Here is a 115343-nt window from a genome sequence, read left to right as displayed (position 1 = left end):
AGATCTCAAGTTAAAGGGTGCGCATTTCGGCTTTTCTACTTAAAGATCCGTTTCTTTATTTCAATGGCGACTATCAGTGTTGCTGACTTTCAATCAATATCAACTTTTTTTGATTGTCGGACTGAAGCCAGAGCAGCACAAATAGCAGCACAATTATTTCTTGCATCTGTCATCGTGAGCTTGGGAGCCTTATTTTGCAGTATGCACTCAGAGAAATGCTCTATTTCCAGATTGAAATGATTGGCCTTTGGAATAGAGACGGTTTGTTCTTCCTCATCATTCCACCAGCTAATTGTGGCCTCTTCCGTTTCCGGTTGCCAAACGGTATGACATTTAATACCGCCTTTAGTCCCGATGATTTCATACTCGCTGCGTCTGGCATGCTCAAAACTCATTTCAAAATGAGCAAACTTACCATCCGTAAAATCAAATACACCACTCAAGCTGACATCCGCTCCACTGTCATTGAGCTTGGCCATCGCCATGGCTGCAACAGGCTCGTTATCAAACCATAGTCTTGCTGTATGAATAGCATAAGGACCAATATCCCACATGGCGCCACCACCATCGTTTATATCGCGATTGATCCTATACAGTCGAGCGGGTTTCATTGGAAAGGCAAACGCCGTTTTCATCGTGCGCACATCACCAATCTTGCCATCATCAATCAACTGTTTTACATAATCATGTTGGGGATGGAAGATATACATAAAGCCCTCCATCACCGTGACATTGTTTGCTTTCGCAGCTGCTTCAATCGCATCAATATCCGCCACCGTTAGTGCCATCGGTTTTTCAATCAACACGTGTTTACCGTGGTTTATGGCTTTCAAAGCCCATTCCGCATGCTCTTCATTCGACATGGGTAAATAGATAGCATCGATCTGTGAATGAGAAAGCAGTGCTTCAGGATCGTCCAAAGTCTCTACCTCAGTTTGTTCTGGCGCTAGTTTTTGCAAAACTTCTGCTGCAGCACCAGGACGACGACTAGCAATGGCGACCAATTTCGCATTAGCTGCTTCAACAATAGCGGGCAGTAATTTTTCGTTTACACGAGCAGCACCTAAAATTCCCCAGCGTAATTGTTTTTCAGCCATGTGTTTATATCCTTTTGATTCGAGTAAGTTACTAACATCATATCGACTCACCTTCACAATTCCAAACTGATAAAACCTCATGTTTCATAGTGTTTTTATCTCATAGCGATTGTCTTATGCTAGTTAACCTGTAAATAAAAATAATGGATTAAGGAGCAAGTATGACAATCGAAGTTGGACAGAAAATTCCCGCGGCGACACTCTCAGAATGTGTAGACTTTTCAGCAAGCAGTGGCTGCCCTGTTAACCCTCAACCACAAAATGTGCAATCACTCACAGAAGGCAAAACCATCGTTCTTTTTGGTGTACCTGGTGCATTTACTCCGCTTTGCTCTGAGGAGCATTTACCTGGTTTTATACGCCTTGCAGATGACATCAAAGCAGCAGGAGCAGATGAAATCTGGTGTATGGCCGTGAATGATGCCTTTGTCATGGGGGCGTGGGGTAGACAAGTCAACAATGAAGGTAAAGTTAGAATGTTGGCTGATGGTAGTGCTGAACTGACCAAGGCTATGGGCTTAGACCGTGACTTAACGGCCGGTGGCATGGGCGTACGCTGCTATCGTTTTGCCTGCATTCTGAAAGATGGCGAAGTGACATATATTGGTGTTGAAGGCTCGGGTGAGTTTGGTAAATCCAAAGCAGAAACCATTCTGGAAGAACTCAAAAAAGGCTAATGTCTTAGACTCTGAGTACATGGGGGAGCTCAACTCCTCCATGTACCATCATGTCATCACGCCAATGAAAAATAGTTTTAACGCCAGTGTTCTTCTACTTCACTTTCTCCACCAATAAAAATAGCGGAGGCGATATCACTGAAAATTCCGTGCTCAACAATACCGGGAATCGTATCTAAAATCATCGTCAATTCTAGACTATCCATATCCTTAAACTGCATATCCAGCACCAGACTACCACTTGCCGTGACAGCAACATTATCACCTGATGCATTTAGCCTGAGCTGCCCTTCTCCGCCCTGATGTTTTAGCTGGGTTAACACTAAACGCCATGCTTGCGGCATCACTTCAACTGGAATAGGAAAATTATCTCCAATATGTTCAACCAGTTTTGATTCATCTACTAATACAAAGAACTGATCAGCCGCAGAGGCCAATAACTTTTCATTCACCAAATCCTGACCGCGCCCTTTCAATAAGGTGAGATCCGGCGTGACCTCATCTGCACCATCAACATAGATATCTAGTGAATCAAGATCCGCTATCGATACGACAGGTAAACCCGCCTCACGTGCTTTGACTGCACTGATAGCAGAGCTACTGACAGTTTGAATATTTAATTTTTCGGCCTTACAACGCTTAGCCAGCGCTTCAATGAAAAAGTTAGCTGTCGAACCGGTTCCTAAGCCAACTACCATATTCTGCTCAACCAGATTGGCAGCATGCAGTGCCACTCGTTGTTTAGGATTAATAGCCATAGACAAACTCCTTATGCCATCATAAATAATCATCAGCTTACATAGCCAACACGTATAAAAAAACGGACAATCCTTGTGGTTGATGGTTCTTCGGTGAATTCCGTGCCCAAATATGATGCAGAAACTTGATGCCTTTCTCTATAGCTCATATCCTTAACGGCAACACTTCACTCGTTTTTCTCAAATCTCATTAAGGAAAAATAATGGCACAACTTGACTCCATTGTTGAACATATCGAATCAACTATCCATCAGAGTCTTCAGCCATACCAATTGAGCAGCATTGGTGGCGGTTGTATCAATAGCGCCTATCAACTGAAGACTGATCAACACACTTATTTCATAAAACTCAACCAACCTTCTTTGTCTTTGATGTTCGAAGCGGAAGCGCTTGGTTTACAAGAAATGGCGGCCACTAAAAGCGTGCGCGTTCCCGGCGTCATATGCCAAGGGACCACTCATGAACACAGCTATTTAGTGCTGGAATATATTTCTCTCAAAGGCTTAAGGGGTAATAGCAATATTGCGTTAGGGGAACAGTTAGCGCACATGCATAAAGTCAAGCAACCTTATTTTGGTTGGCAGATGGATAACACTATAGGCAGTACCCCTCAAATCAATGACCAAACACACGACTGGCTGACATTCTGGCGAGAGCAACGCTTGGGTCAACAACTCAAGTTTGCTGCACAAAATGGTTATTCTGGTCGAATACAATCCAGAGGTGAAAAACTGATGGATGAGCTGGATAAACTGCTCGAAAACCATCAGCCCCATCCATCCATACTACACGGTGATTTATGGGGGGGAAATGCGGCAGCAGATGAGAACGGGCAGCCCGTTATTTATGACCCTGCCTGCTATTACGGCGATCGTGAAACGGACTTAGCGATGACAGAATTATTCGGTGGATTTGGCCGAGATTTTTTTGCTGCTTACAATGCTATCTATCCTGTAGATTCCGGCTATTCAACGCGCAAAACCTTATATAACCTTTACCATATTCTCAATCATCTTAACTTATTCGGGGGTGGTTATATGGGCCAGGCTGAGTCAATGATTGACCAACTGCTTTCAGAAATATAACCGCTGAGATATTGGCTTTATTATATTTAATCTCATTTTTTATAATTAGTATTGAAATAAAAGAAATCAACAATGAATCAAATAAAAGTACTGTTTGTCTGTATGGGTAATATTTGTCGTTCACCTACGGCTGAGGGTGTGTTTACCAAGTTAACCGAAGATATGGGCACACGCGATCGTTTTCTCATTGATTCTGCTGGCACCCATGCTTATCACGTTGGCGAAGAACCTGATAGCCGTGCTCAACAGACCGCAAAACAGCGTGGTATCGATTTATCCTACATCCGTGCCCGTAAATTCAGCCAAGCTGATTTTGAAGAGTTTGATTACATACTGGCCATGGATACCAGTAATTATGAAATTTTAATCAACGCTTGTCCTGATGCATACAAACACAAAGTCAAAATGTTTCTGGACTATGCGCCGCAACGTGAAGAAAGCGATGTACCGGATCCCTACTACGGCGGGCAGAATGGCTTTAATCATGTGTTTGATCTTGTTGCAGACGCCTCTAAAGGATTTCATGATAGCGTCGTTAACTGATATTTATTTGTTCAGCTTAAATTCCGGCGTATTATTGCCCGGTCTCGTCATTCATAAGGATTATTGTCGTGAAATCAATTCTTCAAGGACGCCCATGGCTCCTATTTAGTTTCGCCGCACTGTTAGCTCTGCCTTACCCCGCCATGGCTGCAGAAAATGCGAAATTACTTGATTTAACCACTCACTGGGTCGGTTATGTCTCAATCTTGTTGTTTGTGGTGGCCTATGCTTTGGTTATCCTTGAAGAAGAAATCCATATGCGCAAGTCTAAGCCTGTCATGGTCGCGGCTGGCGTAATATGGGGCTTGATTGCACTCATTTATGCACAACAACCAGACTCTGAATATCACCACACTGCAGGGCTGATGATTCGACACAACCTAGAAGAGTATGGTGAGTTGCTTTTGTTCTTACTAGCGGCGATGACTTATATCAATACCATGGGAGAACGAGGCGTATTCAATAGTCTACGAGCCTGGTTAATCAATAAAGGCTTTTCGCTGCGCAGTATTTTTTGGATCACAGGGTTATTCGCCTTCTTTATATCCCCCGTAGCGGATAACTTAACCACGGCATTATTGATGGCCACCGTTGTAATGGCGGTTGGCGGCACAAATGTCAAGTTTGTGTCTCTGGCCTGTATAAATATAGTTGTTGCTGCAAACGCAGGTGGTGCGTTCAGTCCATTTGGCGACATCACCACATTGATGGTTTGGCAAAAAGGGGTCGTAGAATTTCAAGAATTCTTTAAATTGTTTGTTCCATCTGTTGTGAACTGGTTTGTTCCTGCACTTTTAATGTCAGTAGCCATTAAGAATGGACAACCCCAAGCAAACTCAGACCAAGCAGAACTCAAAGAAGGCGCTTTTGTTGTGGTTGGCTTATTTTTAGTCACTATCGCCATGGCTGTGTCTGCCCATAATTTCCTGCATTTACCACCTGTCATTGGCATGATGACTGGACTAGGCTTATTAAAGCTCTACGGTTACACCTTAAAAATGCGTGATAGAAAAACATTTATCAACACAACATCTGATGAAGAAGGATTACCAGGGGTTGAAGTTGAAGGATTAGATCGACGCAAACCGTTCAATATATTTCAACAGGTTGAGCGTGCAGAATGGGACACATTGATGTTTTTCTACGGCATTATTTTGTGCGTAGGTGGACTTGGCACCATTGGTTATCTCAACCTGGGTTCGCAGCTGATGTACGGAGACTTGGGCCCAACAACCGCTAACATTCTAGTCGGTATTGTGTCAGCCATTGTCGATAATATTCCTGTGATGTTTGCTGTGCTTTCAATGAATCCGGACATGAGCCAGGGACAATGGTTATTAGTCACGCTGACAGCGGGTGTCGGTGGTTCTTTACTATCGATTGGCTCAGCAGCGGGTGTCGCTGTGATGGGGCAAGCGCGAGGCATTTACACTTTCTTCTCACACATCAAATGGATCTGGGCGATTGCCCTTGGTTATGCAGCCAGCATCTATGTTCATCTCTGGCTGAATAGTGCCATGTTTTAATAAAACAAAACACATCTTCTCAATAAAAAAGGCGGTCATGAAACCGCCTTTTTTATCAGTCATATAAGCGTAATAACATTTCCGCGACACAGGCGGGTCGTTTGCTGTTTTCCACCTCAATTGTCACTTCACGAACTAATTCAAGCCCTCTTCTAAGCGGTGTTACAGCAATAATCCGAGTCCGAGCACGAATACGTTTTCCAACCCTCACCGGCGCAGGAAAAACGACTTTATTCATCCCGTAATTCACCAACATTCTGGCTTCAGGATAATCATTCTTTTCGGGGTTAACTGTATCCGTTAATTTTGGAATCAGAGACAGTGTCAAAAACCCATGTGCAATGGTTGTTTTAAATGGAGACTCATTTTCAGCTTTGACAGGATCGGTGTGAATCCACTGATGATCGCCGGTTGCTTGAGCAAATTGATCAATACAGGCTTGATCCACCAAGAACCACTCCCCCACGAAATTTTCAACGCCTAGATCAGCTTCAATGCGTTGATGTAAAGTAGCAAACTTATCACTGAGTTTTATAACAGGTTCTGATTCGTGAGCAATGGTTTCTTCACTGTCATGGAAAAAGTGAAAATATTGCGTCCATGGCAGAGAAAAATTGCGAATATCAGAGACTTTTTTATTGATCGTCTCAGGCCAGCTTCTCAGGGTAGTCTCTACGCGACTTTTTATTTCTGAGTTGATCGATTCGAGCTTCTCTTGGCCCTGTTTAAATGACTCTACCAGCCGCATAGTTGATCCTTTTTTTCAAACTTGAACGCCGAATTTTTGACTTATTCCCTAGTCATTAGTTTTTGTGCATATAGTGTGCCATAGGATGTGACTTGTCGTTGGGCAGATCACATTCTGATTTGTTACACGCTTGAGATAGCACAAAAAGCCCTCAGCGGTTACAATCTTCTGTTTCCATATCGATAACAGACACACCATGCTCTATAGCACAGACGACCTACGAATCACGGGGATTCAAGAAGTCATCCCCCCGGCGCAACTTCATGAAGAATTGCCGATTACTGATCAAGCATCTGAAACGGTTTTTAATGCGCGTAAAGCGACGCAGGATATTCTGCATAAACGCGATGATCGCTTAACAGTTATTGTAGGTCCGTGCTCTATTCATGATCCTCTTGCTGCTCGAGAGTATGCCACAAGACTGCAACCATTAATTGAAGAACTTCAAGATGACTTGCAAATTATTATGCGGGTGTACTTTGAAAAACCACGGTCTGTGGTTGGCTGGAAAGGATTAATCAACGATCCCTATCTGGACGGCAGCTTTAAAATCAATGATGGACTGCACATTGCACGTAAACTATTGCTTGATCTGGCTGAAATGGGTGTGCCTTCTGCTACTGAATACCTGGACTTAATCAGTCCACAATATATTGCAGATCTGGTGTCTTGGGGAGCAATTGGCGCCAGAACAACGGAGAGTCAAGCGCACCGTGAACTGGCTTCAGGTTTATCCTGTCCTGTTGGCTTCAAAAACGCAACAGATGGAGGTGTTCAGATCGCTGTCGATGCGTGTCTTTCAGCCTCAAAACCTCATCATTTTATGTCGTTGACTAAAGCAGGACGCTCGGCTATTTTCTCCACCACGGGCAACCCTGATTGTCACATCATCTTACGTGGTGGACGTGAGCCCAACTTTGATAGTGACAGCATCAATGCTGCGGCAGACGTTATAACCCGTTCCGGTCAAGATGTCAGAATCATGATTGATTGCAGCCACGCCAATAGTGGAAAAAACCACATCCAGCAAGAAACCGTTTGTCGCGAAGTCGCAGCCCAGATTGCGACAGGTGAAAATCGTATTATCGGCCTCATGTTGGAAAGTAACCTAATTGCTGGTCGCCAGAATGCAGAGTCTGGAAAAGAGTTAGTTTATGGTCAAAGTATTACCGATGCTTGTATGGCTTGGGACAATACTGAAGATTTATTAAGAGAACTGGCTGAAGCTGTACAGCAACGCCGACAAAAATAAACATCACTGACGTCAAATCCTCCGTGTCCAGATAACGGATAAGTAGCTCACAAATAAAGCATTAATATCACTCTAACAGCTTCGATATTAATGCTTTTTAAGCTATAATTACTGATTACCGTTTACAGCAGAATTGATTCCGTGCTGAAATGACAACTAATTCCTGAGAAAATCAGTAGGTTATTAAATGGCAGATTATGCCCTCATACTTATAAGTACGATACTGGTCAATAACATTGTCTTGGTCAAATTCCTGGGGCTGTGCCCTTTTATGGGTGTGTCTCGTAAATTGGAAACAGCCATGGGGATGGCTCTGGCTACCACCTTTGTCTTAACGCTGTCTTCTATCAGTAGTTATTTGATCAATGAATATTTGCTGGCCCCTTTTGGTATTGAGTTTCTTCGCACTATCAGTTTCATCTTTGTTATTGCTGTAGTTGTGCAATTCACAGAAATGGTCGTTCACAAAACCAGTCCACTGCTCTATCAGGTATTAGGTATTTTCTTACCCCTCATTACAACAAACTGTGCGGTACTAGGTGTTGCTCTGCTAAATGTACAAGAAAAACATGGTTTTATTGAGTCAGCACTGTATGGCTTTGGTGCTGCTCTGGGTTTTTCAATGGTATTGATTATTTTCGCTGGCATGCGCGAACGTCTTGCCGCAGCCGATGTACCTGTTCCATTTCAAGGTGCTGCAATCGGCCTGATTACTGCCGGCCTGATGTCAATGGCCTTTATGGGCTTTACTGGACTAGTGAAAGGATAAGCCCATGTTGACAGCGGTTATTGCTTTAACGCTTCTGGCGTTAATTCTCGGTTTGCTATTAGGCTTTGCTTCCGTCAAGTTCAAAGTTGAAGGCGATCCTATCGTCGATCAGATCGATAAAATTCTTCCTCAAACACAATGCGGTCAATGTAGTTTTGCAGGTTGCCGTCCTTATGCTGAAGCTATTGCAGCAGGTGAAGTTGATATAAACCGTTGCCCTCCCGGCGGCGAATCAACCATTCAAGCACTGGCGGACTTGCTCGATGTTGAACCTAAACCACTCGATGAAGAGTGCGGTGTTGAAAAACCCAAAATGCTTGCGGTCATTGATGAACAACGTTGTATCGGCTGCACTTTGTGTATTCAGGCTTGCCCTGTCGACGCAATTCTGGGTGCGGCAAAACATATGCACACAGTTATTGCTGATGAATGCACAGGCTGTGAACTCTGCTTAGAACCTTGTCCGGTAGATTGTATTGATATGGTTGAAATGGCACCTAATCCCAACACCTGGCGCTGGCCAGATCCTTCTCACGTCCAGCTAGAACGTGGAGAAAGAACATGACAAAAACATTAGGCTCATTTCCAGGTGGACTCAAGTTGCCCGGTCATAAGAAGCGGTCAACTCAAACCCCCATTCGGAAAACACCACTCGCAAAACGGCTGATTCTACCGCTGCAACAACATATTGGTAGCGCAGCTATTCCTATTGTTGAAGTAGGTGATAAGGTACTTAAGGGGCAACGAATTGCTCGTGCGGATGGCCATGTTTCAGTCTGCCTGCATGCCCCCAGTTCAGGTACCATTGCCGCCATTAATGAGCAGCCTATTCCTCATCCATCTGGTCTGACAGCACCGTGCATCACTATCGAAACCGATGGTGAAGATCGCTGGATTGAGCGTGAACCCGTAAATGACTACCGTTCACTTTCGACTCATGAAATTCGTCAAATCGTACGCGATGCAGGTATCGTTGGCCTCGGAGGCGCGGGTTTCCCAAGCTTCATCAAATTGAACCCCGGCGTTCATCACACTGTTGAAACACTTTTGCTAAATGGTGCTGAGTGCGAACCTTACATCAGCTGTGATGACATGCTGATGCGTGAACGTGCTGACGGCATATTGGATGGTATTGAAATCATGCAATACGCACTTCGGGCTCGTGAAGTCATTGTGGCGATTGAAGATAACAAACCGCAAGCCATTTCAGCTATGGAGTTGGCTCTGGCTTCTCGTCCTGATATGCATAATACACGCTTGGTTGTTGTACCCACTCGTTACCCAACGGGTGGTGAAAAACAACTTATTCAAGTTGTGACGGGTAAAGAAGTGCCAAGCGATGGTTTGCCGATTGATTTGGGTATTGTGAGTCACAATATGGGCACAGCCTATGCAGTGGGCCGTGCTATTTTTCATGGAGAACCGTTAATCTCCAGAATCGTTACGGTGACCGGAAAAGACGTGACACATGCAGGCAACTTTGAAACCCTTTTTGGCACTCCCATCTCTGAATTATTAGCGTACGCAGAAACACAGCGCGAACCTGATGAAGCCTTCATTCTTGGTGGTCCCATGATGGGCTTTAACCTGTCTGGCGATAACTTACCTGTGACAAAAACAGCAAACTGTATTCTCGCCGGTGTGGAGGATGCTGCGCCAGCACAGGAACCTTTGCCATGCATCCGTTGTGGCGACTGTGCAAGTGCCTGCCCTGCCAGTTTATTACCGCAACAACTTTACTGGCATTCACGAGCTAAAGATTTTGATCAAACTCGAGATTACAACTTATTCGATTGTATTGAATGTGGTTGTTGTGATTATGTCTGCCCAAGCAAAATTCCGTTAGTTTCCTATTTCCGCTTTGCTAAAACGGAAATTATGAACCAAGAACGTGAACGTAAGAAATCAGATCTCGCTCGCGACCGTTTCGAAACACGTCAGGCACGTTTAGAACGGGAACAGCGTGAAAAAGAAGAGCGTCAGCGTCAGCGTAAAGCAGCCTTAGCAGCCTCTAAAGCCAAAAAAGAACAACAAGAAAAAGCTGCCGTGACAGCCGAAGCGGATAGTAAGGAAACGGAGTAAATAATGGCGATATTTCGAATGAGCCCGCCATTTCTGGCAGGTACCAACCGCGTGACGCTGCAAATGCTGCAAGTCATTTTAGCGATGATTCCTGCAGTAGCCGCGATGGTTTATTTCTTTGGCCCTGCGGTCTTAATCAATATTACACTGGCATTAATCGTCGCCCTGCTCGCAGAAGCAGTCATGCTGACACTGCGTAAAAGACCGATTAAACCTTTCATCACCGATGGCAGTGCGGCAGTAACAGCCGTATTGTTGGCTGTCGCCATACCGCCGCTCGCGCCTTGGTGGTTAACGGTCACCGGGATTTTATTTGCCATCATTTTTGCCAAGCATTTGTACGGAGGTCTGGGCTACAACCCATTTAATCCTGCCATGGTTGGGTATGTATTGTTATTAGTGTCCTTCCCGCTTGAAATGACAACCTGGTTACCTGTTGACTCGCTTACAGACAAATCTCTCGATTTACATTCGGCTTTTCAATTAATTTTTTACGGTGAAACCAGCGCTGGTTGGACTGCAGATACTGTTTCTGGGGCAACGCCACTCGATACAATGAAAACTCAGATAGGACAATCGATTGCGCCTGTCTATATCGTTAATCAAAACCTATTTGGCAGTTTAGGTGGTTTAGGTTGGGAATGGATTAACATCTGGTTTGCCATTGGTGGTCTTTATTTACTTTATCGTCGCGTCATTAGCTGGCATGTTCCAGTTGCCATGATCGGCACATTGTTTGTGATGAGTGGTGTCACTTATTTGTTTGCCCCTGAAGTCACGGGCTCACCTCTATTCCACCTGACAAGTGGCGGCACGATGATAGGTGCGTTTTTTATTGCCACTGATCCGGTTTCAGGTTCGACAACGGTGAAAGGTCGTCTGGTATTTGGTGCTGGAGTAGGCGCTTTAACCTACATCATTCGAGTATGGGGAGGCTATCCTGATGGTGTCGCCTTCGCTGTGCTGTTAATGAATATGCTGGCACCGCTAATCGATTATTACACGCAACCTAAAGTCTACGGGGCCACGAAATAATGGCAGACCTAAAAAAGCACATCTTACGCGTAGGCGTGGTTTTGGGCATTTTTGCTATCGTCGCTACCACCATGGTGGCGTACACAGAACAAAATACACGTCAACAAATTAAAGAAAACGAACGTCAAGCATTATTGGATGCCATCAATATTCTGATACCGCATGAACAATACGATAATGCGATTTTACAAGACACCATCTTACTGCCAGCCACTGAAAGCTTAGGTACTGAAGAACCCACTCAAGTTTTCCGTGCTCGCAAACAGGACCAACCAGTCGCTGTCATCCTGACCGTTGTCGCGCCCAACGGTTACTCGGGACGGATTAAAATGCTGGTTGGGATTTATAACGATGGTACGCTGGCAGGCGTTCGTGTTATCAATCACAAAGAGACCCCTGGACTGGGTGATAAAATTGATGCCAGCCGCTCTGACTGGATTAAACAATTCGAAGGTTTATCATTAGAAAATCCATCATCAGCCAAATGGAAGGTCAAAAAAGATGGTGGTGCTTTTGACCAGTTTACTGGGGCAACCATTACACCAAGAGCTGTGGTGAGAGCGGTAAAAGGCTCGCTTGAGTATTTCAAAAATCATCGTGAAGCATTATTTGCTATCAATGAGGAAAAATCATGAATGCTTATTATCAGATTGTAAAAGAAGGTCTGTGGAAGAATAACCCCGCCCTTGTTCAACTGCTGGGTTTATGCCCCCTCCTCGCCGTAACGAACACCGTCATTAATGGACTGGGACTGGGATTAGCAACCATCCTGACCTTAGTGGCATCAAATGGTTTGATTTCGCTACTCAGAAACCAGATTCCTGATGAAGCAAGATTACCCGTTTTTGTCATGATCATTGCCTCAATTGTGACCATTATTGAATTATCGATGAATGCCTGGTTCCATGAACTCTACATTATTTTGGGTATTTTTATCCCGCTGATTGTCACCAACTGCTCCATCATTGGCCGTGCCGAGGCTTTCGCCGCTAGAAATTCAGTTGGACCAGCGTTGCTGGATGGGCTAATGATGGGTATTGGCTTTACTGCTGTCCTGGTTGTGCTTGGCGGCATGCGTGAACTGATTGGTCAAGGCACCTTATTCAGTCAGGCAGAGTTGATGTTTGGTGATATCGCAAAAAACTTCACTATTACTGTTATTGATGATTACCGTGGCTTTTTGTTGGCATTGTTACCACCGGGGGCTTTTATCGGCTTGGGATTAATTGTTGCCTTAAAAAATGTGATTGATGCCAGACTGAGTAAGCAACAAACAGTAAAAGTTGAAACCACAGCCGAAGTCGCTACGAGCAGCTAAGATGAACCAGGCTCAACGGCGTGACTTTTTTGCTACTTTAAAAGCACATAACCCGGCCCCTACGACGGAGCTTCATTACTCTTCTCCTTTTGAGTTACTGATTGCTGTGATTCTGTCAGCTCAAGCGACGGATGTGGGGGTGAACAAAGCCACGGACAAACTCTACCCAATAGCGAATACGCCTGAGCAAATTCTCGCCTTGGGAGTGGATGGCTTAAAGCAATACATCAAAACGATTGGTTTATTCAACAGCAAGGCTGAAAATGTCATCAAGACCTGTCGAATTTTAATTGAGCAACATAACAGTCAGGTCCCAGAAGATAGGGAAGCACTGGAAGCCTTACCTGGTGTTGGTCGCAAGACCGCTAACGTTATCTTAAACACCGTTTTTAAACACCCTGTCATTGCCGTAGACACGCATATCTTTCGTTTATCTAACAGAACAGGGCTGGCAAAAGGAAAAACGGTTAAGGCGGTCGAAGACAAACTTATGAAAGTTGTCCCGAAAGACTATCTGTTAGATGCGCATCACTGGCTAATATTACATGGCCGCTATGTCTGTCTGGCGCGTAAACCAAAATGTGACACCTGCTCTGTCACCCAATATTGTGACTATTACCGTGACCAGCAACGTCGTCAGTCACGAACTGCATCATAATGTTTGGTCAAAACCGACAAGAAATCAGACAAGTCTATTTCGATGTGTGGAAGAAATTCCATACTAGCGCCCCCCTCACTGAGCTCGAAAAACACATCGCTCATATCATTGAGCTTCATCCCGAATATCACGCCTTATTTAATCAACCAGATAAAATCGATCAAGACTACTTCGTTGAAGCTGGCGAAACCAACCCTTATTTACATATGGGGTTACATCTGGCTCTGCACGAACAGATTCAAACAAACAGACCCCAGGGTATTCGTGACATCTACCAGCAATTACTTCATGCCAAACAAGACCCACATCACTGTGATCACATGATGATGGACTGTCTGGCGCAATCAATATGGCAAGCGCAACGTGATGGCATGCCACCATCAGAAGACGAGTACCTAAACGCTTTGAAGCAGCTTTTGCCATAAATCACAGCAACTTAATTCATACTATTGGGTCATTAACATCAAATAGCCACAAGCGGAGCAAAGTGAATGAAAGCCTATGGATTTTTTCAAGCCAATGGACAAGCACAAGAACTTGAGCGCGAGACACCCTCACCCAAAGGGCATGATCTTCTTATCAAAATAGAAGCGATTGCTGTTAACCCTGTTGATACAAAAATTAAAGCCAGCCTGGATGACAATAATGACAAGGCCAAAATTATTGGTTGGGATGCCTCTGGCACTGTTGTCGAGACAGGTGACGATTGTGAATTATTTAACGTGGGTGATAAAGTTTTCTACGCTGGTGATGTCACGCGTGATGGCTGTTATGCCTCACATCAATTAGTTGATGAACGCATTGTCGGCAAGGCCCCACAAAATTTCACTGCTGAACAAGCTGCTGCCATGCCGCTTACCAGTATTACTGCGTGGGAAGCCCTATTCTCAAGAATGCGCATTCAGCCCGATATGGATAAAGGTAAAACCATCCTGATTGTTGGCGGTGCCGGCGGTGTAGGCTCAATTGCTATACAACTGGCTAAACAGGTTGCAAAGCTCAATGTCGTGGCAACAGCATCTCGTAAAGAGTCTATCGATTGGTGCTATGCAATGGGTGCAGATCACGTCATCAACCATCAACAATTAACGGATCATTACTCAGCATTAAATATTGCTGCTCCCGATTATATTTTATGCTTAGCAGATACTGACCCATACTACGATGAACTCACCGATTTGCTAGCCCCTCAAGGCATGATTTGTTTTGTTGTCACAAGCCAGCAAACTCACAATATAGACAAGCTCAAAAATAAAAGTGCAGGCATAGTCTGGGAGTTTATGTTTGCCAGACCTATGTACAAAACAGCCGATATGATCGAGCAACATCATATACTGAATAGCATCTCAGAAATGCTGGATATTAAAACGCTTAAATGTACTCACAAACAGACATTGGGGCCGATTTCTGCCAGCAATATTGAACAAGCCCACCAACGTTTACTATCCGGTCGTACTATAGGGAAAATATGTTTATCAGCAATAGAGAACTAATCCTTTCTGTTGCTTTTCGTGGCACAGAAAGTTCGTTAACCGTATAATCATCGCCATTATTAAAATAAGCAGAGGTTTTCAGTGAATAATAATAATTCTGGTCAATTTCTAATTGGTAGTATTGTCACCGTATTAATACTTTTCGGTTTGGTATTAGTTGTGCTGGATAACGCACTTGAATTAGGCAAGAATGCAACTGCTCCGGCCAGCATGGATGAAGAAGCCGTCGCTGAACGTATTAAACCCGTTGCAGAAGTCAATATTGGTGAGCCACCTGCTGTACAAGCAGCACCTGCAGAAGAAGATACCAATACTGGTGGCGCCGGTGAACAAATCGTGACGCAAGTCTGTGCTGCCTGCCATGGTGCTGGACTGATGAATTCACCAAAAATTGGTAATGCTGCAGACTGGGCTCCACGTATTGAAAAAGGTATCGACACCCTGCATAAACATGCTATTGAAGGATTTAATATGATGCCTGCTAAAGGTGGTCGTTCTGATCTGAGTGATGAAGCAATAATGGAAGCGGTAGACTACATGGTTGCTCAATCACAATAGCGTAAAGTCTGAAATGAACAAAAAAGCACTGTAGAGCGCTGCTCTACAGTGCTTTTTCATGTATAAATATAGAATATGAGCACCCGTTAGATAACAGGAAAATCAATGAATTTATTGGCGTTCAACTTACCTTTAGTTGCTCTAATCCCTTTTCTGGGCGCACCTATTGCCGCATGGGCTGCAAGATTTAATCGTGTTGCCTCAGCCTGGGTGGCGGGCATTGTCACCCTTTTAGCACTATTGATCTTGATGCCAGCTGTTCATATTCCTTTCGATAATGAAACACTGGTTCAGAGCTGGTCATGGCTACCTGCACTGGGTTTAGATTTCGCGTTTCGACTTGATGGCCTGTCGCTACTCTTTAGTTTTCTGATCTTACTGATTGGACTACTTGTCATTCTGTATGCACGCTATTATTTATCGGCTCAGGACTCAATGGGCCGTTTTTTTGCGTATTTATTGATGTTTATGGGCTCAATGTTAGGCATTGTGCTTTCAGAAAATTTAATCCAGCTTGTTATATTCTGGGAATTAACATCCTTAACGTCATTTTTATTGATCAGCTACTGGCAGTACAGCCAAGATGCCCGCGATGGTGCAAGAATGGCACTGACCATCACTGGTGCCGGTGGTTTAGCTATGTTGGCTGGCGTATTAATGATTGGCAATATGGTTGGCAGCTTTAATCTCACCGACGTGTTGGCATCAGGCGATCTTATTCGCCAAAATGAACACTATCTGACGGCATTAGTATTAATTTTATTGGGCGTATTTACCAAATCGGCTCAATTCCCTTTTCACTTCTGGCTGCCTCACGCCATGGCAGCACCGACCCCTGTATCGGCCTACTTACATTCAGCCACAATGGTGAAAGCCGGTATTTTTATTCTTGCTCGACTATTTCCGGTTCTTTCAGGCACTGAGGCCTGGGGTTGGTTAGTGGGCGGAGCTGGTATGATAACTATGGTGCTGGGCGCCTATACCGCACTCTTTAAGCATGATTTAAAAGGCTTGTTAGCCTATTCCACCATAAGTCATCTGGGATTAATCACGCTGTTGTTTGGTTTTAGCACCAAATTAGCCGCTGTGGCGGCCATCTTCCACATCATTAATCATGCGACCTTCAAAGCATCGTTATTCATGGTGGCTGGAATTATCGATCATGAATGTGGCACCCGCGATATGCGCAAAGTAAATGGCCTCTTAAAATACATGCCTCACACCGCATTACTCGCCATGATTGCGGCCTCTGCCATGGCAGGTGTTCCCCTTCTGAATGGCTTCCTTAGTAAGGAAATGTTTTTCCAACAAGCTTTAACCGCAACGGATCACCATACTCTTAGCTGGGCGATTCCCGTCATTGTGACATTCGGCGCCGTTTTTTCTGTTGCTTACTCGCTACGGTTTATCCACGATGTATTTTTTAATGGTGAACCTCAGGGCTTAAGCAAAACACCACATGAACCACCACGGTTTATGAAGATACCTGTCGATATTCTGGTATTGCTGTGTCTTGGCGTAGGTATGGTGCCTATGCTGATTGTCGCCCCGATTCTAAGTGTGGCTGTCGCGGCGAGCATACAATCTGTACCACCTGATTATAGTCTCGCTATCTGGCATGGTTTCAATATCCCTTTATTAATGAGTTTTATTGCTCTGTTATTCGGCGTTATTGTCTATTTCTATCGGGAAAAATTATTTCGCTGGCACGATACAAATTTACCTCGTCTGGATGCGAAAACACTGTTTAACAGAATCACACACGGCTTGTTAGTGCTGAGTGGCAGATTCAGTCGATTATTTGATCGTGGCTCTTTGCAAAATGCCATCAGTTGGGTATTGCTATCTGGCGTCGCGGCAACGTTGTATGGATTTTTACAGTTTGATAGCCCACTGTTTGGTGACCGTACTTTACTGGATGCGAACCTGCTCACCATGGTGCAAGTGGGTATTCTTGTGATTGCCAGTATATTAACGGCGTTATTGCATCATCAAAGACTTGTTTCACTGATTATTATCGGTGTGATTGGTTTGATTGTTTCACTGGGCTTTGTGAAATTCTCAGCACCTGATTTGGCTTTGACTCAATTATCCGTTGAAGTCGTCACGATTGTGCTGCTGTTATTGGCTCTGTTCTTCTTACCACAGCACAGTCCTCAGGAAAGAAGTCATAGACGACTGTTTCGTGATCTGGTTTTATCCATTTCTGCAGGTGTCACGGTGATGTTATTAGCCATGGCTGTAATGAGCCGGGATTACGCGAGTATTTCTGGATTCTTCCTTGAGAACAGCAAGCCTGGTGGCGGTGGTACTAACGTGGTGAATGTTATTCTCGTGGACTTCCGTGGCTTTGATACATTGGGCGAAATTGTTGTACTAGCCTTAGCTGGTCTGGGTATTTTTGCGCTACTCAGAGATCTGAAATTACCTGCACCGCAACGTGACATAGAGGGACGTGAGTGGAGTCATGACCCTCACCCGCCGATTATGCAAACACTGACAAGACTGCTATTCCCATTAATGTTAATGGTTGCCGTCTTTATCTTCTTGCGAGGTCACAACTTACCTGGTGGTGGCTTTATCGCAGGATTGATTGCTGCAGTAGCACTCATTTCACAGTATCTTGCAAACGGTATTGCCTGGACAAACGCCAGAATCAAAGTGGATATGCATAAAGTCATAGCGGTTGGTTTAACAGCAGCTTTTGTCACCGGGTTAGCAGCCATGTTCCTGTCTTATCCGTTCCTAACGACGACATTCACCTATCTGACATGGCCGATTGTTGGCAAATTTGAAATTGCCAGTGCCATGATATTTGATTTAGGTGTATTTCTGGTGGTCGTTGGTGCAACCGTACTTATTCTGGTCGAACTGGGTAAGCTCAGTCACGCATCTCATGGTTTAGCTCAACAGGAGAAAAAATAGATGGAGTGGTTAGTTGCCATCGCGATAGGTGTCATGACATCAAGTGGTGTCTACCTTGTGCTTCGGGCTCGTACCTTTCCTCTGGTACTGGGGTTAACGCTGATTTCCTATGCAGTGAATGTATTTTTATTCGTCATGGGACGCTTACAAATTGGCGAGGCTGCCATTATCTCTGCGGAAACAACAAAATATACCGATCCTCTTCCTCAGGCGCTGGTATTAACTGCCATCGTCATCGCATTTGGCATGACGGCATTTTTAATTGTTCTGGCTTTAAAAGCGCGTAGTGAACTGGGTAACGATCATGTCGATGGTATGAGTTATGTGGCTGAAGAACAGGAGAATAAAGTAGCAGGAGGAGATGCCAAATGACACTGTCACAGCTGCCTATTCTGCTCATTTTGTTACCTTTATTGGGTGGCATACTGACATTATTTTCTCGGCCCAAAGGTATCCCGCTGCAGCGTGTAGTTAGCCTGATATTCACTATGGCTCTGCTGCTGCTGAGTATCTACACCGTCACTATCGCCAATAGTGGTGATTATTCTGTTTACTTACTTGGTAACTGGACAGCGCCATTTGGCATCGTGATGGTGTTGGATAAGTTATCTTCCTTGATGATACTGCTGACATCCATACTGGCAGTTATTGCATTGGCTTATGCCATTTCTCAGGGTACCGATAAAAAAGGTCAACATTTTCATGTGCTCTATCAAATCCAGCTTTTTGGTCTGAATGGTGCCTTCCTGACTGGTGACTTGTTTAACCTGTTTGTCTTCTTCGAAGTGCTGTTACTCGCATCATATGGATTATTACTCCATGGCGGCGGCCGCCTTCGCACTAAAGGCGGGCTGCATTATGTCGTCATTAATCTGGTCGGCTCCAGCTTGTTTTTATTCGCTGTGGGCACACTCTATGGCATTTTGGGCACATTAAATATCGCTGATATGTCTACGCACATTGCTCAGCTGGACAGTGCTGATCAAGGTATTGTGGCAGCAGCTGGACTGCTTCTTTTAGTGGTGTTTGGTATCAAAGCGGCTATTTTCCCGCTCTATTTGTGGCTACCTGGTGCCTATGCCAATACCTCTGCTGCCGTGGCTGCTTTATTTGCGATCATGACCAAAGTGGGTCTCTACGCGATTATTCGTGTTCATGGCACGTTATTCTCAGAACAGGCAAGCGCGCTAGCTGGCTTACATGCTGGGGTAGTATTAAGTCTTGGCTTGGTCACGTTAGCAATGGCCGTCCTTGGTGTATTTGCATCCCGTGCCTTAAAAGAACAAACCGCTTTTCTGATACTGGCTTCCGTCGCCACGCTTTTGATTGGTATCGGGATTAATACAACCGAAGCGTTAGCGGCTACCTTGTATTATCTAATTCATTCCACGCTGATTGGTGCCGGATTATTTCTGGTAGCCGACATCATTGCTCGAGCCAGAGGCTCATACTCTGATAGGTTACGTCCTGGCGCCCCAATGAAACATGCCATTCTTTTAGGCTCTGTGTTTTTCATTACCGCTATTGCTATTGTAGGCATGCCACCACTGTCAGGGTTTATCGGTAAAGTAATGATTTTGGAAGCCGCGCTGAGCAGCACATTAAGTACCTGGATCTATGCCATCATTTTAATAGGCAGCTTATTAATGATTATGGCGATGGCACGGTCAGGCTCAATCATTTTCTATCAAACGGATACCTCTCTCGATGATGACAGTGAGAAGCTGAATATACGTGCATTGGCTCTGGCTTTAGTTTTAGTGCTAGCCAGTCCGATATTAGTCATTGCAGCCGGTCCTATATCTGATTTTACCCAGAGCGTGGCTTCACAACTGAATGATCATCAAGCTTATATTGATGCAGTAATGGGCCAGCCTGCCTATCAGGGAGGAGAATAATATGTGGCGAAAATGCTTTCCTCATCCATTTCTCACCCTGGCCTTATGGGCTATCTGGCTTTTATTGAATAACACCTTATCGGCTGGCCATATGATTTTAGGTGGCTTACTCGCAATATTTATTCCTTGGTTCAGTGCTGGATTCTGGGAGGAGCGCGTCATGGTACGTCGGCCATGGTTGCTGATTAAGTTTTTCAGCTCTGTGCTCTGGCAGATAGTGATTGCCAATATTCATGTGGCGCGTCTTATTCTCATGTCCTCAGATAAACTGCGACCCGGTTTTGTTGAGATACCATTGGATTTAACCTCACCATTGGCGATCAGTATTCTTGCCAATACCATTTCACTGACTCCCGGGACTGTCACCTGTGACTTGTCTAAAGACCAGAAAAAGCTGTTGATTCATGCCCTGCATATCGATGATGCCCAAACAACCATTGATGAAATCAAACAGCTGTTTGAAAAACCGTTAAAGGAGATTTTCAACTAATGCTGAATATCGCCATCATTACAGCCTGCGTTATGGTGTGTACGGCCCTGCTATTGAGCCTTTATCGACTACTTATCGGTCCTAGTGTGCCGGATAGAATTCTGGCCCTCGATACACTGTATATTAATTCAATTGCCCTACTTATCCTGCTGGGTATTTTCCTGCGAAGCAATCTTTATTACGAAGCTGCTCTATTGATTGCGTTGATGGGGTTTATGGGTACACTCGCGCTAAGCAAATACCTGCTGCGCGGCGACATAATGGAATAAATCATGTTAGAAATTTTATTATCTATTCTGATTATTCTGGGTGGTTTCTTTACGCTGGTCGGTTCCCTAGGCTTATTCAAACTGCCTGACTTTTATATGCGTTTACATGGTCCCACCAAAGCCAGTACTTTAGGTGTCGGTGCTGTTCTGGTGGCATCTGCCATTCATTTCAGTACCAAAACTGACGGTATCAGCTTGCATGAAATACTGGTGACTTTATTTTTATTTATCACCGCTCCAGTCAGTGCTCATTTGATGGCAAAGGCTGCACTTCATATTAAAGTCAGACAAGAAAAACGTACGTTGAATAAATCTGACCAGGAAGAATAATGCATATCTGGGTCGATGCCGACGCTTGTCCGGCTGTTATTAAAGAAATCCTGATTCGGGCTTCAAGACGCACCTCCCTGCCGCTGACCTTTATTGCAAACCACGCGATTAAGGTGCCGGCAGATAATCAAATTCAGTTTATTCAAGTCGCCTCAGGTTTTGACATGGCAGATGATGAGATAGCCCGCCGTGTTCAAATGAAAGATTTAGTTATCACTGCTGACATTCCACTTGCCAACGATGTGATTGATCGTGGCGGCATCTGCCTCAGCCCACGTGGTGAACTAATGGATAAAAGCAATATTGCTGCACGTTTAACCATGCGTAATTTTATGGATACCATGCGTTCGAGCGGTGTGGATACAGGTGGGCAGAATGCCTTTAATCACCGTGACAGAATGCAGTTTGCCAATCAACTCGACAAAATTATTCAATCATCATTTTAATAAAAACCGAATAACCGGAACAACTGTATTGATAATTCTGTCTCAGCGATGGTTTTCACAAAGGAGAGAGAAATGATAAATGATTCGATAGACCGATATGGCAGTGTGACGCGTTTTTTCCACTGGTTAGTAGCCGTACTTGTTTTCCAACAATTTTTTAAATTTGCTGATCGTATTAACGATGGTAAACACTGGCTGGGGGATACATTTGGTCCCTATCATGTGTCGATAGGCGCAATCATTATGATTCTCGCCATAGTACGTTTGTTGTGGAGTATGAAACAAAAAAATCAACGTCCGATTATTGAAGGCGCCAACAGCAAACTGGTAAAAACGGTACATAGCATCATGTATTTTTGCCTGATTGCTATGCCACCACTGGGTGCACTGTATATCCATGGACATGGGTATCCAGTCAAAGTATTTGGTCAGGTGCTCATTGAAAAACCAGCTGATAAGGTGCAATGGGCTCATGACATCGGCGAGTTACACTCAGTATTAGCTATCGTACTGGCTATTTTGGTGGTCGGCCATATTGGCGCTGCACTCTACCATCACTTTATACGTAAAGACGACACGCTTCGTCGCATGGTTTAGCATAAAAAAGCCCGGTCACTTCAGTCACCGGGCTTTTTTTTATTTCAGCATTTGCCGAATATTAGAGAGATGCGCCTTACCACGCTCTTTGCGTTCTTCCGGATCAGCCTGTGTTTTTTCAGACATCCAAATCAGATCATCTGATGGTAACTCACGAAGAAAACGGCTTTCCTCACACTCCATCTTCTCCCCATAACGCTTACGCGTATTAGCCATCGTCATGACCAGACTGCGTTGGGCTCGGGTTATACCGACATAGGTCAGGCGACGTTCTTCTTCGATGGTGCCTTCTTCGATACTGGTACGGTGAGGCAGGATTTCTTCTTCCATGCCAATCATGAATACATGTGGAAACTCCAGACCTTTTGCAGCATGTAAGGTCATCAAATGCACGGCATCAGCTTGGTTTTCGTCTTCCTGACGATCCAGAATGTCCATCAATGTCAGTCTGGCTGCAATATCGCCAATACTTTTCTCTTCGGTATCATTTTCGATGATACGTTCAATCCAGCTCAACAGCTCGAGCACGTTGTCCATGCGCCGCTCTGCTTTATTCGGATCACCACTGGTCTCTTCCAGCCAACCACGATATTCGATTTCTTCGACCATATCGCGGATCGCACTCATTAAGTCACCACGTTTAGCTCTATCTGCAATATCAACCAACCAGTTAGCAAAATGGGTCAGATTCAGAATCGCTTTTTCAGGCAATTTTTCAGCCAGGCCCATCTCAAAGCAGGCACCAAACAAACTGGTTTTACGCTCAGTAGCATAATTACCGAGAGCTTGTAGAGTGCTTGAACCTATCCCACGGCGCGGCGTATTAATAACCCGAAGGAAGGCATTGTCATCATCCTGATTCGCTAGCAATCTCAGATAGGCCATGATGTCTTTCACTTCGATCCGTGAGAAAAACGATGTGCCGCCAGTTAAGAAGTAAGGCACATTATGTTCACGTAATACGCGTTCAATCGGTCTGGACTGATGATTACTGCGATAGAGGATCGCATAATCTTTGAAACTGGCCTGATGTTTCAGCTTGTGATAAAGCAGCTCAGACACCACTTTTTCTGATTCATGATCATCATCTCGACAGCCGATCACCCGTATCGGATCACCCTCTCCCAGTGCACTCCATAATTGCTTTTCAAATACGTGAGGATTATTGCGTATCAGAGTATTAGCCACTCGTAGAATGCGGCTCATGGAACGGTAATTTTGTTCGAGTTTAATCAGTTTCAGACGAGGATAGTCGGTCTGTAGTTGTGCCAGATTTTCCGGTCGGGCACCACGCCATGAATAGACAGACTGATCATCATCACCTACCACTGTCAGTGCTTCACGAATGCCGACCAGCTGCTTGACCAGCTCATACTGGCAGCCATTGGTATCCTGATACTCATCCACTAACAAATAATGAATACGCGCTTGCCACTTTTTTAATACTTCAGGGTTTTCACGAAACAACACCACCGGTTTGAGTATCAAATCATCAAAATCAACGGCGTTATAGGCTTGTAACGCAGCGGTATAGAGTGGATACACTTTCGCTGCAGCCATTTGCGTACCTGCTTCAGCAATTTGCATGGCCTTGTCAGGCAGAATCAGCTGATTCTTCCACTCTGATATTTGCCACTGCACCTGTTCAGCATGCTCACTATCTGCAGCAAAATCACGTCCCATCAGATCACGTAATACCGCCAGACTGTCTTGAGCATCAAAAATAGAAAAACCACTGCGATATCCGAGTGATTTATATTCACGGCGTAGAATATTCAAACCAAGTGTGTGGAAAGTTGAGACCATCAAACCACGTGCTGCCGCCGAATTTTGACGACTGGCCATCAATTCAGACACACGGGTTTTCATCTCACGCGCCGCTTTATTGGTGAAAGTGACTGCAGCAATATTTTTGGCTGGAATACCACATTGCTCAATCAGATAGGCAATCTTTCGGGTTATAACCCGCGTCTTACCACTACCGGCACCAGCTAAAACTAAGAGGGGTCCATCTATATGACGCGCAGCTTCCTGCTGCTGCGGATTAAGATCATTGAGCATTAACGCCTCTGAAAACTACATGATCAAACGAGTGTTTCCACTCAATAAATAAGGTAAAAAGCGGCAACATTAGTGACCTACATCAAGCCGACGATAGCTAATGGCTTCACTAAGATGTTCAGTTTGTATGTGACGACTTCCTGCAAGATCAGCAATCGTTCTCGCCACTTTTAGAATTCGATGGTAGGCCCGTGCTGATAGACCAAGGCGGACAATCGCCTTTTCCACTAGCTGATAATCGTCTTCACTCAACAGACACACATCCTCAATTTCTTTTTGGTCTAACAAATTATTGGCTTTACGCTGTCGATCGAGCTGTCTCTTGCGGGCTTTTTCTACCCGATGCCGAACCTGTTCTGAATATTCGGCTGTCGCATCGACATGTTGATGTCTTAATAAGCTTTTATCTACCGCAGGCACGTCAACCAACATATCAATTCTGTCCAGCAATGGGCCGGAGACTTTAGCACGATAGCGACGAACTTGCTCTTCTGTGCACCGACAGCGAGACTCGCCCAGATAACCGCAAGGACAAGGATTCATGGCTGCCACCAGTTGAAAGCGGGCTGGAAACTCCGCCTGATGAGCTGCTCTCGACACCGAGATTTTGCCAGATTCTATTGGCTCGCGCAGCACTTCCAACACACGCCGGTCAAACTCGGGGAGTTCATCAAGAAAAAGTACGCCATTATGCGCTAATGATATTTCTCCCGGTCTCGGATGACTGCCTCCCCCCACTAAAGCCACAGCAGATGCTGTGTGATGAGGTGAACGAAATGGACGCTGACGCCAATGACCAGGATCAAAACCGTTAGAAGCAATAGAATGTATGGCTGCCGTTTCTACTGCTTCAGCTTCAGACATCGTGGTTAATATGCCAGGTAATCGGCTGGCAAGCATGGTTTTTCCTGTGCCAGGCGGTCCACAGAACAAAATACTGTGTGAGCCTGCTGCGGCAATCTCTAGTGCTCTTCTTGCATGAGACTGCCCTCGAATATCAATGAGATCTGGATAGTCTGCTGCATCAGATAAATCTGGTGAACTCGCCAGGTTAAGTCGTTGTTGTCCATGTAAATGCGCGCATACGGCGAGCAAATTATCCGCCCCAAAACTCTCGCATTGTTCAATTAAGGCTGCTTCGCCGGCATTGATTTCTGGCAGAATCAATGTACGTTTAGCTGCCGATGCAGCCAGTGCGGTTGGCAATACGCCCCGCACAGAACGACATTCGCCAGCCAGCCCTAATTCACCAATAAATTCCTTATCAGCAATTGTCTGCAGTGGAATCTGGTTTGATGCGGCTAAGATGCCTAATGCTATGGGTAAATCAAACCGCCCGCCTTCCTTGGGTAAATCTGCAGGAGCCAGATTGATAGTGATACGTTGCTGGGGGAAGGTAAACTGGGAGTTCAAAATGGCAGAACGCACCCTATCCTTACTTTCTTTCACCGCTGTTTCTGGCATCCCTACAATCGACAAACTAGGCAAACCATTCGATAGGTGCACTTCAATTGTGACTTCTTGGGCATGTATGCCTGTCACCGCACGGCTGTAAACCTTTGCGATACTCATACTCCATCCTTGGTTGAGTGTAAAAAAGAAATATTAGCCTAACTTTTTTTGAGATGCCGTGAAACTTGTCGAATAAATAAAGGACAAAAAAGCGTTGCGTTTTTACGAGCGAGGTTGCTTGTGTTAGTTTAGTAGTGCGCAACTCATCTAATACAAATCTCCGGAGTTTATATGTACAAGCCTAGCTTGAGGACTATTTTTTTATTAATTTCAAGCACATTGACCAATATCGCAGTAGCTGACCAAGTCGTTCTTGATGATGGCAGTATGCTCAAAGGGACAGTAAAACAAGTCGCAAATGGTCAATTAATCATGGACACAGCCTTCGCTAATGAAGTCACGATTGATTATGCTCGCGTCAGCCAAATCACTACCGATAAAAAATATCTGATTGAGTTAGACAGCCGCGACAGAATAGTCGGCCAACTATCTGTTGATAATAACGGCCAAGCGCAACTGACTAATACAGCATTCGGTAATGTGGATATTAACCCAAAAAATATCAAAAACGTTTGGGCTACTGATGCCACAAAACCTCAAATTCTTGCTGTACAACAAGAATATCAAGACGAAATCGAAACCATTAAAGCTGACAAAGAAAAAGAAGTTGAAGACATAAAAACGTCTTATGAAACAGCAATTAACGCGCTACGTGAAGAACGAAATCGTCTGCGTGATCCATGGAGTGGCAGCATTGCAATGGGTGTCACGGGTGCATCAGGTAATACAAATCGATTTGGCGCGCATGGTCGTGGTGAGCTGAACCGTGAAACAGATGCCGAACGCATGAATCTCTACATGGAAATTAACTTCCAGAAAGAAGATGGCGAACAAACCGCCAACCAAAAGCTGGCCGGACTATCTTTAGAACGTGATATCAGCGAAATGTGGTTTGCTCGTGGTTCAGCCGACTTTGAAATTGATGAGTTTGAAGAATTAGACTTACGAGCCATTGCCGCAGCGAGTTTAGGTCGATTTTTCATTCGTGAAGATGATCTCAAATTCAAAGGCTTCGCCGGTCTCGGTTATCGCTTTGAAAGCTACAGCGATGGCACAAAAGATAAAGACCCAACAGGTGTATTAGGCTATGACGTCAAATACAAAATGAACAGTAAACTCAGTCTATTTCATGATCTGACCTACTACCCCTCATTCAGCAGCCCTGGCACCAATTATCTGATTGTCACCAATTTTGGTGGAGAAATGCCTATTACTGAAAAAGAAGACTGGAAATTACGTGCTAGCCTGCGTAGCAAATATAACAGTCAACCTGCTGAAGACGCTGAGACAACCGATACCACGTATCAAATGAACTTAGTCTATGATTGGGAATAAAGGTCTCTCTTAAAGACATAAAAAAAGGCGCTTGAAGCGCCTTTTTTATTGCTGATAGAAAAATAAAATTAATCTAAGTAAGTACAGCAGTAATCCACTAACTCTAAAATCTGGATATCGAATGATGAGTTAGCAGGCACCTTGAAGGACTCGCCAGCTGTCACATCAATCCACTCTGCATCTCCTTTCAATCGATAACTGAGTTTACCTGCCAGAATTTCCATCAATTCGGCTTTTTCAGTACCAAAGGTAAACTCACCAGGCATCATAATGCCTAATGTTTTGTAGCTGCCATCAGCAAATGTCACTTTACGGCTGGTCACATTACCATCGAAATAAACGTTTGCTTCACGTGTGACCGAGACATTAGTAAATTCAGACATAGTGTTTCTCTTATTTAGGTGGGTTTTCTAACTCGGCGACACGTCGTTCCAGTGCCTCCAACTTTTCACGGGTACGCAACAATACTTGCGCCTGTACATCAAACTCTTCACGCGTGACTAAATCCAGCTTGGTGAATGTCGCGGTGAGAGCTGAACGAATATTCTTTTCAGCATCTTCCTGCATTTGCACTAAACCCGGTGGTAATGCTTTGCTGATGCTTTGTACGACTTCTTCAATTTTCTTAGTATCAATCATCATCTTTCCCCTTATATCTTCATGACTATTCTACGGCATTTAAAAACAGACTCAATTTGTTATTTCTTGCCTAATAAGGAACCCAGAATACCTCTGACAATTCGACGACCTAATTGACTGCCAATTGCACGCATCGTACTTTTTGCAAAGGCTTCCAGCACGGTTTCACGCCTTCTCTTAATTGTTTTGGGTTCGTCTTCAGGCAGATTCTTTTCAGCCTCCTGGGCTTTTAATGCACGCTCTGCCAGCACTTCATAGGCTGACTCTCTATCCAGCGTCTTGTCATAAACACCGGCCACTAAAGACGTGCTCAGCAGACTCTGTCTTTGCTGCTCAGTAATGGGACCAATCTGACTCTGTGGCGGTTTGATAAGCGTTTGCTGCACCACCTGCGGGCGACCTTTTTCATCCAGTGTGGAGATCAGGGCTTCGCCCACACCTAAACTCGTCAGCTTTTCGCGGGTATCAAATTCTGGGTTATCACGGAACGTTTCAGCAGCTGCTTTTAACGCTTTTTGGTCTTTTACGGTGTATGCACGTAAAGCATGTTGAATGCGGTTGCCTAATTGTCCCAACACACTATCCGGAATATCCGTCGGGTTTTGTGTGACAAAATACACGCCAACGCCTTTTGAACGAATAAGTCGAACGACTTGCTCAATTTTATCCAACAATACTTTAGGCGCATCATCAAATAATAAATGAGCCTCATCAAAAAACAGCACCAACTTCGGTTTTTCAGGATCGCCTACTTCGGGTAATTGCTCAAATAATTCAGATAACAGCCAGAGTAAAAAAGCACTATAAAGATTAGGCGACTGCATTAGACTGTCAGCGGCCAGCAAGTTAATGATGCCTCGCCCATGTTCATCTGTTTGCAACAGATCATCCAGATTAAACATTGGCTCACCAAATAACTGGTCAGCCCCCTGCTCTTCCAGTCCTAATAAACGACGTTGAATAGCGCCCACACTAGCAGCAGAAATATTGCCGTATAAGGTTCTGAACTCTGCCGCATTCTCAGCAATAAACTGCAGCATGGATCGGAGATCTTTTAAATCCAACACCAGCCAGCCGTTATCATCGGCAACGCGAAATACCAAGTTCAAAATGCCCTGCTGCGTTTCATTCAAATTCATCAATCGGGATAACAGCAACGGCCCCATATCGGAAATAGTTGCTCTAAGTGGATGGCCCTGCTTGCCAAATACATCCCAACACGTGACTGACATTCCAGTAAAGCCAAAATCTGACAGTCCCATCAGATCAACACGCTCATTAATTTTGGGATGCGGTTTACCCGGCTGACTGATTCCCGATAAATCCCCTTTAATATCTGCTGCAAATACAGGCACGCCTATATGACTGAAGCTTTCTGCCAGCACCTGAAGCGTGACGGTTTTGCCTGTCCCTGTCGCACCGGCAATCAGACCATGACGGTTTGCCATATTAGCTAATAAGGTGACGGGCTGTGTTGACTGACCTAAGAAAAGAGGTGAAACCATGATGTATCCTTTCAGCAATGGCGGATAGAAGTGATATCAATGGCTTATTAAATCACAAAATAAAACCTTTCAATAAAACGGTTTGTCATGAAGACACTCAATGGCTAGACTAGAGCTTATTCACTTTTAACGGGAAGAACTATGACCTCAACCGAAATCTGGGCACTCACGATTGTCATCGCTATCATTGCTGCATTGCTCGGCTTTGCTCTGGGACGTCGCCAAGCCCCCGGCAGTGATCATCAAATGAAAGAAATCGCTGAGTCATATGATCGTCAACTGGCCGATAAACAAACCGAACTTGATGCCTATAAACAAAAAGTACATGCCCATTACGACAAAACGGCACAAGCTTTTAAGGATATGGCGGGTTCATACAAAGAGCTGTTTGATCATCTTTCTCATGGCTATGAAGAACTTGGCAACTTTACTGACCAGCGTGTGTTACCTGATCGTGCTGGCGCGCTCTTAGATGGCCCAGATACGCAGACAGCGAAAGAGTCCAACTTCATACATCCAAACCATAAAGGTGATGAAGACGCCTTGAGCCGATAAAAAAATATATCGATTTATAAAAAAAGCCAGCTTAAAGCTGGCTTTTTTGTTTCACTGACAAACTATTGGTTTACGCTTTGCCTAAGCCTTTGGCAATACGTTCACCGATATCACTGTCAATGTTTTTCCAGTACTCAATGACGCGTGATAATACGGGTTCTTCAACACCATCACTCACGTGGCCAACCACATTTGATACCAGACGATCACGCTGCGCATCATCCATCACTTCCCGAACTAAAATACCGGCCTGACCAAAGTCGTCATCATCTTCGCGTAGCGTGTAAGCTTCGCGTGTGAACTCACCACTGGCCGCCCATGTGGTGTCTTCTGGATAGTTTTCAGGATCGGCTTTCGGCCCACCTTTAGAATTAGGCGCATAAACAGGATCAGTGACATTTTGTACACGCATGGCCCCATCTTTACTATAACTATTCACAGGACATTTCGGCGCATTCACCGGAATCTGCTTATAGTTCACCCCTAAACGGTGGCGATGAGCATCCGCATAAGAAAACATTCGTCCCAGTAACATCTTGTCAGGACTAATCCCTATACCCGGCACTAAATTACTTGGCTCAAATGCGGCCTGTTCAATCTCAGTGTGAAAATCTGTCGGGTTACGATTCAGCGTTAATTGCCCCACTTCATGCAATGGATAATCATCGTGAGGCCAGACCTTCGTTAAATCAAATGGATTCAGACGGTATGTTTTCGCATCCTCAAAAGGCATAATCTGAACGTTCATGGTCCAGCTAGGATTGTTCCCTTCTTTGATCGCATTAAACAAATCGCGTCTGTGATAATCGCCATCTTTACCCGCCAGCGTATCAGCTTCGTCCTGAGTCAGAAAATCAATGCCCTGATTGGTTTTGAAGTGATATTTTACCCAAAACTTTTCGCCCTTTTCATTCACCCATAAATACGTATGACTGGAATAGCCATTCATATTACGCCATGTTTTGGGAATGCCTCGGTCCCCCATCAACCACGTCACCTGATGCGCCGACTCTGGAGACAAGGTCCAAAAGTCCCACTGCATATCATGGTCACGCATACCATTATCAGCACGACGTTTTTGAGAGCGGATAAAATGTTGGAATTTTAACGGGTCACGAATAAAAAACACGGGGGTATTGTTCCCCACCATGTCATAGTTACCTTCCGTCGTGTAAAACTTAATGGAAAAGCCACGTGGGTCACGCCACGTATCAGGACTACCTCGTTCACCTGCCACACTGGAAAAGCGCATTAATGTTTCAGTTTCAGTACCAGGTTGAAACACGGCCGCCTTGGTAAACTGGCTGACATCATGTGTCACTTTAAAATGACCAAACGCACCAGAGCCCTTAGCATGAGGCTGACGTTCTGGAATTCGTTCGCGATTAAAGTTAGCCATCTGCTCAATAAGATATAAATCATGTAGCAGAATCGGCCCATCACGGCCAACGGTTAAGGAATGTTCATCACTGGATACAGGTAACCCGGAATCAGTCGTTGTTCTGTTGTTATTGTTCGTACTCATGTTGTCTCTCCTTTCTTAATTAATAAGATTCTCTGAAAAACCGTGCTGCATGCTTGAACCAAAACAGACTGTATTTGATTCGAATAGACTTTAATCACCCAAGCCTAACATGGGCAGGTGAAATTAATATAAAACGGTCACCATTATCTTGGTCACTATTTGAACTTGAACTAATAAGTATCTTTGAATGATAAAAGTAGAATTTGGGCTAATGATGGCTGTGATTGAAATTCATTCCCTGTCAGTGGGTAATTCAAAATGTCACTGTAGCCAGGAATATGATGCTCATATTCATTATCCAGATTGTAAAACCCCATGGTCCAATCACAGAACTCACGATGGCCGATGGATCCCTCGTTTAAAATGAGAATATTTTTATGGCGCTTGTCACAGCAAATTTTCTCAAAAGTAAACTTCAGTGGCTCTTCCTCACCTTCCAGAACTTGCATAAACTCTTGATCTTTATACAGCAGCTGTCCAGTAAGATTTTCTCTAAGGTTATTACTACGACATTCATCCAGCAGCTCAAATAACTGCTCCTGAGAAAAGGCATGGGTAGCCGAACTGACATAAGTAATGGAATACAAAAGCACCTCCTGACTGAACTTATGACAATCAAGTAACATTAAGTCACTTCATTTTTAGATAAAGTTCACAATTTTGGAGGTGAAAGTAACACCCTATCGACTTCTATGATTTAACGTGAGTTAAAAATGTGGTGAAAGAATATCCTGTTAAACAAAAAAAGTAAGGGACAAGCACTAATGCTCTCGTCATCTGCCTGCCCCTCACCAAACAAACCTAATCTAGTTTGTTGGCGTCACTTTTTCCCATTCAGCTGCGCCGCCACCCCAGTAAATACGGCACGGATAAGGCGCGTTTGTACCGTAACAGTTATTCGCTCGAAAACTACTAAAGTCAAACTTATAACCCTTTTCTTCCATACAGCGGTGAAGAGGTTCAATCTTGCTATTAGGTAGATCCGCCCCTCTTCTTAAATCTTTACTATATCCGCACTCATTCATGTCTTTTATGGTTGAATCTTTATCACTACCTCGTTTATGCCAAGCATCCCAGAGGGGGTCTGGAACGACCTGATATAGGGAACATCCCGTCACACTACAGATAAAAATAGTGATAATAATTCTAGAAAAATAGTTCATTAGATACCTCCATGTATCTTAGTTTGGAAAAGATAATTCACCTCAGTAAAAGCTGACCTCAAACATCACAGTAGTACTCTTTTGGGTAACGTTTACATTGTTCAGTGTTAAGAATTCGTTCTCGGGACTGAGGCTGACAACGTGTTAAATAAGCATTTTTTATACAATACTCACTATTGAGTCGTCTTTCCGTTTCTCGTTTAGGCACGGGCAAATCACATGCTGGAATAGGCTCACTCTCACATGGTGAAAAATCACCAAGAAAACTGAAGCCATCATTGAGCATGCAGCGTTTGATGAATAACAGCTTGCCGTTGTATTCATAAGAAGATAATGTCTTCATTAAGGCATAGTTTTCTGATGTGAGGATATCACTAGAACCACACTCTAATAGGGCCTCATGAATTTCTTGTCGTGTTAAATCACCCTTTTTCCAATTACTGGTCTTTATAATGCTTATTTGATTTTTGTATAACTCCAGAGACGGGATATTGTATTTTCTGACATAGTCCTCATCAATCTTTGGTTCTATAAGAACATATCCGCCAGATCCATTTTGGCATTCATTGTTTCCTTCTTTTTCACAGTCTTGTTGTTGATATACAGAGCTACATGCAGTGACAAACATATAAAAGATCAATATAGCTAGTTGTTTTTTTGTCATTTCTTTAACACTTCCTTGTTATTACTTGCTGGTATTAGGATAAATTTAGCTTTCCCATCGGGACTATCCTGCCAATATTTTTTACTGGCACCATTAGGCTTTCCCTCCCCATAACTATTATGCACAGTGACATCAAAAAAGATCGATTTCAGTCCTTCGATAAAACTGGTACTACCATCAGGAGTAGTGCCTCCAGTAGCTTCATTACCACCAATGAAAGTACCAACAAAATCGTCTTTGTGAACTTGAGCATAAACTTTTCCAGATGTAGCAGACTTTTTATTTAACATATCGGCCATCTTCTGATTATTAAATGCTGAACCAACTGTATAGATATCTAAAAACTCAAGAATTGAATTATCGTTTGAATTTTTATCTATAAATGTTAATGCATTCCCTGTAGTCATCCCACCTCGACTATGAGCATCAATAATCAATCCTTCTTTACCGTATCTTCCCATCACCTTAATATTTTCTTTAACAGCATTCGTGAGTCCAAAACCTTCGCTTTCAAGAAATTTCTGATAACCGGCAACCATTAGCTCCGATAAGGCATTATTGGTTAATGGGAAATGAATCAAATAGTCTGATTGATGATTTTGCAGTGCTAGTTTTTTTGCCGCATCGACTGAATTAAACATGCCGTTATTAAAAATATGTACCTTATTATCCTTACCAGGTTTTAAATTTTGCTTTTCTTCATCCGTTAATTTTTTCCATATCGCTTCATTATTTTCATCTTTGATCACCTCACCATTTTCATCACGCATCACTTGATAAAACTCGATCTTGGTCAGAAACATTTTTCTGAATGCTTCATCGGTAAATACCGTCGCAGCTTCATAAACTAACTGTTTGGAAAGTTGCTCTGCTTCAGCTTTATCTTTGAGGAGGTCTATATCTGCTATATTCAGTTTTCGGTGCGTACTGTCCGTGTCTCTATTGATATCCGAGATCGTTTCTTCTGCTGTTTTGCCATATACAGCCAGTTGTTTGTCAGGATCGGTTAATGTGATCTCTGCAGGGGCAATGGCGCTTAATGTTGAACTGGCATCATCCACACTGGCTTCACCTTTATTACTTAAATTCTGAGACGCCGTTTTTAACAAGCCATATTTTCCAGAGAAGGCATCAGAGCCAACGTTAAAACCTTGTTGACTCACTTCAGCACTCATTGCATTTTCTTTATCCGTCGTATGCAAGGTGGCGGTAGTAATCTGATTTTTGTCCACTGAAGCCTGACTATCAATAAGGGCAGCATCTAATTCAGTGTGAGCACCGACATGAATATCAAACCCTTCTTGCCCAGCGAGAATGGCCGTTTGTTCATTCACGCTAAGATAGTCACTATTCGATTTTTGAGTATTGTGATGAAGGTTAAATGAAAACATGGACGTACCTATACCAATACCGACCCCCATCCCCGAATTGGACTCTTTACCTTTAAGATAATGACTGTCCTGCAAGCTGGATAAAGTTAAGTTGTTACCGGCATCAATAGAAACTTTCTCTCCTTTGGCTTGTGCACCAATCAAACTAAGGTCATTGCCAGTCGTTAGCGATAACGCTTTTGCAGCAGAGATGTGACTATTTTGATAAAACACACCATCACTATCGGTTTTGCCTTTTCCTTTGCTCATAGCCATATCAAGGCTCAAACCTGTATTCTCACCAATACCCAAAGAAAGACCAATGCTGGCGCTACTTGATGTCATTTTGGTTTTTTGCTGTTGCGTATTTTGACTGGCTAAAATATGAATATCCTTAGCAGCATCAATGGTGATATCACCATCCGCCAAAATATCGCTACCAATGACTCCCACATCCTTATCTGTTGCCGTTAAACGCACATTTTGACCTGCCCGAATGGTGCTCGCTTGTGAAGTTTGTGATTGGGTCTGCGTCTGGGTTTTACTCTCTGACTTACCGATACTGATACTTATTTTTATCCCTGAGGTGGATAAGGCTTCATCGGATTTGCCTTCATTGATAAGATCTAGCGTGTTCTCCCCCATCTCAATGAGTTGCTTAGATTGAACATAGGCCGTAATGCCATTCAGGACGCGATTTTTCTTTTTATCCTCTTCCACACTTCCCAGAGCATGATGATACGCTTGGGTGGCGACAGAAATAGCCGGCGCTTTTAGCGATAGTGACAAACCGCTTTGCGAAAACTCCGTTACCTGCTTTGTTTCGGTCTTATCATATAGGCTCGTGATATTGATATCTTTTGCCATAACATCAACATTACCTTTCGCTGCAATCAAATCACTGTTTTTTTGATGAAAGGCTTCTTCGGCAACCATGGAAATATCGCCATTTAAAGCCCCTATAGTTGATTTACTGTGAACCAGTTGCTTGATGTCATTTTCCGTATTCATCTCTCGGGTGCCGATACTGATGCCGGCACCACCTGTGCCTGAAAGACCTGATTTTTTCTCTTTTATATAATGGGACTCAGTAAATGATTGCTTTGCAGCCGTGATATTAATCTCTTTTGACGCATTAAATTGAATGCCTTCATCAGCCAGAACCTGACTTCCCTTCACATTGATATTCGTTGCAGAGTTAACAGCAATATTTTTGGCAGTTAACGAAGATGCCACGGATGTTTGCTGGCTGAATATATCTCTTTGTTGTTTTTTTCGAGTACTAAAGCCACTCGAACGATTAGTGTAAGTGGCAATATCTGATTGATAACGGGCTTCGCCATTATCAATATTGACCTCTCTTGCCGTGAGTTCGAGCTTACCTTGTTGAGAATTAATATCTGCAGCTGTGATTAGCAGAGTATTTCCTGCCATCAAACTGACGTCACCATTTGTACGGAGTGAAGTGCCTCTATCTTTTTGCTCAGACATTTTATTGAAATCACGGCTATTAACTATGCTCAGATTTGTTTCTGACTCATTGACCGTGCCCAATGTTAAATTTTGTCCAGCAGATATCTGCGTCTGGCTCTGCTCTCCAGATAAATCGATATTCGCTGCATTAAGTGCAACATTACGCTGGGCATCAACGATTAATTGACCCGTTCCATCAGACACATAAAGATTGGCGTATCGCTTAATATTATCTCGTTCGAAATGGCTGTTAGCTTGCTCCTGCTTACTGTGAGTCATTGAACTGCTGATATTGATATCGTTATCAGCAGCAAGTGAAAGTGAGTGATTGGCTGCTAAAGTGCCACCGTCCATCGTAATATCTGTCGCATTGATATCAAGAGACTGACTTTGAACATCTCCACCACGCTGTTGGTAACGCTCACTATCTAATGAAACGTTTTTTTGACCTCTGATACTGGCAGAGTTAAATATTTGGCCTTGTACATCAAAGGTCACCTCATTCCCCACCAGCAGACCACTTTCTGGAGCCAAGTCACCTGCTTCAGGCTTAATATACACTTTCGGTACCAAGGCAGTGATTACCTCGCCATTATCCAGTGTCAGCTCTGTATTCACTAACCAAACAATGTCTGTCGTTAATTGGGCGATTTGTTCCGCTGTCATCGCCACACCTGGTGTTAACTGAAGTGTTTCTGCCACGCTCACACCTGCATTCATCAATGCCATAAACTGTGTCTGCTGGTCGTTATATTCACTCAGGTAGAGATGCCCTGTTAACTGGGCAACTTGTTCAGTGACTAAGCGCTGCTCGATATAACCATCACCTAGACGTTTCATTATATTGGCAGGATCAAAGGCGAGTTGTTGCAACATATAATCTGAACTCAACCAATCTCTGTAATCCAGAAACTGTGGATCAGTTTCAATATAAAACTTCGTCGGTTTGGCGACGAGGCTGAACATGGCACTATTAACAACTGGAAGCGTCATCGTTTGAATATTCGCCAGGCTTTTGATATCGGCATGACTATCCTCGAACAAGCTTACCCCTAAATTAAACTCGGTGTTTTTAGGGGCTGGACTGTAGGGTGCTATTCCACCAAAATCGAGTTCTTCATCACCACCATCCCAGTCTCTGAACTGACGTGTACCGTTATAACTGACTCTTTTTTGTCCTGGTGTAGCAGTATTTTGTAGGCTTCCTCCTGAGATATTCAGCTTTTGACCTGCCACAATTTGGCTATCGCTATTGAATACATCGCCTTTTATCTCAATATTACCTGCCGCAATAATTTTGGCGGGTGCAGAACTGATGATATGTGTGCTTTGTGTTTTAGCTGTGTAGTCGTAATAGGTATAGTCTTCGAAGTAGCGAATGATATTGCCGTTCTCATCGGTAAAAGGCTGGCCTTCTACATTATGGTTATGAATCAATGGAAAACGACTCACATCATATTTATGTGCCCAACCCTCAGGCTGCACTTCAATGATTCGCTCAATACTGTCTGTCACCCACTGAGTAGTGATTCCAGCATTAAGATTTTGTAGCTCATCAGCATTTATCGCTATATCCCCTGAGGCTTCGATCCGGCCCCCTGAATTAATCACCTGTTGAGCTGATGTCAATGCATCACCGATAGAGACGCCAGCAATCTGTATATTGCCCTGACTGACTATTTCCGCATTCTCATTATTAAAGAGAGTTTCGGTAGATATCGACACATTGTTTCTGGCAGCCAAGATGGCATTATTATTGAGTGTTGTTGTATTGAGCGTGGCGTTATCAGCATAAATACGTGCGTCTGGCTGATTGTTTACTGTCTCAGACTCTATATGCAATTGACCAACATTGATTAGACCTTCATTGTCTATCATCGAATCAGCCACTATCTGTAAATTATCTGAGATAATTTCGCCAGAATCGGTATTTTGAAGCTCAGTCGTTGCGATAGAACCAGCACCTTCAGCTCTCATCGCACCAGAATTTATTAGGTGCCCATCTGTTGTCAGCGTTAAACGCTGCTCAGCGATTATCTCTCCAGACTGTTTAACACCAACGCCATCTTCTGTGCCGATCAAACGGATTATACCTGCGTACATACCGCCGAGCTCACTGACATCGACACTAAAGTTAGGCTGGTCATCATCAGTATCAAGTTTAGTTATGATGTCGTTAGTGGCACTAACTCGGTTTTTGCCTGTGGTGACAGTGAGATTGTTTGCCCAGATATCGGCATTGACTGACACGGCTCTGGCCATCAGGTCAGTATAGGCTGTACCACTGTCATCTAGTCCAGCACCATGAATACTGATTTTGCCTTCTTCCACCAGGAAACCATTCAATTGGCCATTATTCATCAAAACTCGGCCAGTTGTTAAAGTGCTTCTGTCCGCATTAATAAAACCACAACCATCGCAGCTAATACCAGCAGGATTAGCAATAACAAGCTGTGCTTTGCTTCCAGCAATTTCCATTGGTCCATTCAGGTAGCTGGGATGTTGTGAATTCACTTCATTCAGAATAATTCGGGCTGTGCCACCTGCAAGTAGACTGTTTCCTTGCACCCATCCTGCTAATTGGGTCTGCACATTATTGGCACTGTTATTAAGAATCACACCGCTTTTGTCCACATCAAACTGGCTGTATTTATTTCTGGATACACCAGCCGAACTCGGCGTCTGAATATTAACTTGTGGCAAACCATTTGCTGTTTGCGTAATGATGGCCTGTTGATTTGCCGGCGCAGAAGGGTCGACAGCAATGCCAGCCGCCAGAACACCAGCACCACAAAGTGATGAACTAAAAAGAGCAGCTGAAATCAGTATGCTTAAATAATTTTTATTGAAACGATCTTCCATGATCATATCTCCCTGAATCCGTTCAGTATTGATAGGTCAAATTAAATCCAAGATGTCGCCCGTCCTCAAAACCATCTGGGCTTGAAAAAGATTTTCCAGCAAACACATCATAAAAAAGGCCCTTCCATTGACCTCTGAATCCGACCACGCCGCCCACCAACGTTTGTCCTAATAGAAATTCTGCTGATGAACCGCTGACATGTCCCACATCTGCTCCTAAATAAAGCTGTTGCTGACGCTCTATCGGGAAAGTGATGGTATTACGACTAAGCCAGCCACGTTCAGCAGATAAAGATTGCTCACCATCAAATCCTCTGACGGTGTACCGCCCTGCAATTGAGAATCTGTCCTGAGGCACCAATGGCGTTTTATTCCATTGAGCCTGCCACTCTGACTGCAACTGTATTTGATAATCTGTTAATTGCAGTGGCAGAAACCAATTGAAATAGGCTTTTATAATTTTGGGTCTGGAAGTACCTTCACCAAAGGCTTCCTCTGGTGCAGCAATAGCGTGAAAAGCACCTGTTCCGCGCTGATATGAAATACCTGCATCCATGGTGGATGTACCGATATAGCGACGGTAATCCACACCGGCAATCCAGCCAGCGCTTTTCCGGCGTTGAACCTCAATTTCAGTATCATCAATAAAGTTATTTGAACGTCGATGATAGCCGGTCAATGAGGTGGTTAATTTCGATAACTGATCACGATATAACACTCGGCTTAGAGCAAGCTGCTGCCTCACGCTCTCTCCTTTGTAGACATAGGTCTGGTTGAGTCCAGCAACGCGTTGATCATATTCATATTCACTGTTTGTAAATGCCACTAGCCAGTAACCAAAAGGAAAAGAAATATGAGCAGTCTCCCCCTGACTGCCGCCGACGTTCCCCTTGCCACCAAAGTCTTTATTTTTACTAAGATAGATAAGGTCATTGATTCCCAGCACATTATCCAAAGATAAGGTGGCGGAACCCTGAAAACGCCCTGTTGATTCATAACCACTATCATCAAATGACAGTGTCATCCTGAATGGCTTTGACTGCTTGTGTTCAAATATCAGCTGACTATCACCAGGCTGACTGTTTTCCGTATCATCCGGTTTGATATCGATATTCGTATCCACAGTAGGAATACGCTTCATATTTTCCATTGCTTGCTCGAGCTCTCTCACATTGAGCAAGTCGCCTTCACTACTCGGTAAAGCTGACCACAGTGTTAACTTGGACACCGAATTATCAGGATCGACATTACTAATACGTCCAGGAATAAGGCTATATACCAACTCGCCAGAGTTAAGATCCTGAGGCTCTATCAATATACGTGTCGTAATAAATCCTTTTTTTATGACACTGTTTTGTAGCTCTGCCCGGATTCGGTTAATTGCCTGAATTCCCAAGCATCGCCCCATGATCTCTGGATGTTGATGCAAGACATATTGAATAGCGAACTGAAATCTCGATGACTCATCACCTGTTAATGAAATCTGCTCAATGATAAAGCAGGGATCTTCATCTAAAGGTATATCGCCCGGACTGTCCTTATTATCACGCTCAAGTCTGATGTCGGGTTTCCGTTCCTGCTGCTTGCGTAGCGCTTCTAATTGCTTTTGTTTCCGCTGCTCTTTAGCTGCATCAATATCAGGCAATGTTTGTGAGAAAACAGGCAGACTCAATAAAGACAGAATCAATGAAAAGCAGCATATACCGATATGCCGCAAGCATGTAATTGTCTTCATCGCGCCTAAACGCGATAAATATCAAATTGGAATTTACAAGGAAATTGATTCATTCTGACTGTCCTCCATGACGGTTTAGAAGTATGTTTTTTCGTGTGCATCCATGCACAACGTGATCAATCTAATCAAATCAAAAAATGATTTCTACTGCGTAAGAGGACAAATATTGCAGTTTTGTGACACCACTCACAAGGATAGTGATATCAAGTAGTATTTTGAGCCAGATCGAAATAGCTTACTTTCCGACATTCGGCCACGATTGGGTCAGGTTAATCTTAATAGTCTTAATCTGGTCCAAATATCCTAGGTTATCAAGATCGTGGTCTATAAGCGTTATCGCAGTTCGAGATCCATTAAAGTCCCATCACCTGGTTTGGTTGTAACTCCAGCCCGCACTCCAGATGCATTATTAACAGCTTTAAATTTGAATACCTTGATAAAGGCGCCGACTACTAGCCCCACCTCTAATTGACCAAGAAATTGCCCCGGGCATACACGAGCTCCTAAACCAAATCCAAAATGGGTTAAATTTTTACGCGTTATCCCTCGACGCGTCAGCTCATCCCAGCGTAAAGGTGAAAAAACGTCTGCCGGATATCCAGAAACCTCTTTACCCCAAAAAGCTTCGTTGCGGTTTGCATTCCAAATATCCAGTCGGATGGTGGTATTTTTGGGAATCATGATTTTTCTTGTATCGTCTAATTTAAGCCAAGTATCGGCCGTAGCTTTCCGGGGAAAAAAATAAAGTGAGGGGGTTAAACGTAAGGTTTCATTCAAACACTGATTAAGCAATTTTGCTTCGGTTAAGCTTTCAGGATCGTAAACATCAATGTCTTTTACTTCGTTATATATCTTCTCTTGCAACTCAGGTTGTCGTGACAAATGAGATAACGTCCAAGTCGCAAACGATGAAGTCGCTTCTAAAGCCCCGGCTAGAAATACTCTGATATTGCTCCGCAATGCCTCTTCATCTTCAACTTTATCAATGAAGTTTTTCCAATGTCCTGACTTTTCGCCTCTGCCAGAAAGTGCAATGTCAGTTAAGTCCTCAAGGGCTTCCCTCCAACGCTTTACATCAGCTCCTTTTCCCGTAATAAATTGATGAATAGCCGACAGGTTAGGTGCCACGGTATTAGTAATCATGTAATCAATTAACGAAAGTAACGCAGGGACATACCGTTCGCGTAACTCCTTATAGTCAACCGAACCACCAAAGAAATTATTCACTAACATTTCCAACATGATAGGTTGAATTTCCTGCTCAATTTCGACGCGAGAAATGTTTTTCTTACTCACCTTCTGCGCATCACGTAAAACGATTAATCGTTTCTCTATCGTTTTACGAAACGTTTTCTCAAACTCATGAAACTCTTCAGGTTGGAACAGAGAGCCTTTTCCAAAAGGCCCCGCTGACATCTGTTTTTGTTTTCGCCATACTTTGCCGTTTGCATATAGGAGAGAATTGACTCCGGTGACACGGGCAATTCCAGTCATGGGTGTCGTATCACGATCAAATTGTCCGGACTTATCGCCTGTAGCAAGAAGAACAGCTCTAATGACGGCTGGATCACGCGTAATGAAAACCGGTGGCATACCCATCACATATAAATAGCGGTTATCACGCTCAAACAAATCAGGTGATTTAGCATTTGTATAAAAAGCATCGAAGAGTGCCAAAGGCGTTTTATAGTTCAAAAGATGAGGAAAAGGGAGACATGGCCGCCCTCTTTCAAATAAATATACACGTGACGGTAAAACATCACCCTTAAATGGATTAATATCCATGATTTGCTGCCAGATATTTTTAAATAAACACATTTAATTACCTTGATCAAAAATGCAATGAGGTCTACTTCTAATTGCAGTGTTAATGAGGAAATTCAAGAACCAATACGGTCAGAGTGTTTGATTTTTATAGGATGAATTTTTACTTCAAACCGCTTGGAGAAGTCTTTGAACTTAACTAAATAGACTGAGCCATCTTCATCAGAAAAGAAAACAGCTTGATGGAAATTGTCACGTTGAATGAGATATTGTGGACAATCTTTTTTGAATAATCTTGGTAATCTGGCCATGAGCAATCCTTGCTTAAATGACGATTAAAATTAATTTAATCTATATGTATAAAATCAAACGATATGATTCTATTGATTCCTTATCTACGTTGATTCTAATGGATCAAGACTTTTGCTTTAAACTCTCTCTTAGCATGCACAACACACTTAATTCTTCTTCCGACAAATTTTGATTGTCTTTTATCAAGTGTTTCACTTGATCTAAGAAATAATGTGCTGTTTTACCTTCAATGTAATTATCAATGACTCTGGGATCAATATAAGCACTTTTTGCAACAGCTGGAGTATTACCCAGCTGCTCCGAAACGCTGACGACCACGGATTTAATATTCTTATCAAGCGATGCTTGGTCTTCTTTGCTGACTGTGCCGAGTTCATCAAAAGCCAATGCAGCGATCATAGTACCTGCCCATGTCCTGAAATCTTTCGCTGAAAATTCCTCGCCCATACACTCATGAATGAAATCGTTAAGCTCACTGGCTTCGACTTCTTTTTTATTGTTATTTTCATCATAGTATTTGAACAGACGATAACCGGGAATATCGTCTAAGTTTTTAATAGCATTGGCTAATTTTTTATCTTCGACATGACGTTCTTGTTCCTGACCAGATTTACCCAGATACGAAAATATAATTTCGTCGTCATTAATTTCTACATGTTTTTTCGTAACGTGGTTAAACCATACGTATTGTTTTCTTCCGTGTATCTAGGGCTACCGGGTCGAAAATACGCTTGATCCATTAGACGCAGCATGGTGGATAAGACTTTTTCTCTTGACATCTTACGTTTTCGTAAATGTTGGCCTGTAACACGCCGCATATGCTCTAACTGCTCAGCAAACCGAATGATACGATCGAATTTTTCTTGGTTATGTTTTTCTTGAATATCTGGATTGTAAATATATTGTTTTCTATTTTTAGCATCCCTTCCTGTCGCTAAGATATCGGCTTCTTTATCCTCAGATATTTCAACATCAGTCCATGCCGGCGGTATGACCAAGCTGGCGAACCACTCTCTTATGGATTTATCTTTTACCGTTTTATTCTGTTCATCAGTGTAGGTAAAACCCGTGCCATGTTTTCTTCTGTAGTACATATTCGTTATTTTCAATCAAATAGTCAGGGGATAGACCGTCTTTCACAAAGTCAAAAAATGCCATTAATTCAATCGCTTTTTTTCGACTTCAGGTATATAGGCCAGTGTAAGAAGAGCTTACTTTCGCTAATCGGCCTCGTTTAGTCAGGCTCATCTTAATAGTTTTTAACCTGCCCCCAAATAACCTTGAGCAATACTTGCTTAATAATCTATCTGGGTAAAATCAAACGATCTGACCCTATTGATTTTTAGTTAACTATAATAACTTATGATATTGTTGTAAGTATCAACAACTTACCTGAGAGAGGGGTAAATGGAACTTAGTTACGTTAGTAGGAATCTCCGTAAAACAATCTCATTTAAAGACATAGTTTCAAATCCTTTTCTTGATAATGAAACCAAAAGAGTAAACTTATCGACCCAAGCGGCGACGCTCACTAATCAATCGGATGTTTTTAATAACTCTCTAAAAAAAATATCTATCAAATCAAAAGATGCCTATCAACCAAAAACTATCGAAATAGCCATAATACTTAAACTCTTATCATCAAACCTTAGGCGAGTGCATAATATTTCGCCGAGCAGCAGGGTTCAAATAGTGTCAACTCTAATTGCTTTTCTGAAAGAATCCTCCCCTTACAGTATTCACCGATTTGATATAAAAAACTTTTATGAAAGTATCGACACATCAAAGATTGTTCATAAGTTAAAAAAACAGGGCAAAGTTTCAAAAAAAAGCAGAAACCTCGTCGAGGCTTATTTAACGGCTCTCAATCATGAAGGAGTCTCAGGCTTAGCCAGAGGTCTAAGCCTGAGTGCTACCCTATCAGAATATGTTCTGGAAGATTTGGATAGGAAAATAAGGGCATTAGAAAATATTTTTTTCTACGCTAGATTTGTCGATGACCTTGTACTGATAACAGAAATTGGATTTAACAAAGAAGAGTTGAAGAGCTTGATTAATAGTGTTCTTCCAGAATCATTAGAACTTCACACAGCAGGAAAAAAGATTTTCCACGGGAAAGCTATTAAACCAACCGATAGTAAGACAACGCCTATCAATTCATTTGAATATCTTGGATATAAATTTGTTATTTCAAACAAAAATCATCCGAAAGAAAAATTTATAGACATTAAAAGAAGGGATATAGAAATTGATATCTCAGAAGACAAACTCGATAAATTAAGAAAACGTCTGATTAAATCATTCACAAGCTATATATGTTCTACAAAGAATCCATCAGACTATGAATTACTTCAAAAACGTATCAAGTTTCTCACTGGGAATTATGAGTTAGACAGGAACCTCAAAACCGGAAAAATCAAATCAGGAATTTATTACAACTATTCTCTCGTTAATACGTCTAAAGGACTAAATAAATTAGATAACTTTCTAAAAGGTCTTTTATTTTCAAAAAAACATAAATTATCAAGAAGAATCCAACAACATATATCTCTAATTAAAAGACGAGAACTAGCAAACTTTAGTTTCACAAAAGGCCATAATAAGAAAAGATTTCATACCTTTACTTACTTGGATCTTAAAGAAATCAAAAAGGTTTGGTAATGAAAACATTCAGCAGAAATATAAAGCTTAATGATTACAATAGAATTTTATTATCAGACACCGCACCATTCGATGTACCAATCATTTTTAGTAATAATTCTTTTTATAAAAAAATCGAAGTCCTTGAAAATAAATCAGCTTTTTTAAGATCGACTTTTGACTATCTGTTTACTCCCAGAAAGTTAGATAAATATACAATTCCTATGCGGTACAAAATTAGAAAATCTGATTTTAACTATCGCCATATGGGCCTGCTGCATCCATCCAGTCAATTGATGATTCTAGAATTCTATAAATCTTTCTCACATCAAATTATTCATTATTGCTCTCAGAGTACTTATAGTATTCGAAGACCAAAAAAAGTTGCCTCATTTTTTTTCGTAAGAAATGCCATAGAAAATAATCATAATTTGCGCACAGGAGCTGCTGAGAGTGTTAGTGATGAAAACAAATACCGTCATGCAACCTCTTACTTTAGTTATGATCGATACACCCGTCTTTATCAATTTTTCGAGAGTGAAGAATATTTAAATCTAGAGACTAAATACACTGATTTCTGGTCATTAGATATTTCAAAATGTTTTGAAAGTATTTATACCCACTCAATAGAGTGGGCAACAAAATCTAAATTTATATCGAAGGATTTCAATGTCAAAGATTCTTTTGGAGCCATTTTTGACAAACTGATGCAGAAATCAAATTACAACGAAACCAACGGCATCATCATTGGTAATGAGTTTAGTCGAATTTTTGCTGAAGTGATTCTGCAAGCAGTGGATCGCAAAACCCTTGAGATGCTGGAAAAGATTGGCATTAGAGAAAATGAAGATTACGATATCAGAAGATATGTAGATGATTACTTCATTTTTGCAAACAGTGGAGATACAGCACAGAAAGTTACAAATATTCTAGAAGATAACTTAAGACAATATAAGTTACACCTTAATAGTAATAAAACTAAGAAGTTAACTAAACCATTCATTACCAAGATTACGAAATCAAAAATAGAGACTTCAAAAGCTATAGATGAACTTTATAATATACTTTTCAGCTACGAAGATAAAAAAATAAAAATAAACCCAAAACGAATTAGACGTAATCATCATGTAATCAAATCATTTTTAAATAGAATAAAAGCTGCATGTAGTGATGATATAGATTCATATAATGTAATGACTGGTTATGTTCTTTCAGCATTTTTAAACAATGTGAAAAAGATAACTGATTCGATTACTGATGAGAATCGTTCTAACTTCTCATCATCAAAAAACGCTTTTGTTATTATCCTTCGCATTGCATTTCATTTATTTAGTGTCAACCCATCCAACTCAAACAGCATAAAACTCAGCTCACTGATGTATCTTTCTTTTGTTTTTTTTGAAAAAAACTTCAAAGAAGAAGATGAGACAATTAAACTCTTAATTAACTCATTTATTAAAGATTTTTTTTCAAGTGGAAAATGTAAACAGTTATTAGATAATTCATATAATTACTTTTCGATTGAATTTGCTAATTTACTTTTTGTATCGAGAAACATGGGAACTGATTTTCTTCTCACTCCAAAACAAATCGACCAGATATTTGACTTGGATGCTATTGAATCAAAGAACACTAGCTTTGCTAAAGAGGAAGAGAATTCAGATTATTTCAGGTTAATGGCTTTTTTGTATTATGTAGGTGACGAACAGGAATACAACAGATTGAAAGAAAGGGCGGTTAAGCTCATAAATCAAAGGCTATCCAATTTAAGTGCAATTACTAAAGATGCAAAACTGAGTTATTTAGCCTTAGACTCTATAGCATGTCCTTATATTGATGAAAAAGTTCGAACAAAGTGGGCATGTAGACTATTCAAAGAAGTCTTCGGTAAAGAGATTCCTCTCTCAGATAAAAGTTCATTCTTCAAAGCAATTTCAGAAGAAGAATGGTTTATTTCATGGAAACACCCAGAGCTATGGAATTTGCTAGAAAAAAAAGAATTGCACTTCGACTATTAATAAAATAGCATCATATCTGTTACTTGAGCTGTAGCGTTTTAGCCATTAGTTTTAATTGGCGCGACTTGATAAAAGTTTCTCATCAGTCTCTGATGATGGTGCTTCGGCACACACACCTTACGTGCAGCTCAAGTAACCTCAATCGAACCTATAAAAAACTATAAATACTTATTCACCATCACTTCATCAATCTGCTCAGGTGCCAGGAATTTTTCGGCATAGACTTTGTAAGTTTCGGTGGTCAGGAATAAATCAAACACGTCTGCATCGATATGTTCGTCTGCTACCATTTTGGCCATAATATCAATGGCTTCACTGACTGTTTTGGCTTTTTTGTATGGTCTGTCTGCTGCGGTAAGTGCTTCAAAGATATCGGCTAATACCATAATACGTTCGGGTATCGAGAGTTGGTCTTTGCTGAGTTTTCTGGGGTAGCCGGTGCCGTCCATTTTTTCATGATGAGTGGAGGCATATCGAGGTACAAGGGACAGTTCTTCTGGGAATGGTAAGGCGTCCAGCATACGAATAGTGCTGATAATATGTTCGTTGATTTTAAAGCGGTCTTCTGAGGTGAGTGTTCCCCGTTCTATTTTGAGGTTATAGAGTTCGCCCTGATTATAAAGATGCTCAGGTATCGCCATTTTGATGCCCAGATGTGGCTCAAAACCGGTTCCATCATCACGAGGAATAATATGCTCAGGCTTATCTGACAATAAGGTCTCTTCACAGGGGAGGTTATTTTCTAGTGTTGTGAGGCGGTCTTCATCAGCGGGTGATAAACCTAATCTATCGCTGAAATGTCGTATCCATGTGATCTGAGCAATTTCATCGAGACGTGCTTTTTTATCCTCACTTAATGCTTCGCCTCCTACATTCATGGCTGCCACAAAAGCAAAGTCATCTCTCAGTTGTTGTTGCGTGCTGTCGAGTTCAGCTTGATGCTGTGCCTGGTTGTCAGGTGATTGCGTCATGTTTTGCCAATAAGTGATCTCAGCATCACGCCACAGCACTTCAAAGCGAGTGCGTATTTCATGAATACGGTTGTAGATGGTTTCGAGTTTGCTGCCTTTATCGACGATATGTTCTGGTGTGGTTATCTTGCCGCAGTCATGTAACCATGCCCCAACTTTGAATTCACGCCACTCATCTTCAGAATGAAAACGAAAGTCACGGAAAGCCGGGGCGAGAGAGCCTTCCGCCTGTTCTGCCAGCATGAAAGCCAGCTCTGGTACACGTTCACAATGGCTGGCCGTGTAATGTGATTTATCGTCGATGGCCTGAGCAATCAGCTGGATAAATGAGTCCATCAATTTATCCTGATTGGTTTCATGCTGACGAATAGCTGCCACCATGTCTTCCATGGAGTGTCCTAGCTCATCTATCTCTCGAATAAAGCTATCAGGAATGAATAAGTCTTCAAATTGACGTTCACGTATTTTCTGATTTTCTTCAGCTAACTTTTTAATCGGCGTCACAATAGGTGAGGCAAATAACCATGGTGCCGGTAGGAGTAACAGCAAAAAGCCAATCGACATAAGCAGTGAGAGCGTCACTTTTTCCTGAGCCCCACTGAGTACTTCTTTAACGGGTATGGCAATACCTAAATAATCATTTCTCCCACCGTAACTGCCAAACGGCGAAACATAGACATAGTTCGCTTCACCGTTTAAATTCGCTTTTTTTAACTGACGCTGATTATTTTCCTCACGCGCGTAATCCAATAAGGGTGAATAAGGCACGCTTAACAAACCCTGCTGTTTACTGAGAAACCACTTATGTGCCATCGCTGTTTTTTGCTCATCTGACACATGGGCAATGGCTTTGTTGATAATGGGTAACAGGGCTTTATTTTTATCTGAAATAAGCATTTTCAAATCAGTCGGAAATGGCGTAGGAGAAAACGCAATATCATCATGATATTGCACATCCTGATAGAAAAAACGTTCACCAACATAATGAAGAATCTCTGTGACATCCAATCCAGCATCCGCCTCCCCCTTACTCACCGCTTCAAACACTGTTCGGGTAGAAGACACTTCTTGAATCTTTATTTCTGGAAAGGCCTGCTTTATGACCTGAATAATAGACCAGCCTTGAGGGATAGCAACGGTTTTGCCTGTCATTTGCTCAAGGTGAGATATAGTTGGAATACCGCTTTTGGTCACCAGTGAATAGGGCAAATGCACATATGGGTCAGTGAATGTACCGGAGTATAGCGGCTTATCGATATCAAACACCGACTGCAAAATATCAATCTGCCCGGCTTCATATTGTGTCACCAGCTCTTTCCATGAGAAGCCATTGATATAGTCAAATTTAAGCCCAGTCATATCAGCGATAACGCCGAGATAATCAATGCTATAGCCTTTAGGACGACCTGAGCTTGAAAAGTCGATGGGCGCCCAGTCCATTTCATTAGAGACTTTTAAACGGGCAGATGAGGCTATCAGTGCTTTTTCTTCTTCCGTTAAATCCATTGGTGTACGTGTTTCAGGAATCACAATAGCTTCATTATTCGGCAAGTTAGAGGCTAATAATTCACCTGTAGAGCGGTATAAAAAAACATGCCCAAAATCACTCAGCTCGTGCTGGCTCAGATAATCTGACATTGAACTCAACGCAATATCTACAGCTATCACCGCACCATTACTTAACTTTTTAGAATAGGTCTGGCCGGGTGCTTGTATGTTGTGAAATAAGTAGGGGTCTGTTTTGTTGATGCTATTTTCGTCTGCATTCACAAACCAAGGGCGAATAATGGACACATAATTACTGGGTTCACTGCGTTCTAGTCTGAGCTTAAAGTCACTGGAGTAATATTCAAATGTGCGTTTACGATCGACGCCATCACCACTAATCGTGACGACAAGCCATCTATCCTCAGGTTCGGCGTTGAGTTGTTTGCGAACTTCCTCGCCGCTGTTCAGATTAATGACTTCATAGAAATCACCATTAGGTAAACCGAGGTAAATCGCATAAAGCATGTCGCGGTTAAGCATCAGAGACGAAAAAATACCACGTGCATTCTGGCTAACCGTATTGCCATTCATCAGGTCAGGATAACTCGCGAGAATCCGCGTTGTTTCCACGGCCTGGCTATCGATGGTATTGAGTAGTTGGCTGGTTTTATCTGCCAGATAATTGAAGCGTTCAGTAGCAGCATCGGTTGCCATCTGCTGCATAAAATAATATTGCAGTGTCAGCGCTGCAAAAGCAGTAATGAACGTGGCGATGATAAACGTCATTACCACCGTAAGGCGTATTGTAAGCCGAAATGTAAAGCGATACTTTCTGTGTTCTGTCATTTGCAGTGTCCGTATTGCTAAATGCTGAAACCACATTAAATTAACGATGTTTATCGCTACATTGTTAACTTAAAAACTTGACTATACACCTTAAGCCATCGGCAGAAATACGAAATTAATGAATAATAAGATCCAATAAACAGTTTTTTATTACCGACTCAATTTGCCCTGCCAAGCAGAAAGAATATTTTGGCTTGTTTATCCCATTATTCAGGCATGGTTAAGCTGAACTCCTTCACTATATATATCTCCCTGTTGACGTCATAGCAGATAGAAAAATAAAAAAGGACACCGCATGAAATGGGCTAAGTTGGGCTTACTGAGTATCTGCCTTATAGGGATTATTGTTGGACTTGGCCTGTGGTGGCAGCATCAGAAAGTTTACCCCTCAACCGATGATGCCTATGTTCAAGCCAATATTCTGACTGTTTCACCACAAGTGACTGGCCGGGTAACCGAGTTAAATGTTACTGAAAATGACTTTGTTAAGGCCGGTGACATACTCCTTAAAATTGATGATAGTGATCTGCAAAGTGCTGTTGATGAAGCCACCTCAGAGCTTGAGAAAACAATTCAGAAACACATGATGGCGGGTTCGGATGTCAGTAAAGCCATCGCCAATCTGAACGCAGTACAAGCCACACTTGGGGATGCAGAACTCGAATTTGAACGTCAGCAAACGCTGTATGAACGCCGAATAATTCCTAAATCCACCTTAGATAAAACCCGAGCTAACCTCGACAAACTCAAAGCAGATAGAGATAGCGCCAGAGCAGCACTGAACACGGCACAAACTCAACTGGGTGGAGAAACCGATCATGATCCTGCGGTTCGCGCCGCGCGTGCTGCATTAAAACGAGCACAAATTGCACTCAGTTATGCGGTGGTCTACGCCCCGGCTGATGGCTGGATTGCGAATCTGTCTCTACGTCCGGGCGACGTAATAACGACAGGTCAATCTCTATTCTCCATCGTTGAGAAAAATGACTGGTGGGTCACGGCTAATTTTAAGGAAACCGCCCTCTCACGGATTCGACAAGGACAACCCGCCAGCATTAGCGTTGATATGTATCCAGATATGACATTAACAGGAACCGTCGCCAGTTTAGGTATGGGTTCAGGCGCTATTTTTTCACTGCTCCCACCTGAGAATGCCACCGGAAACTGGGTGCATGTGACACAGCGTTTCCCTGTCCGGATTCACTTGGACTATCAGCCTAGCCCAGAACAAGAGCAGCATTTACGGGCGGGATCCAGTGTCACTGCCACAGTGGATACAACAGAATTAGATACAGCTAATGACTGAGAGCGAAAACCAGCCTGTTCACTGGTTAATCGTCTTTGCGGTGGTGCTCACGGCTGTACTTGAAGTGCTTGATACCACCATCGTTAATGTCGCTTTACCTCACATTAAAGCGGCATTTGGCATCACCAGTGATCAAACCGTTTGGATCGTCACTAGCTACATTGTTGCCTCGATTGCCGTCATGCCTCTCACAGGCTTGTTATCACGTAAGTTTGGCCGTCGTCGGTTAATTATCTCTGCCATTGTGGGGTTCGCGTTTTTCTCAGCATTGGGCGGCATGGCACAAACCTTCGAAATGCTGGTGTTTTTCCGTTTAGGTCAGGGCTTTTTTGGCGCCTTTCTCATCCCCTTATCTCAAGCCATATTATTTACCAGCTTTCCAAGAGAGAAACGCGGTCAGGCTATGGCGATATTTGGTTTAGGTGTGATTGTCGCTCCTGTACTCGGCCCCACCATCGGTGCGATTTTAACTGAGCATTTTTCCTGGCGTGCAGTGTTTTACGTCAATATGCCGATTGCCTTTATTGCTTTATTAATGGTCAGTGGCGAACTCAAAAAAGAAGAGACACAAGCGGTTGATATTGACTGGGTGGGGCTATTGTTAATGGTCACGGCTATAGGTGCCTTACAAATGACCCTGGACTTAGGCGAAAGTCATGATTGGTTCGATTCTCACCTGATTCAGGTGACCGCCATTGTCTCAGCTGTCACCGGCTTTATTTTCTTTGTGCGTGGCATGGGGCGTAATCTGAATATCATCGATTTTTCACTACTGAAAGATAGAAGCTTTGCCGCGGGCAATGTCGCCATCGTTGGTTTTGGTATCTCCATGTTTGGGGCCATTGCTATTTTGCCTTTATTTGTTCAGGGACTATTGGATTACCCTGTGCTGGAATCAGGCCAATTATTTATTCCACGTGGTATTGCGGCTGGTTTTTCTATGGTGGTGACCGGCTCATTTCTAGTAAACCGGTTTGATCCACGGATGTTATTAGCCATCGGTTTGATTCTCACGGGTACGGGGAATGTCATGCTGGCTAACTTGAACCTTGACGTGAGTTTTTGGCAGCTTGCCTGGCCGGGAGTTATCTCAGGGTTAGGTATGGGGCTGTTTTTCGTGCCTATGTCGACACTGGCTTTCCAGAATATTTCCTCAGAAAAACAAGATGAAGCTTCTGGCATATATAGTGTGATGCGTTCGCTTGGTTCATCAGTCGGTATCGCCATTATTGGCTGGCAACTTGCTCGCAGAACCAATCTTCACTATGCCATTCTGACAGAGCAGATCACGCCTTTTAACCCAGCTGTCTCTCAGTATTTAGCACCTTTAGGCTTGTCACCTGACACAGGGATGGGGGCCAAGGTTTTAGCGAATGAAGTCATGGCTCAAGCCTCAATGCTAGCGTTTCAGGATGCCTTTATTCTGTCGGGACTCGCGGCATTTGCCATGTTACCGATGGTGCTGTTAATTCAAAAACCTGCAAAATCAGAGGTGGGTTCGCCAGCCACTGTGCATTAACTCAAACAACATCGTGTGATAAAAAAATCCCGGACCAACAAGCTGGTCCGGGATTCATTTCTTTCAATGTAATGCAGTCAGTGGTTTATGCAACAAATAACGACTTCGCATTCACAAATTCTTTTATACCAAAGCCTCCGTGCTCACGACCATAGCCACTTTCTTTTACACCACCGAAAGGCATATTGGCTTGAGGACCAGCGTAACCATTAATGTTCACCATGCCCGTATCGAGTTGTTCACGGGCAATACGAATAGCACGCTCCTCATCTTTAGAGAAAATGCCGCCACCAAGTCCATATCGGTGGTCATTAGCAAGCTCAATGGCTTCAGCTTCATCAGCGACTTTGAATAACGCAGCCACCGGGCCAAATAACTCATCGTCATACGCCGGACTGCCAGCTTGGATGTTTTCCAATACCGTGGCTGGGTAATAGGCACCTTTTTGGTCAGGTACTTCACCACCACATAAGCATGTGGCCCCTTTCATCACCGACTCCTGAACCTGCTGATGCAGCTTGTCACGCAGATCAACACGTGCCAATGGTCCCATATCATGATCACTATTGGTTGGGTCACCAAAGGTCAGCTGTTTCATTGCCGCGACATATTTATCTCTGAACTCTTCATAGACAGGGGCTTCAATAATAAACCGTTTCGCTGCAATACAGGTTTGACCACTATTCATGACACGTCCCTGAACACAGGTTTTGACGGCCAGATCGATATCGGCATCTTTCAGAACAATATAGGCGTCACTCCCACCCAGTTCCAGTACATTTTTCTTCAGATGCTCGCCAGAAATTTTGGCAATCAGTCGACCGATACGAGCACTACCTGTAAACGTCACACCCCGAATATGAGGATGAGCAATCAATTCATCTGCCGTTTCACCATCAACAAATAGGCAGCTGAATACGCCCTTGGGTAAACCCGCTTCTTCATAAATCTTCTGAATGGCCTCTGCTGTTTCAAAGCAGGACTCATCATGCTTAAACACTGTCGTATTACCCGCCATAATCACCGCAATGCTGTAGCGGATACATTGATAAAGGGGGAAATTCCAAGGCTGCATGCCTAAGATCACGCCTTCAGGCTGATAGGTAATAATGCCTTTCTTACCTACAGCGATGTCACGCTCTTCATCAGCCAGAGCGTCAATGCCATGCTCAGCGGTATATTCACAGATAGCAGCACACTGCTCGGCTTCACCTTCGCCTAGTGCTAAGGGTTTACCCATTTGTTTAGCCATCATTTGAGCTAATTTAGCTTTGTCACGACGGAGCAATTCAGCGATTTTTTTGATAATGCTGGCACGCTCTTCAAGTGAGGTGTCTCTCCAGTGCTGAAAGGCTTTATGAGAATCATCAATTAACGCTTCTGCTTCCTGCTTGGTATGCAGATAGTAGGTTTTATACACCTCTTCTGTGGCAGGGTTATAGCTATCAATTGTTTGACGAGAAATAGCGGTTGTTTTCAATTCTGCTTGAGTCATATTTTATCCTCTTTGATAGTAAGAAAATTCGCGTTGATTGCAGATTGGAAATTAACGAGCATCCTCCAGAAATGGATAATCGGTGTAGCCTTCAGCACCACCACCATAGAAAGTATTTTGATCAGGCGTGTTCAGTGCAGCGCCGGCTTTGAGGCGTTCCACCAGATCCGGGTTAGCAATATATTGACGACCAAACGCTACAGCATTAGCACGTTGGCTTTTCACCGCATCCTGTGCTGTCAGCAGATTGTAGTCACCATTGGCAATGTAAAAGCCCTGCCACTGTTTGATTATCTGCTCAACGATGTATAAGTCTTCATTACTTACATCAATGCCAGGAAAACGCTCAACGATGTGGACATAAGCTAACTTATGCTCGTTAAGCTGTTTGATGAGCGCACTGTATGTAGTGAGTGGATCACTGTCACTGACATCGTTGAAAGTACCGGTAGGTGATAATCGAATACCAACGCGGCCAGCATCCATCACTTCAAGCACAGCCTCAACTACTTGATTAACCAGACGAATACGGTTCTCGACGGAACCACCATAATTATCTGTACGCTGGTTACTGCTGTCACAGATGAACTGATTCAACAGATATCCGTTGGCAGCATGAATTTCTACGCCATCAAAGCCTGCTTTGTCTGCATTACGAGCAGCTGTTTTGTATTCTTCAATCAGATTATTAATATCATCAGCGGTCATGGCTCGTGGCTCAGATACATCCACCATTTGCCCATCGACGAATGTTTCTGCTTCAGCGCGAATTGCTGATGGGGCTAAAGGTTGCTCGCCTTCAGGGAGTACCGAGTGATAACTGATTCGGCCAACATGCCAGAGTTGTAAGAAAATCTTTCCACCTTTGTCGTGAACGGCATCCGTGATTTCTTTCCATTTTGCTACTTGTTCGTCAGAGTAAATACCAGGGGTCTTGATATAGCCTTTACCCATCTTGCTGATTTGCGTGCCTTCAGCAATGATGAGACCAGCACTGGCACGTTGTGAATAGTATGTGATGGCGAGATCATTGGGGATATCCGTATCATCATGGGCTCTGTTTCGTGTTAGTGGGGCCATAAAAATGCCGTTTTTGAGTTCCACCGAGCCCATCTTCACAGGACTGAATAAGTCATTCATATACTTCCTCCTTTGTTGTCCAGATGATCAGTTTGATAACAAAGTCATCAAATAGTTCGTTGGCTAACTATAGGAGAGAAACTGTCTTTTCTATGTGAAGAGACAAACTTGAGCGTCTATAAAACGACACTCTAAAATAAAAAGTCCCTTTAATCCTTTCTCGATCACACTTCTACATTATGATGTGCGTTCTCTGATGTTAAATACTGGCACTTGTTCGTTTATGTTTGGGTAAATACAGCGATATCACGGCTGTTATGACGATAAATAAAGCAGACACCCATAAACAAAACCCTAAACCATAAGACTGGTAGAGCCAGCCTGAAAGCACCGTACCTATTAACCTGCCCATGGCATTTGCCATGTAATAAAAGCCGACATCAAGTGATACGCCGTCTTCACCTGCATAACTGACAATCAGATAACTATGCAAAGCTGAATTAATGGCAAATAAAACACCAAAGATCATCAGCCCCACTATCAGTACCAGCTCTTTATGCCAGTTATAGGTCAGTGCGACTGCGATCATTACTGGAATTAAACTTAAGGCGAGCGCCCAAAACAAGGCATCTTTGCCATCTGGAAGTCTCGTTTTAGAGCGGGTCGTTAATCTAGGTGTAAACCCTTGTACCGCACCGTAACCTATCACCCATAAAGCCAAAAAACCGCCTACATACCAGTGATCCCAACCAAAGCTGGTAGATAAATAAACGGGTAAGGCCACAACAAACCAGACATCCCGTGAACCAAATAAAAACATTCTGGCGGCAGAAAGCACGTTAACTGACTGGCTTTTAGAAAAAACATGACTAAATTTAGGCTTATTTTTAGCTCTGCCTAGCTCTTGTTTAAGAGAAAACAGACTAAATATCCAAACCATCATTAATCCAAGGGCCATCACTAAGACCGCCCCTTTAAATCCAATCAGCGTGAGCAGCCCGCCTCCGAGAAAAAAGCCCACGCCTTTTAATGCATTTTTTGACCCGGTTAACGCAGCAACCCATTTATAAAGCTGACCATTTTCCTCTTTTGGCACCAGTAACTTGATGGCACTTTTGGCACTCATTTTATTTAAGTCTTTGGCGACACCGGATAAGGCCTGTGCCGCCATGACCCAAATAACAGTTAACCATTCACTCGGCACAAGTAGCATAGATAAGGCGACAACTTGTAGCAGCAGCCCTATATTCATCGTTTTATTCAGGCCAATATGTGCGCCTAGCCACCCTCCAACGAGATTAGTGATCACCCCAAAAATCTCGTAAAACAAGAAGAGCATGGCGATCTGCAATGGGCTGTAACCCAAACTATAAAAATGCAATACCACTAACATGCGTAATGCACCGTCAGTTAAGGTAAAAGCCCAGTAGTTTGTGGTGATAATAAGATACTGGCGAATCTCGTCAGATAGCTTAGCCAAGGCTGTCATTGATGGTTACTCCGAATCCTGGCGACCGACCAAACGCACTAACTCAGCAGTACGGTTAGCATAGCCCCACTCGTTGTCATACCAGGCGTAAATCTTCACCTGCGTGTGATTGACGACCATGGTGGATAAGGCATCAACAATGCTTGAACGCGGGTCACCTTTGTAATCTATCGATACCAGAGGGCGCTGTTCATAACCTAAAATACCGTTCAGCTCTCCATCAGCCGCTTCTTTTAATAAACGGTTGACTTCATCAGCTGTTGTTGCACGCTCAACCTCAAACACACAGTCTGTTAGCGAGGCATTGGTTAGCGGCACACGTACAGCATGCCCATTAAGACGCCCTTTTAACTCAGGAAAAATTTCTGTAATCGCCGTTGCTGAACCTGTTGTTGTTGGAATCAAGCTAGTGCCACATGACCGTGCGCGACGTAAGTCTTTATGTGGTGCATCAATGATCGTCTGGGTATTGGTAATGTTATGAATGGTCGTTATAGAGCCATGTTTAATACCTAACTTATCGTGAATAACTTTGACCACAGGCGCAAGAGAGTTTGTTGTGCATGAAGCGGCTGTCACAATTTGATGGCGGTTTTTGTCATAACTATCATCATTGACACCCATCACGACATTTAAGACGCCCTCTTCCTTCACGGGCGCCGTCACAACGACACGCTTTACGCCTTGTTTCAAATAATCTTGAAGGATGGCCTTGCTTTTCATTTTGCCACTGGCTTCAATCACAACATCACAGGATGACCAGTCAGTCTCAGCGATGCTTTTATTCTGACTGCAGATGATGTTTTTACCATTGATGTGAATGACATTATCTTCAGACATCGCCTCATGATGCCAAGTACCTTGGACTGAGTCGAAGTTGAGTAAATGAGCCAATGTATCTGCATTTGCAGCAGGATCATTAATCTGAACAAACTCAATATCATCCCAATCAAATGCAGCTCTTAAAGCTAAGCGACCGATTCGACCAAACCCATTAATACCGACTTTGATTGTCATATTTAATCCTTAATTGCGTAGTATTTTTCTAAGAAATTCAGATGTGCCGTTGCTGTTAAAGCACGGGGTCTTACAGACTGAACAAGCTCCTTAACCTCTTTCCACTCCATACCCATCTCCAGTAAAAGTATGGCGGCGATCAATCCTGTTCTACCCGAACCACCACGACAATGAATAGCAATGGTCGATGTATGCTTTAACCGTTTAAGTAACTCAGTTTTGACCTGAGATAATCTCGTTAAAAAAAGAGCATCTGGAGACATATCATCTTCGATGGGTAACTGAAACCAGTGCATCCCCTTCTTCTGGATCAACATTCCCAAGTCAGGCACACCTAAATCCACAAGCTCATGATCGGGTAAAGCCGTTATGACAGATGTTGCTCCCGCATCATATAAAACGTCTAAAGCCTGTTCTATGTCAGTCTCTTTTGTGCCAGGACATGGCGTAAAAATAAATTGCCCGCCGCTTGGCAGGGGAAGAAATGTAATAGGATGTGTATTCATGATTTAACAACGTTCTTAAAAGTTATCCGCAGCAATTTTTTTGATTATCTGGACGATCAGACATTTGTTGTAATCGTTGCAGGTCCTCATCGATAAGTTGCTGATTATGTATTTGGGTGGTTGAAATGACAGATACCATCCAGAGAGGAAGGTCAGTACTGATACGATAAAACACCCACTGTCCCTGACGTCTATCCTGTATGAGCCCACATTTTCTGAGTTGAGCTAAATGCCTGGAGATTTTTGGTTGAATTTCATCTAATGCTTCTGTTAATTCACAAACACATAATTCTTCCTGTTTGAAAATCAATAAGATACAACGTAAACGGGTTTCATCGGAGAGACATTTATAAAAATCTACTGGGCTCATCACTCTATTCCAGGCTTGGACCTAATTAAGGTCAATAAACGAATTTTTAATATATGGTAATCGATATATATTTAAACAATATGACATACCAAAAATAAATGATAAAACCCAATAAATACGGCTAAAAATCAACACTAATATTGGAGCCACTCTGATATACATCATGACTTACATATGCAATATTGCATATCAATATTCGTATTCTTATATACATTACTGAATATATGGGTAGGTGGACCTAGTTGTAATTATTAAAAAGTGTTGAAAATGGCAACGTATTTCATCGATAAAAGCCCTGAGAGCTATTCAATCGTGGCCTATAGCTTGGTGTTGATACGCGCAATAGAAAATGTTCGAGACTGAATAGTTTGGAGGCTGACTGACACGCAATATCGCGCTGGGGCTCTGTATCACTTCCCATCATCAGAACGCATTATTTGTTCATAGCAGCCAGAATTAAGCTCACATAAACAATGTCATTTCTCATGTGACTTACTTCTTTGAAAAATTTAAGCATTCCTTGGAATCAAAGCCGTAGTCAGTTGTCGCACAGATCAATGCGTTGATTCATCTAAAGATAAGCTGTGTGCAAAATCAAATAACATGAATAAAAAGCATTTCACACCATACAAACATGTGCATTGCTATCTTTAGTTGAATTTGAATTTACCACTGTCAAGGAGATATAGATGAGTAACGATATTCGAAAAACCATGTGGAAAGCGATGAGTGACAGTCCTTTTCTGATGATCGGGCTGGATCACTCGCTGCAACACAGTGAACCCATGACAGCACAATTAGATGAAAATGCCGATAGTGAGTTCTGGTTTTACACGACTAAAACTAATCGAATAGCAGAAGGTGGGCCGGCGAAAGCCACATTTGTGAGTAAAGATAACAAGGTGTTTGCATCCATCCGCGGCGTATTGAAGCCAGAAACGGATGAGGCGGTGATTGATAAATACTGGTCAAAAATGGCCGCATCATGGTATGACCAAGGACGTGAGGATCCATCTCTACTTATGATGCGTTTTGAATTAGATGATGCGGAAGTCTGGATTTCAGATCCAAGCATTCAAGGCCTATTTAAACTATTCACCGATGGCAAAGTGGAGCCAGACATGATGGGTGAACATAAAAAACTCGGCCTCTAGTCTCGCGATTTTTCTGCCATATAAAAACACAAAGCCCTGCTCGCTCTGAGCAGGGCTTTTTTAATGCCACAACGCCAGGCCCACACACGCACTGGTCAAATAAAACTAATCGTAATAGATAAAAGGCTCTGCTTCATGCTCAGGCAAGTTATGAATATAATGCTTATCTGAATAAGCCGTGCACTTGAGGTCAGCCAGAAGAAGCTGGTCTTTCACCACATAAATACCGCCTAACTCCACCTTCTCTCTAATACCCGCCTCAGCGTCTAACCATTCCCCATTGGTAATGCCGGAATAGACAATATAGTCATAACGTCCATTTGAGAATCGTAAACGCCCTTCGCCACCACCACTATAGGCTGTTGAACTAAATTGCACTGGTGCGTGAAGTTCCAGCTCAATCTGATTTGGTTTGCCATAACGATAAACTAATGTGTCCTGTTTAGTGACACACACTGAAACTGATTTAGCCTTAATATCGCAGCTAAAGGAAACCGTCTCCTGTTCACCACATACATTCTCAGCACTGAGGTCGCCACATAAAAAAAGCAGTGACATGAGACCGAGGATAGTGCCCGGCCAATAAAAAGCAGCTTGTTTCATGAGCCGGCCACGTTAAATAAGGACACGGCTAAAGCCAAGCTGAGTATTGCCACAATAAGATTGGGTAATATCCCCCAACGTGCTTTATAACCTTCAGGGATTTCTGATTCGCTTAATTGTTTCAGCACGATCCCGTATTGATAGGAAGAAACGAGCGCACATACCGCCCCGAGAAGAATAAACGCCAGACCCAGAATAAATGTTGATGAGGTGGTATGTGGCGTTTGCTGTCCCTGCATGACAGCGAGTAGCAGCCCTGCTCTCTCGACAACAAAGCCAAAGGCAATCAAAGCCAGACTGGTACGGTTCCAGGCAAGCAAGGTACGTTCTGCCGCAAATAAAACTCTGGGATCATCTAAATAAGACATATCAAATCACTCATGCACTCATACTTAAAAATCAGGTCTCAACAATATCGTCTAACGACATAAATCACCACCAGTAAATTGCACACCCTACCTCGAGTTCACTTCAGACTGAGAACAGTATTTTCATACACACGCATTGTAAAAAAGGGTAAACCTAAGTGCGTAAACTTGACTCATAAACGCTATCGCGTTTCACTAAAAGACCAGCTAATTAAATAGGAGGTTGAAATGATTTCAACTGAAATTAAAGAAGCTCGGTCAATACACGATGTCGTTCAACTGATTGATAGTGGCGGCACACATCATGACTCGCCAGAAGAAGTCGCAGGCACCTATGCCTATCTCGCTGTCATTGATTCAGACCATATCAATAAAGAACATGCAAAATCTCAATTAGACGACCTGATCGAAGCCGGTGCGAAATTTGATTACGATCTGGCGCTGGAACATGCAGAGTCACACCTTATCGAAGCCCAACATTAACCCAATCAAACAAACCCTGTGAACGCGTAATACATAGCGTCATGGGGTTTGTTTTTATTGTCTTCTCACTTTCCCCTCATGTGCGGTAATGGTCTTACAAGAAAAATCGCTAGATCACTGAATTAAAATAAGAAACTTGCAGTTACCGGAAAATACTATATTCTGAGTCATTCTCGTTTTGTCATTTATCACACATAACTGACCAAGCACCCATTGCTTTTCAGGATAAATGATGACCAAGCCTATTCGTGTTCGTTACCAGACCATTGAGGTCGGTGATATGGATATCCACCTTTGTACACTTCGGGATAAACAGCAGTTTAGTGATCCAGAAGGTGAAGCCAATGACATGGGCATATCTTCAGCTACCTGGCCTTTGTTTGGTGTTGTCTGGCCTTCGAGCATAGTGCTTGCCAATCATATGCTGAACTACGACATTAAAAATAAACGTATTCTTGAGATTGGCTGCGGTATGGCATTATCAAGTTTATTACTCAATGAACGCCTGGCGGATATCACCGCCACTGACTACCACCCGCAAGTCAGTCACTTTCTTGATCGCAATACAGAACTAAACAGTGGTAAAAGCATCGCTTTCGAACAAGTCGACTGGGCAAATGACACCAGTCAGCTTGGCAAGTTTGATTTAATTATCGGTAGCGATCTGCTTTATGAAGATGAACACGTTCTGCTTTTAGCCAGCTTTATTCATAACCATGCAAATCAGCACTGTGATGTTATTTTGGTAGATCCCGACAGAGGCCGGAAAAACAAACTCGATCGTGAAATGATGGCTTATGGTTTCACCAGCGATTACATAAAGCCTGAACACACAGACTATCTCAGCGAGAAATATAAAGGTTCTATCTTACGATTCTCACGTTAGACACCGCTTTATTGTGGCACCACACCGGCGACTTTTAGCTTACCTCTTCTCACCTTATTCATCGCAATGGTTGATGAAATCAGTAGTGGCGTCACCACCAGCAATGAAGGCACAATCGCGATGCGTATAAACGCGATCATCATGATGGAACGTAATTGTGTGTCATGTTGAAATGACGCCATCAGACCACACACCAAACCGATAGAAATTGAAATACAGTAGGCAATTAAAACAATACGACAGCGTTTCCACACGATATACCAGTGAGCATTAATCAGCGGTGTTTGATGAACATGTTTCGACCGATACCAAATATAAAAAATGACCGATAAGGAACAGACACTGGCTATGGGTAGCAATAAAAATTCCATTCCCAGTAACAACGAACCTATTGGGATAAGCAGATTAAAAACCAACAGGTTAAAGACTAATAATTGATGAGGGATAACAGCCCGTTGTTGTTCAGTAAGCATAGAAATACCTCCAATGTATTACAAATATTTAAACTGCTTGCGCATCACTAATCTAGCTAAGTGTAGCGTTATCTCATTAAAATTTGTTGACGATGTTAGCCATAAATACATTGACGCATTTATGACTACAAACGAGGCATCACTGCTTAATAACCGACATTGGAGTTAATTAGAAAACGACCTCATTTCGCTATGAAATTCGGTTTATCCTGGCCTGGAAACACTGAGCTTAACGGCGGCTAACAGCCTGGCTGTTAGCATTTGGTATCACCGTTTATTGCATGCATCATCGCATTCACAAGCTCATATCCACCACGATTCTGCCACGAATTTTTCCGGCAAGAATCTGCTGAGCAGCATCGGGGACCGCATCAAGCGGAATCACTTGAATCAGTTGTTCCAAGGTCTTCAGATCGATGTCTTCTGACATGCGACTCCACGCTCTTTTCCGCAACCAAGACGGACACATTACGGAATCAATGCCTAACAAGTTCACACCACGCAGTATGAATGGCAGCACGGTACTCGGCAGACTGGCCCCACCGGCTAAACCACAGGCGGCAACGCTGCCCCGGTACTGAGTTTGACGAAGAATACTAGCGAGGGTTTCACCACCCACTGAATCAATCGCACCAGCCCAACGTTCAGAGTCCAGAGGTCTGCCACTCGGCGACGATAATTCTTCTCTGTGAATGATCTCAGACGCACCAAGACGCTTTAGATAGTCTCCCTGTTCTTCGATTCTGCCAGTCGATGCGACAACGTTATACTGGCGTTTAGCGAGTAACGAAATAGCGATGGACCCCACCCCGCCAGAGGCACCTGTCACTAATACTGGTCCAGAGTCGGGAAGTACATTGTGATCTTCAAGCGACAATGTCGCTAGCATGGCCGTAAAACCAGCGGTACCTAAAGCCATGCAATGCATGGCGCTGAGTCCTTCAGGTATTAACTCTGCCCATTCGGGCTTAACCTTGGCAAATCCGGCATAGCCACCGGAAACCTGCTCACCCACACCCCATCCAGTGACAAAAACCTGGTCACCCGCTTTGAATTTTGTGCTCTCACCGGCGTCTTCCACCACACCAGCCAGATCGATTCCTGGAACGATAGGAAACGACCTCAACACCTTGCCTTTGCCTGTAACAGCAAGCCCATCTTTGTAATTCAAACTGGAATGGGTAACGCGAATTAGAAGATCCCCACCTTGATTCGGTAAAGCATCCACGTTTTCCAGTTTGGTAAGCTTTGCTTGAGACTCCTTATCCTCTACTAGCAAGGCTGAAAATGTGTTTTTAGACATTAGCGACAACTCTCTTTCTCTTGTTTATTGTGTTAAGTGGTGTGTTTAATTAGCCAACTATATAAAAGGCTGGCTTAGGCGCCTGCGGCTGCTATCAGTCCTGAAAACAAAGGGTAATCAAGGAGTCAGGCACTGACGGCTCCCTTGCTGAAGTTAAATCAAACAGTCTGACCTTATTGATTTTTTTATTAACTATTTCGTGGGGATTGGTCAGAGTCTGCCCCCATTGGTCGCCACTTATTGGCAATCCCTTTTGACTTTATTGTTATGGCCACACATTAGTAAACTTTAATTGTGACATTTCACGAATAGCGAATTGTTCTGTGACCTGATTAAGGTTACTCCCCATAGACACAGTTACAAACTGTCCAAGTGCAGCTATATCATCTACATTTGCTGTAAGCCTGTAGAAGTATCTATTACCTTCTTTAATTTTTACTACGAAATCTATGTTGCCAGCAGACCAGTTAGCATTGTTTGATAATTGAAATTTGTGTTCACCTGGGAGTAATTCATAAATCATATAGCTTCCATTGCGAACCCCTTCTGCTTTTTCATCGTCAATTTTTATTGTTGGTATAGCTCCTCCCATTACAAAGCTAGAAGGACGATATATATATACTTGACCAGTATTTGGCTTTATATCGTGTAAACCATTAAAGGGGCTCCCCTTAGAGCCACCAAAACTTGAGCAGCCTGATATGTAAAAAATGAATATAAGTAATATTAATTTCTTCATTATGATTCCATAATTAAGCCATAGCACCCGCAGTAGATGTGGCTTTGGGCAATCAAGGGGGCAGGCACTGACGGCTCTCTTGATAAAGTTAAATCAAACACTCTGATCCTATTGATTTGGTTATATACTTCTGTAATTAGCAATAAAGTCATCCCACAATGCTACGCATTCATTTGCCAAATCCAGTGCATCAATAGTTTGTTTATTGCTCATAATCCGATATTTACATTTCATAACGCTAAGATCATCACCGTACGTTGACGTATATCTTTCTCGGCCGCTCACGTGCGGTTGGTCTTCAGTACGCTTTGTTCGTATAAGCCGACAATGTTTTGAGCCATTTGCTAAATCAGCGCATACACTTAAAGCTCTATTATTATTTATGTATTCGTCTACTTCTGCCGCACCGATGCCAAGCTTGTTAAGGTGGATTATCCAGTCTCGAACATGGTAACAATGAATGAAGAATGATATGACGTCATCGTCATAATATTCCTTATTATCACTTGGCAATAATGGAACTCCTTTATATATTGCTTCAACTCTTTCTAGATATCTTTTTACAATCTCAAGTTGTTCCAAGATTTAATCCCCTGACACATAACGCCCAAATCATGTGCGCGTGGGCGTCACCTGGATTTGCTTGTTAAGCGCCTACTCTTGCCTTATTTCTGAGAGATGTTTTGAGGGAATCTGGAAGTACAACATCACTTTCAATGATATCTATTGCACTTTCTACCCACTTAACATCATCATCTTTGTATTGCTCAAGTTCTCTGTATGTGTCTGTAGTCAAGACTGTGCAGAGTTGTTCTTTGACTGTGCCTGCACTTTCATGAATTGAGTATAAATTAATAAAGTTATTGATGGCATTTATTCGTTCTGATTGAAAATGGTTGTTCACCAATACAATATCTTCGGCATGAACTTCTTGCTGCCTATCTCGTACCCATTGATAGAAATCTATAATTTGTGAATGATATTCTTTAATAGTGTCTTTTAGATCAATACTTTCACCTTGTTCTCTGATGAATTTTTTGGGTAACGATTTAATGCTGCTTGACTTTAATAATTCAGAAGAGTCAATGCTGACTTTGAAAATAAAGCCTTCATCAGATTGAGAGTCAAAACTCATTGATGTGCCAATTGATGGAAGTTTTTCGTGCTGGCAGTAAGTTCTTAAAAATTCAACAAACTTACTTAATGGGTTTTCTTCAAACCGATTTTTAACCTCAGTTTCATAGTCATCAAATTTCGGGGCATTTTCTTTATAAACCCTTCTATACAGCACTCTTGAGTGATCAACTAACGATTTTGCTGCACAAACATAATTGTGTAGCTTAAAGCCGAGATGAGTTAACACCTCATTTAGTTTCCAGCGGTTCACTACTGCAAACAATTCAAGACCAACCCTCTCATTACACATAAAGTCAATTACAGATAAAAGCTCTTGGTAATTGCTTTCAAAGAGCCTTAATGAATAATCAAAATGCTCTAAAAGATCGATTCTGCTCTTTGCTACTTCGAGGCTCATTGTTTCTCCTAGCGCTTAACAGTATGTTTTATGAGGCCACCGGCCCCATAAAACATATTAAACAGGCCGCCTTATAATTCCTTTTCAATGACTTTAACATATTGATTATTAATAGAAGTAATTTCTTATCCATGGAATTATAAGGCCAGAGTCTTGAACTGATGATGAAAAAATAGAGCCAGTCCTTAGATATCTTCAGATAATGATTTATACGGATGAACTCGTTATTGTCGCTATCACAAATCTAACTTTGCTTAGGTCTTAATTACACTTCCCGTAATAAATGCATCGGTGGCACGCTGGATACTTTTCTGCTGGCAAATAAACCGATTGCGGAAATAACGACTACACCAATTAGTGGTCCTAAACTCCACAACAAAGGATGCCAACTTGCTTCTGCTTTAAAGACAAATACCTGTAAACCATACAGGCAGGCTTCGGCTCCAGCGGCAGCAATCAGTCCTGAGAATAATCCCAGTGCGCCGAACTCGACAAATAAGGCTTGTTGTACCAAAGATTTTTTAGCACCCAGCACACGTAATAAAGCCCCCTCTTCCAGACGCTCTTCTAGTGTTGAGCGAACACTCGCCAGTAATACCAACGCACCGGCACTTAATATGCACAGCAACACTAGCTGAATAGCTTGTGACAATTGTCCTATTACCGTTTGCACTTGTTTTAATAAATCACCGACATTCAACATCGAGACTGTAGGAAACTGTGACATGGCTTTATAAAAAGGTTGTGCATTTTGCTGGCTGATAAACACACTGCTGACAAAGTTAGCGGGATAGTCTGCTAGAGCTTGTTTTGGCAAAATCAAATAGAAATTTGGCTGCATTGAACCCCAGTCGACCTCTCGTACTGAGGTGATAGGTAAAGTAATCTCATTGCCACCAATATTAATGGTGAGTTTGTCGCCCATATTCAAATTCGCTTCTTGCATCACCCGTTGCTCGATAGAGAGTCCATCGGCATTAAAGTCACCCTCAAGCAACTTGCTACCCTTACCTATTTCCTCAGACCAGGTCAGGTTTAACTCACGTTCAAACAGTTCCGGCTCAGGTTTATCTTCAGGGTAAAGCGTTTGCACCGCTGTATCATTGATAGTGGTGACACGACCGCGAATCATGGGGTACCAGTTTGAACGTTTAATATTCAATGAATCAGTGACCTTATCTATCTGCTCAATCTGATCGGCCTGAACATTAAACAAATAGTGATTAGGTGCATCTGCCGGCAACTGCTGTTGCCAGTCTGAAATCAGGTTCGATTTCACTCCAACTAATATCAGCCCCAGCATAATGATCAGCGTAAACACTAATAACTGAAATAAGTTGGGCAACAATCGACGATATAAAGCAGCAAAGCCTATCTGCCAGCCACTGGTAGCGCCGGAGGTGAGTGAACGGCCGAAGCTAAATACGCTATAACCCAGTAAGGCAACTAAAACGCCAATGCCGACAATGGCTAACATCATAATGCTCGGTAGAATTAAGCCGCCTGTATACAGGCACATCAAACCAAACATACCGACAAAACCAATGCCATAAATAATGACCGTGTTTTGTTCTACTTTAAAACCTGGCTGCAACACCGACATCGGTGACACCTTAATCAGACGCTGCATCAATGGAAAACAAAATGCCAGCATAGAAACCAGCCCTGTCGCCACACCCAGCCATAAGCGACTTAATGAAGGCTCGGGCAAAGCGGTCGACATTAGCCCCGCCAGCATGGATGAAATAATCAGTTGCCCTGCCCACCCAGCTGCCAGACCAATACCTGCCCCTATTACAAACAGGGCGATAAACTGAATAAGGAATACCTGCACTAGCTTTTTCGGTGTCGCGCCTAGTGTTTTTAACACGGCGACCTGCATCAAATGGCGTTTTACAAACCGAGATGAAGCTAAGGCCATAGCAATCCCAGACAGAATAACCGCGAGTGTTCCAGCTAATAATAAAAAGGATTGTGCTTTACCAATAGTGTCACCGATACGCTCGCCTTTTTGTGTCGGCGTACGCCAGCGTTGACCATCATTAAGCTGTGGCGTTACCCATGATTCATATTGATCTAGTAAGTCCTTATCACCAGCCAGTAACAGGCTGTAACGTACCCGACTGCCAGGAATAATGACTTGTGTTGCTGCCAGATCGGCCATATTAATCACCGCACGAGGTGATATAGCAAACGCCGAACTACTGGCATTGGGGTCTCTGACCAGAAAGTGACTGACGGTTAAGCTTGTCTCGCCCACCTCAATCTGGTCACCAATCTTGACGCCTAATAAACTAGCGAGGCGTGAAGACAGCCATATTTTCCCCGGCTGTGGAGGCTGAGTATATTCATACCCGGTACCGAACAAAGTATCGTCAACCAGATAAACACCTTTGAGAGGATAAAGTGCTGTTACCGCACTGACCTGACTAAGTTGTAAATTATCACCAGCAAATATCATGGTACGGAATGAGGTACGTTGCGCCTGTTTCAGCCCCAGCTCATCGGCTTTTGTTTGCCAGTTGTCAGGTATCGCATCATCAGAGCTAATCAAGCGATCTGCCGCCATTAAATTGGCTGACTCGCTTTCAAATGACAGTTGTAGGCGATCAATAAATAAACTAATCGCAGTGACGGTGCTGACGGAAATAATCAACGCAAAAATCAACGTTAGAATGTCGCCACTACGGATATCACGCAGCAGTAATCGTAAGGCAAATTGCATTAGTTTTTTTCCACCAGCTGACCCGCAGACATCACGAGTTGACGATCACATTTTTCTGCCAGATGGTTATCGTGCGTCACCATCACCAGTGTCGTACCCTGCTCTTTATTCATCTCAAAAAGCTGCTCGATAATAATGCGACCATTACCCTCATCCAAATTGCCGGTAGGTTCATCGGCAAACAGAATTTTCGGGCTGGATGCAAAAGCTCTGGCAATGGCAACACGTTGTTGCTCACCACCGGATAACTGGTTTGGGTAGTGCGTTAAACGATGCGATAGCCCTACTTTTTCCAATAAGGTTTCTGCCTTTTGACGAGCGTCTTTATCGCCTTTTAACTCCGCTGGTAACATCACATTTTCAACCGCCTGCAAACTCGGTAACAAGTGGAACGATTGGAAGATAAAGCCAACATATTGCCCACGAAGTAAGGCTCGTTGTTCTTCATCCATGGCTGAGAAAGCATGATCATAAAGATAAATCTCACCCGATGTATTCACATCTAGACCTGCCAGTAAGCCCAGTAAGGTCGACTTACCGGATCCAGACGCCCCCACTATGGCGACAGACTCACCTTCCTGAATATCTAAACTAATTCCTTTCAAAATGGTCAAATCGCCTGTATTCGCCGAGACCGTATGGGTTAAATTGCTTACTTTGATTGCAGTTGTAACTGCCATGTTTTTCACTCTTGAAGGTTTGTATGTTTTTTAAAAGACAATATTGGCTCGTATTACTCATCAGTTTATTGGTGAGTAACCTTGCTTCAGCATCGACATTGCTAGTTATGGGAGACAGCCTGAGTGCTGCCTACAACCTACGACCAGAATTAGGTTGGGTTAGTTTACTGGAAAATCAATTATCTGAATCGAATCCAGAGATTAAGGTCGTCAATGCCAGTGTCAGTGGTGAAACCACCCAAGGCGGTTTATCCCGTTTTAAACAACTGCTGTCAGAACACAAACCGAGTTGGATTATTTTAGAACTGGGTGCCAATGATGCTTTACGTGGTTATCCACTAACTCAAACCAAGAGCAATCTTGAAACCATGATAAAAGCGGCACATGAGACTGATGCCAAAGTGCTACTGTTGGGCAACCAGATTCCACAAAACTACGGCAAACGCTACACAGAAATGTTTTTTAATTTATACAAAGAATTAGCCGAAGAATATCAACTGGCTTATGTGCCCTTTATGCTGAAAGGTGTCGCCCTTAACAAAGCTTTGATGCAGGCTGATGGCTTGCATCCCAATAAGGACGGTCAGCCTGTCATTCTAAACACTGTTTTTCCTGAGTTAGAACCTTTACTAGAGCAGCGATAGATAAAATCGAGCGAATGAAATTCAGACGTTATAAAAGCTAATCGCCATATCGATGCCAGGATTCATAAGGAATATTATGCTCTTCCAAAAAAGACAACAGACCGGCTGATTTTTCATCGTTAAAATGCGTTTCAATCAAGTTGATGATATATCCATCCTCACCTAGTGCTTTTTGTATGATCGGCACATGCTCAGCTTTTATAGTCCATCGCCATTCATACTCGGAGGAGCCAAAAAACTCTTTAACAACAGGCCCTATATCTTGTCCTTCAAAAACCAGATCGCCATTGTGCAGAGTTTCAGCACTCAGAAACCGCAGCCCGCGCCTGTCTCGTTCGTCTCGAAGAACGGTTTTCTTTTTATTCGTTGCTCCACACATTGATTTCTCTTGAACTTCCACTTTAATTAATTAGCACGCATACTCACTTATACTCTGGCACGTCGCACAAAAAGACGCAGCTGCTTTTCCATTTCAATCATGATAAATAACATCACACCAATACCGATCACCAGAACGCCATCCCAAAAAGGAATGCTTTCGGTACCAAAAATAGTCTGAAGCCACGGATGATAGGTAATAGCAAACTGGGCACAACTAATCACAAAAACCACTCGCCAAATGACTTTTGTGCCACAGATAGCTTTCCAGGTGATCGATGTACCGTGAATATTCCGAATAAAAAACAAGTGGAAAATTTCCATTACAACTAGCGTATTGACGGCCAGTGTTCGGGCCAGTTCAACCGAATATCCCTGACTGATAGCATAGTGATAAATCCCGTAAACACCACCCAAGAAAAGCAAAGAGACCAAGACAATATGCCACAACAACTCGGTGCTTAATAATGACTCATTTCGTGAGCGTGGAGGTCGGCGCATAGTATTTTCTTCTGTCGGTTCAAAAGCCAGAGCAATACCTAAAGTCACTGCTGTGATCAGATTAATCCAGAGAATCTGAACCGGTGTAATAGGCAAAGTCATACCAAACAGCAAAGCGACAATGATCGTCATGGCTTCACCGGCATTAGTGGGTAAAGTCCAGCTGATGATCTTTTTCAAGTTGTCATAGACCGTTCGCCCTTCACGGACCGCTGACACAATGGTGGCAAAATTATCGTCTGCCAGTACCAGTTCAGCCGCTTCTTTTGCTGCTTCAGAACCTTTTAGGCCCATGGCAATACCGGCATCTGCACGTTTAAGTGCAGGGGCATCATTCACACCATCACCAGTCATGGCGACAGTCAATTCATGAGCTTGCATCGCTGTAACAAGTCTTAATTTATGTTCAGGACTGGTACGGGCAAAAATATCGCAATCAATCACATTGGCTTTTAACTGCTGCTCATCCATGCCATCAATATCTCGTCCTGACAGCACTTTATCTGAATTCTTAAGGCCAATTTGTTTACCTATTGCAGCAGCGGTTTCGGCATGATCGCCCGTAATCATTTTCACTCGAATACCCGCCTGGTGACACTCAGCCACAGCGCTTATGGCTTCCGATCTAGGAGGATCAATCATGCCGACCAGTCCTAACATAATCAGCGACTCGTTTAGATCATCCTGCTCCAAAACAGTATAGTCAGTCTTAACCGGTTTAATGGCAAACGCCAGCACGCGTTGGCCTTTTGCTGCAATAGTCAGCATTTGTTGCTGCCAATGGGACATATCTAGTGGTTCGACTTTGCCATCATTGCTGCGCTGGCTACCACACATTTCTAATAAGCGCTCCGGCGCACCTTTAACAAAAATACAGGCATGATGTTGATGGTCATGACTTAGCGTTGCCATGAAACGGTGGCGGGCATCAAATGGGATCGCATCACTTCGTTTCCATACGGATTTTTCCAGCCTGACATCGAGATTCATTTTGCCAGCAAAAGACAATAAAGCGCCTTCCATGGGATCACCTTCGCTATACCAGACGCCCGACTTTTCTACTAGCGCAGCGTCATTACACAGCGCGGCCGCACGTGCCATTTCTTCTAATACACTATGCTCTGTTGGTGAAATACACCGTTCATTTAACTTCAAATCACCTTCAGGATTATAGCCCTCACCCTCTAAACTAAACGCGTGCTGAGAAGTCACAACCGTGGCCACCATCATTTCATTTCGAGTCAATGTGCCGGTTTTATCAGAACAAATCACAGACACCGAACCTAATGTTTCAATCGCGGGTAAGCGACGAACTATGGCCTGACGTCTGGCCATAGCCTGAACGCCAATGGCCAACGTAATTGTCAACACCGCTGGGAGACCTTCCGGAATAGCCGCTACAGACAACCCCACAACGGACATAAACATCACAGCAAGATCATGCTGAGTAAAGAGATAACCAAAAACCAGCAGTAGTGAGGCGAGTACCAGAATAATCAGCGTTAACCATTTAGCAAACACATTCATCTGCCTGATGAGCGGCGTTGTTAACGTCTCTACCTCTGAAAGCAAACTACTGATACGACCAATCTCAGTATTTTCACCAGTAGCAACAACAATGCCTTTCCCCTGTCCAGAAGCCACCAGTGTTCCAGAAAAGGCCATACAACTTCGGTCACCGAGCGCTGCTTGCTCTTCAACTGAACGGGTCAGTTTTTCTACCGCTACAGATTCACCTGTCAGAATTGACTCTTGTATAGATAAGCCATGGGCATCAAATAAGCGTAAGTCCGCAGGGACTTTATCGCCTGCTTCAATCAAGACAATATCACCCGGAACCAGCTCTTCACCCTCAATACTGACTCGTTCAGCACCACGAATAACATGGGCAACCGGTGCCAGCATTTGTTGGATCGCCCCCATAGCTGATTCGGCTTTACCCTCCTGAATAAAGCCAATAATCGCATTAGCCATAACAACGGCCAGGATGACACCGGTATCAATCCAATGGGCAAGAGCGGCAGTAACAACTGCAGACCCCAGCAATACATAGATAAGAATATTATGAAAATGACTGAGAAATCGGATAACAGCACTGCGTTTTTTTGCTGTTGGCAGACTGTTTTTGCCGTAATGAAAAAGCCTCTCACCCGCCTCCTGCGAATCCAGTCCTGCTGCTGAAGTATTTAATGTTTCAAATGAAGAATCGACACTCAAGGTATGCCATGCTGTAACGCTACTTTTTGATGAACTCATCTTCATAGAGCCTCACATCATCATCCATCTATCCGTAATAAGACTATACCCCGTATTTTTCTTGCCTGAAAATGATGCTCGCCAGGCAAAACGCCAGCATCGTATTGATATGACAAGGATCAATACTAAAAGCTATTTGCGTCTTAACTTAGGAATAGTACCGGTTAACTGCTCTCGCGAAATGGACCAACTCATATTCAATGCTTTTTGAAGAGCGATACCATCTTTCGCCAAAAAACGAATAATAATGCCGCTATTATTAGGTAACTCTGAAGCACCAGCATAGATATCATTAAAATGCGATAAGCCTTCCCGTATCGCTCCAAGAACACAATTTAATGACGGCGACTGGTCAATGATAAAAAGTGAACCTTGTGCACGAAAAGAATCGTGAATAGCGCAGTTATGCTGGAGTACGTCTTTTCCTTCCAGTCGGAATCGCTCCAGAACTAATAGATTCATATGCTGATCGACAACTTTTATATTGCCATCATAACCAGCAAAAGCATGTTCCCCCTGTTCGGTGACGAGTTTGTAACTGGGGTCATGCCACATAAAACTATCGGTAAACAAAATTTTTGAACCTTCTCCTAATTTAATCTGAATATTTGAGCAAAAAGCGGCACCACTAAATAACACCGTGGGATCAGGAATGTACTCACAATAACTGCCTTTTCCTAATACCAGATCAACAGACTGCCTTGCTTTAATACCTCGCGTGTTATGCACAATCGTACTGGCTTGTGTTGTCAGGTGAAGCTGTGCCTGTTCTTCCAAAAGCACATCCATACTTAAATCATCACCTCGATAAATACCACCAGAGGATGACTGCAGATACAGTGTCACCATACCCTCCGGATCTCGTTCGTAATGATAAGGCCGGGTGATATGGAAAGGATGTTCCGCATGCTGATGAGAAATAAAGGTGTTACCTGACGTATTTTTTGTAAATCTGAGTTCTGCACGCGCCTTACGTGATTGCATCGTATTGATACCCATCGGCGTGACAGCAGGATTATCGAAAGGTGAAAAATCTTCGCTTCGCATGTGTCTACCTATGACGTTGCTTTATTAAACAATAAACTGGAAACGATGTAATCAACCACTTGTTCAACGCCCTCTCCTGAGCGACTATTAATCGCCACAACGGGTCTGTTTTCACGAACATTTTTTGCTTCAGAATACATAGCGTCAAAATCGACACCGACATAGGGCGTCAGATCTTTTTTATTAATAATCAAGAGATCGCTTTGTAAAACGCCAGGCCCTTTTTTACGCGGTATATCATCACCACCAGCGACATCAATCACAAACATCCATTGATCAACCAGATCCAAAGAGAAAGTAGAAGCCAGATTATCTCCTCCACTTTCAATCAGAATTAATTCAATCTCAGGAAAGTTAATGGTCATCTGTTCAGAGGCTTCTATATTTAACGTCGGATCTTCCCGAATGACCGTGTGAGGACAAGCCCCGGCTTCAACAGCCATGACCCGTTCAGGATCGATCAAACCACTTTTTCTCAATCTCTCAGCATCTTCTTTGGTCACCAGATCATTGGTAATAATGCCAATTTCAATCTGCCGTTGCTGAAATGCTGGAATAAGCTTTTCAATTAACGCTGTTTTACCAGAACCAACCGGACCACCAATACCAACTCTGGCTGGCCCGGCTAATGAATTTAAGTCAAAAGATGTGTTCATCGCAGGATATACCTTTGTGTTAGTGGAAGTTCGCTAGAGGGTTCGCAATAAGCCAGCTCACCATTGATATGAACATCAAAAGTCTGTGGGTCAACAGACATCTCAGGACAGGCATCGTTATGTAACATGTCTTTTTTGGTGAGATTTCGAGTCCCCGTGGCCGGCAGTAAGGTTTTTTTCAACTCCAGCTTCTCAGCTAATCCTTTTTCAATCGCCAATGGATTCACAAAATTAGCACTCAGTTTTTGTTTGGCAACACCAAAAGCACCCCATTGAGGACGCATTATGATTGGTTCACAGGTCATTAATGACGCCGCACTGTCACCCATTGCACCATAAGCAATAAAACCACCTTTCACGATGATTTCAGGTTTAACCCCAAACATGGCTGGTCGCCAAAGAACAACATCCGCCATTTTGCCTGGTTCCAATGAGCCAATATGCTCAGCCACACCAAAGCTTTTCGCTGCATTAATCGTATATTTAGCGATATAGCGTTTGATGCGTTCGTTATCACCAATACGTGATTTTTCTGTCTCCAGCCTGCCGCGTTGATCTTTCATTTTGCTGGCTAATTGCCAGGTTCGGGTTATCACTTCATTAATACGTCCCATTCCCTGACTATCTGACCCGAGCATGGAGATGGCGCCAATGTCATGCAGAATATCTTCAGCAGCAATGGTTTGAGCACGAATCCGACTTTCGGCAAAGGCGACATCCTCTGGAATAGCCGGGCTAAGATGATGGCAGACCATAGTCATATCCAGATGTTCATCAAACGTATTACGGGTAAACGGATTTGTTGGGTTAGTTGATGAAGGCAAACAATTGGCCTCACCTGCAACAGAAATAATATCCGGAGCATGACCTCCGCCAGCGCCTTCAGTGTGATACATATGGATAGTTCGCCCTTTAATAGACGCCAATGTATTTTCTAAAAAGCCACTTTCATTCAAGGTATCGGTGTGGATTTGAACCTGAAAGTCCAGTTCATCAGCGACATTAAGACAGGTATCAATAACAGCAGGCATGGCGCCCCAGTCTTCATGGATTTTCAGACCAACACAACCGCCTTCAATCTGCTCATATAAAGACTCAGGTTTACATGAGTTACCTCTTCCCAGAAAACCAAAATTAACAGGGAAATCTTCGGCCGCCTGTAACATTTTTCCTACATTAAATACCCCGCCACAATCAATCCCTACGGTGATAGGTCCCAACGATCCACCGAACAAGGTGGTAATGCCTGCAGCAATGGCATGGTCACATAACTGAGCACTATCAAAATGGACGTGCACATCAATGCCACCCGGTGTGGCAATTAGCCCTTCGGCATCTCTTACTGTGGTCGATTGCCCCACTAATAAGTTGTGATCTACTCCATCCATAGTGGCTGGATTACCGGCTTTACCAATGCCCACTATCTTGCCATCTTTAATACCAACATCGCCTTTCACAATGCCAATGACAGGATCGATTACCAGAGCATTACATAACAGCATATCTAATGTACCGTCTTCACTTCCCAGCCCTGAGGTCATTCCCATGCCATCTCGCAGTGTTTTACCACCACCATGAAGGCACTCATCACCATACACGGTGAAATCGTACTCCACCTCAGCGATTAAATTGGTATCACCAAGGCGAATACCATCACCGGTGGTTGGTCCATACATTTCTGCATATTCTTTACGACTCATTATTGCCATCGTTATGCTCCTAAATAATTTTCTTGCTTGGCTTTGTTCAGTGCCGCTTGTTTCACCGCCTCATCATCAGCTAAACCATTGGTCAGTCCATTAAGGCCATACAGTGCTTTTTCGCCACCAAACTCACATAAAATGCATTCTTTTTCCTGGCCTGGCTCAAACCTTACTGCTGTGCCGGCAGGAATATCCAAACGCATTCCAAATGCGGCTTCACGATCGAATTCCAAGGCTTTATTCGCCTCAAAAAAATGGTAATGACTGCCAATCTGTACCGGTCTGTCACCGGTATTCGCCACCCGAAGAGTGCGTTTTTCACGCTTTGCATTCAGTTCAATTTCGCCTTCTGCTGGAAATAGCTCGCCAGGAATAGGGTAGTCAGGGACCTCTTGCTCTCCTGAACGGATAGGATCATGTATGGTGACTAATTTAGAACCATCTGGAAAAACACCTTCCACTTGCAATATGTGCATCATGTCACTGACCCCTGGTAACACATCATCAGTACTCAGAATGGTGCTGCCAAAACTAATCAGCTCTGCCACAGTACGACCATCCCGTGCACCTTCAAGCACTTCATTAACGATCAGTGCTGTGGCCTCTGGGTAATTCAGTTTTAACCCTCTCTCACGCCGCTCTTGTGCAAGTTTTGCTGCGGTATAGATGGTTAAACGTTCAAGTTCTGATGGAGTTAAATACATAATTTCTCCTTAAATAGTTAATTGGCAAATAGCCGTTGGTCACTGATTTCATGACGCATTGCCGCAATTTCAGTTAATGGCACATAGCTATGCATAAGTTGTTCATCTGAAACAGGCTGTTCGAGAAGTGAGGCAATAAAAGAAGACAGTTTTTGACGTATCAACTGAGCATGAATATGACCTAGTTTGCCCAGCCGCATGCAGGCACCCAGCATGTCATTGCATAAGCCATGGGCACTTGCTATCTGTGCCTGCAGCTCCGTTAATCCACAATGACGAAACATTAAACCCTGGACGACAGGAATATGTCCGGGTGCTTTTTTTTCCATAACACGTTGCCGATATTCCGCACTCAAGGGTGTGCCTAACCGTGCATGGATACCTAATAATGCAGCGCCATTCCGTTTCGATCCTGTTCTTAATCCAGCAGAAAGGCTTAAGGCTTCAACTTCATTATCAATCGCGTTGATAGCATCCAGATTCTCTGCTTGCCGATAGACATGGCATAAGGCGACACGATCCAAACTGTTCCAACGCCCCTTAAGCTGCACTGTAATCAAGTCATATATTTGTTCTGGACCTTTGATCTTATTGTCGTTGAATAAGGTCTCCAGGCCATTTGAGAAAGCAAAGCTGCCACTTGGAAATTGGCTATCTCCAAACTGCATCATGCTCAACATGGCTAATGCTGAAGAGGTCATTTCTTCTGGTACAGTCGTAGTCAAGGTTGAACGACAGTCACACGATTGGCATCAATCAGCCCGCTAAGCCTGTCGATATAACGTTGTGCAGGCCCTTCCAGAGCCACCAGCAGATCAGCACCATCAAACCGTATACGCCAGTGCAAATTACCTGCGTTGTAACCAAGCTCTAATGCGGCATCGGCACTGACAGGAGATAATCGAAGCCATTCTTCTTCATTGACCCGTATCACCACAGCCCGCTGCTCATCCATGAGCAATACCGCACCGTTATATAAGCGCTTATCACGGGATAGGGCTATCCCATATTCAGTGCCTTTATCCGTCACAACTTTCTGCCGACTACGTGCGGTATCAGCTACATTCATTCGAATGAATTCAATACGGTCATGATGTCCGTGATGATGAAGTTTCTCAGCAATGTCTTCGTCGTTCACACTGCCGATAATGTCGTTTAAGACAAGCATTTATTTATCCTCATATTCGTCTTAGATGGTCAAATACTGATTAGCCAGATCATCGGTCAGTTCATTACCGCTTCCCTGACAAACAAGGCGTCCGTTATCCAGAATAAGAAACTCATCAGAAGCCCTCTTCGCGAAACGGATATTCTGCTCGACAAGAATAATAGTTAAGTCCAGCTCCTTATTCAGTCTGAGAATGCAGTCTTCTATTTGCTCAACGATATTGGGTTGAATACCCTCGGTAGGCTCGTCCAGTAATAGCACCTGAGGATTGGTAGCTATGGCTCTGGCAATAGCTAATTGCTGCTGCTGGCCGCCAGATAACAATCCACCCGCCCTATCCAGGTTATCCATTAAATAAGGGAATAGCTCTGGCACAATATCCGGAATCTCTGCCTTACTGGATTGGTCAGCAAATCGTCCCATCAAAATATTTTCTTTCACCGAAAAGTCTGGAATGATTTCACGACCTTGAGGTACATATCCCATCCCTGAACGTGCCCGATAGAAGGTTGTCTGATCACCAAGCTCAAGCTCATTGAGTGTCAAACTCCCTGTCATGGAGCTGGTCAATCCCATCAGTGTTTTTAGCAAGGTACTCTTGCCTACCCCGTTACGGCCTAATACCGATAAAATCTTGCCCGTTTCCAGGCTGAAATTAATATCGTGCAAAATATGGCTGCCACCATAAAAACTGTTTACTGATTGCAACGTCAACATTAGTGAATGCCCCCACTTCCCAGGTAAGCATCTTTCACTGCCTGGTTATTTTCTATATCGCTGATGTGGCCTTCAGCCAAAAACTCTCCTTGATGCATCACAGTAATTTTGTCGGCAATTTCACGAACGAATGCCATATCATGCTCAACAGCAATAATCGTATGTTGGCCTTTCAGATTATTCATAATTTGAGAGGTTTTAAGTGTTTCATCCGCAGTCATACCGGCTGTGGGCTCATCAAGTAAGATCACTTGAGGCTTACGAATAATCAGCATGGCAAGTTCAAGCCATTGCGTTTCACCATGGGAGAGATTTTCGGCCAGCTCATGTGCTTTGTTTTCGAGATTAGTCATCGACATCACCTCGTTCATACGCTCATGATCAACTCGTCGTTTCATTGAGCCTAAATTGGCAAGTACTGTACTTTCCTGCATTGCTGCCACTGACAGATTCTGCAACACAGAAAGCTCTTTAAAAACGCTGGGGATCTGAAATTTACGCCCTATCCCCAAACGAGCAATTAAATGTGGTGGTTTATTGGTGATCTCCTTATCACCAAGAAAAATTCTGCCCGCCGTTGACTGGGTTTTACCGCAAATCATATCCATCAATGTCGTTTTACCCGCACCATTAGCGCCTAAAAGCACACGCATTTCACCGTGTTTTACGACCATGCTGAAATTATTTACTGCCTGGAAGCCACTGAAGTTAACTCCTAAGCCATCGATATAAAGATCACGATTTTCAGCTTTCATCAGCCTTCCCCCCGGTTTACAGTTAGTTTTCTACAAATCCCATGAGCAATACCGGCCAAGCCTTTTGGCATATACAACACCACCAAAACAAAGAATAACCCCAGAATGGCTTGCCACGATTCAACAAACAGCTCGCTTTCACTCACCGAGGCCCCTAACATCGAGATAGAAATGGCACCTATACAGGCACCTAAGATAGAAGCACGTCCACCCACTGCTGCCCAGATCACAATGGCGATACTGAAGGACAAATCCATAAATGTAGGTGATGCAAACTCTGCGGTAATGACATACAACATCCCTGCAAATCCAGAGATAGCCGCTGACACGCAGAAGAAAAAGGTCTGATACGATGCAGCATCAAAACCCAGGTATTTAGCTCGATTCTGATCGTCGCGAATAGCTTGTAATATCAAGCCTGCCCGACTATTGATTAATACTCGAGTGATAAGCAAGACAATCACTAGTGAGATGGCAACCAGGTAATAAGTACCGACCGTATAGGGATCAAACTCATAACCATTTATCTTAAACCAGGCCAGATCCGTTAAGCCGTTAAAACCGCCGGTAAAAGACTGTGCATCAACGACTAACAGGCGAGCCAATAACACCATGGCTAATGTAATAATCGAAATGAAAACACCCGCAATGCCTTTACGGAAAATGATCGTGCCTATCAGCCAGGCAACAAGGACAGGTAAGGCGATAGCCATAAAGATGCCAAAGCTTTGTGATTGAAATGGCATCCATAAGAATGAGACATCATTGATGCAGCAGAGATCAATCACCGCATCAGGCTCCGCATTCCACATCATAAAGTCAGGAATTGGTGTCTGCCCACCTTGTTCCATACTGGTGGGACTGGCTAACTTCAGACTCATGCCTAACATGTATGCCCCAGCGCCAAAGAACAGGCCCTGCCCTAAATTCAAAATGCCGGCATAGCCCCAACTCAATGAAATAGCGACACCTAACATGCCGTAAATTAAATATTTTGCTGTGCGGTTTAGCCAGAACTCATCTAAAAATAAAGGCAGAGACAGGATGATCGCGATAAATATGGCGTAAACCATTATTTTCAGGTGTGAATATGTCAATTTCATCATTAACGCCCCTTGTAGTTAAATAAGCCACGGGGACGCCAGATAATGATGGCGATAACAGCCGCAAAAACAACTGCCCTAGCAATAATATCGTTACTAAAGAAAGCAACCACGCCGTTTAACTGACCAAGAATGCCAGAGGCGACAATCGACCCCACTAAGCTGCCAACACCGCCAACAACAACCACTAAAAAGCCATCGACAACCAGTGAGCTGCCCATATCAGGCATAACGGTTTTAAACCCAGACATCATGACACCAGCGACACCAGCCAATCCGGCACCATAAGCAAAGGTTAAGGCATTCACTTTTTTGACATCGATGCCACAGGCCGCTGCCATATCAGGATTACGCATGATTGCTCTTACTTGTTGACCTATTCGGGTGCGATACATCACAAACCACGTCAACAATGCCAACAGTGCAGACACTAAAATGATAAATGTTCTATAAGGCTGAATAACAAACTCACCTACAGTAAATGACTCTGTCATGATCTCGGGCAGAGTCACAGACTGTAGCCCTGGTCCAAGGCCATCGATATGGATGCCGAAAAAAGACAAACCAAATTCAAGACGAATAGCTTGCTGTAGTAAAATAGCCACCCCCCATGTCGCCAGCAAAGTATCAAACAGCCGGTTATATAAGCGACGAATCACCAGCTTTTCAATGAGTAACCCCAAACCAGCACAGACGAGAAAAGCTAAAGGAATAGCTGCAAACAGATTAAAACCTAAATAGGTTTGAGCCAGTACGGTGGTATAGGCACCCATCATGACTAATTCACCATGAGCCATATTAATGACCCCCATCGAGCCATAGACTATGGATAAACCCAATGCGACCAATAGCAAGATAGAGCCAATACTTAGCCCAATGAATACAGTATCTAACATATTAAAATTCTCCTCTTACCGGCCTGTTCACCTTGAGGTGACAGGCCGTAAGGATATAAATAATTACAATTTAGAACTGTCCAAACCGGACACGGTGCAGAACAGATTGTCAGCTGTTTCACCGTAGGCGGAATAAGGTAATGGTTGTAATGGCACATCATATTCATCGACGATTTTGCCCTGACCATCTTCTTGCCATTGAGCAATACGAGGCGTCATCGAGTTATGAAGGTTTTCAGGACTTACTGTCATCACGCCCATAGGTCCATCTATAGATACCCCTTTTGCCGCTTCCATGATGTCTCGTGGTTTGGTTTTACCCGATTTTTCTACCGCTTTAGCCCACTCGTAAACACTCTCATATGCTGCAACCATAGTGACGTGTGTGACAGCATTCGGATCGTTAACATAAGCACGATAACGTTTGATGAAGTCGTGATTTTCTTTGGTATCAATAGCTTGGAAATAAGGGAATGAGGTATAACTACCGGCAGCATATTTACCACCTAATGCCGCCACCTCAATTTCAGAGGTCACAGTTGAGGCAATAGGAATATCTTTTTGTGAAATACCCTGGTTGAAATATTCACGATAGAAAGAAATGACAGAGTCACCTACCACGTTCGACAGCACAACATCAGCACCGCTGTCTTTGATTTTTTTGACCATTGAGCCCCATTCAGAATGGCCTAACTCCAGATATTCGTCTGCCACCCATTCAGCACCATTCTCTTCAATTAACTTTTTAGCCACTTTTGCCATTTCTTTTGGAAATAAGTAGTTAGAGCCAACAATGAAGAACTTCTTCTTACCTAACTTATTAACCAAATAAGGAATGTAATTATTCAACTGCTGGTTAGGAACAGAGCCGGTATAAATGACATTTTTTGAGCACTCATATCCTTCGTAAAAAGTAGGGTAAAACAATAGGTTTTTACGTTTTTCGATAACAGGTAGCATCGCTTTACGACTAGCTGAAGTGTAACCACCAAAGACGGTAACGACACGATCACGAATCACCAGTTTGCTTGTTTTTTCATTAAATGTTTTAGGATCACTCGCGCCATCTTCTACGATAGGTTTGATCATCTTACCGTCAACACCACCATTGGCATTGATTTCATCAATTGCCATTAAGGTGGCATCAGACAGAGACTTTTCTACAATAGACAAGCCACCCGTTAGTGAAAAAAGTACGCCCACTTTAATTTCATCGGCCGCACTCGCTTGCCCGATAAACGGTAAACTAAAGGCAACAACCGCAATAGTTGCCTTAAGATTTTTTAGTAATTTCATTAATGCTTCCCCTTAAAACGCAAAAAGGGCCCCCTAATAAATTAGGGAGCCCTTTCGCTCGAAAAATAACATGACATTTAGAGACAGATAATCACACTCCGCTTTTGGAGATTCTGGATGATGAATATATAACTGAACGCGCTTTTGCGGGCAGTTATCTCATGCAGAATAACTATCAATCCTCACTTAGGGTTTAGGCACAATTTATGCCAAAGACAAATATCACAAAATAAACAACAAGTTACAAAAATTGACTTTTATTTTTGTAAAAAGATTGTTTAATTTTGGTGCAAAGCTCATAAACATCGCACCATTTTTGCGTGTCATCCGAATCGTTTGTTTTATATTCAGAAGCGAATTGACAACAACAAAGCGGTATGGTCCACTGAAATAGACATTTAGAAACTCATTATCAATTGCTGTTTATCTACCCGAATTCTGGGTACAGATTCTGCAAAAACGCAGAATGAATAACATTTATGGCTCTATGCCTGGTATTACATGAGGTTTTTAATGTCGAATACGTACCCCGCTGAAATCCCTGTTGGTGTCATTTTTTCTCAGACAGGTGTCACAGCTAATCCAGAACAGACCATGCTCAGGGCAACCCTGCTGGCAATTGATAGGATCAATCGTCAGGGCGGCATCAATGGTCAACAACTCCATCCTATTTGTGTTGATCCCCAATCTGTTCCAGAAAATTATGGCCCACTTGCACAAAAGCTGATTGTTGAAGATAACGTCAAACTTATCTTCGGGGGCTATACATCCGCTAGCCGCAAAGCCATGCTACCGATTATCGGGCGTTACGATGTTTTACTTTTTTACCCAACGCAATATGAGGGATTTGAGTATGCACCGAATGTCGTTTATACCGGTGCGGCACCAAATCAAGGTTGTGTTCAACTTGCCCAATACATGCTTCAAAACGTCGGTAAACGCGTCTGCATGGTTGGCTCCGATTATATCTGGCCTCGTGAGATTAACCGCATCATGCGTGAACTCATCGAAACATCAGATGGTGACGTCATATCAGAAATGTTTCTGCCATTAGAAACCAACAAAGAAGCTGTCTATGAGGTTGCCAGGCGGGTCAGCTCAAAACATCCCGAGTTTGTCTTCTCTAACTTTGTCGGCAAAAGCATCGAGTATTTTTATCAAGCCATGCTGGAATTAAATGCCGATAAACCTATTCCCATTGCCAGCCTGACAACGACCGAAACAGAAATTCAGGCGATGGGAATTAAGGCAGGTTTTGGACACTACACCGCCGCGCCTTATTTCCAGTCAGTTGAAACCCCGATAAACCAGGAAATCGTCAAGGAATATAAGGCCACCTATGGTCAGGATGAGGTGACGACAATGTGCTGGGAAGCCGCCTATTTCCAAGTACATCTGGCTATCAAAGCCGTCAAACTGGCCGAGTCATTCCATGCTGATAAGGTGATGGAAAAAATAGCCGATATTCGACATTCGGCACCACAGGGTCCGGTAAAAATTGATCCTGATAATAATCATTGTTTTTTATGGTCACGCATAGGTCGAGTCAATCAAGAAGGTCAATTCGATATATTAGTGACTTCCGACACGGCGTTGAAACCTGATCCCTACTTAGTCTCATATTCGACGAGCCCTCTGGAAACAGCCAGCAGAGAGTCGTTATGAGTAAGCGCTTAACTGCTGTTCAGCAGCCTCTGGAGCTCTCCACCTTAGTTAAAAACTTACGCCAGCATGAAATCTTGCTGATCATGCCAGAAGGTGAGAATCGTAAAAAAATCGAACAACAGATCCGACGCATTGGCTTTCCACTAAAAACAGAATGGCCACCACCTGAGGACTTTTCATCCAATTATCAGGTCGTGATGCTGGGGCTTACCCCTATCATTGAGAATGATTATGACTTTCACTGGGATATCAGCAACCCACCGGCCGCTTTAGTGTTGGTGGTGGACTATGAAAACCCACTGGTTTTGCAATATTCATTAAGTTTGAATGCGCAAGCGATTATTGGTCTTCCATTTCACCCTTTGGGTGTACTCAGTAACTTACTGCTGAGTTTGCAAGAGTTTAAACAAACTCGCTCTATGGTCAAGACGATTCGTAACTTAGAATCCAAACTCAATGCCAGTCAACATATTGAAAACGCCAAGCATTTTATCAGTGAAAAACAAAATATTAGTCTTGAAGCAGCCTATAAATTATTGCGAAAACAGGCGATGGAACAACGTATGCCAGTAGGTGAGTTAGCAAAAGAAATTATTGCAAAACAGTCATTTTCCAATGAAAAAACATAAACAGCTATTAACAGGCTTCTCTTATTTCAGTTTGATTTTAGTCAAACATCATAGGTAAAAATTAATGGATATTTCTACTCTAACACTTATGTTTACCGGCCTCAGTTTAGGCATGTTACATGCCTTTGATGCGGATCATATTATGGCTGTGACCAGCCTTTCAGCGAAACGATCCTCACCTCGCCAAATAGCCTTCTTTTGTGGACGCTGGGCATTGGGCCATGGGGCAACCGTGATGATACTGGCGATTTTATTTATTGCTTTTGACTGGCATCTGAGTGAACAGGCCAGTCTCTGGGCTGAGCGATTTATTGGCGTGTTATTACTCTCTGTTGGTTTATTTTTGGCTTATCGTTTTATTCATCCGAACGCTGGATTGAAGATAACAACTCATCAGCATGCCGATGGCACCAAACATACTCATATTGTTGAAGTCTCCAAGCCTCATCGCTCTCACTTGCCGGTATCGGTTGGCATTGTGCATGGGGTTGCCGGTAGTGGTCCATTATTGGCCATTTTGCCAGCACTCATTGCCAAGTCTTCCAGTCTTGGTATTTTATATGTCGTCCTGTTTTCAATCGGGGTATTACTGAGCATGTTGTGTTTTGGTTTACTATTAGGATTTGCTCAATCACTTTTGTATGACCGAAGTGAAACGCTGTTCCGTTATGCCAAAGGGATTTTAGGACTGGCAACAGCTTTACTCGGCTTTGTCTGGCTAAAAGGGACTTTTTAACACCACAATAAAATGGGGCCAGTAAGGCCCCATTTCGTTTATTGAAATACGTTATTACTTCTACCAACGCATCATACGTCTCACAATGCCATCATTACGGAAGGCATGATAAATCGCGCCACTGACATGCACGGCAATAATGCCCAGCAGTGCCCATGCCGTCCACATATGCAGCTCACCCCAGAACTCGTTCATTTCCTCATCAGGTGCAGCAATGCGAGGGAACTCAATCGACCACCAGAACACGGTGTCCCAACGGGTATGGGCTGATGACAGATAGCCAGTCAAACAGACCGCAAGCACTAAACCATATATTGCCACATGTGCAGCAATAGCAGACCAGTGCATCCAGGGTGCCATATCCGTTGAGTCTGGTGGTGTAGGTCGGTGCCTGAGACGGACATACAGCAACATCAGAATAATGATCACTAATGTGATACCAATGTTTTTATGTAACTGAAATGGAAATGCCCGGAATTGTAATTCCGGTGAGGGCAAAGGTAAGCCCATCATCCACCAGCTTGAGATAAATAAAAAGAAAATTGAAACAGCCAGCAACCAATGCAGGATTACCGCCGTTCTACTAAAACCTTGTCTTTGCATAACAGCTTCCGTTTATATTTCGTTGCAAATGTGGGAGATTAAGCATTGGCTTCACTGTGTCTGCCAGCTAATGTACCCACGACTAACATTAAATGCAGAATGAACCAGAGCAAAATACCGCCCAGATACACTTCACGTAGCGTTGGTCCTGTATTGACTACAGCAGCAAACTGCAATAAATCAACGGCTGCGAGACCACTAAAGACGACCATCGCCGCTTTCGATGCCCATGGCGTGTAATTCACTAAGGCGCCACCGATGATGACAGAAATAAATGCCAACACAGCCCCAATACCAGCCAGTGTCATTTGCACATTCGGGAACCAGTCTGGCGCTGCTAAAGCCACGCCTTTGACATGCTCAATGAGGTATTCACATTCAGCGATGGTAATCCCCTCCTCTTCCAGCTCTTCCTCTGGACAGTCAGCTGCCGGCATCACACCATCTGCTGGCATATTGCTGGTCACCACGGCCTGTTTCATCGCCTCATTACCATGCACAGCCGTCAGAAAGACACCGAGCATAATCGCGACAACACCGAGGATACTTGCCCAGTGTGGCAGTGAAGTCTTGTTGTTTTCATTAGACATGCAACACTTTTCCTCTTGTTATAGTTAATAAAATTTCTCTCTCTTGAATTGAAATAAAGCTAAAACAGTTTTGTGTTTCAGCTTTATATTCAACCTATTAGATAGTGCCAAAATGCTTGTATTAGCACAATCAGTTAAGTGACAGGAAGAAATCAGAATGGTTCAGAGGAAAAAAGAAGTGAGCATAGAAATCAAAACAAACGCCGAACATATCCATAAAATCATGGACTACAAAACATATGGAGTCGCTTAAAACATCTGTCTGACTAAGCAACCTCAGCTTGCTCTTTCATCAGTTCAATCAACGCTTGCGCCGGAATCGGTTTACTGAATAAATAGCCTTGCAACTCATCACAGCGATGCAGACGGAAGAATTTTGCCTGTGCATCTGTCTCAACCCCTTCAGCAATAATACGAAGATTGAGTCGTTTAGCCAGGTCAATAACCGACAAGGTAATTTCAAGTGAACTTTTATCTTCAATATCACGAGTGAAACACTTGTCGATTTTCAAGCAGTCCAGTGGAAACAGTTGTAGGTGTTTGAGTGACGAGTAACCTGTACCAAAGTCATCAATCGCCAAACTCATACCATGTTTTTTAATATTCATCATCGCTTCAACGGCGGTATTCATATTTCGCATCAGCGTGCTTTCAGTAACTTCAAGCTCCAGTCTTGATGGATCAATATGGCTGCTTTTTAATATCTCGGCAATATCATCAGCAAGCGACATATTGGCAAACTGTAATGGTGATAAATTCACAGCAATGCGAATATGTTCCAGTCCGGCTTCTTTCATCAGTTTAAGATCGTCACACGCTTTTCTAAGGACGAACTCACCCAGAGAGTTAATCAATCCTGACTGTTCTGCAACCGGTATAAAAGTCTCTGGTCCAATTGATCCTAAGTCTGGACTATGCCAGCGTAGTAAGGCTTCTGCTCCGATTATCTTTCCTGAGCTGGCTTCCACTTGAGGTTGATAGCAGAGTTGGAATTCGTTCCTCTCTAATGCCCCTGTCATCGCTTTTTCCAGCTCGACTCGGGCTTGTATTTCTTCACCGATATCGGCCGTGTAGAGACAAATCGGTAAGGACTCATCCATTCTGGATTTAAACATCGCGGTGAAGGCTTTGCGAAGTAATTCCGAGCTATCTCTGCTATCCATTGGCCAGACACTGATACCCATATTCGGCGACAGCACAATTTCTTCATCCAGGTAATGAAAAGGGGTTTGAATTTGAGCCAATAAAGCATTCGCTGATTGTTGAATAGAGGCAAGATCGCTTTGTCCAGAGAGTAAAATTGCAAAATCGTCTTCTTCTAAATGCGCGACAAAGACCTCATCTCCTACAGCCGCTTTAATACGGTTGGCTATTACTACCAGTAAGGAGTCACCAATTGCACGGTGAATCACACTTATCGCTGATTCATGCTTATTCACATGAATAATGATCAAAGCGGTTAATTTGGCCGGTTGGTCGAGTGTGCCTAGTTTGTATAGCTCTTCCTGCAACGTAATGTGATTGGGTAAGCCAGTAATAATATGCTGTCTAGCTTGTGCATCTAACTGAACAATCAGTTTTTCAATAAAACGATCCGACATACGGTTTTGCCAGACAGTCCATAACGGCCAGGCGATGGCTGTCAAAATGAATGCTGTCGCTGGAGCAAACCATAGTTTGTAAACCAACAATAAAAACAACGAACAACTGAGAATAAAGATGAGGCTACAAACGGCTGTTATCAATGAATATCGCAGTGGTGACAGGACGATAGCACCCACACTTACTATAATCAGCAGTATGGTTAAGCCGGACTGCATGGACGGCGATAACTCATACAAGTGTGAATCTTGTAAAAGCGTATTCATCTCCTGAGAAATAATCTCAACCCCTGGCATACGTTGATGAGAGCGACTGGCTGGTGTTGAAATCATGTCACCGATGCCTGCTGATGTTGCGCCAATTAATACATACTTGTCCCTGATAAGCTCTGAGTCGACACGCCCCTCCAGCACATCTTTGAAAGAAATACGTTTGGCGAGATTGTCAGCGGAAGTAAATGACAACATCATTTTATGGCTTCGTACCCAACCTGCTACCGAGTACTCACTCAGGGGCTGACTTGGTGAACCATAATCACCCGCATCCTCCCCTACTTTAAGCATAGCCAACGCAACATTAGGCCAGTGGGGATTACCCAGTCCTGTATATAGATAAAAATGACGATTAGTACCGTCAATATCCAATTCCACATCAACATGCCCCAGAGCCGCTGCGGCTGACGCTAATAAGGGAATGGGTAAACGTTCAACAATCAGAGAATCAGAGGTTTCTTTGATGGGCGCCACCACTAGCACCGTGTGTTGATTCTGAAGCATAGCCTGAGCGAGAGACTGATCAGCATTACTGTTGATTTCAGGCTCAGAAAAGATCAAATCAATGCCAATAGCTTTTGGCGACATTTTTTGAAGTTCTTGGAGTAATTTCGCATGCTGGTGACGCGACCAAGGCCACCTTCCTAATGCCCGTATGCTGGCATCATCAATAGCAATAATCACAATTTGCTCACTCATTTTCGGTGAATGCAAAGGCAGCATCACGTCGTAAATCAGCAAGTCTAATCGTTGCAGTGTTTTTTTCTCAGATAAGAAAAACCCTGCTGCAACAAAAAAAAGAACTAAAAATGAGCCAATAATCCAACTACGATGAGAGTCAGAAAGCCTCACAGTATTAGATAAGAATAATGGTAAAGATAGTCCACAAACCCAAAGGCCAGTAGTTCACTGGTTCTTCAGGCAGAGGCTGGATAGTTTGTGTCGAACCCCATGGTCCTTCGTAGCCATCCTGCTCAATACTCTTGACACGAAGATAGCGTTCATCCCCCTTAAACGGTTCAAATGCATATTCAGCTTTATCAATTGTTTCATCAATAATGATGTCATTGAATGCCTTATCATTTGCAATTTGCACACGATAATTGGGTTGGCCCATCCCAACATTCCAGCTAGCGACTAACTGACCACTCTCTTCTGCCGAGACAGCCGCTTCAACTTTCTCAGGAATCGGTTTGATTTGATACGAACGTGCTGGTCCGACAGGCCCAACTTCACCGTCACTAGCAATACTGGATAAACGCCAGTAGTAATATCCCAATGCTGATAAAGAGGCAGTATCAAATTCTGAATCACTGAGCGTTTTGTCCAATAGCGGCAGGGTGAACTTGTCATCAGCTGCGATTTCAAGGCGATAGGCTTTAGCATTATCCGCTGCTGTCCATTGTAAGCTGGGCGACTGCTCACGGAAAACCTGCTGATCTACCGGTTTCAATGCAATCGGTGGTTGCGGCTGAGCATTAAGCTGAATCATGGCCTGCTGATTAATGCCCTCAAGCCCCAGTGAGTCAATGGCACGAACGCGGACAGCGTAGTGGCCATCGAGCAGATCGGGAAAAGCAGCACGATTGTATTCAGTGATGCCTTCCCAAACCAAGGTGTCAAAATCATTTTCTGTCGCTACTTCAACTCGATAGGCTTTTGCCCCAGCAACTTCTGACCAGGCTAATCGCCAATTGATTTCAGTGATGGTGTCAGGAATTGGCTCAAAAATGGGGGCAGGCAAAAGTGCTTTTGGTGGCAAAGGTGGTTGACCAGTGGCCACTTGGGTTCCATAACCTTTGTTCACCAGTAATTGCTTGTTGGCGCCTGAAACAGCGACCTTCCCGTGTAAGACTTCTATATTCGACTTATCGCCATTATCCATCACCAATGCTCGGTAAACCGTACCTCGAACAGCACTTATAGCAGAGGGTGTTTCAATTTCAAATCGTGAACCAGGACCCACAGCAGGCGTGACTTTTGTGTCCATACGGCCTTTTAACAAGTTCAGTCTGGAGTCGACCATGCCGGTGACACCATGAGCACTTAAATGGTCAAAATGCACAAGACTATTCTCATGAAGTGACAACACTGACTTATCGGCAAACTCGATAGCCACACTACTGTCATCCTCTGTCGATAGCTGATCACCAAGCTGCATTAACGATCCGACTTTTGCTGGCTCCGTTGTCGAGCTTCTGGCACGTTGAATTTCAGCGATACCGGTAATGGAGATAATTTTTGCAGCAACCGGATTGCTGCGAATCCAGGCTAGTGGCACACGGATTCTGGTGCCAGGCTGTAAACGTTTGGGATTCTCAATATTATTCAGTTTACGTAACTGTTCAAACCGGGTGACTTTATCAAGATGTTGTTCGCTTAGATTCCAGAGATTGTCTCCGTCAACAACGGTATAAATCCAATCCTGGGCATAAACACTACTCGAACACAGCAACCAGATAATAGCTAAACAGATAAACCGGTAAACACTAAGACATGACTGTTTCATTGACGGTCCCACGTTCAAATAGATTTGTCTTTCGAACTATATACTAGCACTCTGCTTAAATACAAAAACACTGTTTTCCTAAAAAATCAGGTGTGTCTTATAAAACGAGATGATGAACTATGCATAGACCTTTGTGTGACTGAGTCTCATCTCTGTCTGTGAAGATAAAATGCCCTGCCTCTCACAGATAATTTCCGATTTTTTCAACAATTTTCTATCAATTTAACAATTGTTAAAGACGGAGCATTCAAATAGCCATATCTTGGCGTCCTTGATGATCAACAGTCACTTTATCCCAAGGTTGGTGTGAATTTTTGATGATTGATATTTATTTCATCGTTCATCTAAAACGCTCAGCAATTTATGAATGATGATTATCGGAGACATGCTTTCCCCCATTTCCGAGGGAAGTAGCGCTTTCATTTAACATTTTTCATGTGAGTTTTAATGGATCTAGCTTTTGGTAATGTACGGAGTTGTATCGTTCATCAAATTGAACGGGTGGTTGATTTAACGGAAGATGAAGTCAACTTACTGATGACTCTAGAAAATAATGAACGTGAATTTCAAGTCGGTGAAGAACTGACACGTAAAGGTAAGTACAACAATTATTTCTATACACTCCAGTCAGGTCTGGCATGTGCCATCAAAACTCTGGCTGATGGCCAAAGACAGGTGTTGGATATTTTCCTGCCAGGACAAATTATCGGCTTACAAGAAATTGGATTGAAAAACTCATTCACAGAGTTTCGTGCGTTAACGAGGCTGAAAGCGCATCCATTTCCTAAACAATCACTAACGAAAATTTTTGAACAATCTCCTAAGCTGGCTAAAATTTTCTTCACCATCATGGCCAGAGAGCAAGCTATGTTAATTGAGAGAATTGTCAACATCAGCAGGCGAAATGCGCCTGAGCGACTAGCTCATTTTCTGGTAGAAATGAAAATGCGCCTGGGATCATGTGCTTGTGATTTTCATCTGCCCATTAATCAAAGCCTGATTGGTGACACGCTCGGGATCTCCTCTGTTCATGTCAGCCGTACCTTAAAACACTTACGTGATTTAGGATTAATTGATAATAAACAGGGTCATATAGTGATAAATGATCTTGATGGACTGATAAAATTGTCCAGTTTTGATAGTGGCTATCTGGAAACGTTAGCTGAGTGGAATTAAGCATCTAACGCCAATCAGAACAGACTTTAAGCACGGATTTTCTAAACACCATCATCAGCTTGCTTTAACTGTTTATTTAAACCACTTTCACGTTGATGTCGGGTTTGAATGGTGTGACGCAGCGTGCCTTCTTTACTCAGAATAAACACCTGTTGTTTGGCTCGGGTAATCGCGGTGTACAGCAGTTCACGATTAAGAATAGGGCTGATTTCATCCGGTAATAAAATACTGACGCTATCAAACTCTGAGCCCTGGCTTTTATGCACCGTCATGGCAAAGGCGGTTTCATGAGCGGGAAGCCGGTTAATCGGTACCCAACGTACCTCCTCATCAAAACAAAAACAGGCGCGGAGCTGGCCGCTATCGTCATACAAAATAATACCGGTATCGCCATTAAACAGCCGTTGCCGATAATCGTTTTGGGTGATCATGATTGGTCTGCCAGCATAAAACGGTAAGCTGGTTCGCCAGCCGCGTTGTGCTAATAAACGCATCAACAAGCGGTTAACCGATAACACCGATTGTGGCCCTTGTTTTAAGGCGGCCAAAATTCTGAATGAATCAAACGCTTCTACCACCGTTTGCGGGGTTTGTTTAGACTCAACCGCGTCGATAAAGGCTTGGTACCCCTTTAGAAACCGTGATTGCTGTTGCTTTTCATCCGTGTCATACCAGATGTCACTGGCTGCTGGATTCAATAACGCGAGTGACGCTAACACATCACCATCATTCACCTGTTTAGCTAATTGTCCGATAGTACTGTCTTTATCAAAGCGGTAACTGTGTTGCAGACGCACAAAGCTATTGAGCAAAGTGGATGGCGCTGATGTTTCGGTCACTGGAATCTCCAGCTCAGGAAACTGCTCACTAAATTCAGCGGTGAACTGCCCTTGTTTACCTTCACTTAAATTTGCCAGCACTGCACCCGACTCAACTGAAGCTAGTTGCTGACTATCACCTAATAAAATCAGTCTGGCTGACGGCGATAAAGCTCGCATTAATTTGGCCATCAAACTGATATCGATCATTGAGGCTTCATCGATAATTAACACATCTAAAGGCAGCGGTCGTTCAGCATGGTAACTGCCCTGATCGTTATGCTCGGTAATACCCAATAAACGGTGCAGCGTTTTAACCTCATAAGCATGCTGCGTACTAATGGATTGCTGCAATCTGGCAGCCGCTTTACCTGTCGGTGCAGCCAAACCAATATGCAGCTCGGGAGATTGCTGCTGCAAACTATTGAGCATGCTTAATACTATCGTGGTTTTGCCCGTGCCAGGACCACCGGAAATAACGGCGAACTGTCTGCTCAATGCCACCGCCACAGCGATTTTTTGCCAGTCTGGCCCTTCAATCACACTGGTCCATCGGCCTAAATCCTCATTGAGCTGTTCAAGATCAATATCATTCACAGGCTGTAAACGTTGTTGAATCAGACTGGCAACATCCTGCTCATCACGATAATAACGATAAAGGTAAAGCAAACCTTGTTCTGTCAAAATCAGCGGTGTGTAATCGCCGGGTTGCCCGACTGTTTTGGCTAATGACAAGATTTCCATCCAGTCATCAACGATTTCAGGTAATACCGATTTCAGTGGCTGACAAAATGTCGGTAATTGCTGCAAATTCAGACAAACATGACCTTCCGCAATCGCTTCAGACAATAATGCTGCCGTGATACTCACTACTGGGCGCATGCCCTGCTCTTTACGATCAATATAAGCGGCAAACTGGCAAGCTAATTCGCTTAAACCGTGCTGCTGTAATAACTTCAGCAAATCAGACATCGCCTACCTCAGACATGCACAAATCAAGTGCCTCAAGTAATGCTGGCGATGGCCGCTCAAAATACACACCCGATTGTCCCCAATCAGGATGCATGCCACGAATGAATAAGTAATAGACCCCACCAAAATGCTGTTCAGGGTCATAGTCAGGCAATCGTGTTTTTAAATAACGATGCAAAGCCAGGCTGTAAATCAGATATTGCAATGGATAACTATGTGCCACCATCGCCTCATCCAATAGCGCTTGTTGATAGTTTTCTGCCTGAGTCCCTAACCAATTGGATTTATAGTCAGCAATATAAAAGCGACCATCCTGCTCAAAGACCAGATCAATAAAGCCTTTCATAAAGCCACTCAAATCGGCGAAATGTAATGACTTCACTATAGGATTGAGAATCGGATAATCAGCCACAAATGGCAGTAAGGTGTCTTTTAAATGTTTTGTTGTTAGATGCGTCACTGGAAAGAAAAATGCCATTTCATCTAAACGCTGATGTGGCTGAATATCACGTAAGGTCAATCCGCTTTGCTTATCTAATGACGTGGTGACAACGGCCTCTAACCACGATGACACGGTGGCAGACCATTCTGTATCAATGCCAAATTGGCTCAATGTTTTATCCACCAGTAAGCTGAGTTCTTCATTCTGCTGCTGGAAATCCCAATGCTCAAATAAGCTATGTAAACAGGTACCCGCATTAGCGCCTTTTGGAAAACCAAAACGATCCTGGCGTGGTTCACTGTTAGGCGTTTCGACTGGCAGCAATGGTGCGTCATGGTCTGGCAACTCCATATGCTGGCCATGACTGAGGCCAGTAAAGCTGCCGATATGCCATGGTGTCTGAATCAGCCCCTGAAACTCTCGGGCCTGTAATGTCTCTGCTGTCGTTTCAGCTTGTTTGACAATAGGTGCTGCTTCCAGGTCCCAGTTCACCGTATCCATATTCGTGTTTTGTGCATTGACCATCTCCTGCAAATCTTGCTGCATCTGACCCGCATCAACACTCTCTAACTCGGGATGAAGTAGCTGAAACAACGCACTCTGCTGCACATTTTTCACCGGTGCCCAGACAATCACACAGCGCTCACGAGCACGGGTCAATGCCACATAGAGTAAACGTAAATCCTCGGCTTGCTGTTCTTCAGCCACAATCGGCTGAGCTTCAGAAAAACCAGGTTCACCAAATGCCACACAGGCTTGATTATCGTCTTCACGATGAAAGGTCATCACGGTAGGTGATTGATTAAACTGGCTCTGATGCCAAAGGAAAGGACAAAACACAATCGGGTATTCCAGCCCCTTACTGGTGTGGATGGTAATGACTTTGACCAGTTGCTCATCACTTTCCAGACGGATCTGAGCTGCATCGCCACTTTTATCGGCCGCCTGACGCTGTGAAGCTAACCACATCAAAATGGCTTCCGTCGTATTATTGCGGCGGGTCGCATGTGCCTGAATCAGTTCGGCTAAATGCAATAAGTTAGTTAATTGCCGTTCACCATCAGCAAAAGCTAACCAGCGACGCTGCACATCCAGTGCAGCAATTAAGGCACGAAACATCACAATAAATCCGGCCTGCTGCCACTGCTCGTGCAGAGAAACAAAAAAGTCAGTTTGTTGTAACCAAAGCTGTTCGTCTTGTTGTAACTGGTAGATATCCAACGCCGTTTTGGCAAATAGTGGCGTGGCTAAAGCTGTGGCAATCAAGCTGTCATTGCTTGGTTGAGCAATCGCCATTAAGACCCGCTCCAACATCACTGCTTGAGGGGTTTCAAACACACTGTCACGCGACTGTTGCACACTGTTCACACCACGAGCCCGTAAAGCCTGTTGAATCGTTGTTGCTTGTTTGTGACTTCTGACTAAGATCGCAATATCACCACCATTCAAGCCACGCTGGCTGCCCTCTTTATCGGTCAGTATGACCTCACCAGCAGTAGATTGATTTAATAAATCAGCTATCTGATCAGCTGTAATATCTGCGGCGTTTTGCATCATATCACTGACATTAAATGGCTTGTCATCTGCCATCCATACCCACGATAAGGTCGACACGGCTTGTCCAGTGATGGTTAAACACGCCTCGTCAGGACGTGCAGCCTTGACCGCTAGAAACGGAATATCTTCATATAAAAATGGCTGCGGCACGCGTTCGAACAGATGATTAACGGCCTGCACTAAACGTGGATGTGATCGCCAATTAGTATCCAGATTAAACTCATTGCTAGCAGCATGTTTGGCTTGCAGATAGGTAAAAATATCAGCGCCACGAAAGCTATAAATCGCCTGTTTAGGATCGCCGACAAAAAACACGGGCTGCTGCGTATTAGCAAAAATCGTGTGAAAACAATCGTATTGAATTGGATCGGTATCCTGAAACTCATCAATCAATGCTGCTTGAAACTGTTCACGAATTTTAGCAATCAGCTTATCTGCCTGCGGTCCGTGAAGCGCCTGTTGCAGATTAAGCAGCAGATCATCAAAAGCCTGCAGTTTTAATTGCTGCTTGCGTTTTGGTAGCTCACTCGCCAGATATTCCGCCAACTGCTGACGTAGTTGTTGCAGCTGTAATGATCGGGCTGTTTGCAATTGTTGCTCAGTATCAAGCAAAGCATCACAAGCCCGCCATAAATCGAGTTCAGGTAACTCCTGACCTTTTTTTAATGCCTGAGTCAGTTCAGCCTGACCAAACTTGGCAAACTTCTCAAACAAGCCCGCCTGTTTTCCGGCCTGCATCAGATTATCCATTTCAGCAATCCAGCTGCTGACACTGGCAGTACGATATTTATTACCGTTAAGTAAATTTTTGTCCTGCAATACAGCAATAGCTTGTTCACGCTGTAGCCACCACAGCGACTGAACGTGATCGAATTGCTCATTAAATAAACTTTGTAATGGTTCGGTTGCCATCTCAGGTAATGGGATGACTTCAAGATAAGGCTTGCCGATCACACTGCTCACCGACTGCAATAAGCTTTCCGGATTTTGGTGTTTTTGTAATAAATATCGAGCAAAGGCTTTATCAGCCGAGCTAATATGGCGACGCCAGAAATCATCAGCTACCGCTTGTCGAAGTTCTTGTTCGTCAGCCACCATTTCCATATCAAAAAAATGGCCGCTCTCAAATGCAAAATCTTGTAGGGCTCGCTGACAAAAACCGTGAATGGTGTAGATAGCGGCTTCGTCAAAACTTTGAATCGCCAGTTGCAAACGTTTAATCGCCTGAGGGTCCGCCTGCTGTTGTTGGCTAAGCTGTTTACGCTCACTCACCAATCTTGCCCGTAAACGTCCTCGTAACTCTTCGGTCGCTGCACGGGTATAGGTCACTACCAAAATCTGGCTGACCTCCAGTTTTTGTTCTACCACCAGTCGGCAATAAAGCTCTGCCAGCGTAAACGTTTTGCCAGTACCAGCACTGGCTTCAATCAGATTAATGCCTTTGAGCTCAACCGTATTCACATCAAATTGGGCGCTCATAATTGCCCTCCCTCAATGTGTTGTTGAATCGGCTCGTACACTTGCAAAGCAATGTCGGCAAAGCGTTCATCCAGAGGATTAGCAGGAAAACAGCATTGGTAATAGGCATCATCCTGCTCAGCCATCACAAATTCACCGGCTGGGGCCCAGGTGCGTTCAGCAGCTTGCTGGGCTTTTTCTGGTTTATCACTCAAGGCTTGTTTGGCATAAGCCAGACTGGTTTTATCAAACAAAGGCAGTGGTTGCTGACAGCCTTGCCAATATAAGTTCAGATAATGTTCTAATAAAAACTGAGCGTCGATGACTGGGGTGAAGGTGATCTCTTCATCTTCAAACACCAATTGTGTTTCCAGCGTGACGCCCTCGGGTTTAAGAATATTAAGAATCAAATGCTCTAACCAGCCGTTGATCAGATCTCGTCCTTTTTTACGAGATAAACGATATCTCAATAATCCTGATGCACTCAGCTTATCAAGCTGACCACTCAGCGTGAATTTACCAATTTCTAATTCAAATGGCACAGCAGGAAGACGCTGCTCAGTTAAATATGGCGTTAAGGTATCAATAAACGCTTCGACTTTCTGACTCTCCTGTTGCAGCCATTCATCACCAAACTCACCTTGCGGTAACATGCCCGTCGCCTGCACCAGCTCAGAAATATTCAGATCCGGCGTATCACTCAGTTTGTTTTCTAATAACCACTGCCGCAGTTGCCAGGCTTCCAGCCCGTTTAATTCAAAGGGTTCTCGGCTGCTGAGTTCATCTTCATCCAGTTCCAATCTGACTCCCAATCGTTCACGACAAAGAAACCGGGCCGGATGCATAAAGAACTGATTCAGTTGCATCAAATTGATATCACGCCATGCGTCATCCGCTTCTGGCAATGGCTCTGCAAACCACAATTGTGACTGGCTATCTTCAGATGAAACCGGACATTGCAGAGCATTAAAACTAAACAGTTTGTTATGTTGCTGATCAAAATAACGACGGCTAAATGCCTGTAATGGATGATGTGTCACCAGCTGGTTTATTACCGACTGGCCTTGCTCATCGATAAATCTCTCACCTAGATAATCCAGTAAATCACTAATCAACACAGACGGTGGGATCTCGGCATTATCGGTAATGCTGGCACCGATATAACTGATATAAAGTGTTTGCTGAGCTGATAATAAGGCTTCGAGGAACAGATACCGATCATCATCACGGCGAGAACGATCACCTTCACGATGATGGTGTGCCAGCAAATCAAAGCCTAAACTCGGTTGGCGGCGTGGGAAAACATCATCGTTCATTCCAATCAGGCATACCACATCAAAAGGTATGCTCCGCATCGGCACCATGCCGCAGAAGGTGACACCATGCCCCATAAAACGATGACTGTTATCCAACGGTTCCAGGTGAGATTGCTGCCAGCTTAAGATCACGTCAATGCCAAGTGGTTCATCAAATCCGGCCAGTTCAGTACTTTCAATCATACGATCGAGCTGGGTACGAATAGAAATCAGCTCGCGTTCTGCCAGTGGATCATCCAGATGCTCGGCATCAAAAAAACTATCCAGGCACAGATTAAGCTGCTGTTGCCAATCCTGTGGTGTACGAGGCTGAGCTAACCATTGTCGCCAGTTATCCAGTGCCGCAATAAACTGCGAAACTGATGCCACAATTCTGGCTTTATCGCCACTAATGCCATCCATCGCCAGTTGGCCATCAAACAAACGCCATGGCTCGCCCTGCTCTGTCAGTGGCATCGCATAGCCCAGTAACAAACGATCTAATCCGGCACGCCAGGTATTGGCGTCATTAGCAGGTAAATCTAATGCCATTTTATCTTTGCCATCATGGCCCCACCGAATCCGGGTTTGCTGACACCATTCGCGTAGCCATAACAAAGCGTTTTCATCAAGCTGGAAACGTTGCTGGATGGCCGGACATTCCAGTAATGCCAGCACACTTTCCACATCAAACCGTGACTGTGGCAAAGCCAGAATACTGAACCAGGCATTGAGCAAAATACTTTCCTGCTGGCCGCTGCTATCAGCAATACTAAAGGGAATAGCGTGGGCAGGATCAGCTGCTCCGAATACAGCTTCAATCCACGGTGCATACACATCAATATCCGGCGTCATCACCACAATATCGGTGGGTGATAAATCAGGGTGCTGTTCAAATAAAGCCAGCAATTGATCCTGCAAAATTTCCATTTCCCGCATCGGGCTATGACAGACCTGAATCAGAATAGAATTATCGTCAGCACTCGCCACTTGCTGCTCACCGACCTCCAGCTCAAACATATCGCTTTTCAACATGCCAAGCATGGTGTCTGGTATGGGCTCAACAAAACAGGTCTCAGCTTCATGAGGCAAGTCCTGACATTGGCGAAAAAACTCCTGACCTTGTTTGCCTAAGCTTGCCAATAAAGGGTGACCCACATCCGCATTCAATTCTGGTTCGGGATCGTCCAGCATCAATTCCAACTGCTGACGTTGTTGCTGTTTGGGGTCGATCAAATCCCCCCAATAATGCTGACTGGGTGATAAATAAAACAAGGTGATATCGACAAACTTCGCCATCAGGGCAAAGGTCTGTAAATAGACAGGTGGCAGCGAAGAAATACCAAAAATACTGAGTCGTTCTGGCAGACCTGCAGGCTTTTCTGTGGCTGTTTGTAAAAGCTGATTGAGCTGGTTTAACAATCTGGCCCGGTGCATGGGTTCAGCATCGTCAGCCGTTATTTTCTGCCATAGATGCCCTTGCCAGTTTGCGCTTTCTCCCTGCTCCCACTCAGCTATCCAGTCCGGTCGATACATCAGATATTGGTCATAGGTATCGGCCAGCCGTTCGGCTAACTGGAAACGCTTTAACTCATCGGCTTGTTCACCTAAGTACGCTGCAATCGCCTCAAACTCGGGCTCATTGGCTAACTCAGGCAGCATGGCAAATAAACGCCAGCTAATCGGCGCTTTAGCATAGGGAGAATGTAAAGGAATATCGGGCCAGATTTGCCGAAACAAACGCCAGATATAGGCCGAAGGAAAAGGGAACTCGGTATTGGCAGCAATGCCTTGTTCATTGGCGATAAATAACGACAACCAGCGCGCCAGCTCGTTACTTTGCACAATAATATTTTCCTGCTCAAACGGACTGAGCGGTTCAGACTGAAGCTGTTCAGCAAGCCAGGCAGCAAGTTGTCTGCTGTCATTACTGTACACAATCTTCAGCATGTGGATTCCTTCACGTCAAAAGCCACATATTACGGGATGTAGCGGTTGAAACAAACTGCTTTTCTGATTCTTTGCTTAACTTGGTCTCATCGAATTGTTTTCGACAAAAGCATCATTGATACACACTTAAAATTTATATTCGCTAGCATATTTTATTTTTCTCATTTGTGTCATAACTCACATTAATTCCAAAATTCATAACATTGTCATAAAGCATCACTACTCTAGCCATCGATATCCATTATCTGACCTGGAGGTAACGTGAAAAACACACACAAACTACTTTTTGTTTCGATGCTAGCAGCACTCTACAATGCACCGGCTATGGCGGCGGATTGTGTTGAAGGTGGCACAAGCGGCTCACCCACTCTGCTATGTACTGCGACAGACAGCAATAATATTGATGACGACCGCGACAATTTATCTGTGACCGTTGAAAACGGTGCAGAGCTGGTTGATGCCAATGATCGTCCAGTGCAACTGGAAGGTGCAAACCAATCTATCGTCAACTATGGCCTTATCGAAAGCGGCGATGATGATGCGATTCGCGGTAAAGGCAACAACCTGACCGTTGATAACTCAGGCACCATTATTGGTGGTGACCGTGGCGTTCGTCTGCAGGACGATGCTGACAACTTCACGTTAATTAACCGTGAAACAGGCATCATTTCAGCTGAGAATCAGGCCGTCAGATTAGATAACGATGCCGAATTGGAAAATGCCAGCATCACCAATTACGGCCTTATTGAAAGTGAAAAGGGACGTGCTATTCAAAGCCGCGGCCCAGGCACAACAGTCGTGAACTACGGCACTTTACGTGGTGATGAAGAAGTCATCGAAGCACGTGAAGACTTCACACTTGAAAATCACGGCACTATCGCTTTGAATGGTTTGTCATGGGATGCAGGCACTCAAACATGGACAAATGCTGGCGCGACCGATGATGAAGACGGTGTGCAATTTGCCGGCGGTACAGCAGATAACTACGGTGTCATTCTAGGCACGGACGACGGTATTGATATTGACGAAGGTAAAGTACATAACCATGCTACAGGCGTCATCGTTTCTACCGGCACAACCAGTGACTCACTCAATGGTGGTAATGGTATCGACATCGATCCTTTATTCGAACCGACCAAAGGTGATGACCGTGTCGCAGGTCCCCTGACTATTGTTAATGAAGGTTACATCGAGGGTGTCCATGCCATTGGTGCAGACGAAGCCGCTACATCTGAAGTGACGGTAACGAACAGTGGCACTTTAGTCGGCCGCTCAGGCACCGCTATTCAATTTGCGCCTAACCAAGGCAACAGCAGCCTGACACTGACTGGCAACAGTGAAATTGCGGGCGATGTGATATTTGGTGGTGGTGACGATAAAGTCGTTGTTGATGGACTGACGTCCACATCAGGCTTATTAAGCACAGGCATTTTTGACGGTGGTGAAGGTATCAACAGCATTTTCTTCAATGATTTCGAGCTGTCAGATATTTTGTCATTTGAGATTTCTGATGCCCTCGTCTACTTATCATTAGGTGTGGATAGTGGCGAACTGTTATCAGGTAAGTTCAAAAACTTCTCATCATGGGGCTTCGGTGGTGATGGCATGTTCTCTACTGAGTATCTTGCTAGCCAGTTCTCTAACCCAAGCGCTGTACCATTACCAGCAGCACTGCCTCTGTTTGCTTTTGGTTTAGTAGGTATGTGGGCTGGCCGTTCACGTCTGAGAGGGGCTAAAGCAGCCTAATTTGGTTGTCATTTAGAGACCTGAGTTAGGGTCAGTGTAAACACTTAATATGGCGTGTTTGCACTGGCCCTAAATTATTTTTAAGCCGAAAAAACGCTTGTTAAGGCAACCACCATTCTGATTAGGTATGTTAGTGTCTCACTCATTATTTCAGTGTCAGAAAGAGGCCAGTTTTGAATTCTCGACATATTGTTTGGTTCACTTTTTTATTGCTGCTTCAGGCATGTTCCTCGATACCGACGACACAAAACCGCTCGGATACTGCATTACACTTGGCTAACAGCCAGGGCTGGCAATCACAAATCCTCACCACGTCTTCATTTCATTTGCAAAGCTTTGTTCCTAAAAATAGCAAACCATCAAAACGTTTAACAATTTATATTGAAGGTGATGGTTTAGCCTGGTTAAGCCGTCGAAAAATATCTTCTGATCCCACCCCGGTCGATCCGCTGGTACTCAAACTCGCAGTTCAAGATAAACAAGCGGTCTATCTGGCTCGCCCTTGTCAGTATGTGAAGTCAGACAGTTGTGACAAAAAGCTATGGACCTCAGCCCGATTTTCAACCGAGGTTGTAGAATCCATGAATCAAGCTGTGACTGAACTCAAAAATCAGTTTCAGGCTTCATCGCTACGCCTAATTGGTTACTCAGGTGGTGGTGCCATCGCTACTCTATTAGCCTCTGAACGAAATGATGTCGACCAATTGGTCACCGTGACAGGTAATCTTGATACAACAGCCTGGACAGAAATGCAGCATATTTCAGCGTTAACAGACTCACTTAACCCGGCAGATGCATGGCAAAAACTCACTGATGTTCCACAAATTCACTTTGTTGGTAGTGAAGACAAGATCATGCCTGAGGCAATTGCCAGATCGTATCAGCAACATTTTCCTGACGCGCAACAGCCTGAAGTCAGAGTGATTACTGGCATGACTCATCACTGTTGCTGGGCGGAACACTGGCCGGAGTTGTTAATGGAAATAAACACGTTCAAGTAAATTTTGTTTATGCCACTTTCACAACATTTATGTGTCAATACACGCAGAGCATAACAATCAAAGGATGAATATGACGAAGATATACCATAAAAATGACGCGGCCATTTCTGAGCTTGATGAACTGCAATATCATGTTACTCAGCAATGTGGTACCGAACCGCCTTTTAACAATGCTTACTGGGATAACAAAGAGCCAGGTTTATATGTAGATGTAGTGTCTGGCGAGCCTTTATTTACCTCGTTAGATAAATACGACTCGATGTCTGGCTGGCCTAGTTTTACCCGTCCACTCGACGCCAACAATATCACTGAGCATAGTGATGACACACTAGGTATGGTCAGAACCGAAGTGCGTTCGAAATACGGTGACTCGCATCTGGGTCATGTCTTCCCTGATGGGCCAGAAGAACATGGTGGCTTGCGTTACTGTATTAACTCGGCCAGCTTACGCTTCATCCCCCAAGACCAATTAGCTGCTGAAGGTTACGCTGACTACCTGCCCTTGTTTGACAATGACGAATCAACGGATACCGACACGATTGAAACAGCTATCTTGGCCGGTGGCTGCTTCTGGGGAATGGAAGAACTGTTCCGTCACCAACCCGGCGTGATTAATACCCGTGTTGGCTACACTGGCGGCCATGTGCCTGATGTCACTTATAAAGATGTAAAACAAGGCGACACTGGTCATGCTGAAGCGATTGAAGTGATGTTTGATTCTTCACAAACCAGCTACCGTGACATCCTGGAGTTTTTCTTTATGGTGCATGACGCCACCACCAAAAACCGTCAGGGGAATGATATCGGTGACAGTTATCGCTCGGCTATTTTTGTGGAAAACAGTGAACAAGCCAAAGTCGCCGATGAATTAATAAAAGAACTTGATGCCAGCGGCATTCTCCCCGGCCCTATCACCACCGAAGTCACTAAAGCCGGTCCATTTTACGAAGCCGAACCCGAACATCAGGACTATTTACAGCATTACCCCAATGGTTATACCTGTCATTGGATTCGTAAAGACTGGAAGTTGAAAAAATAAACCATCTTAATAAATCAGGGCATCAAATGATGCCCTGTTTTTAAAGATTAATACGTCCAAGTGACTGAACCGATGGCACTTCTTGGCGCTCCGTAATTAGCCTGTCCCCATTGAGGACTTTCCAGGTACTTTTCATCACCGACGTTATATAAGTTCAGTGCTACAGAGACATTTTTATTTAGCTGATATTGAGCAAATAAGTCGACTAAAGCATAACTTCCCTGAACTTCGGTATCACCATAGTAAATTTCATTCTGCCAACGAACACCACCGCCCACATTTAATCCGTTAAAGTAAGGAACTTGATAGCTAGCTGCTAACTTAAATTGCTTGGTTGGAATAAAGACGCGCGTGTCATCGCCGTTTTCATCTTCCATATCAAGATAGGTATAACCTGCACTCATATTCAGGCGGTCGAGAACCTCTCCAGATAACTCGATCTCATAACCTTTACTCTGTAACTCAATACCACGATAAATATTCAGGCCTGTTGCCACGTTACGTGTCACATATTCACCAAAGTTTTCTTGTTCAGATTCAAAGCGTGCAAGGGTCAATACAGCATTGCCATCATTAAACTCCTGCTTGATACCAAACTCACGGCTTTCCCCTTTTACAGGACCCAGTGGTGCCAGACTGGCATCAACCCAAGTTTGTGCTTTAAATACTTCACTGTAGCTGCCATAAAGCATCGTGCCGTCAATCACTTCATACGTTAAACCCGCATAAGGCACGGTTTCAGTATCGGACACTTTTTGAGGTGCACCATAACTTATCCCATCCTGATCAATCTTCACGGTGCGTGCTCCTAGCAATACAGACAGTCTGTCAGTTGGTCGCAGGCGAGTTGAAAAGTAAGCGGAATCTTGTTCTTGATCGATATCGGTAGATTGTTGGGAGGCATCATAAACATCAAATACTGGTTTTGGTGTCAACCCAGCTGACCAGTTGCCACCAATGGGATCATAATTCCATGTACTTGAATAAACTGAACGTCCAGTCAGCTGGATATCTGCGACATTAATCCCTGCAACCACTTCTTGCTCTCTGCCAGCTAACTCAAACTTACCGCTCACATATAAATCAAATATTTTTTCTTTGTCCTGCGCTTTGTAATCACTGGCCTGAGCAGTCAAACCTGACTCTGTAATTGGATCAGGATTGCCGGCTAAATACAGTGAGTTCCATTGCTTTTCTTGTTTGTTTTGGGTGTACATGGCTTTGATTGCCCAATCATCACCTATTCTTTGTTCCAACTCGATGAAACTTCGAGTTTGTTTCACATCTTGCTGAGCCCAGCTAGGCGCCGTATTGGTTGACTCATCGTAATCGGTCAATGTGCCATCACTATAGAAAAGTGGTAATGCTCCTGATGAGTTACCATCACTATGATGGTCGTTCACACTGTGAGAAAAAGTTAGCTCAGTGCTGTCCGTCAGATCTGCTGAAACAATGCCGTAAAAGACATCACGGTCTGTGGAGTAGCGATCAAGGTATGAATCTCCTTTTTCTTTGGCAACGACTAAGCGACCACGAACGCGATCATTAATAGGCCCGGAAATATCGGCATCAACACGACGAGTATTCCATGAACCATAAGAGGCTTTAGCTGATGCCTGAAATTCATCAGTGGGGCGTTTACGCACAAAATTGATGGTGGCCGAAGGATTAGCTAAACCAGTAATCAGACCACTCGCCCCTTTAATGACCTCCACTTTTTCATACATCGCGGTGTCATCGTGACCTTGTGTCAAACCATATGAAAAAGGCACACCAATGCCGTCATACTGAAAGTTAACGATATCAAAACCACGTGCGGTGTAGTACGTTCGACCCGTTTCTACCTGCTCCACCGTCACACCCGGCACATATTTCAGTAAGTCATTCACCTCATTTAAGGCAAAATCTTCAATCTGATCTTGTGAAATAACCGAGACAATCTGAGGCGTTTCAAAGATGGTTAAATCCAGTTTTGTTGCTGATTTGGTTTCCTCTGGTTCGCCATAAATGCGCAATGAATCCAGACTAATTGTTTCGCTAGACTCTAACGTTTGTTGAGCTGGTTCTGCATTCGCTAAACCACCATACAGCGAGACCAATGACAAGCTAATGGCATATCGTGTGCTCCGTTTCATATGTCTTATCTCATGATTTGTTATTTAAAAAATGACAGCACTTTACAGATCATAAAATCTAAACACAAATCATTATTATTTAATAACTAATATGAAAACACTGGCATTCAGTCTCCTAATTCAATCAAGTGAGTAAGTTTGAGAGTTTCCTGAGATGAAAAGAGTGATTCTATTTTTTCCAAATACATTTAAAAATCTGGCATGCTACGTATCAACTAAAAATAGAAATATTGAACAGAAAAGAGTTATATGAAATCTAGACAAAATATCAAACACAATGACCCAATTGGTTTCGACTTGAGGCAAGGCTGAGATGTCAGACGATATACAAAATAACCACACCATGCCAGCAGATGCCAGCCCCGAGTTAGTGTCAAACAATATACCTGCCACCAACATATTTAAGTCAAGTTCACACTGGGCAATAGTCGGTATATTTTTACTGCTATTACTGGGCAGTGTTGCTCACGCTCGTGATTTTCTCGTGCCGGTAGCGCTTGGCGTGTTACTGGCACTAGTGTTTAGTCCGGTGCGCCGTTTCCTTGAGCGCCGTCGACTACCACCAGCTGTCTCCGCATTTATTATTGTCAGTGGACTGATGACACTAATAGGCTTGGGCTTAAGTACGCTCGCTGATCCTGTACAGAGTTGGATTAAAGAAGCCCCCACCATCGGCTTTAAAATTGAACAGAAATTGCGTGGTGCCAACCAGTCAGCGAAAGAGGTCATTGATGCCGGTAAGCAGATTGAGCAGATCGCCTCTCTGGAAAACGAGACAGAGCAAGTACAAAAGGTCTCACCACGCGAGCCAGGAGTGCTTGTCAAACTCGCTACTTCGGTGCCTGAAATTCTGGCGCAAATGGTATTCACCCTAGTATTGCTGTTCTTTCTGCTGGCTTCAGGTGATATGTTTTACGAAAAGCTAGTTCACATTATGCCGACGTTTAAAGATAAGCGTAACGCAGTCAGAATTAGCTATGACATCGAACGCAAGTTGTCGAATTACTTATTCACGATCACCCTTATTAATGCTGTGCTTGGTATAGCGGTTGGCGTATCAATGTGGCTGCTGGGCATGCCAAATGCCATCCTCTTTGGTGTGTTAGCGTTCGCCTTTAACTTTGTGCCGTATCTTGGCGCTATTGTTGGCGTTGTGATCGCGGCCCTCGTAGGTTTGCTTACCTTTGACCATACCGTTGCCGCGCTGCTGCCGGCCTTAGCCTATTTGACGCTAACGATTATTGAAGGACAGCTTGCCACGCCTTATTTCGTTGGTCGGCGTTTAGAAATGAACCCCGTCGTGATTTTCCTCTCGGTCGCATTATGGGCCTGGCTCTGGTCGATTGTGGGTATGCTTGTCGCAGTACCGTTGTTGGTCGCTGTTCGCACCTTTTGTGAACATATCCCCAGCTTGCAGGCATTCGGTACTTTTCTCTCGGCACGCGGTAGCGAAAATTTTCATCCAGAAAATGCCGATACAGAAACCTGATGTGTTACTAGTGGAAGAATAGAGATAGTTTCTGAAAAGAGAAGCTTGAAAATAAAGAAACAAAATCAAACATTCTGACCAGATTAATTTTTCTGTTAGCTGCAAAAGGTGATTTTTGATGGTGTCATTTGTTATTAAAAAATCTGCAATTCCAATTGTTTGGATAGATACTTCAATAATAACGAATATGACCATTGCTAGAGTTAACCCTAAACAATTAGATCAACGTCAATTAAAACGTATTAGAACGCTTTATAACGATATTAAATTTGCTACTAGAGAAGGTAAAGTTATTTGTCCACTATCTAGTCAAGAGCAAGAGGTCTGGATTAACAGAGACGAGTGGATGAATACTATCCATGATCTTGGGTTAGGTATTACTTGTAACTGCAGCAAAAATATACAAGATGCTCAGATAAAAGCAGCAATGGAAGCCTATTCCTCGGGAAAAGAAAAAGTAATTCTATCCTATACGGATATGTTTGAGTCTGACCCAGTAGAAAAAACAAAAGAATTACAAAATCAGTCTCTTTTTGTAACTGTAAAACATGGTGTATTTAGAGGACAGGAATATCAAAAATCAAAAAAGACAGTACTGTTAAAAAAACTAAATAATCAGCGGCTCCGTAATGTTAAAAACAAAGTCAAATTCTCTGACCAATTAAAAAAAGAACAAACCGGAGAGCTTGAGGCACTAATTATATCTGCAAATAAAGTGTTGAAAGGTCAGACTAATAAAGATACTGATGGAGAAATAAGTGATTTGTTTGCCCAATATGAGCTAATAAAGCAAATTAAAGAATTGGCTCAGCTTAAAGGTATGAAAACTGACATTTCTGATTTAACTGATTTTTATAAGTCTGAATTTAATACATGCCTTCCTTATAACAACATAAGCGCACATATGTATGCAAAAATCATGGTAGATCCACAAGAAATCAAGTCTGGAGATCCTATGGATATAGAGCATGCATCGATGATGCTTCCTTACGTTGATTTATTTATTACTGATAAACATTGGAGAACCTTTTTAAATCAGCACAAGTTCGACGAAACTTATAAAACTAAAGTGTGTTACATAGGTGACACAGAAACAATATCCAGTTTTTTTAGTAAGTTAGAATAAAGCCGTAAGTCAACTTGATATTTTTTCAGATAAAATAAGGGTGCGCTTGCGCGCACCCCGGATGACTTAGGCTGCTTTAGAAGTGTCAGCGTTTTTATCTTCCACATCATGTTCCAAAGCTTTGTTAACCGTTTGGCTAATCGGAATCGATTTAGGCTTCATCGCTTCAGGAATTTCTTTCACAAGGCTGATAGTCAGTAAGCCGTTGGAAAGATCGGCGCCAGTCACTTCGACGTAATCAGCAAGATTGAACTTACGTTCAAATGAACGATAAGCAATGCCTTGATGGAGGTATTTACGCTCTTCTTTAGCCGCTTTTTCACCTCGTACAGTCAGCACACCATTTTCAACCTGAATATCAAGCTCCTCTTGGGTGAAGCCGGCAACGGCTAGCGTGATGGCATAGCGGTTGTCCTCGATGAGCTCAATATTGTAGGGAGGGTATCCACTGGAAGTGGAGTCTGCAGTAAGTGCATGGTTAATCAGTGATCCCAAACGATCAAAACCAACACTACTACGATAAAGAGGGGTTAGGTCAATTGCATTCATGGTATATCCTCCGTTAGAAGCAATATAAAACAAAAACAATCAATGGTGAGGGCCCCTTCATGACAACCTCTCACGTTATTTTTAATAAGGTTTGACTCAGCAGATTTCAAGTCGTTTTATGAAATTTTTTATCTGGACAATATGAAAATGGCAATGTACTTATCAGCACAAACGAGGATATGAAAAGCTTCCATTCTCCCGTTTATTGCCGCCAAAAATTAGGTTTGGTTGATGGATTAAGTGGTCGAGTGTCTGACCGAAGGGAGTTATCGACCACGCCATCAAACAAGGCTAATTTTTGGATCAAAGGCAATATCGGGTGCCCTTTTGTTTGGTTCGTTTATTTTGGGCATGCAAAATAAATGAACGCCTCGCGGCAGCGTGTGGTTTACAATCAAGAAACTATCCGTTGGCTTTCGTTCCTTACTCCAACCTATCGTACTAAAAGTGAGTTTACCAGCGTTGAATAAACAAACAATTATCGGGGTACTCTCTACTCTCATTGGAGTTGTAGCTGTGCTTTCTCAAGTTGGTATAGATGGACTGATGAATCTTTTCATTTTATTTTTTCTGTCAGTTCTTTCGACGTTTCTATGGGAAATGAAAATAAACAGTTGGAATAAATTCTATCTATTGAAGCTGCCCTTAAATCTATTGTTGAATATTTTTTGGCTGATTTTAGTTGTTAAATGGTGGACAACAAGGGATTTAATCAGAGAGATTAAATCAAGAGAATCAAAAAACTAATGAGAAGAAATCAAGGAAGAAAATGAAGTTTCAAGGCAAAATCTCAAACTGGAATGATGATAAAGGCTTTGGTTTTGTTGAACCCAATGGCGGTGGTGATCGCGCCTTTGTTCATATCAAAGCATTCAATCTCAGAACACGTCGGCCAATGTATGGTGACATTATCATCTATGAGTTAGTGCAAGATAAAGACAAGCGCTATCGAGCTGAAAATATTCGTTTTGCTCGTGATTCAAGACAAAAAAACAAACCACAAGCTAGCAAGAAAAACCGATCATTTGGAAGCATATTGATACTCTTGTTCAGTATTGGACTCGTGATATCAGTTTTAACAGGAAAAATGCCTTTCACCATAGCCATTGCTTATGTAGTGATGAGTATAATCACCTTTATTGCTTATGCTATTGATAAGTCGGCGGCTGAAAAAGGACGTTGGCGAACGCAAGAGAGCACATTACATCTCATGGCTTTAATCGGTGGCTGGCCCGGCGCTATTTTGGGCCAAATGACATTACGGCATAAGTCCAAAAAGAAAGCTTTTCGTATGGTCTTTTGGTTAACCGTCATCTTGAATGTTGCTGGTTTATTTTGGCTTCATACTTCATCAGGAAGCGTATTTTTACAGAGTCTAGGCGTGTAAACAAAAAAGGGAGTCAGCATCCGCTAACTCCCCCTCTTTTATTTCTACTAATTGTTATTGTTAATGCAAGGTATTTGGATCGCTTGCTGAAGCAACGGTGTCATTAAACAACTTGGCGACATCAACTTTATCGAAGGTGTAATGCTGATTACAGAACTCACAAGCGACTTCGATTTCACCTTCGGTAGCGATAATGTCATCGGCCTCTTCCTGCCCTAACATGGCAATGGTTTCTTCAACGCGCTGACGTGAGCAGGTGCAGGAAAAACGTAAATCTGTTGGCTCAAACAATCTGACTTGTTCTTCATGAAACAGGCGATGTAACAGCGTTTCTGACTCTAAGGTCAGCAATTCTTCATCGGTAATGGTGCCTGCCAGTTGGCTGATACGGAACCAGTCTTCCTGGGCATCTTCTCGTTGGTTTTCTTCGCTGGGTAATTGCTGTAAGAATAAGCCAGCCACATTATGTTCATTAGCTGAAAGCCAGATTTTGGTGGCTAATTGTTCTGAGTTTTCAAAATAGCTTTCCAGCGTTTCTGACAGATTGTCACCATGTAAACTAACCACGCCCTGGTAAGGTTGTTTTGCGCCTTCTTGTTCAATGGTGATGGCTAAGGTACCGCCACCCATCATGTCAGTCAGACTGGCATCATCGGCGATATCCCCATCCCACTGAGCCAGACCACGTAAGGTATTTTGGCTGGTGCATTCCACCATCATTAGAGAAACCGGACCTTCAGAACGCACTTGTAAAACCAGTCTGCCAGTAATTTTGACTGTGGCTGCTAACAATGCTGCCGCGCCCATCATTTCACCTAAGACATTGCGTAAGGCTTGAGGGTAGTCACGACGCTTTAGGACTTCTTGCCAACTTTCTTGCAAATTGACCCATTCACCACGAATCGCTGCATTATCAAAAATAAACCGTTGTAAACAATCTGATTTCACTGCTGTGATACCTATTTCTTTGAGTTTGGGAGTGAGCGTTTTTTAGCAAATCAGGAGATAAGAAATCACCACATTTCTTTCACCCAATAAAAAAGCCGGACAACTACTTGCCCGGCTATTCTATCGCATATGCGTGTTTTAACTAAGCAATCTTCAACAAAATTTCGTTGATACGTTTGACATAAGTGGCTGGGTCTTCCAGTTGTCCACCTTCTGCCAGTAGTGCCTGGTCAAACAGAATCGATGTCCAGTCGGTAAAGCGACTTTCATCTGATTCATCTTTCAGTTTTACCACCATTGGATGCTCAGGGTTCAGCTCCATAATCGGTTTAGTCCCTGCCACATCCTGGCCGGCCGCTTTTAACATACGCTCAAGATTCATACTCATATCGTAGTTATCGGCGACTAAACAGGCTGGAGAGTCTGTTAAACGATGCGTGATACGCACGTCTTTGACTTTGTCATCCAATGATTTTTTGACTCTTTCTACTAAGTCTTCGAAGTTTTTATCGGTTTCTTCCTGTGCTTTTTTCTCTTCTTCGTCTTCCAACTCACCTAAGTCTAAGTCACCTTTAGCGACAGATTGTAGGTGTTTATCATCAAACTCAGTCAGAGAATTTACTAGCCATTCATCGACACGGTCAGTCAGCAATAAGACTTCGATACCTTTCTTACGGAAGACTTCCAGGTGTGGGCTGTTTTTCGCCGCGGCATAGCTTTCTGCGGTGATGTAGTAAATCTTCTCTTGCTTGTCTTTCATCCGGCTGACGTAGTCTTCCAGAGACACGGTTTGGTCTGACGAGCCAGATTCTGTGGTAGCAAAACGGAACAGTTTTGCTAATGTTTCTTTGTTAGCAAAGTCTTCGCCTGGGCCTTCTTTTAAGACCTGACCAAACTCTTTCCAGAACTCAGCATATTGTTCAGGCTCATTTTTCGCCAGTTTACTGATTTCACTCAGCACTTTTTTTACTGATGCCGCACGAATGGTATCAATCGTTTTGCTGCTTTGCAGAATTTCACGTGATACATTCAGTGGTAAATCA

The 115343-nt window shown here is 43.4% G+C and carries 99 protein-coding genes and 1 pseudogene (1 of these 100 only partly in view); 43 read left to right on the top strand and 57 right to left on the bottom strand.

All coding sequences use genetic code 11. The features are described from left to right. Window positions 1-89: 89 nt before the first annotated feature. Window positions 90-1097, bottom strand: a complete 1008-nt coding sequence (locus B3014_RS07665; RefSeq protein WP_286304196.1) for a Gfo/Idh/MocA family protein — start codon at window positions 1095-1097, stop codon at window positions 90-92. A 161-nt stretch (window positions 1098-1258) separates the two neighbouring features. Here B3014_RS07665 and B3014_RS07660 point away from each other — a divergent pair, with 161 nt between their 5' ends. Further along, on the top strand, window positions 1259-1774 hold the full coding sequence (locus B3014_RS07660) for a peroxiredoxin (protein ID WP_286304195.1): 516 nt from the start codon (window positions 1259-1261) through the stop codon (window positions 1772-1774). A gap of 77 nt (window positions 1775-1851) precedes the next feature. Here the strand turns inward: B3014_RS07660 and rpiA are convergent, their stop codons facing one another. Then, a complete protein-coding gene (rpiA, locus tag B3014_RS07655) occupies window positions 1852-2532 on the bottom strand; it encodes a ribose-5-phosphate isomerase RpiA (RefSeq protein WP_286304194.1) in 681 nt (226 codons plus the stop codon). 203 nt (window positions 2533-2735) lie between these two features. Between rpiA and B3014_RS07650 the strand changes: the two genes are divergently transcribed. From B3014_RS07650 to nhaD, 3 genes are all read left to right on the top strand, one after another. Further along, window positions 2736-3617 carry a fructosamine kinase family protein gene (locus B3014_RS07650; RefSeq protein ID WP_289243414.1) on the top strand — a complete coding sequence of 294 codons (882 nt, stop codon included), beginning with the start codon at window positions 2736-2738 and terminating at the stop codon, window positions 3615-3617. Between the two features lie 72 nt (window positions 3618-3689). Next, window positions 3690-4160 carry a low molecular weight protein-tyrosine-phosphatase gene (locus B3014_RS07645; protein WP_286304191.1) on the top strand — a complete coding sequence of 157 codons (471 nt, stop codon included), beginning with the start codon at window positions 3690-3692 and terminating at the stop codon, window positions 4158-4160. A 68-nt stretch (window positions 4161-4228) separates the two neighbouring features. Further along, the gene (gene nhaD / locus B3014_RS07640) at window positions 4229-5686 is read left to right on the top strand and encodes a sodium:proton antiporter NhaD (protein WP_414683049.1); all 1458 of its coding nucleotides are present in this window, start codon (window positions 4229-4231) and stop codon (window positions 5684-5686) included. A 55-nt stretch (window positions 5687-5741) separates the two neighbouring features. Here nhaD and B3014_RS07635 read toward each other — a convergent pair whose 3' ends face one another. After that, the gene (locus tag B3014_RS07635) at window positions 5742-6434 is read right to left on the bottom strand and encodes a MaoC family dehydratase (RefSeq protein ID WP_289243413.1); all 693 of its coding nucleotides are present in this window, start codon (window positions 6432-6434) and stop codon (window positions 5742-5744) included. A 196-nt stretch (window positions 6435-6630) separates the two neighbouring features. Between B3014_RS07635 and B3014_RS07630 the strand changes: the two genes are divergently transcribed. From B3014_RS07630 to B3014_RS07540, 19 genes are all read left to right on the top strand, one after another. Then, entirely contained in the window at window positions 6631-7686 is a 1056-nt protein-coding gene (locus B3014_RS07630) for a 3-deoxy-7-phosphoheptulonate synthase (protein WP_289243412.1), read from the top strand. A gap of 187 nt (window positions 7687-7873) precedes the next feature. Beyond that, entirely contained in the window at window positions 7874-8455 is a 582-nt protein-coding gene (rsxA, locus tag B3014_RS07625; RefSeq protein WP_040576593.1) for an electron transport complex subunit RsxA, read from the top strand. A 4-nt stretch (window positions 8456-8459) separates the two neighbouring features. Continuing rightward, entirely contained in the window at window positions 8460-9020 is a 561-nt protein-coding gene (rsxB, locus tag B3014_RS07620; protein ID WP_286304189.1) for an electron transport complex subunit RsxB, read from the top strand. Further along, entirely contained in the window at window positions 9017-10537 is a 1521-nt protein-coding gene (gene rsxC, locus B3014_RS07615) for an electron transport complex subunit RsxC (protein ID WP_289243411.1), read from the top strand. The genes rsxB and rsxC overlap by 4 nt, the downstream gene beginning before the upstream one ends. Before the next feature lie 3 nt (window positions 10538-10540). Then, complete coding sequence (rsxD, locus tag B3014_RS07610; RefSeq protein ID WP_289243410.1) at window positions 10541-11572, top strand: electron transport complex subunit RsxD; 1032 nt, start codon at window positions 10541-10543, stop codon at window positions 11570-11572. Then, the gene (gene rsxG / locus B3014_RS07605) at window positions 11572-12207 is read left to right on the top strand and encodes an electron transport complex subunit RsxG (protein ID WP_289243409.1); all 636 of its coding nucleotides are present in this window, start codon (window positions 11572-11574) and stop codon (window positions 12205-12207) included. Before rsxD ends, rsxG begins: the two co-directional genes overlap by 1 nt. Next, window positions 12204-12890 carry an electron transport complex subunit E gene (locus tag B3014_RS07600; RefSeq protein ID WP_289243408.1) on the top strand — a complete coding sequence of 229 codons (687 nt, stop codon included), beginning with the start codon at window positions 12204-12206 and terminating at the stop codon, window positions 12888-12890. Before rsxG ends, B3014_RS07600 begins: the two co-directional genes overlap by 4 nt. Window position 12891: 1 nt before the next feature. Then, on the top strand, window positions 12892-13548 hold the full coding sequence (gene nth / locus B3014_RS07595) for an endonuclease III (protein ID WP_286304184.1): 657 nt from the start codon (window positions 12892-12894) through the stop codon (window positions 13546-13548). After that, entirely contained in the window at window positions 13548-13973 is a 426-nt protein-coding gene (locus B3014_RS07590; protein ID WP_289243407.1) for a DUF1841 family protein, read from the top strand. Before nth ends, B3014_RS07590 begins: the two co-directional genes overlap by 1 nt. Before the next feature lie 66 nt (window positions 13974-14039). Continuing rightward, a complete protein-coding gene (locus tag B3014_RS07585; protein WP_289243406.1) occupies window positions 14040-15041 on the top strand; it encodes a zinc-binding alcohol dehydrogenase family protein in 1002 nt (333 codons plus the stop codon). A gap of 81 nt (window positions 15042-15122) precedes the next feature. Continuing rightward, window positions 15123-15599, top strand: a complete 477-nt coding sequence (locus tag B3014_RS07580; protein WP_289243405.1) for a c-type cytochrome — start codon at window positions 15123-15125, stop codon at window positions 15597-15599. Window positions 15600-15704: 105 nt separating this feature from the next. After that, entirely contained in the window at window positions 15705-18524 is a 2820-nt protein-coding gene (locus B3014_RS07575) for a monovalent cation/H+ antiporter subunit A (protein WP_289243404.1), read from the top strand. After that, a complete protein-coding gene (locus tag B3014_RS07570) occupies window positions 18525-18896 on the top strand; it encodes a Na+/H+ antiporter subunit C (RefSeq protein ID WP_289243403.1) in 372 nt (123 codons plus the stop codon). It abuts the gene before it with no gap. Beyond that, window positions 18893-20422 carry a monovalent cation/H+ antiporter subunit D gene (locus B3014_RS07565; protein ID WP_289243402.1) on the top strand — a complete coding sequence of 510 codons (1530 nt, stop codon included), beginning with the start codon at window positions 18893-18895 and terminating at the stop codon, window positions 20420-20422. The genes B3014_RS07570 and B3014_RS07565 overlap by 4 nt, the downstream gene beginning before the upstream one ends. A 1-nt stretch (window position 20423) precedes the next feature. Then, complete coding sequence (locus tag B3014_RS07560) at window positions 20424-20912, top strand: Na+/H+ antiporter subunit E (protein WP_286304177.1); 489 nt, start codon at window positions 20424-20426, stop codon at window positions 20910-20912. Then, the gene (locus tag B3014_RS07555; protein ID WP_007146389.1) at window positions 20912-21181 is read left to right on the top strand and encodes a K+/H+ antiporter subunit F; all 270 of its coding nucleotides are present in this window, start codon (window positions 20912-20914) and stop codon (window positions 21179-21181) included. Before B3014_RS07560 ends, B3014_RS07555 begins: the two co-directional genes overlap by 1 nt. A 3-nt stretch (window positions 21182-21184) precedes the next feature. Next, window positions 21185-21511 (top strand): Na+/H+ antiporter subunit G, encoded by a 327-nt coding sequence (locus B3014_RS07550; protein ID WP_286304176.1) that lies wholly within the window; start codon window positions 21185-21187, stop codon window positions 21509-21511. Next, complete coding sequence (locus tag B3014_RS07545) at window positions 21511-21957, top strand: YaiI/YqxD family protein (RefSeq protein ID WP_286304175.1); 447 nt, start codon at window positions 21511-21513, stop codon at window positions 21955-21957. Before B3014_RS07550 ends, B3014_RS07545 begins: the two co-directional genes overlap by 1 nt. 72 nt (window positions 21958-22029) lie before the next feature. Further along, on the top strand, window positions 22030-22554 hold the full coding sequence (locus B3014_RS07540; protein WP_289243401.1) for a cytochrome b: 525 nt from the start codon (window positions 22030-22032) through the stop codon (window positions 22552-22554). 39 nt (window positions 22555-22593) lie between these two features. Here the strand turns inward: B3014_RS07540 and rep are convergent, their stop codons facing one another. After that, complete coding sequence (rep, locus tag B3014_RS07535) at window positions 22594-24615, bottom strand: DNA helicase Rep (protein ID WP_286304173.1); 2022 nt, start codon at window positions 24613-24615, stop codon at window positions 22594-22596. A gap of 69 nt (window positions 24616-24684) precedes the next feature. Then, window positions 24685-26187 (bottom strand): YifB family Mg chelatase-like AAA ATPase, encoded by a 1503-nt coding sequence (locus B3014_RS07530; RefSeq protein WP_289243400.1) that lies wholly within the window; start codon window positions 26185-26187, stop codon window positions 24685-24687. A 171-nt stretch (window positions 26188-26358) separates the two neighbouring features. On the opposite strand from B3014_RS07530, the gene B3014_RS07525 reads away from it, so the two are divergent. Further along, on the top strand, window positions 26359-27522 hold the full coding sequence (locus tag B3014_RS07525) for a DUF481 domain-containing protein (protein WP_289243399.1): 1164 nt from the start codon (window positions 26359-26361) through the stop codon (window positions 27520-27522). 68 nt (window positions 27523-27590) lie between these two features. Here B3014_RS07525 and B3014_RS07520 read toward each other — a convergent pair whose 3' ends face one another. From B3014_RS07520 to B3014_RS07510, 3 genes are read right to left on the bottom strand one after another with little or no spacing between them, the layout of a single operon-like run. Next, complete coding sequence (locus B3014_RS07520; protein ID WP_289243398.1) at window positions 27591-27905, bottom strand: pyrimidine/purine nucleoside phosphorylase; 315 nt, start codon at window positions 27903-27905, stop codon at window positions 27591-27593. A gap of 10 nt (window positions 27906-27915) precedes the next feature. Then, window positions 27916-28161: a ubiquinone biosynthesis accessory factor UbiK gene (ubiK, locus tag B3014_RS07515; RefSeq protein ID WP_289243476.1), complete on the bottom strand. Its 246-nt coding sequence runs from the start codon at window positions 28159-28161 to the stop codon at window positions 27916-27918. Between the two features lie 59 nt (window positions 28162-28220). After that, a complete protein-coding gene (locus B3014_RS07510) occupies window positions 28221-29666 on the bottom strand; it encodes a helicase HerA-like C-terminal domain-containing protein (RefSeq protein WP_289243397.1) in 1446 nt (481 codons plus the stop codon). Between the two features lie 141 nt (window positions 29667-29807). On the opposite strand from B3014_RS07510, the gene B3014_RS07505 reads away from it, so the two are divergent. Further along, complete coding sequence (locus B3014_RS07505; RefSeq protein WP_289243396.1) at window positions 29808-30221, top strand: YhcB family protein; 414 nt, start codon at window positions 29808-29810, stop codon at window positions 30219-30221. Window positions 30222-30291: 70 nt separating this feature from the next. Here B3014_RS07505 and B3014_RS07500 read toward each other — a convergent pair whose 3' ends face one another. The 9 genes and pseudogenes from B3014_RS07500 to B3014_RS07460 all read right to left on the bottom strand — a co-directional run bounded on the left by B3014_RS07500 (window position 30292) and on the right by B3014_RS07460 (window position 44183). Next, window positions 30292-31746 (bottom strand): catalase, encoded by a 1455-nt coding sequence (locus B3014_RS07500; protein ID WP_289243395.1) that lies wholly within the window; start codon window positions 31744-31746, stop codon window positions 30292-30294. A 170-nt stretch (window positions 31747-31916) separates the two neighbouring features. Next, on the bottom strand, window positions 31917-32333 hold the full coding sequence (locus B3014_RS07495; RefSeq protein ID WP_289243394.1) for a BLUF domain-containing protein: 417 nt from the start codon (window positions 32331-32333) through the stop codon (window positions 31917-31919). Between the two features lie 219 nt (window positions 32334-32552). Further along, window positions 32553-32909: a hypothetical protein gene (locus tag B3014_RS07490; protein WP_289243393.1), complete on the bottom strand. Its 357-nt coding sequence runs from the start codon at window positions 32907-32909 to the stop codon at window positions 32553-32555. 58 nt (window positions 32910-32967) lie between these two features. Beyond that, the gene (locus B3014_RS07485) at window positions 32968-33573 is read right to left on the bottom strand and encodes a hypothetical protein (RefSeq protein WP_289243392.1); all 606 of its coding nucleotides are present in this window, start codon (window positions 33571-33573) and stop codon (window positions 32968-32970) included. Then, window positions 33570-39278, bottom strand: coding sequence for a hemagglutinin repeat-containing protein (locus tag B3014_RS07480; RefSeq protein ID WP_289243391.1), 5709 nt, complete (start codon window positions 39276-39278; stop codon window positions 33570-33572). The genes B3014_RS07485 and B3014_RS07480 overlap by 4 nt, the downstream gene beginning before the upstream one ends. A gap of 22 nt (window positions 39279-39300) precedes the next feature. Beyond that, a complete protein-coding gene (locus B3014_RS07475) occupies window positions 39301-41013 on the bottom strand; it encodes a ShlB/FhaC/HecB family hemolysin secretion/activation protein (RefSeq protein ID WP_289243390.1) in 1713 nt (570 codons plus the stop codon). Window positions 41014-41346: 333 nt separating this feature from the next. Then, entirely contained in the window at window positions 41347-42831 is a 1485-nt protein-coding gene (locus B3014_RS07470; protein WP_289243389.1) for a cytochrome P450, read from the bottom strand. A gap of 62 nt (window positions 42832-42893) precedes the next feature. Then, window positions 42894-43088, bottom strand: coding sequence for a hypothetical protein (locus tag B3014_RS07465; RefSeq protein ID WP_289243388.1), 195 nt, complete (start codon window positions 43086-43088; stop codon window positions 42894-42896). A gap of 103 nt (window positions 43089-43191) precedes the next feature. Further along, window positions 43192-44183 (bottom strand): annotated as a pseudogene (locus B3014_RS07460) (DNA topoisomerase IB). Window positions 44184-44496: 313 nt separating this feature from the next. Between B3014_RS07460 and drt3a the strand changes: the two are divergent. Both drt3a and drt3b read left to right on the top strand, forming a co-directional pair. Then, entirely contained in the window at window positions 44497-45750 is a 1254-nt protein-coding gene (drt3a, locus tag B3014_RS07455) for an antiviral reverse transcriptase Drt3a (protein ID WP_289243387.1), read from the top strand. Continuing rightward, a complete protein-coding gene (gene drt3b, locus B3014_RS07450) occupies window positions 45750-47747 on the top strand; it encodes an antiviral reverse transcriptase Drt3b (RefSeq protein WP_289243386.1) in 1998 nt (665 codons plus the stop codon). Before drt3a ends, drt3b begins: the two co-directional genes overlap by 1 nt. A 158-nt stretch (window positions 47748-47905) precedes the next feature. On the opposite strand, the gene B3014_RS07445 is transcribed toward drt3b, so the two are convergent. Further along, window positions 47906-50992, bottom strand: a complete 3087-nt coding sequence (locus B3014_RS07445; protein WP_289243385.1) for an HD domain-containing phosphohydrolase — start codon at window positions 50990-50992, stop codon at window positions 47906-47908. A gap of 355 nt (window positions 50993-51347) precedes the next feature. On the opposite strand from B3014_RS07445, the gene B3014_RS07440 reads away from it, so the two are divergent. Both B3014_RS07440 and B3014_RS07435 read left to right on the top strand, forming a co-directional pair. Continuing rightward, window positions 51348-52358 carry an HlyD family secretion protein gene (locus tag B3014_RS07440; protein WP_289243384.1) on the top strand — a complete coding sequence of 337 codons (1011 nt, stop codon included), beginning with the start codon at window positions 51348-51350 and terminating at the stop codon, window positions 52356-52358. Then, complete coding sequence (locus B3014_RS07435; RefSeq protein ID WP_289243383.1) at window positions 52351-53877, top strand: DHA2 family efflux MFS transporter permease subunit; 1527 nt, start codon at window positions 52351-52353, stop codon at window positions 53875-53877. The genes B3014_RS07440 and B3014_RS07435 overlap by 8 nt, the downstream gene beginning before the upstream one ends. An 85-nt stretch (window positions 53878-53962) precedes the next feature. Here the strand turns inward: B3014_RS07435 and B3014_RS07430 are convergent, their stop codons facing one another. The 6 genes from B3014_RS07430 to B3014_RS07405 form a co-directional block, all read right to left on the bottom strand. Beyond that, window positions 53963-55372 (bottom strand): NAD-dependent succinate-semialdehyde dehydrogenase, encoded by a 1410-nt coding sequence (locus B3014_RS07430; protein WP_289243382.1) that lies wholly within the window; start codon window positions 55370-55372, stop codon window positions 53963-53965. Between the two features lie 51 nt (window positions 55373-55423). Then, complete coding sequence (locus B3014_RS07425) at window positions 55424-56512, bottom strand: alkene reductase (RefSeq protein WP_289243381.1); 1089 nt, start codon at window positions 56510-56512, stop codon at window positions 55424-55426. A 199-nt stretch (window positions 56513-56711) separates the two neighbouring features. Further along, window positions 56712-57941: an organoarsenical effux MFS transporter ArsJ gene (gene arsJ / locus B3014_RS07420; RefSeq protein WP_289243380.1), complete on the bottom strand. Its 1230-nt coding sequence runs from the start codon at window positions 57939-57941 to the stop codon at window positions 56712-56714. Window positions 57942-57947: 6 nt separating this feature from the next. Further along, window positions 57948-58958 carry an ArsJ-associated glyceraldehyde-3-phosphate dehydrogenase gene (locus B3014_RS07415; protein WP_289243379.1) on the bottom strand — a complete coding sequence of 337 codons (1011 nt, stop codon included), beginning with the start codon at window positions 58956-58958 and terminating at the stop codon, window positions 57948-57950. Between the two features lie 2 nt (window positions 58959-58960). Further along, window positions 58961-59464 (bottom strand): tyrosine-protein phosphatase, encoded by a 504-nt coding sequence (locus B3014_RS07410; protein ID WP_289243378.1) that lies wholly within the window; start codon window positions 59462-59464, stop codon window positions 58961-58963. Window positions 59465-59486: 22 nt separating this feature from the next. Continuing rightward, window positions 59487-59834 carry a metalloregulator ArsR/SmtB family transcription factor gene (locus tag B3014_RS07405; protein ID WP_289243377.1) on the bottom strand — a complete coding sequence of 116 codons (348 nt, stop codon included), beginning with the start codon at window positions 59832-59834 and terminating at the stop codon, window positions 59487-59489. Between the two features lie 689 nt (window positions 59835-60523). Here B3014_RS07405 and B3014_RS07400 point away from each other — a divergent pair. Continuing rightward, window positions 60524-60988: a pyridoxamine 5'-phosphate oxidase family protein gene (locus B3014_RS07400; RefSeq protein ID WP_289243376.1), complete on the top strand. Its 465-nt coding sequence runs from the start codon at window positions 60524-60526 to the stop codon at window positions 60986-60988. Window positions 60989-61093: 105 nt separating this feature from the next. Here B3014_RS07400 and B3014_RS07395 read toward each other — a convergent pair whose 3' ends face one another. Both B3014_RS07395 and B3014_RS07390 read right to left on the bottom strand, forming a co-directional pair. Then, window positions 61094-61591 (bottom strand): hypothetical protein, encoded by a 498-nt coding sequence (locus B3014_RS07395; RefSeq protein ID WP_289243375.1) that lies wholly within the window; start codon window positions 61589-61591, stop codon window positions 61094-61096. Next, on the bottom strand, window positions 61588-61959 hold the full coding sequence (locus tag B3014_RS07390) for a YidH family protein (RefSeq protein ID WP_289243374.1): 372 nt from the start codon (window positions 61957-61959) through the stop codon (window positions 61588-61590). Before B3014_RS07390 ends, B3014_RS07395 begins: the two co-directional genes overlap by 4 nt. 228 nt (window positions 61960-62187) lie before the next feature. Here B3014_RS07390 and B3014_RS07385 point away from each other — a divergent pair, with 228 nt between their 5' ends. After that, window positions 62188-62442 carry a hypothetical protein gene (locus B3014_RS07385; RefSeq protein ID WP_286304146.1) on the top strand — a complete coding sequence of 85 codons (255 nt, stop codon included), beginning with the start codon at window positions 62188-62190 and terminating at the stop codon, window positions 62440-62442. A gap of 229 nt (window positions 62443-62671) precedes the next feature. Then, on the top strand, window positions 62672-63328 hold the full coding sequence (locus tag B3014_RS07380) for a class I SAM-dependent methyltransferase (protein WP_289243373.1): 657 nt from the start codon (window positions 62672-62674) through the stop codon (window positions 63326-63328). 8 nt (window positions 63329-63336) lie between these two features. Here the strand turns inward: B3014_RS07380 and B3014_RS07375 are convergent, their stop codons facing one another. The 7 genes from B3014_RS07375 to B3014_RS07345 form a co-directional block, all read right to left on the bottom strand. Continuing rightward, on the bottom strand, window positions 63337-63801 hold the full coding sequence (locus B3014_RS07375; RefSeq protein ID WP_289243372.1) for a hypothetical protein: 465 nt from the start codon (window positions 63799-63801) through the stop codon (window positions 63337-63339). Window positions 63802-64096: 295 nt separating this feature from the next. Further along, window positions 64097-65104: an MDR family oxidoreductase gene (locus B3014_RS07370; protein WP_289243371.1), complete on the bottom strand. Its 1008-nt coding sequence runs from the start codon at window positions 65102-65104 to the stop codon at window positions 64097-64099. A gap of 265 nt (window positions 65105-65369) precedes the next feature. Then, the gene (locus B3014_RS07365) at window positions 65370-65843 is read right to left on the bottom strand and encodes a DUF2846 domain-containing protein (RefSeq protein ID WP_289243370.1); all 474 of its coding nucleotides are present in this window, start codon (window positions 65841-65843) and stop codon (window positions 65370-65372) included. A 120-nt stretch (window positions 65844-65963) separates the two neighbouring features. Then, complete coding sequence (locus tag B3014_RS07360; RefSeq protein ID WP_289243369.1) at window positions 65964-66425, bottom strand: hypothetical protein; 462 nt, start codon at window positions 66423-66425, stop codon at window positions 65964-65966. A 64-nt stretch (window positions 66426-66489) separates the two neighbouring features. After that, the gene (locus tag B3014_RS07355) at window positions 66490-67377 is read right to left on the bottom strand and encodes a hypothetical protein (RefSeq protein ID WP_289243368.1); all 888 of its coding nucleotides are present in this window, start codon (window positions 67375-67377) and stop codon (window positions 66490-66492) included. A gap of 265 nt (window positions 67378-67642) precedes the next feature. Beyond that, window positions 67643-70102: an ABC transporter permease gene (locus B3014_RS07350; RefSeq protein WP_289243367.1), complete on the bottom strand. Its 2460-nt coding sequence runs from the start codon at window positions 70100-70102 to the stop codon at window positions 67643-67645. After that, window positions 70102-70782, bottom strand: coding sequence for an ABC transporter ATP-binding protein (locus B3014_RS07345; RefSeq protein ID WP_289243366.1), 681 nt, complete (start codon window positions 70780-70782; stop codon window positions 70102-70104). The genes B3014_RS07350 and B3014_RS07345 overlap by 1 nt, the downstream gene beginning before the upstream one ends. Before the next feature lie 23 nt (window positions 70783-70805). Here B3014_RS07345 and B3014_RS07340 point away from each other — a divergent pair, with 23 nt between their 5' ends. After that, window positions 70806-71426: an arylesterase gene (locus B3014_RS07340; protein ID WP_289243365.1), complete on the top strand. Its 621-nt coding sequence runs from the start codon at window positions 70806-70808 to the stop codon at window positions 71424-71426. Window positions 71427-71463: 37 nt separating this feature from the next. On the opposite strand, the gene B3014_RS07335 is transcribed toward B3014_RS07340, so the two are convergent. The 13 genes from B3014_RS07335 to B3014_RS07275 all read right to left on the bottom strand — a co-directional run bounded on the left by B3014_RS07335 (window position 71464) and on the right by B3014_RS07275 (window position 84606). Then, window positions 71464-71826, bottom strand: coding sequence for a hypothetical protein (locus tag B3014_RS07335; RefSeq protein WP_289286934.1), 363 nt, complete (start codon window positions 71824-71826; stop codon window positions 71464-71466). A 26-nt stretch (window positions 71827-71852) separates the two neighbouring features. Further along, window positions 71853-74561, bottom strand: coding sequence for a cation-transporting P-type ATPase (locus B3014_RS07330; RefSeq protein ID WP_289243363.1), 2709 nt, complete (start codon window positions 74559-74561; stop codon window positions 71853-71855). Between the two features lie 132 nt (window positions 74562-74693). Further along, on the bottom strand, window positions 74694-75608 hold the full coding sequence (locus tag B3014_RS07325; protein WP_286304134.1) for an urease accessory protein UreD: 915 nt from the start codon (window positions 75606-75608) through the stop codon (window positions 74694-74696). A gap of 8 nt (window positions 75609-75616) precedes the next feature. After that, entirely contained in the window at window positions 75617-76264 is a 648-nt protein-coding gene (gene ureG / locus B3014_RS07320) for an urease accessory protein UreG (protein ID WP_289243362.1), read from the bottom strand. After that, on the bottom strand, window positions 76261-77973 hold the full coding sequence (gene ureC, locus B3014_RS07315; RefSeq protein ID WP_289243361.1) for an urease subunit alpha: 1713 nt from the start codon (window positions 77971-77973) through the stop codon (window positions 76261-76263). The genes ureG and ureC overlap by 4 nt, the downstream gene beginning before the upstream one ends. A gap of 2 nt (window positions 77974-77975) precedes the next feature. Then, the gene (locus tag B3014_RS07310) at window positions 77976-78671 is read right to left on the bottom strand and encodes an urease subunit beta (RefSeq protein ID WP_289243360.1); all 696 of its coding nucleotides are present in this window, start codon (window positions 78669-78671) and stop codon (window positions 77976-77978) included. Window positions 78672-78688: 17 nt separating this feature from the next. Next, entirely contained in the window at window positions 78689-79396 is a 708-nt protein-coding gene (locus B3014_RS07305) for an urease accessory protein UreF (protein ID WP_289243359.1), read from the bottom strand. Then, complete coding sequence (gene ureE / locus B3014_RS07300) at window positions 79393-79839, bottom strand: urease accessory protein UreE (protein WP_289243358.1); 447 nt, start codon at window positions 79837-79839, stop codon at window positions 79393-79395. Before ureE ends, B3014_RS07305 begins: the two co-directional genes overlap by 4 nt. Before the next feature lie 21 nt (window positions 79840-79860). Beyond that, entirely contained in the window at window positions 79861-80556 is a 696-nt protein-coding gene (gene urtE, locus B3014_RS07295) for an urea ABC transporter ATP-binding subunit UrtE (RefSeq protein ID WP_289243357.1), read from the bottom strand. Beyond that, complete coding sequence (gene urtD / locus B3014_RS07290) at window positions 80556-81311, bottom strand: urea ABC transporter ATP-binding protein UrtD (RefSeq protein WP_289243356.1); 756 nt, start codon at window positions 81309-81311, stop codon at window positions 80556-80558. The genes urtE and urtD overlap by 1 nt, the downstream gene beginning before the upstream one ends. Beyond that, window positions 81311-82417: an urea ABC transporter permease subunit UrtC gene (gene urtC, locus B3014_RS07285; protein WP_289243355.1), complete on the bottom strand. Its 1107-nt coding sequence runs from the start codon at window positions 82415-82417 to the stop codon at window positions 81311-81313. The genes urtD and urtC overlap by 1 nt, the downstream gene beginning before the upstream one ends. Further along, complete coding sequence (gene urtB, locus B3014_RS07280; RefSeq protein WP_289243354.1) at window positions 82417-83310, bottom strand: urea ABC transporter permease subunit UrtB; 894 nt, start codon at window positions 83308-83310, stop codon at window positions 82417-82419. The genes urtC and urtB overlap by 1 nt, the downstream gene beginning before the upstream one ends. A 63-nt stretch (window positions 83311-83373) precedes the next feature. Then, window positions 83374-84606 carry a transporter substrate-binding domain-containing protein gene (locus tag B3014_RS07275; protein WP_289243353.1) on the bottom strand — a complete coding sequence of 411 codons (1233 nt, stop codon included), beginning with the start codon at window positions 84604-84606 and terminating at the stop codon, window positions 83374-83376. Between the two features lie 513 nt (window positions 84607-85119). On the opposite strand from B3014_RS07275, the gene B3014_RS07270 reads away from it, so the two are divergent. From B3014_RS07270 to B3014_RS07260, 3 genes are all read left to right on the top strand, one after another. Continuing rightward, window positions 85120-86271 carry a transporter substrate-binding domain-containing protein gene (locus B3014_RS07270; RefSeq protein ID WP_289243352.1) on the top strand — a complete coding sequence of 384 codons (1152 nt, stop codon included), beginning with the start codon at window positions 85120-85122 and terminating at the stop codon, window positions 86269-86271. Then, window positions 86268-86900, top strand: a complete 633-nt coding sequence (locus B3014_RS07265) for an ANTAR domain-containing response regulator (RefSeq protein ID WP_289243351.1) — start codon at window positions 86268-86270, stop codon at window positions 86898-86900. Before B3014_RS07270 ends, B3014_RS07265 begins: the two co-directional genes overlap by 4 nt. Window positions 86901-86964: 64 nt before the next feature. Next, on the top strand, window positions 86965-87636 hold the full coding sequence (locus tag B3014_RS07260) for a sulfite exporter TauE/SafE family protein (protein ID WP_289243350.1): 672 nt from the start codon (window positions 86965-86967) through the stop codon (window positions 87634-87636). 60 nt (window positions 87637-87696) lie between these two features. On the opposite strand, the gene B3014_RS07255 is transcribed toward B3014_RS07260, so the two are convergent. The 4 genes from B3014_RS07255 to B3014_RS07240 all read right to left on the bottom strand — a co-directional run bounded on the left by B3014_RS07255 (window position 87697) and on the right by B3014_RS07240 (window position 93212). Next, a complete protein-coding gene (locus B3014_RS07255; protein ID WP_286304119.1) occupies window positions 87697-88239 on the bottom strand; it encodes a cytochrome b in 543 nt (180 codons plus the stop codon). A gap of 38 nt (window positions 88240-88277) precedes the next feature. Next, a complete protein-coding gene (locus B3014_RS07250; protein ID WP_286304118.1) occupies window positions 88278-88829 on the bottom strand; it encodes a hypothetical protein in 552 nt (183 codons plus the stop codon). Between the two features lie 266 nt (window positions 88830-89095). Next, window positions 89096-91555: an EAL domain-containing protein gene (locus B3014_RS07245; RefSeq protein ID WP_289243349.1), complete on the bottom strand. Its 2460-nt coding sequence runs from the start codon at window positions 91553-91555 to the stop codon at window positions 89096-89098. A 4-nt stretch (window positions 91556-91559) separates the two neighbouring features. Continuing rightward, window positions 91560-93212 carry a FecR domain-containing protein gene (locus B3014_RS07240; protein ID WP_289243348.1) on the bottom strand — a complete coding sequence of 551 codons (1653 nt, stop codon included), beginning with the start codon at window positions 93210-93212 and terminating at the stop codon, window positions 91560-91562. A gap of 447 nt (window positions 93213-93659) precedes the next feature. On the opposite strand from B3014_RS07240, the gene B3014_RS07235 reads away from it, so the two are divergent. Next, window positions 93660-94388 (top strand): Crp/Fnr family transcriptional regulator, encoded by a 729-nt coding sequence (locus B3014_RS07235; protein WP_289243347.1) that lies wholly within the window; start codon window positions 93660-93662, stop codon window positions 94386-94388. 41 nt (window positions 94389-94429) lie between these two features. On the opposite strand, the gene recD is transcribed toward B3014_RS07235, so the two are convergent. The 3 genes from recD to recC are packed head-to-tail and all read right to left on the bottom strand — an operon-like array spanning window position 94430 to window position 102880. Then, window positions 94430-96178 carry an exodeoxyribonuclease V subunit alpha gene (gene recD / locus B3014_RS07230; RefSeq protein ID WP_289243346.1) on the bottom strand — a complete coding sequence of 583 codons (1749 nt, stop codon included), beginning with the start codon at window positions 96176-96178 and terminating at the stop codon, window positions 94430-94432. Next, a complete protein-coding gene (gene recB, locus B3014_RS07225; RefSeq protein WP_289243345.1) occupies window positions 96171-99656 on the bottom strand; it encodes an exodeoxyribonuclease V subunit beta in 3486 nt (1161 codons plus the stop codon). Before recB ends, recD begins: the two co-directional genes overlap by 8 nt. Beyond that, on the bottom strand, window positions 99653-102880 hold the full coding sequence (recC, locus tag B3014_RS07220; protein ID WP_289243344.1) for an exodeoxyribonuclease V subunit gamma: 3228 nt from the start codon (window positions 102878-102880) through the stop codon (window positions 99653-99655). Before recC ends, recB begins: the two co-directional genes overlap by 4 nt. 261 nt (window positions 102881-103141) lie before the next feature. Here recC and B3014_RS07215 point away from each other — a divergent pair, with 261 nt between their 5' ends. From B3014_RS07215 to B3014_RS07205, 3 genes are all read left to right on the top strand, one after another. Continuing rightward, window positions 103142-104626, top strand: coding sequence for a hypothetical protein (locus tag B3014_RS07215; RefSeq protein ID WP_289243343.1), 1485 nt, complete (start codon window positions 103142-103144; stop codon window positions 104624-104626). A 173-nt stretch (window positions 104627-104799) separates the two neighbouring features. Then, window positions 104800-105627, top strand: coding sequence for an alpha/beta fold hydrolase (locus tag B3014_RS07210; protein WP_289243342.1), 828 nt, complete (start codon window positions 104800-104802; stop codon window positions 105625-105627). Window positions 105628-105697: 70 nt separating this feature from the next. Next, entirely contained in the window at window positions 105698-106666 is a 969-nt protein-coding gene (locus B3014_RS07205; RefSeq protein WP_289243341.1) for a bifunctional methionine sulfoxide reductase B/A protein, read from the top strand. Window positions 106667-106713: 47 nt separating this feature from the next. Here B3014_RS07205 and B3014_RS07200 read toward each other — a convergent pair whose 3' ends face one another. After that, window positions 106714-108801: a TonB-dependent siderophore receptor gene (locus B3014_RS07200; protein ID WP_289243340.1), complete on the bottom strand. Its 2088-nt coding sequence runs from the start codon at window positions 108799-108801 to the stop codon at window positions 106714-106716. 313 nt (window positions 108802-109114) lie between these two features. Here B3014_RS07200 and B3014_RS07195 point away from each other — a divergent pair, with 313 nt between their 5' ends. Both B3014_RS07195 and B3014_RS07190 read left to right on the top strand, forming a co-directional pair. Beyond that, on the top strand, window positions 109115-110290 hold the full coding sequence (locus tag B3014_RS07195) for an AI-2E family transporter (RefSeq protein ID WP_289243339.1): 1176 nt from the start codon (window positions 109115-109117) through the stop codon (window positions 110288-110290). A 118-nt stretch (window positions 110291-110408) separates the two neighbouring features. Beyond that, complete coding sequence (locus tag B3014_RS07190; protein ID WP_289243338.1) at window positions 110409-111416, top strand: hypothetical protein; 1008 nt, start codon at window positions 110409-110411, stop codon at window positions 111414-111416. Window positions 111417-111482: 66 nt separating this feature from the next. Here the strand turns inward: B3014_RS07190 and B3014_RS07185 are convergent, their stop codons facing one another. Next, window positions 111483-111965: an Hsp20 family protein gene (locus tag B3014_RS07185; protein WP_349675871.1), complete on the bottom strand. Its 483-nt coding sequence runs from the start codon at window positions 111963-111965 to the stop codon at window positions 111483-111485. Between the two features lie 769 nt (window positions 111966-112734). Between B3014_RS07185 and B3014_RS07180 the strand changes: the two genes are divergently transcribed. Then, window positions 112735-113352: a cold shock and DUF1294 domain-containing protein gene (locus tag B3014_RS07180; protein WP_289243337.1), complete on the top strand. Its 618-nt coding sequence runs from the start codon at window positions 112735-112737 to the stop codon at window positions 113350-113352. Between the two features lie 60 nt (window positions 113353-113412). On the opposite strand, the gene hslO is transcribed toward B3014_RS07180, so the two are convergent. After that, the gene (gene hslO / locus B3014_RS07175; protein ID WP_289243336.1) at window positions 113413-114300 is read right to left on the bottom strand and encodes an Hsp33 family molecular chaperone HslO; all 888 of its coding nucleotides are present in this window, start codon (window positions 114298-114300) and stop codon (window positions 113413-113415) included. Between the two features lie 142 nt (window positions 114301-114442). After that, window positions 114443-115343, bottom strand: the 3' end of a protein-coding gene (gene htpG / locus B3014_RS07170; protein ID WP_289243335.1) for a molecular chaperone HtpG. It continues 1007 nt past the right edge of the window; 901 of the gene's 1908 nt are visible here — the last part of the coding sequence; the start codon falls outside the window, past its right edge; it ends in the stop codon at window positions 114443-114445.

The organism is Methylophaga sp. UBA678, from assembly GCF_002299105.1.
GTDB lineage: Bacteria > Pseudomonadota > Gammaproteobacteria > Nitrosococcales > Methylophagaceae > Methylophaga > Methylophaga marina.
The sequence above is the reverse complement of the archived record's forward strand: the minus strand, read 5'-3'. Positions and strand labels throughout refer to the sequence as shown.

What these genes read in the sequence shown, in the direction of transcription:
- B3014_RS07665 (WP_286304196.1), bottom strand. Translation starts at nt 1,097, where the DNA reads ATGGCTGAAAAACAATTACGCTGGGGAATTTTAGGTGCTGCTCGTGTA.
- B3014_RS07660 (WP_286304195.1), top strand. Translation starts at nt 1,259, where the DNA reads ATGACAATCGAAGTTGGACAGAAAATTCCCGCGGCGACACTCTCAGAA.
- rpiA (WP_286304194.1), bottom strand. Translation starts at nt 2,532, where the DNA reads ATGGCTATTAATCCTAAACAACGAGTGGCACTGCATGCTGCCAATCTG.
- B3014_RS07650 (WP_289243414.1), top strand. Translation starts at nt 2,736, where the DNA reads ATGGCACAACTTGACTCCATTGTTGAACATATCGAATCAACTATCCAT.
- B3014_RS07645 (WP_286304191.1), top strand. Translation starts at nt 3,690, where the DNA reads ATGAATCAAATAAAAGTACTGTTTGTCTGTATGGGTAATATTTGTCGT.
- B3014_RS07635 (WP_289243413.1), bottom strand. Translation starts at nt 6,434, where the DNA reads ATGCGGCTGGTAGAGTCATTTAAACAGGGCCAAGAGAAGCTCGAATCG.
- B3014_RS07630 (WP_289243412.1), top strand. Translation starts at nt 6,631, where the DNA reads ATGCTCTATAGCACAGACGACCTACGAATCACGGGGATTCAAGAAGTC.
- rsxA (WP_040576593.1), top strand. Translation starts at nt 7,874, where the DNA reads ATGGCAGATTATGCCCTCATACTTATAAGTACGATACTGGTCAATAAC.
- rsxB (WP_286304189.1), top strand. Translation starts at nt 8,460, where the DNA reads ATGTTGACAGCGGTTATTGCTTTAACGCTTCTGGCGTTAATTCTCGGT.
- rsxC (WP_289243411.1), top strand. Translation starts at nt 9,017, where the DNA reads ATGACAAAAACATTAGGCTCATTTCCAGGTGGACTCAAGTTGCCCGGT.
- rsxD (WP_289243410.1), top strand. Translation starts at nt 10,541, where the DNA reads ATGGCGATATTTCGAATGAGCCCGCCATTTCTGGCAGGTACCAACCGC.
- rsxG (WP_289243409.1), top strand. Translation starts at nt 11,572, where the DNA reads ATGGCAGACCTAAAAAAGCACATCTTACGCGTAGGCGTGGTTTTGGGC.
- B3014_RS07600 (WP_289243408.1), top strand. Translation starts at nt 12,204, where the DNA reads ATGAATGCTTATTATCAGATTGTAAAAGAAGGTCTGTGGAAGAATAAC.
- nth (WP_286304184.1), top strand. Translation starts at nt 12,892, where the DNA reads ATGAACCAGGCTCAACGGCGTGACTTTTTTGCTACTTTAAAAGCACAT.
- B3014_RS07590 (WP_289243407.1), top strand. Translation starts at nt 13,548, where the DNA reads ATGTTTGGTCAAAACCGACAAGAAATCAGACAAGTCTATTTCGATGTG.
- B3014_RS07585 (WP_289243406.1), top strand. Translation starts at nt 14,040, where the DNA reads ATGAAAGCCTATGGATTTTTTCAAGCCAATGGACAAGCACAAGAACTT.
- B3014_RS07575 (WP_289243404.1), top strand. Translation starts at nt 15,705, where the DNA reads ATGAATTTATTGGCGTTCAACTTACCTTTAGTTGCTCTAATCCCTTTT.
- B3014_RS07570 (WP_289243403.1), top strand. Translation starts at nt 18,525, where the DNA reads ATGGAGTGGTTAGTTGCCATCGCGATAGGTGTCATGACATCAAGTGGT.
- B3014_RS07565 (WP_289243402.1), top strand. Translation starts at nt 18,893, where the DNA reads ATGACACTGTCACAGCTGCCTATTCTGCTCATTTTGTTACCTTTATTG.
- B3014_RS07560 (WP_286304177.1), top strand. Translation starts at nt 20,424, where the DNA reads ATGTGGCGAAAATGCTTTCCTCATCCATTTCTCACCCTGGCCTTATGG.
- B3014_RS07555 (WP_007146389.1), top strand. Translation starts at nt 20,912, where the DNA reads ATGCTGAATATCGCCATCATTACAGCCTGCGTTATGGTGTGTACGGCC.
- B3014_RS07550 (WP_286304176.1), top strand. Translation starts at nt 21,185, where the DNA reads ATGTTAGAAATTTTATTATCTATTCTGATTATTCTGGGTGGTTTCTTT.
- B3014_RS07545 (WP_286304175.1), top strand. Translation starts at nt 21,511, where the DNA reads ATGCATATCTGGGTCGATGCCGACGCTTGTCCGGCTGTTATTAAAGAA.
- B3014_RS07540 (WP_289243401.1), top strand. Translation starts at nt 22,030, where the DNA reads ATGATAAATGATTCGATAGACCGATATGGCAGTGTGACGCGTTTTTTC.
- rep (WP_286304173.1), bottom strand. Translation starts at nt 24,615, where the DNA reads ATGCTCAATGATCTTAATCCGCAGCAGCAGGAAGCTGCGCGTCATATA.
- B3014_RS07530 (WP_289243400.1), bottom strand. Translation starts at nt 26,187, where the DNA reads ATGAGTATCGCAAAGGTTTACAGCCGTGCGGTGACAGGCATACATGCC.
- B3014_RS07525 (WP_289243399.1), top strand. Translation starts at nt 26,359, where the DNA reads ATGTACAAGCCTAGCTTGAGGACTATTTTTTTATTAATTTCAAGCACA.
- B3014_RS07520 (WP_289243398.1), bottom strand. Translation starts at nt 27,905, where the DNA reads ATGTCTGAATTTACTAATGTCTCGGTCACACGTGAAGCAAACGTTTAT.
- ubiK (WP_289243476.1), bottom strand. Translation starts at nt 28,161, where the DNA reads ATGATTGATACTAAGAAAATTGAAGAAGTCGTACAAAGCATCAGCAAA.
- B3014_RS07510 (WP_289243397.1), bottom strand. Translation starts at nt 29,666, where the DNA reads ATGGTTTCACCTCTTTTCTTAGGTCAGTCAACACAGCCCGTCACCTTA.
- B3014_RS07505 (WP_289243396.1), top strand. Translation starts at nt 29,808, where the DNA reads ATGACCTCAACCGAAATCTGGGCACTCACGATTGTCATCGCTATCATT.
- B3014_RS07500 (WP_289243395.1), bottom strand. Translation starts at nt 31,746, where the DNA reads ATGAGTACGAACAATAACAACAGAACAACGACTGATTCCGGGTTACCT.
- B3014_RS07490 (WP_289243393.1), bottom strand. Translation starts at nt 32,909, where the DNA reads ATGAACTATTTTTCTAGAATTATTATCACTATTTTTATCTGTAGTGTG.
- B3014_RS07485 (WP_289243392.1), bottom strand. Translation starts at nt 33,573, where the DNA reads ATGACAAAAAAACAACTAGCTATATTGATCTTTTATATGTTTGTCACT.
- B3014_RS07480 (WP_289243391.1), bottom strand. Translation starts at nt 39,278, where the DNA reads ATGGAAGATCGTTTCAATAAAAATTATTTAAGCATACTGATTTCAGCT.
- B3014_RS07475 (WP_289243390.1), bottom strand. Translation starts at nt 41,013, where the DNA reads ATGAAGACAATTACATGCTTGCGGCATATCGGTATATGCTGCTTTTCA.
- B3014_RS07470 (WP_289243389.1), bottom strand. Translation starts at nt 42,831, where the DNA reads ATGTGTTTATTTAAAAATATCTGGCAGCAAATCATGGATATTAATCCA.
- B3014_RS07465 (WP_289243388.1), bottom strand. Translation starts at nt 43,088, where the DNA reads ATGGCCAGATTACCAAGATTATTCAAAAAAGATTGTCCACAATATCTC.
- drt3a (WP_289243387.1), top strand. Translation starts at nt 44,497, where the DNA reads ATGGAACTTAGTTACGTTAGTAGGAATCTCCGTAAAACAATCTCATTT.
- drt3b (WP_289243386.1), top strand. Translation starts at nt 45,750, where the DNA reads ATGAAAACATTCAGCAGAAATATAAAGCTTAATGATTACAATAGAATT.
- B3014_RS07445 (WP_289243385.1), bottom strand. Translation starts at nt 50,992, where the DNA reads ATGACGTTTATCATCGCCACGTTCATTACTGCTTTTGCAGCGCTGACA.
- B3014_RS07440 (WP_289243384.1), top strand. Translation starts at nt 51,348, where the DNA reads ATGAAATGGGCTAAGTTGGGCTTACTGAGTATCTGCCTTATAGGGATT.
- B3014_RS07435 (WP_289243383.1), top strand. Translation starts at nt 52,351, where the DNA reads ATGACTGAGAGCGAAAACCAGCCTGTTCACTGGTTAATCGTCTTTGCG.
- B3014_RS07430 (WP_289243382.1), bottom strand. Translation starts at nt 55,372, where the DNA reads ATGACTCAAGCAGAATTGAAAACAACCGCTATTTCTCGTCAAACAATT.
- B3014_RS07425 (WP_289243381.1), bottom strand. Translation starts at nt 56,512, where the DNA reads ATGAATGACTTATTCAGTCCTGTGAAGATGGGCTCGGTGGAACTCAAA.
- arsJ (WP_289243380.1), bottom strand. Translation starts at nt 57,941, where the DNA reads ATGACAGCCTTGGCTAAGCTATCTGACGAGATTCGCCAGTATCTTATT.
- B3014_RS07415 (WP_289243379.1), bottom strand. Translation starts at nt 58,958, where the DNA reads ATGACAATCAAAGTCGGTATTAATGGGTTTGGTCGAATCGGTCGCTTA.
- B3014_RS07410 (WP_289243378.1), bottom strand. Translation starts at nt 59,464, where the DNA reads ATGAATACACATCCTATTACATTTCTTCCCCTGCCAAGCGGCGGGCAA.
- B3014_RS07405 (WP_289243377.1), bottom strand. Translation starts at nt 59,834, where the DNA reads ATGAGCCCAGTAGATTTTTATAAATGTCTCTCCGATGAAACCCGTTTA.
- B3014_RS07400 (WP_289243376.1), top strand. Translation starts at nt 60,524, where the DNA reads ATGAGTAACGATATTCGAAAAACCATGTGGAAAGCGATGAGTGACAGT.
- B3014_RS07395 (WP_289243375.1), bottom strand. Translation starts at nt 61,591, where the DNA reads ATGAAACAAGCTGCTTTTTATTGGCCGGGCACTATCCTCGGTCTCATG.
- B3014_RS07390 (WP_289243374.1), bottom strand. Translation starts at nt 61,959, where the DNA reads ATGTCTTATTTAGATGATCCCAGAGTTTTATTTGCGGCAGAACGTACC.
- B3014_RS07385 (WP_286304146.1), top strand. Translation starts at nt 62,188, where the DNA reads ATGATTTCAACTGAAATTAAAGAAGCTCGGTCAATACACGATGTCGTT.
- B3014_RS07380 (WP_289243373.1), top strand. Translation starts at nt 62,672, where the DNA reads ATGATGACCAAGCCTATTCGTGTTCGTTACCAGACCATTGAGGTCGGT.
- B3014_RS07375 (WP_289243372.1), bottom strand. Translation starts at nt 63,801, where the DNA reads ATGCTTACTGAACAACAACGGGCTGTTATCCCTCATCAATTATTAGTC.
- B3014_RS07370 (WP_289243371.1), bottom strand. Translation starts at nt 65,104, where the DNA reads ATGTCTAAAAACACATTTTCAGCCTTGCTAGTAGAGGATAAGGAGTCT.
- B3014_RS07365 (WP_289243370.1), bottom strand. Translation starts at nt 65,843, where the DNA reads ATGAAGAAATTAATATTACTTATATTCATTTTTTACATATCAGGCTGC.
- B3014_RS07355 (WP_289243368.1), bottom strand. Translation starts at nt 67,377, where the DNA reads ATGAGCCTCGAAGTAGCAAAGAGCAGAATCGATCTTTTAGAGCATTTT.
- B3014_RS07350 (WP_289243367.1), bottom strand. Translation starts at nt 70,102, where the DNA reads ATGCAATTTGCCTTACGATTACTGCTGCGTGATATCCGTAGTGGCGAC.
- B3014_RS07345 (WP_289243366.1), bottom strand. Translation starts at nt 70,782, where the DNA reads ATGGCAGTTACAACTGCAATCAAAGTAAGCAATTTAACCCATACGGTC.
- B3014_RS07340 (WP_289243365.1), top strand. Translation starts at nt 70,806, where the DNA reads ATGTTTTTTAAAAGACAATATTGGCTCGTATTACTCATCAGTTTATTG.
- B3014_RS07330 (WP_289243363.1), bottom strand. Translation starts at nt 74,561, where the DNA reads ATGAGTTCATCAAAAAGTAGCGTTACAGCATGGCATACCTTGAGTGTC.
- B3014_RS07325 (WP_286304134.1), bottom strand. Translation starts at nt 75,608, where the DNA reads ATGCGAAGCGAAGATTTTTCACCTTTCGATAATCCTGCTGTCACGCCG.
- ureG (WP_289243362.1), bottom strand. Translation starts at nt 76,264, where the DNA reads ATGAACACATCTTTTGACTTAAATTCATTAGCCGGGCCAGCCAGAGTT.
- ureC (WP_289243361.1), bottom strand. Translation starts at nt 77,973, where the DNA reads ATGGCAATAATGAGTCGTAAAGAATATGCAGAAATGTATGGACCAACC.
- B3014_RS07310 (WP_289243360.1), bottom strand. Translation starts at nt 78,671, where the DNA reads ATGTATTTAACTCCATCAGAACTTGAACGTTTAACCATCTATACCGCA.
- ureE (WP_289243358.1), bottom strand. Translation starts at nt 79,839, where the DNA reads ATGCTTGTCTTAAACGACATTATCGGCAGTGTGAACGACGAAGACATT.
- urtE (WP_289243357.1), bottom strand. Translation starts at nt 80,556, where the DNA reads ATGTTGACGTTGCAATCAGTAAACAGTTTTTATGGTGGCAGCCATATT.
- urtD (WP_289243356.1), bottom strand. Translation starts at nt 81,311, where the DNA reads ATGAAAGCTGAAAATCGTGATCTTTATATCGATGGCTTAGGAGTTAAC.
- urtC (WP_289243355.1), bottom strand. Translation starts at nt 82,417, where the DNA reads ATGATGAAATTGACATATTCACACCTGAAAATAATGGTTTACGCCATA.
- urtB (WP_289243354.1), bottom strand. Translation starts at nt 83,310, where the DNA reads ATGTTAGATACTGTATTCATTGGGCTAAGTATTGGCTCTATCTTGCTA.
- B3014_RS07275 (WP_289243353.1), bottom strand. Translation starts at nt 84,606, where the DNA reads ATGAAATTACTAAAAAATCTTAAGGCAACTATTGCGGTTGTTGCCTTT.
- B3014_RS07270 (WP_289243352.1), top strand. Translation starts at nt 85,120, where the DNA reads ATGTCGAATACGTACCCCGCTGAAATCCCTGTTGGTGTCATTTTTTCT.
- B3014_RS07265 (WP_289243351.1), top strand. Translation starts at nt 86,268, where the DNA reads ATGAGTAAGCGCTTAACTGCTGTTCAGCAGCCTCTGGAGCTCTCCACC.
- B3014_RS07260 (WP_289243350.1), top strand. Translation starts at nt 86,965, where the DNA reads ATGGATATTTCTACTCTAACACTTATGTTTACCGGCCTCAGTTTAGGC.
- B3014_RS07255 (WP_286304119.1), bottom strand. Translation starts at nt 88,239, where the DNA reads ATGCAAAGACAAGGTTTTAGTAGAACGGCGGTAATCCTGCATTGGTTG.
- B3014_RS07250 (WP_286304118.1), bottom strand. Translation starts at nt 88,829, where the DNA reads ATGTCTAATGAAAACAACAAGACTTCACTGCCACACTGGGCAAGTATC.
- B3014_RS07240 (WP_289243348.1), bottom strand. Translation starts at nt 93,212, where the DNA reads ATGAAACAGTCATGTCTTAGTGTTTACCGGTTTATCTGTTTAGCTATT.
- B3014_RS07235 (WP_289243347.1), top strand. Translation starts at nt 93,660, where the DNA reads ATGGATCTAGCTTTTGGTAATGTACGGAGTTGTATCGTTCATCAAATT.
- recD (WP_289243346.1), bottom strand. Translation starts at nt 96,178, where the DNA reads ATGTCTGATTTGCTGAAGTTATTACAGCAGCACGGTTTAAGCGAATTA.
- recB (WP_289243345.1), bottom strand. Translation starts at nt 99,656, where the DNA reads ATGAGCGCCCAATTTGATGTGAATACGGTTGAGCTCAAAGGCATTAAT.
- recC (WP_289243344.1), bottom strand. Translation starts at nt 102,880, where the DNA reads ATGCTGAAGATTGTGTACAGTAATGACAGCAGACAACTTGCTGCCTGG.
- B3014_RS07205 (WP_289243341.1), top strand. Translation starts at nt 105,698, where the DNA reads ATGACGAAGATATACCATAAAAATGACGCGGCCATTTCTGAGCTTGAT.
- B3014_RS07200 (WP_289243340.1), bottom strand. Translation starts at nt 108,801, where the DNA reads ATGAAACGGAGCACACGATATGCCATTAGCTTGTCATTGGTCTCGCTG.
- B3014_RS07195 (WP_289243339.1), top strand. Translation starts at nt 109,115, where the DNA reads ATGTCAGACGATATACAAAATAACCACACCATGCCAGCAGATGCCAGC.
- B3014_RS07190 (WP_289243338.1), top strand. Translation starts at nt 110,409, where the DNA reads ATGGTGTCATTTGTTATTAAAAAATCTGCAATTCCAATTGTTTGGATA.
- B3014_RS07185 (WP_349675871.1), bottom strand. Translation starts at nt 111,965, where the DNA reads ATGAATGCAATTGACCTAACCCCTCTTTATCGTAGTAGTGTTGGTTTT.
- B3014_RS07180 (WP_289243337.1), top strand. Translation starts at nt 112,735, where the DNA reads ATGAAGTTTCAAGGCAAAATCTCAAACTGGAATGATGATAAAGGCTTT.